The sequence below is a fragment of the Pseudomonas sp. RW3S2 genome, from assembly GCF_014268955.1.
Classification (GTDB): domain Bacteria; phylum Pseudomonadota; class Gammaproteobacteria; order Pseudomonadales; family Pseudomonadaceae; genus Aquipseudomonas; species Aquipseudomonas wayambapalatensis.
On record NZ_JABWRM010000011.1, the window covers coordinates 115343 to 198639 of the forward strand.

Here is an 83297-nt window from a genome sequence, read left to right on the forward strand (position 1 = left end):
GCAAGCAGACCCCCAGCGCCCGTGAATACGCCGAGACCACCCAACGCGTGCGTGGTGCCTACCAGGACCAGTTCGGCCTGGGCCAGCGCACCCTGCTCGACGTGCTCGACAGCGAGAACGAGCTGTACAACGCCAACCGTCGCTACACCGAGGTGCGCTACACCGAAGAGTTTTCCATGTACCGGGTGCTGGCGACCATGGGCGAGTTGCTGAGCAAGCAGCGCATCTCGCTGCCACCGGAAGCCATCGCCAAGACCGAAGTGCGCAATGAGGCGCAGTTGCCCGATATGCGCTAGGCCCTGCGACAGGCGGCTGTAGCCCCCTGCAGCCACTTCCCGTCCACCGCGGCAGGAGTAGGCCATCGTGACCAGTATGCAAAGCACGCAGCCCAACCTGGCTGCGGATGATCCATTGCTCGATGGCCTGCTGATCCTGTGCAAGGTTCATGGGTGCCCGGCCAGCCGCGCCAGCCTGTGTGCCGGCCTGCCGCTGGCCGACCAGCGCCTGAGCCTCGAACTGCTGCCCCGAGCCGCCGCACGCGCCGGGCTGCAGGCGCGAGTACTGCGCCGCGAGCTAGGCGCGATCAGCCCGCTGAACCTGCCGGTACTGTTGCTGCTTGGTGACGGGCGCAGCGCCGTGCTGCAACGCTGGAGCGAAGATGGACGGGCGCTGATACTGCCGTGCGAGGCCGAAGGTGGCGAGCAATGGGTCGAGCGCCAGGCGCTGGAGCAGGCCTACAGCGGGCAAGCCCTGTTCGCCCGCCCGCGACATACCCTCGAAGACCTGCGTACGCCACTGCTGCCACGGGTCGAAGCCTGGTTTCGCGACACCCTCAAGCATTCACGCTGGCTGTACAGCGATGCCCTGCTGGCCAGCCTTCTGATCAACCTGCTCGGGCTGATGGTGCCGCTGTTCGTGATGCAGACCTACGACCGCGTGGTGCCCAACCAGGCACTCTCGACCCTGTGGGTGCTGGTCATCGGCCTGTTCATCGGTACCGCCTTCGAGCTGGTACTGCGCATGGTCCGCGCGCACCTGCTGGACCAGGCCGGCAAGAAGACCGACCTGATCCTGTCCGCCACACTGTTCGAGCGCATCACCGGCATGGCCATGAAAGCACGTCCGGCCAGCATCGGCGGCTTCGCCCAGAGCATCCACGACTTCCAGGGCCTGCGCGAATTCCTCACCGCCGTCACCCTGACCAGCATCATCGACCTGCCCTTCGTGGTGCTGATGCTGCTGGTGATCGGCCTGCTCGGCGGCTGGCTGGTGCTGATCCCGCTGGTGGCCTTCCCGCTGGCGGTGGGTGTGGCGTTGTTCATCCAGATGCGCCTGCGCGATACGGTGCAGAAAAGCCTGAGCCTCGGCGCCGTGCGCCAGGCCTTGCTGATCGAAACCCTTGGCGGCCTGGAAACCCTCAAGGCCTGCGGCGCCGAAAGCGAACGCCAGTATCTGTGGGAACACACCAACGGCGCCATCGCCCGTCTCGACGCCCATGCCCGCAACCTGTCGGCCCTGGCCAGCAACGGCACGCTGTTCATCCAGCAGTTCTGCGGCATGGCCACCATCGTCGCGGGGGTCTACTCGATCATCGCCGGCAGCCTCAGCGTGGGCGCCCTGGTCGCCTGCTACATGCTCGGCAGCCGGGTGCTGGCGCCGCTGGGCCAGATCGCCGGGCTGATCACCCGCTACCAACAAGCGCAATTGACCATGCGCAGCACCGACGCACTGATGAGCTTGCCGCAGGAGCGCCAACCCGGCCAGCAGGCACTGGAGCATACGGCGCTGCAAGGCGGCCTGGGCATCAGCCACGTGACCTTCCGCTACCCCGGCCAGGTTGCCGCTGCCCTGAACGACATCAACCTGTCGATCAAACCCGGGGAGCGCATCGGCATCATCGGCCGCAGCGGTTCGGGCAAGAGCACGCTCGGGCGGTTGTTGATGGGGTTTCATCACCCTGACGAAGGCCAGGTGCTGCTGGACAACCTCGACCTGCGCCAACTGGATATTGCCGACCTGCGCAACCAGCTGGGCTATGTCGCCCACGACATGCCCCTGCTGGCAGGCAGCCTGCGCGACAACCTGACCTTGGGCGCACGCCACGTCAGCGATGCGCGCATGCTCGAAGTCGCCGAGCTGACCGGCGTCAGCGAACTGGCCCGCCAACATCCGCAGGGCTTCGACCGCCCGCTGGGCGAGCGTGGCCAACTGCTCTCCGGCGGTCAGCGCCAGGCCGTCCTGCTGGCCCGCGCACTGTTGCTGGAGCCGCCGATCCTGATTCTGGACGAACCCACCAGCCACATGGACAACAGTAGCGAAGACCAACTGCGCCAACGCCTGCTGGCCTGGGTGCCCGGCAAGACCCTGCTGCTGGTCACCCACCGCAGCTCGATGCTCAGCCTGGTGGATCGGCTGGTGGTACTGGACAACGGCAAGGTGGTGGCCGACGGGCCGAAGGACGCGGTGATCGACGCCCTGCGCAAAGGCCGTATCGGCGCAGCCCTGTAAACGACGTCAAGAACGGCGCTGCCAGAGGCTCCGTGGTTTTCATCGGAGGTAGACATGCCCCTCAGCCAAAGCGTTCGCAGCCATCTCGCCGGCGCCGACAAGCATGCCGAGCGCGACTACATGCCGGAGCTGGCCGGCGCCACCCTGCAGGACTCGCCGCGCCTGTCGCGCATCACGGTGTGGCTGGCAGCAGCGCTGTTGCTGGTGGCCCTGGTTTGGGCCAAGTTCGCCGTGCTCGACGAGGTCACGGTCGGCGAAGGCAAGGCCATCCCCTCGAGCAAGGTGCAGGTGATCCAGAACCTCGAAGGCGGCATCGTCACCGAGATCTTCGTGCGCGAAGGACAGATGGTCGACAAGGGCGCCACCCTGCTGCGCCTGGACGACACCCGCTTCAAGTCGAACAAGGGCGAGAGCGAAGCCGACCGCTACGCCCTGACCGCACAGGTCGAGCGCCTGTCGGCCGAATCCGAAGGGCGCCCCTTCGCGCTGTCGGACGAAATCCGCGCCAAGGCACCGCAGGTGGCCGAAGACGAAATCGCCCTCTATCAGTCGCGTCAGCGCCGGCTCACCAGCGAGAAGCAGACGCTCAACGAACAACTGCGGCAGAAGACCCAGGAGCTCGCCGAATTCCGCTCCAAGGTCGATCAGTACCGTTCAGCGGTTGGGCTGCTGCAGCAAGAGCTGGACATGTCGTCGCCACTGGTGAGCAAAGGCGCCATTTCTCCGGTGGAAATCCTGCGTCTCAAGCAGCGCAGCGTCGAAGCCCGCGGCCAACTGAACGCGACCAACCTGGCCATTCCTCGCGCTGAAGCGGCCATTGCCGAGATTCGCAGCAAGATCCAGGAGTCCGAGGCGAGTTTTCGTTCCGACGCGGCCAAGGAGCTCAATGACAAGCGCACGGAATTGTCGAAGATCACCGCCACCAGCATCGCCATCGACGACCGGGTCAACCGCACCACCGTGGTGTCGCCAGTGCGTGGCATCGTCAAGCTGCTCAAGGTCAACACCATCGGCGGCGTGGTCCAGCCCGGCAGCGACCTGGTGGAGATCGTGCCGATCGAGGACAACCTGCTGATCGAGGCCAAGGTGCGCCCGCAGGACGTGGCGTTCCTGCATCCGGGGCAGGTGGCGATGGTCAAGTTCAGTGCCTACGACTACACCATCTATGGCGGGCTCAAGGCCACGCTCGAGCTGATCAGCGCCGACACCGTCACTGACGACAAGGGCAATGCGTTCTACCTGATCCAGGTGCGCACCGAGAAGAACCATTTGGGCGGGGACAACAAGCCGCTGCTGATCATCCCGGGGATGACCGCGACGGTGGACATCATCACCGGGCAGAAGAGCGTGCTGGATTACCTGCTCAAGCCGGTCATGAAAGCCAGGACCGAAGCAATGCGCGAGCGGTGAGGGCCGTGGGATTGGTGGTGGCCTTTTCGCGGGCAAGCCCGCTCCTACAGGGGCCCCACAGCATTCAGAATGCTATGGGGCAGTCCAATTTGTGGGAGCGGGCTTGCCCGCGAAAAGGCCCCCGCCAATCCGTCATCCTTGCCCATGATTCCGAGCAAAGGTCTCAGCCCCCATGGCGCTGATCTGCCCCTCGATCAATGCCTCGAACGGTCTGAGCAATTCATCGAAATTCGCGGGCTGTTCCAACCCATTCAACACCTGCACCACCGCCTCCAAGGTCGACAGCGCACCCTCCTCCGGCGCCTTGCGCAGCCGGTAACGCGAGGGCTGCACCTGGCCAAGCGTCACCCGCGGCAGTCCCCCCAACAGCGGATTGAGGTACAGCAGCTTGCGTGCCTTGCGCCAGGTACCGTCGGGGACGATCAGCAGCAGCGGCAACGCATCGCCTTCGCCATAGGCCGATACCACCTCGGCCTGCTCGCCCGGGAACAACAGCGCCGGACGATAGCCGGGGGTGGCCAGCAGTGCAGGAAGATCCTCGAAGACTTCGCCAATCACCAGCTCGGCATTGCGCAGCCCCAACGCAGCCAGGCGGGCGGTGTTCAGGGCGTGGCTGGTTTCACTGGGGTGCTGCAGCAGGACCACGCGGGTGCGGCTGTCGAGTGACGGGATCAGTGGGCAAAGGCAATGGGCGAGCGGACGCTGGCAGCGCTCGCAGCGGGGTCTGGGCATGGGGGTCTCCGTTGGCGGAGGGATTTTGCCATATGCCGGAACTGTATGCCGGAAATCGGGGCCCGCGTTGCGGGCCACCCCCCTCTAACGATTGAACCGCTCCGCCAGGCTATGCAGGTACTCCGCCATCCGCTCCAGATCCTGGCTGATCTCAGCCCCCTGCTTCGCCTGCCCGGCGCTTTCGTCGCACAGGTGGGCAATGCGCACGATCTGCTGGTTGATATCCTCCGCCACATGGCTCTGCTGCTCGGACGCGGTCGCCATCTGCTGGCTCATGCCGGTAATGCGGCTCACCGCCTGGACGATGCCGGTCAGTGCCGACTGCACCGCCTCGACGCTGTGCACGCTATCGCGAGAAATCTGCTCGCCGCGGCTGGCGCTGCTCACCGCGCGCTCGGCACCGGCACGCAGCGAGGCAATGATCTGGTGGATTTCCTCGGTGGAGGTGCGGGTGCGCTGGGCCAGCGAACGCACCTCGTCAGCCACCACCGCAAAGCCCCTGCCCTGTTCCCCGGCACGCGCCGCTTCGATTGCGGCATTGAGCGCCAGCAGATTGGTCTGCTCGGCAATCGAGGTGATCACATCCACCACACTGCCGATCGACTGGGTCTGCTCGGCCAGGGCATTGACTGCCTGGCCGATGTCGTTCACCGCCTCGCTCATGCTGCCCATGGCGCGCAGGCTCTGCTGGGCCAGGTCACTGCCCTGCTGCGCCAGCTGGTCGGCATCGCCGGCCGCGTGGGCGGTACTCTGCACGTTATGGGTGACCTGCTGGATGGTCGCCGCCATCTGCGCGATAGCGGTCGCCGACTGGTCGGTTTCGCTGCGCTGTCGGTCGAGCATCTGCGCCTGGGCATCGGACAGTTCCGCTGACTGCGCGGCCCGTGACTTGACCCCGACGCCAGCGTCCACCAGCCGCGTGAGCGCAGTCTGCAGACGCGCCTCTTCGCTGATGATCGCCAGGTCGAGCTGACCGCGCAGGCCCGGGTTGTCACTGTAGGTCAGGGCGACCAGCGGACTGGTGAAAGCCTTGGGATGCTCGGCCAGGGTACGGCGAATGGCCTGGTTCTGCCGGTGTTCGATCAGATACCAGGCACTGAACAGGCTGACCATCAGCAGGCCCAGCGCCGCATAGGGCGGTAGCCACAGGTAGCCTGTCGCCGCAATCAGCCCGGCACCCACCAGTGGCCAGCCAGTCCCCAGGCCATGCGCCAGCCGCGCCGCCCAGGGCACCGGCGAGCGTTCGGCCCGCAGGCGTGCGTACAACGCTTCGGCACGACGAATCTGTTCGCGGGTCGGCACCGAGCGCACCGACTCGTAGCCACTGATGCGACCGTTCTCGTAGACCGCCGTGACATAGGCGCTGACCCAGTAGAAGTCGCCGTTCTTGGCGCGGTTCTTCACCACGCCCATCCACGGCTTGCCTTGCTTGATGGTTTCCCACATATGGCCGAACACCGACGGCGGCATGTCGGGGTGGCGCACCAGGTTGTGCGGCTGCCCCACCAACTCGTCGTAGGTGAATCCGCTGATCGCCACGAACGCGTCGTTGCAGTAAGTGATCCGGCTGTTCAGGTCGGTGGTGGAAATCAACCGCTGCTCGCTGGAGAACGTTCTTTCATGCTCGGTTACGGGCAGATTCGTGCGCATCTCGGGCGGTCCTTGCTTGTGTAGATGAGAGGGAAATTTCATCAAAGCAAGTAAAGGTTTAGCAGAGCTTTTTCACGTGCGGGATCAGCATTTGCAAGAAAAGTTCCCGACCTGACGGAATGTATTTTCGGCAACGCCGATCAGCCCACATTCAACTGCGACTTGAGCAGGTCGCGGAAGGTCTGGATCAACGGTTCGCGGCTGCGCCCACGGCGGATGATCAAAGAGAATGGCGCCTGATAGCCGAAGGTAGACGGCGACAACACCCGCAGATCACCTTTGTCGGCCCAGGCCTGGGCATAGTGCTCGGGCAGGTAACCGATGTAGGCACCGGACAGGATCAGGATCAACTGCGCCTCCATGCTTTCCACGGTCGCCGCGCTGTGCTTGAAACCGTGCCGGGCCAGTTCCGCCTGGCTCCAGTAACCCCGGCCGACCATGCGTTGCTGAGTGATGACCTGCGCCGGAATGCGCCGCTCGCTGAACAGCGGGTGGCGGCTGCTGCAGTACAGCCAGTGCTGCTCGCGGTACAACGGCTGGTACACCAGGCCGCTCATGCGCGAAGAGAAGGCGCCGATGGCCAGGTCCAGGCGGTTGTCCTGCACACCCAGCTGCAGCTCGTAAGGGCTGGACACCGACAGGTGCAAGTGCACGGCCGGGTGCTCCTGGCTGTAGGCGCCGATCGCCTCGGCCAAGGGCAGCGCGCGATCGCCAACGGTGGAGTCGATCACTCCCAGGTTGAGGGTGCCGCGCAGCTCACCCTTGAGCGCCGCGGCGTATTGCTCGAAACCGTCGAGCTCGCCCAGCAGGCGCAAGGTCTCCTGGTGGAATAGCTCGCCCTTGCTGGTCAGGCTGAAACCACCACGCCCACGGTGGCACAGCACCAGGCCCAGGGCGCTTTCCAGCTGGCTCATGTAGGTGCTGATGGCCGACGTCGAAAGGTTGAGGTCGCGCTGGGCATTGGCGAAACCCTGGTGGCGCACCACGCTGGCAAAGATGCGCAACAGTTTCAGGTCGGGCAGCGATGAGGCCATGGCGCACGGGTTCCGTCGAGTGGAAATGCGCCAGAGTCTACCGCGCCTGCGCGTCGATAGTTCAGAAATTCCTGAAGTAAGTATTTGTCGGTAGCGATTCTTCCCGCGCACTACCTTGCGCAGACTTGGCCGAAATGTCCCTGGTCGCCGGCGCCTTCGCGCTTGCCGAGCGTGCCGCGACACAGGTTCGAACAAACAGAACAATCGACCGACTGATGAGGCCCACCGTGGACAAGATTCTCCACCAACCACTGGGCGGCAACGAAATGCCGCGTTTCGGCGGCATCGCCACCATGCTCCGTCTTCCTCACCTGCAAAGCGCCGAAGGCCTGGACGCCGCCTTCATCGGCGTGCCACTGGATATCGGCACCTCGCTGCGCTCCGGCACCCGCTTCGGCCCGCGGCAGATCCGCGCCGAATCGGTGATGATCCGCCCGTATAACATGGCCACCGGCGCCGCCCCGTTCGACTCGCTGTCGGTCGCCGACATCGGTGACGTGGCGATCAACACCTTCAACCTGCTCGACGCCGTGCGCATCATCGAAGAAGCCTACGACGAAATCCTCGAACACAACGTCATCCCCATGACCCTGGGTGGCGACCACACCATCACCCTGCCGATCCTGCGCGCCCTGCATAAAAAGCACGGCAAGATCGGCCTGGTACACATCGACGCCCACGCCGACGTCAACGATCATATGTTCGGCGAGAAGATCGCCCACGGCACCACCTTCCGCCGCGCCGTCGAGGAAGGCCTGCTGGACTGCGACCGCGTGGTGCAGATCGGCCTGCGCGCCCAGGGCTATACCGCCGACGACTTCAACTGGAGCCGCCGCCAGGGCTTCCGCGTGGTGCAGGCCGAAGAGTGCTGGCACAAATCGCTGGAGCCGCTGATGGCCGAAGTGCGCGAGAAGGTCGGCGGTGGCCCGGTGTACCTGTCGTTCGACATCGACGGCATCGACCCGGCCTGGGCGCCAGGCACCGGCACCCCGGAAATTGGCGGCCTGACCACCATCCAGGCGATGGAAATCATCCGCGGTTGCCACGGCCTGGACCTGATCGGCTGCGACCTGGTCGAGGTCTCGCCACCGTACGACACCACCGGCAACACCTCGCTGCTGGGCGCCAACCTGTTGTTCGAAATGCTCTGCGTGCTTCCCGGCGTGGTGCGTCGCTGATCACCTGAAACACCTGCAATACCCAGGCAGGAGCCGTGGGTCAGGGCCATAGAGGCCCGCCAACACTCGATGAGGAGCGCCGGACGCGATGAGAGCGTCCGAGCGATCGATCTCGCATAATAAAGATAATCGGAGACACCCATGGCCTTGGACATCATTGTTGTACTGATCTACGCCGCTGGCATGCTCGGGCTTGGCTGGTACGGCATGCGGCGGGCGAAAACCCACGAAGACTACCTGGTCGCCGGACGCAATCTCGGCCCGACCCTCTACATGGGCACCATGGCCACCACCGTCCTCGGTGGTGCATCCACCGTCGGCACCGTGCGCCTGGGCTATGTCCACGGCATTTCCGGTTTCTGGCTGTGCGCGGCCCTGGGCCTGGGCATCATCGCCCTGAACCTGTTCCTCGCCAAACCGCTACTGCGCCTGCGCATCTTCACCGTGACCCAGGTCCTGGAGCGCCGCTACAACCCGATGGCGCGCCAGGCCAGTGCAGTGATCATGCTGGCCTACGCGCTGATGATCGGCGTGGTCTCCACGCTGGCCATGGGCACCGTGCTGCAAGTGCTGCTCGATGTGCCGTTCTGGATGGCCTTGCTGTTCGGCGGTGGCGTGGTGGTGGTCTACTCGACCATCGGCGGCATGTGGTCGCTGACCCTCACCGACATCGTGCAGTTCGTCATCAAGACCGTGGGCCTGATGTTCATCCTCCTGCCGGTGTGCCTGTACAAGGCCGGTGGCTGGGATGCACTGGTGGCCAAGCTGCCGGCGGCGAGCTTCCAGCTCACCACCATCGGCTGGGATACCATCATCACCTACTTCCTGATCTACTTCTTCGGCATCCTGATCGGCCAGGACATCTGGCAGCGTGTGTTCACCGCACGTGACGAGAAGGTCTGCCAGCGCGCCGGCACCGCCGCAGGCGTGTACTGCGTGATCTACGGCCTGGCCTGCGCGCTGATCGGCATGGCCGCCCATGTGCTGATGCCTGACCTGGCCAACCCGAACAACGCCTTCGCCGAGATGATCAAGACCACCCTGCCCGACGGCATCCGTGGCCTGCTGATGGCGGCGGCACTGGCGGCGATGATGTCGACCGCAAGCGCCGGCCTGCTGGCGGCGTCCACCACCCTGACCGAAGACCTGCTGCCCAAGCTGCGTGGCGGCAAGCGCTCGAGCCTGGGCGTGAACCGCCTGTTCACCCTGCTCACTGGCGTGGCAGTGCTGGTGATCGCCCTGGCGGTGAACGACGTGATCAGCGCCCTGACCCTGGCCTACAACCTGCTGGTCGGCGGTATGCTGATCCCGCTGATCGGGGCGATCTTCTGGAAACGCGCCACCACCCCGGGTGCAATCGCCAGCATGTCGCTGGGCTTTGCCACCGCGCTGTTCTTCATGTTCAAGGACGGCCTGGATGCCAACTCGCCGATCTACTACAGCCTGGCGGTGGGACTGGTGAGCTTCATCGTGGTCAGCCTGATGTCGCGTAAACCGACGGCTGCGGTGAACCTGGCCTGATTCCAGGGCAGAAAATCTCCGGACCAGCCCGCCCCTACCCTGTGGAAGCAGCTGTCTTGTTCAAAATCTAAAGGTCAGCCCAATCCCTGTGGGAGCGGGCTGGTCCCGCGATCACCGGCGAAGCCGGTGCCATGCACTACGAAAGCCACACCACAGATCCCCCTTGCAAAAACGCAAAAGGCCGCCGCATCCCCCAAGGATGCAGCGGCCTTTTTCCTGCGCTAATCAGCGCCGACGCGGCTGGCGCTTGCGCTGTTCTTCGTCGGTGGGGATCGGTACCGGTTGCAATGGCGGTGGTACCAGGCCAAGGGCGACGGCAAGGTCGTGGAGCCAGTTGTACATGCGCTTGTTCATAGTGCCCCCTTCACGGGTCAGCCTTGCGGCAAATCAGTCCTGCGATGCTTCATACAGATCATAGTCCCATGTTCTGTATATCGCCTGCGTCTAACCTTACAGATATGGGCGATTTTGCCGCAGATCAAGCGGAAACGCCGTACTCCGACAGCCGGTTTACTGTTTCACCTTGTTGCAGGTCGATCCAGGCCTGCAAATTCGCCCCGCACATGCCCTGGCGCCACATCAACCAGGTCTCGGCATGATCGAACGGCGCCTGCAGCGGATGCGCGCTGACCCGCTCGCGCCCCGGCAGGCTGTCGAGCATCGAACGCGACATCATCGCCACCCCGGCACCGGCGATCACACACGCCAGCATGCCCTGGTACGACTCGATCTCCATCACCCGCCCCATGGGCGTGTGGTCGTGCGCGTACCAAGCCTCCAGACGCATGCGGTAGGCACACCCCTGACGGAACGTGAATACCGAACGCCCGGCCACATCACGCGCGCTATGCACAGGCGGGTGCTCGGGGCTGGTGATCAGCACCAGTTGCTCCTCGCACAAGGGCACGCCATCGAGCCCGGCCAGCCCCGGCGGGCCATCCACCAGGGCGGCGTCCAGGCGGCGCTCGAGCAGGCCCTGCAACAGCTCGCCGCTGGGCGCGGCCTGCACCTGCAGGTTCACTGCCGGATAGGCCTGATGGTAGCGCGCAAGCAACGCCGGAAGCTGGATGGCCGCGGTGCTGTACATGGTCCCGATGATGAAGTCCCCAGCTGGCTGACCGCCCTGCACCGCCGCCATGGCTTCATCGCGCAGTACCGAAAGCCTGTGCGCATAGTCCAGCAACACCTTGCCGGCCGGCGACAGTTGCAAGCGCTGACGCTCGCGCAGGAACAACTCCACGCCCAGCTGCTCCTCGAGCTGACGCAGGCGCGTCGACAGGTTCGACGGCACCCGGTGCAGGCGCTCGGCGGCGCGAGTCACTGAACCCTCCTCGGCGACGGCCTGGAAGATTCGCAATTGGCTGAAGTCCACGACATTCTCCAAAACAGAACAACTTGATCATCATTATTCAATTTTATTGAAAGTCAAGAACCCCTACCCTGCCATCCATCGCTTACCACTGCGCAGGAGTCTTCCCATGTCGCCCTTACTGCAACTCATGGCCAGTGCTGTCGCACTGATGATGGCCATGGGCATCGGCCGCTTCGCCCTGACCCCGCAGATGCCCCGCCTGATTGCCGAGGGCCAGTTCGACCTGACCGCAGGCGGCCTGGTGGCCGCTGCCAACTATCTCGGCTATTTCATCGGCGCCGTGGACGGTATGTTCGCCCGCCACCCGCACCAAGTACGCCTGCGCCTGCATGCCGGGCTGTGGCTGTGCGTGCTGCTGACCCTGGCCTCCTGGGCTGCCAACGGATTCTGGAGCCACCTGCTGCTGCGCTTCGGCACCGGTGTGGCAAGCGCCTGGGCATTGGTGATGCTGACCAGCCTCAGCCAGCACGTGGCCAGCAGCCATGGTCGGGCGCGACTCGGCGCATTGGTGTTTGCAGGCCCAGGCGTGGGGATCGCCATCACCGGTTTCCTCGCGCTCGGTGCGCACCTGCTCAGCCTCGATTCGGCGGCGCTGTGGTTGGTGTACTCGGTGGCCGCGCTGGTGATGCTGCTGGCTGTGCTGCCGTGGCTGCCGCGCGCCCATCTGCTGACGCCCGCGCCCAGCACCGCAGCAGCGCAGGCTCATCCACGCCAGCGCGGCATCGCCCGTCTGGCGGTGGTCTATGCGTTGTACGGCATAGGCTACATCCTGCCCGCCACCTTCCTCTCGCAGATGGCCAGCCAGCAATTCCAGGGGCAGTGGCTTGCCGACCTGTTCTGGCCCGGCTTCGGCCTTGCCGCAGCGCTTGGCGTGGTGATCGTCAGCCTGCGCGGCCCGGGTCGCACCAGCGTCTGGCTGACCGCCACACTCTGGCTGCAAGCCTTGGGCGTGCTGGCCTGCCTGCTGGGCGGCGGTATCGGACTGGGGCTCGGGGTACTGCTGTGCGGTGCGCCGTTCCTGGCCTGCATGCAGTTGGTGATGCAGCGTTCGCGAGAGCTCGCGCCCCACGCCACACAACGCAACGCCGGCCTGCTGACCGCCTGCTTCGCCCTCGGCCAACTCAGCGGACCCTTGCTGGCCGCGCTGAGCAACCACTTCAGCGGCGGGCTGCAACCCGCACTGTTGCTGGCGGCTGCGGGGCTGGGGGTCGCCGGGTTGCTGGTGGCGACAAGCAGATCGGATCAACGCGCCGCCGAGCAACTGGCGACCAGCGTGTAGGAACAACTGTCTTGCTCAAAATCTAAAGACCAGCCCAATCCCTGTGGGAGCGGGCTTGCCCGCGAACACGGGCGTAGCCCGTGCCAGGCAGCGCGATATCTTCTTCGCGGGCAAGCCCGCTCCTACAGGGTCGAGGCGGTTTCGTAGCCGGGCTGTGGCCTCAATGCACCGAGTTACGCCCAACCTCCAGGTCGTTCAGCAACGCCTTGGCCATCGCGCTCAGGTAGTGCAGCGCGGTGATGCTCACCGGGTCCACCTGTTCCTGCTCGCTCAACTCCCGGACACAGCCAAGGATCACCGACACTTCTTCCAGCACCCGCTCGAAAGGAATGCCAGGCTGTACGCGGTACATGTCCAGGAAAGTCGCCACACCAGCGGTGGTGTAGCCATTGGATAAGTCAGTCATGGTCACGTCTCCTCACTGTGGTGTGGGGAACGTGCGTAAGGCGGGGTGGATCGGGGACGAGCTTTTTCATGGGGTCAAATCTCACGTCTGGTCAGAGATATCACCACCCCACTCTTTCTCACGGAGTTAGGGTGGCAACCGTGCACGGAGTGAGAAACCGAGGACGTGAGAGCCCGGCCGGGCCGAAGCCCGTCCGCACACGGCTGCCATAAAGAAGTGCCGCTGCCACGTCGTCGGGTTTCTCACGCCCGGTCGCCAAATGACGACCCGGCGAAGTTATCCCTGACGCATTTCCACGACAATTAAGACGCTTCCGCAAGCCGCGTAGGATAGATCCTAACGACTCAAAACCTGACACCGGCGCCCGAGAATTAGGAAAAATCAGACACGCTACAGCCCGCCTTACCCCACCACCCGGCGCAACTGCCGCCGCACCCAAGGCTCGGCACTCACCAGCACCACACCACCGAGCACCATCACCGCCCCCACCACGAAGTTCACGCTCAGCGGCTCATCCAGCAACAGCACCCCGAACGTCACCCCGAACAACGGCGTGATGAACGAAAACACCGCCAGGTTCGACGCCAGGTACTGGCGCAGCAACCAGAACCAGGTCAGGTAACTGAAGAACGACACCACCAACCCCTGGAACAGCACGCTGCCCAATGCCAACGGCGTGAACGACACCGCACCGATCTGCCCGCTGAACAACGCCATCAGCAGCAAGCCGACGAAGCCCACCATCAGCTGGTAGAACAGCGTCAAGGTCGCCGGCGCCTCCGACAACCGCGAAGCCCGCACCACCACCGTGGTCGCACCCCACATCAGCCCCGCCAGCACCGCCATGGCATCGCCGAGCAGCACCCGCCCATCGAGTTGATCCAGCGACAGCCCGCCCGCAAAGGCCAGGGCGATCCCGGCAAACGCCAGCGCAATCCCCAGCCACTGCAACAAACGCAGGCGCTCGCTGGGCAACATGAAGTGCAGCCCCAGCGCGGTGAACACTGGGGCCGTATAGAGAAATACCGACATATGCGCCGCCGAGGTCAGCTTCAGCCCCTCGGCGATGAACAGAAACTCCAGCCCGAACAACGCCCCGGCCAGCAAACCCGCGCGCCAGGTGCTGCCCAACTGCGCCCAGCCGCCTCGCCAGCACATCAGCAGCCCGACCAGCACCGCAGCGACACCGGAGCGAAACGCCGCCTGCATCACCGGCGCGATATCCACGGCAGCCCATTTGATCATCACCTGCTGGGAGCCCCAGATCAGGCACAACCCCAGCATCACCTGCAGGGCAAAGGCGTCAGTGTTCTTGCGGGCCGCGCTCATGGGCGGGCCTCGTAGCGGGTCAGGGGCATGGGCAACGCTCGGCAGTCAGAAAATGGATCCATTACCGATTATCGGTGCGCCCGCCCCGCCGATACCAGCCTAAATCGCACCTGGTGTGATCTGCGGCTTGCTTGAGACCTGATCGAAGGTGGACTCATCCAGCGCATCTGCTTGCTGATCCAGCTTCAAGCGTGGGCTGTCCGCTCCTGGAATCGCGCTGTCGATGAGGCTGAGCAGGCGCGAGCCGCGCTCGGTGAGCACGAAGTTTTCACCGTTGCCGCCATCCTCTTCAGGCCGGCTTTCGATGAATCCGCGCTGGAACAGCAGCTTTTCGTATTCACAGGCGCGGGTTTTCAGCTGATCCAGATCGCCCACCGGCTGGCCTTTGGCGGCCATCGCCGCAGCATGCTGCTCGGCGTAGGGGCGTGGCGTGAAGCTTTGACCTGCGCCGTTCTGCACCTCGTGCAGCAAGCGTTCGATCAGGTCCCAGTCGTAGGTGCTCATGGCAGTGGCCTCTTGCTGTGGACGGTGGTTACACAGCATGGGACCGGAGGCGTTGGAGGTCCGTTCAAATCATTGACAGTACACGGTTGGAACCGGCTCGGGGCCTGCGAACAGGTATCTACGGCACTTCAAACCTGCTCACGGGTTACAGCTCCCCCGAACTCGAGACAAGTCTTGTCTCCAGAAACCTCAAAACAAATCAACGCGGCTCATCTGAGCTGTGCAGAATAGCCGACAGCTGCGCCAGCCGCGACAAAGCACGGCCATAACCCGTTAGCAGTTGCTTTTGCACCGAGTTAGTCCGAAATCTCGTCCACAAATGGCTCAACTGCGACCTGTTAATTCCAGATGGAATATCTGGGCCAGAGTTTATATGAATAACCGCTACATTCTTCTGATGGAAACTCTGAATCACTTCCGCAATAGGACCATCCTGAGTCTGCAACATATGATGGAAGTTTATTTTCTTCCCATCTGTCCCATATGGCGCCAACCCATTCTCCACAAGCTGTTTATTGATTAATCCAGTTTGCGAATCAACCCTACCTGGGTCAATCAAGTCATTCCGCTGATAAACCTTATTCCTGTTGTACTGGATTGGCTCTTGAGACCAATATTTTCTCGGCTGCCTAAAGTAAGTGCCGGCCTCTTTTTCAAGGCTTGCAGTTGCTTTTGCACCAATCTGGCAGCAAATTAAAGGATCACAGCTACGTTTTACGCAATGTCCACCACCGACAGTTCAAATCAGGTTCAAATGTAACCACAGCTTCTGAAATTGAATCACAGATATCAAAGACAACACGGACTCCCGCCTCCGAACTATCTCGCACGACTTCGATAGACTTCACGTTTTCTGAAGAAATGATAGCTAGCTCCTGCTTGGCGAGTTTCAATACAACCTGAAACGACTCCATAACCGCGCTAAAAGAAAAATCTAATTCAAGATCGCTATTTTTGGATTCCACTTTATAACGACATAAAGCCAGACTTTGGTCGACCTCAATAGGTTCGATACCAAACTCCTCCAAAAAATCATCCTCGCTAGGAAATCTCATTACTGCATCCTCAGTGAAGTGGTATGAGCGTGCTCAGTTTACGAGTTCCATCATCGAGAACCTGGAACGTGCTCTGGAAGTTAGCAGCCTTGCCCGACGGCCCCACGAATAACGACTCTTTAACCTCGAATTTTCCGTACTGGTTTGAGAACGTGTTTATCACATTACCTTCGGTTTTAGCCGAAAGCGCCAAGTGATCCGTTAACATCTGGCGACCAGCAGCATTGTCAGGAACACCAAGCCTCTTCATTTCCAGCGCAAGCTGATTCGAACGTGGAGCGTTATGGGAGTTACTGGCTACTCTGCCAAAAAGGTAATCAAACTTACCAGGCGCAATTTCGATACCTTTTGCCCCACCCCCCGCCTTCCCAGCCGCAATCTCCCGCTCCGCCGCCGCCAACCCCGCAAGGTTCCCACCTTCCTTGGGCACCAACGCCGACTCGCTATAGAAATACAGCTTTCCATCCGGCGCGACAAACTCAAAATTGCCCGTGCGCAGGTTCACTACCGCCGTATACCCCTCCGGCGCCACCACGTTCGCACCAACCCCTGAACCATCGCGGTAATACGACGGCAACCCCGGCACCTGCCTGCCCGTCGCACCGCCCACCGCTTCGGCAATGGCCTCGCGCTCGGCCACCGTCTTGCTCACCTGCCCCAGCTTCCCGGCCTTGCCGACCGGTACCAGGTTCATCACGAACTTGGTCTGCCACTCCGCTTCCACCCGCGCCGCAGCCGTAGGATTGCCCTGCAGCCGATACAGGGTCGCCTCGGCGCGCATGTCCTGCCACTCCTGCACCACCGTTTCAGGGTGACTCAAGGAGTTGATCACCTGGTGAGACACCTGCGAGGCGGTGTTCTGGGTATCGGTCAGCAACCCCTTGCCCAGGCCATACAAGCCTTTGAGCATGTTGCCCAGCGCCGAACCTGCACCCTCCACCGAACCCAGCGTTTCTGCCGTGGGATCGTACTTGCCGAAGTTCAGGTTATTGGCGTAGTACGCGGCGTACTCGGGGTCAGCCCCAGGGCGCAAGAACTCGCGATTTTTGGTGGAATCATTGAACTCGGCGCTATGCGTGCTCGCATAGTCCTTGAGCAACGCCACGGTCTGCTGCGCGGTGTACTGCTTGCCCGCCTCCGCCACAACAGGCACGTCACCATTGGCGCGACTCACGTCGAGGCTGTCCGCCATTGGCGCCAGCGCCTGGCCGAGGTGCGCCAGGGTGCTGGCGTCGATGCTCCTGCCATTGGCGGTAATCACCTGCCGCCACTCGTTGTCGGTGTAGTAGGCCAAGGCTTCGGCCATGCGCCGCTCCGCCTCGGCGGGGCTGATACCTAGCTCCTGGGCGAGTGCAGGTGCCTGCTTCTTGATCTGGACTACTTCTTTGGGATGCGCCTGCCGGTTGTAGCGGTCGGCCATCTGGGCGATCCAAGCACCTTTCTCGACGTCGCCGTTGACCAGCCCCGCCGCAGCGAGGCCGGTGAGTTGCGAGAAGGTATCGCGCAGCGCAGGCTGCTTCTTGTAGAGCTCCTCCAGCGCCCCCGCCATAGCGGCGTTGGCCCCGGCAGCCGTCGCTCCGCTGGCGAAGTCGCCGCCGGAGGCCACAGAAACAGCGCCCCCTGCCAACGCGTGCAAGGCTACACGGCCTGCGCCACCTTCCTGCCACAACGCGATAGCGGCGGCATCGCTGCGGCTTTCTGCGTCGGCCAGGTTCTTCGTTGCGAGGTTGCCGATGGCATTGAAGGCGGAAGCGGCGACGACGTTGGACGCCTGTGACACCAACGCGTTAAGCAGGTTGTCGCTCAGGCTCCCACCGTTCACCACGGTCTTGATCGCACCCGAGGTCACACCGATCGCACCGGCCCGCAGGCCGAAGCCGCCTATGCCTTCGAGCTTGCTCAGGTCAAAGCCATAAGTACGGCTGAAGCCTGCATTGTCGCCGCTGAACTTGGGATCGATGTAGCCAGCGGTGGCGCCGGTCACCAGGCCGGAGATCACCGCGCCCTTCAGGCTATCGCTGCTGAAGGTATCCTTGACCACCAACCCCAGGTTGCCGCGGTTGTTGATGGCGCTGATCGCCGCATTGCTGGTCAAGCCGGTCAGCCCGGCCGTCACCGCCGCATTGGCCCAACCAATCCCGCTCAGGGCAGCGCCGGTACCTGCTGCCCAGGCGCCACCTGCAGTGGTCGCAGTAGCGGCAGTGGTTGCTGCTGCCGAAGCACCTGCGGTAGTCGCGCCGCTGGCGACCAGGCCACTGGCCACACCCGCCGTCAGGTAGCTGACGATGATGGCGATCACCATCTGCGCTGCCACGCCCATGCCGGAATGGCTGTATTTGAAGGAGTCGTGCACCTCCTTGACCTGACGCCAGTCGACGTCGCCGCGTGCCTCGGCCTCCTTGAGCCAGGCCAATTGCGGATCAGCCACGACCATCGCATCGATGATCTGGCTCACGCTCTGCCGGTCGACCTGCTTGATGTCGATCTGCAGCCCATCGGCAGCCTTGATAAGCACCTCGCCCTGGGCCAGCAACTGGCTCTGGCGCAACGTCTCATCGGTATTGCCCTTGCCCTTGGCACTGTTCCACGCCAGGCTCGATTTGCTCTTCTCGTGACTCTCCTGATGAAGGTCCTTCACACCCTCGAACGTGATCGTCCCACCACTGGCCAGGGTAAGGTCTTCACCACTCTCAAGCTTCGCCGCCTGATAGCGCTGGTCGCCGCCGCTCGCCAGCGTGACAGCGCCTGCCGCCGAGACTTCGCTGCCAACATGTCGCACATCGGTGACTTCGTCGCGCTTGGTCTTCTTGCTGCCAAAGCTGCCTTTGCTCTTCTTGTCGTACAGGGAGTAGTCGCTGTCCGCCTCGGCGAGCAACGACAGTTGCTCCTTGGCATACAAATACGCCTCGTCCCCGGCACTCACGCGGCTGGAAATCAGCGCCAGGTCCTTGCCGGCGGTCAGCGCAACATCGCCACCAGCTTTGACCAAGGTGCCGACCTGGCTGACGTGGTCTTCCTGGCGGGTGACTTTCTTGGTCTTGCTGTAGAAGTTCGACTCGTTGGCCGCCGAGGCCAGGGTCAGGTTCTCCAGTGCATCGACCGCAACATTGCGCCCGGCCTCCAGGGTGCTGGCGATGGCGGTGAAATCGCGACCGGCACTCAAGGCCAGGTCGCCGCCTGCGGTCACCTGCGAGCCGTATTGCTGCGTGGTCTGCGTGCGGTAGTTGGAGCCTATCTGCGTGCTGTCGACCTGCTGCGCCGAGGTGATCAGCAGATCGCGCCCAGTGCGGATATCCAGGTCGGCTCCAGCACTCAATACACCGCCGCTGTTGATCAGGTCGCGACCAGCATGAATCGACAGGTCATTGGCTGCCTCGATACGCGCGGCACTGTCGACGAAGTCAGCACGCTTGCTATACGCACCTGCACCGCTGGCATGGCTGCTGACGCTGCGCTCGTTGACCACATCGCCGCTGAGGCTGGTGAGGTTGACGTCGCGGCCGCTGATCAGGCCGCCGGCACCATTGACGATGCGGTTGCCAGCCAGCAGGTCCAGACGGCTACCGGCTTCGATCAGGCCGCTGTTGTCGAGGTCGCGGCCAGCACTGGCGGAGAGGTTGTTGCTGGCCCGCAAGGTGCCGCTGTTGTCCAGGTTCTGGCCGGCGACCAGGGTCAGGTCGTTGCCGGCGATCAGGGCGCCGTTGGGCGCCAGACGGTTGTTGGCGTGGGCCAGGTACAGCACCGGCACCAGCACCTGCTCGCCCATCACCTCGTGCTGTTCGAGCCAGACGATGTCGTGGGTCAGGGCGGCGACCTGCTCGGCGCTGAGGCTGACGCCGACCTGGAGGTCGAGCTGGTTCTTGCTCGTCAGAGCGTTGTCCATCAGGTGGCGGTACAGGGCCTCGCCGTCGGCCTGGCCATCGATGAATTGCTGACCGGTGCGGGCGACCACCGCCTGCTGGATCAGACGCTGCTCGTAGAAGCCGTCGCCCAGGCGCTTCCAGCTCTGGTCAGGGTCGTAGCCGAGGTTGCCAAGCAGATAGTCCGAGCTCATGAACTGCTTGAGGTCGGTGAGTACCGGATTGGTCTCGATCAGGTACTTGTGCGGCTGCGGGGTGCCTGTATTGGCCGGAACCCCCTGTACCCGCAGGATGCTCTGCGCCGCGGGCAGTGTCATGGCGGTGGAGACGGTGCTGGCGACGGTCGGGAGGGCCTGCTGGAGCGTCGGCGCGGCCACCGACGTCATTGCCGGGAGGCTGGTGTCGCGCGCAAGGATGGTCTCGGTGGAGGGCTGTGCAAGCGTGATTGGCGTGCTCGGCCCAGGCTGTGCAGTGGACCAGTGCAACCCGTCGGCGGCCCCTCCTACCTGGCTCGACGTGCCTTGGCTGGCGGCCACTTCGCCGCTGCGGCTGGGCAATGTACCCGGCCCCTGGGCCTGATCGATGGCGGCCACGCGCACGTTGGTGGCGGCCGGGTCCAGACCTGCGGCCTGACGCTGATGCGCCTGCAGGGCGCGGTCGCTGCCAGCGACGGCGGCCAGCTCGGCGAGGTCGACGCTGCGGCCCTGCACAAGCGGCGTGGGCTGCTGGCGCTGTTGCAGGTCGATGCTCGCGCTGCCCAGTTGCCACTGGGTCGGGACGCTGGACGTAGCGCTGGCCTTGGCCTGGTTGGCAGCCTGGGCGCTGAGGCGGAACAAGCCGTTCTGACCGGTGGGCAGGCTGAAGCCGGGCAGGGTCAGCGGGTTGACCTGCTGTTGGGCGAGGTCAGGCGGCAGTTGCTGATGAATCGTGACGATGGTCGGCTGGGCCCCGCCGGAGACCGTAGTGTCCGAAGACCGCTGGCTGATGGATGACGCGGTGTTCTGCACCACGATGTTGCTGATGTCGTTGCTGGCGGTCAGCCTTGCCTTGCCACCGGCCTGGATGATCGCAGGGGCCACGGGGGCGCCACCCTCGACCTTGATCTTGTCATCGATCCCGATGAACACACCCGGGTCGAACTTGTCGACCAAGGCCTTGAAAGCCACCGGATCGAACGGCCCAGATTGCGGATGGGCCTGGTCGTAGGCGGCCACCGCATCGATCATTTCGTAGAAGTAACGACCGGAGATCTTCACGTCCTTGCCGATCTGATGGCGGTCAGTCCCCGAAGCCGAACCGCCGGCCACGTTGGAGATATTGGCGCTGTCGATGGCCAGGTCGTTGACGGCGGAGATCAGGCTGAATTCGTTGTTCAGTGCAGTGCTGGCAATCGTCAGGTTACGGCCAGCCATCAGCATTGCCATGGGCGAATCTTCATGCACAACGGTGGAAACCGTCTGCGAGATGAACGCCGGCCCACGCACCCACTTGCCGCCAGGGCGACCGCAATGCTGGACGCAGTAGATGCTGATCGAACCGCTGGTCACCTGCGTGTCCGAACGGAATTTTTCACGCTTGTTGATCACGCTGGCGGCCTGCAGGTCGATATCACCCGCCGCTTCGATACTGGCAGAACTGTTGAGCACGCTGTTTGCCCGCGTTCCGCCCGTCACGCCGCCGACCAGCAAATTGCCGAGGCTGTAGACATCGGCGTATTCGTTGCTGAAAGCGCCCACCTGAAGCCTCATGTTCTGGCCACTGAACATGAAACCACGGCTGCCATCGGCAGCCTGGACGTTGCGCAGGTCCTGGCTGACGACCGTCAAGTCCTGCGAGGCGGCCAGGGTTCCGACGTTGGTCATGCTCCCAGCCAGCATTTCGAAGTTGCGTGCCGAGGTCAGGCGGCCCTGGTTCGACACTTGACCGGCTACTGCGATACGCGTGTTGTCGCCCCCGGCGATACTGCCGGTGACGCCAAGCTCTAGCTGCCCGGCATCGATGCCCAGTTGGCCAAGGCTGGCGGTGCGACCATTGCCGGCATAGCGCCCGCCAAGGTGCAGGTCGAGGCTGCCATCACTGATGATCCGGCCGTCGTTGAGCCAATTGCCGCCACTTCCCGACAGCCGCTGGGTCGCCAGCAACTGCCCGGAGGCTGTCTGGGTAAGCTCGCCGACGTTGAGCGTCAGCCGCGCGGCCTGCAGCACACTGCTGTTGGTCCAGCTGGCCGCCTCCAGGGTCAGGCCGCCAAGGGTGGCAATGTCACCGCCGGCATTGCTGAGGTTGGCCATGCCGATCTGCAGGTCGCCACTGCCACCGTGCAGCAGGCGGCCCTGCTGGTTGAGGAAGGTGCCGGCCTGCAGGTTGAAGTCCTGGCTGCCGATTTCAAGGGCGCCAGTGCGGTTGTCGAGCAGCCCGGTAACCTGCAGGCGGCTCTGGGCGCCGCCAAGGCTGCGCAATTGGCCGCCCTGGTTGTCGAGGGTGGCAGCGACCAGGCCCAGGCGGCTGTCACTTTCGATGATTCCTGCGCGGTTGTACAAAGCACCGCCAAGGGTCAAGTCCAGCGCTTGACCGGCGAGCTTGCCACCGGCGCTGTTGTCCAGCGCAGTCGCCTCGAGGGTGACCTGGCCCTGGCCGTAGAGCCCGCCATTACGGTTGTCCAACTGTTGAGTTCGGATAACCAGAGGCCCTGCCTGCGCCGCCAGACGACCGCCCTGGTTGTTCAGGCCGCCGAGGGCAACGAGGTTGAGCTGGCTGGCCTGCAGCGTGCCGCCTTGGTCGTTGCGCAACAGGCCGGCGACCTGCGCCTGCAGCAGCCCGTGAAGGCTGGCCAGCACACCGCCGCGGTTGTCCGTGCTGCTGGCCGACAGCGCCAGCGGGCCCTGCTGGGCGATCAGTTTGCCGCGCTGGTTGTCCAGCACTTGCTGCAGGCGCACATCGAGCGCCTGGCCGGCCTGTACCGCACCGCCCTGGTTGGTCAGGCTGGCGGCTTGCAGGCTGACGCTGGCGTCACGGCTGGAGATCAGGCCGTCCTGGTCGTTGGCCAGGGTGTCGACGAGCGTCACGGCTACCGCGCCGTTGGCGGCCAGCGTGCCCTGGGCAGAGTTGTCCAGACGGCTGCCTGCCAACTGCAGGGTGCCCTGGCTGGCCAGTTGACCACCCTGGTTGAGCAGCGTCGCGTTGCCCAACACCTGCAAGGTGCTGGTCGCGAGCAACTGGCCCTGGGCGTTGTTCAGCAGACTGGCCAGGTCCAGGCTGAGCAAGCCCTGGCTGATGACGTTGGCGCTGCGGTTGTCGAGGCTGGCGGCCTGGATGAACAGGTCGCCACCGGCATCGATGCGGCCCTGACGGTTGTCCAGGGCGCCGAGCAGGTGCAGGCGCTGGGATCCGCCGCTGGCCAGGTAGCCGCTACGGTTGTCCAGCGCAGCCGCGTTCAGGCGCAGCGCGCCCTGGCTGACCAGGGCGCCACCGCTGCTGTTGTCGAGGTTGGAAGTGACGCTCAGGTCCAGGTCGCCGGCGCGACTGGAGAGCGTGCCCTGGTTGCGGTTGTCCAGGCTGTCGGCACTGACCGACAGGCCCTGCCAGCCGGAAACCAGACCGCCCTGGTTGCTCAACACGCCGCTGCCGACACCCAGGCGCTGGGCCGAAATCAACCGGCCGCCGTCGTTGTTCAGGGTCCGTGCTGCCAGGTCGAAGCCCAGGTCGCTGGCGATCTCGCCACGCTGATTATCCAGGTCGCGCAGGTTGGCCAGGGTCAGGGCACCCTTGGCGCGAATCAGTCCATCGCGGTTGTTCAGGCCGCCGCCATCCAGGCCCAGCAGCAGGGCCAAGGTGCTGTCGCCGAGCAGGCGTCCGCCCTGCTGGCTGAACTGGCGTGCCTTGATCTGCAGCGCCGCGCCAGCGGAAAGTTCGCCCCCGTCGTTGTTGATGTCGGTGGCTGTCAGATCCAGACCTGCCTGGCTGTTGATCAAGCCTTTGTTGCCGTTGTCGAGTTGGCCGGTCACGAGGGTCAGTCGTTCGCTGGCAAGCAACTGACCGCCTTGGTTGGCCAGGCTCGCGCTGTTCAGCACGAGTGCGCGACCGGCATTGAGCAGCCCGCCACCCTGGTTGGCCAACTGACCGGCAACGTCCAGTTGCAGATCGCCGCGGCTGGTCAGCAAGCCCGCGCCGTTGTCCAGGCTGGCGGCGCTGACCGAGAGGCTGGCGGCGGCGATCTGGCCCTTGAGGTTGGCCAGGCTGCGCGCGACGATCAGGTTCAGGCCTTGGTTGCCGAGCAGGCGACCGTTGCCGTTGTCCAGTTCGGCGGCCGCCAGGGTGAAGGCGTTGGCACTGGAAATTTCACCGCCACGATTGTCGACCCGGCCAAGGCGCGTAAGCAGCAGTTGACCTGGGGTATTGATCAGCCCGCCCTGGTTGTCGAGGGTACCGCCGGCCAGATCGATTGCCACGCCGCTGGCGCTATAAAGCGTGCCGCCATGCTGGCGCAGGCTGCCGAGGTTGGCCTGCAAGGCCTGCTGACTGGTGATGCGTCCGCCACTGTTATCGAGCTGGGTAGCCTCGATGCGCAGGCGATCGGCACTGCTCAGGCGGGCGCCGGAAAGGTTGTCGACGCTGGCGGCGCTGATACTCAGCAGGCCCTTGGCGCTGACCGTACCAGCGTCGCGGTTATCCAGGTGCGCCGCTCTCAGTTCCAGGCCCGCGTCGCCCAGGATCTGCCCCCCGGCGTTGCCCAGCGTGCCCTGGCTGCGCAACAGCAGGTCGCTGGCACCGGACAGCACGCCGTGATCGTTGTCGATGCTTGCGGCGCTGACGCTCAGCGCGCCGTCGCTGTCCAGACGCCCATTCTGGTTGAGCAGGCCGTCGTCCAGCTCGACACTCAGGTCGGCGCCGCTGCGCAGTGTACCGCCGGCGTTTTCCAGCCGCGTGCCGGTGAGGGTCAGCGGCCCCACGCTGGACACCAGCCCCATGGCGTTGAGCAGAGTGTGCTGCTCGATGACCAGCGCGCCCTTGGCCAGGATCAAGCCAGCGCCGTTATCCAAGCGCTGCCCGCTCAGGCGCACTTCGCCCTGCCCGGAGACTTCGCCAGCGCGGTTGTCGAAGGCAGCGCTGTGCACGGTCAACAGGCTCTTGGCGGCGAGCAGGCCTTTGTCACGGTTATCGAGGGTGTCGGCCTGCAGGTTCAGCGTAGTGTCGCTGGCAATCTGGCCAGCCTGATTGTCCAGGCTGCCCAGGCGCGCTTGCAGACCCGATCTGGCAGACAACTGGCCTTTGCCGTTGAACACGCTGCCGGCCACCAGTAACAGCTTGCCGTCAGCCTGTAATGTGCCCGCTGCGTTGCCCAGCAGGCCGTCGACCTGCACCTGGAGATCGCCGCGGCTGCTGATCAGACCGGCGCCGTTGTCCAGGCCGGCAGCCTGCAACTGCAGGCTGCGCGCACTGACCAGGCCGCGCAGGTTGTCCATTTGCCGAGCGATGCGCAAAGTCAGGCTGGCGCCGGAGAGCAGCTTGCCACCGGTGTTGTCCAGACCGTCCGCGGCCAGCTCGAAGCCGACCAGACTGGAGATCTCGCCATCGCGGTTGTCGACCTTACCAAGGTTGTGCAGCAACAGGCTGCCCGGGCCGCGGATAAGCCCGGCACTGTTATCCAGCACACCGCCGTTGAGGTCCAGGTTCAGGCCATCGAGGCTGAACAGTTCACCGCCGTGCTGATCGAGACCGCTGACGCTGGCCTGGACCTGACGTCCGGCCAAGGTGCCGGCCTGGTTGCCGACCTGACCGGCGCGCACTTGCAGCAGTTGCCCACTGCTGATCAGGCCGCCCTGGCCGTTGCTCAAAGCACCGCTGCTCAGGTGATTGTCACCCTCGGCGGTGATGCGGCCGTGGTCACGGTTGTCGAGGCTGGCGCTGGCCAGTGTCAGCGCCGCGTCGGTCTCGATGGTGCCGCCGCGGTTGTCCAGCGCCTGGATGCCCGTCAGGGACAATTCACCATGGCTGGAAAGCTGGCCTGTCTGGTTGAGCAGTTGCCCGCCTTCCAGGATCAGGCGGCCAGCGCTGTCCAGGCGTCCGCCGCGGTTGTCCAGCAGCGCCTCGGCCAGTGGCACGCCGCCGTTGTCGAGCACCAGGTGCAGAGCCTGCCCGGCAGCGATCGAACCGCCCTGGTTGTCCACCCGCGCAGCACGCAATTCGACCTGCTGGGCGAATACCAGCGCCGTATTGCGGTTGAGCAGGCGTTCGACGGTCAGGGCCAGACGCGTGCCGGCGATCAGCTTGCCACCGTCGCTGTTGTCCAGCTGTGTGCCGCCCAGAGTAGCCTGCGCCAGGCTGCTGAGCTGGCCACCACGGTTGTCGAGCATACCGACCTGCAGGTCGAGACCCGTGTTGCCGGCGATCAGGCCACCGCTTCGATTATCGGCATTATCGCCGTGCAGGGTGAGCCGACCTTCGGCGATCAACTCGCCACCCTGCTGCTGCAAGGTGCCAACACTGGCGTCGAGATTACCGCGAGTGGCAATACGACCCTTGCTGTTGTCGACCTGGGCCAGGCGCAGATCAAGTGGCCCGCTGGCGCTGAGCAGGCCTTCGCGGTTGTCCAGCGTGGAACCTTGGTAATCCAGGCGGTCCTTGCTGCGCGTCACCCCCTGGCGGTTATCGAAGCGGTCGACCAGCAGTTGCAACAGGCTGTCGGCATGCAGCAGGCCAGCCTGATTATCGACGCTGTTCGCCTGCAGGCTGAGCAGTTGCTTGCCGGAGACGACGCCGCCACGGTTGTCCAGACGGCCCAGGGCCAGGTCGATCAGGCCACGGGCACGCAGTTCGCCAGCTTGGTTGTCGAACAGGCCGGTGCTGCGTACGTGCAGACTGCCGTCGCTGACCAGGCTGCCCTGGGCGCTGTTGTCCAGGCCCGCGCTCTCGACCTGCAAGGCGTTGCCGGCAGCCAGGGTACCGCCGCGGTTGTCCAGAGCGTCGCTCAGGGTCAGGGTCGTGCTGTCGTCGCCCAGTACGGCGCCGTCCTGGTTGTCCAGGCTGGCAGCGCGAACATGGGTCTGGCCGCTGCTGGACAGCTCGCCGCCGCGATTGTCTACCTCGGCAGCCACCTGCAGGTCCAGGCGTTGCCCGGCGCCGAGAGTGCCGTGCTGGTTATCCAGCGTGCCGGCCACCACCTGAAGCTGGTCGGCCTGTACCAGGCCCTGGGTATTGCGCAACTGTTGCGCCACACGGATGAGCAGTGCGTCATCGCTGATCAGTTGGCCGCCACCGTTGTCCAGACGCTGGGCGACCAGCTCGAAACTGCGCGCGCTGGAGATCTCACCTGCGCGGTTGTCGACCTCGCCGAGCTGGCGCAACAGCAGTTGGCCGGCGGTGTGGATGAGGCCCTGACGGTTGTCGAGCCGCGCGCCGCGCATGTCGATGGTCAGGGCGGTGTCGCTGAGCAACTGTCCGCCGCCTCGCTGGTCGAGCCCGATGAGTTCGGCCAGCAGTGCACCCTGACTTGTGACACGACCGCCGTTGCGGTTATCCAGATTGACGCCGATGAGGCTGAGGGTCGCGCCACTGGTAACGCGACCGGCCTGGGCGTTGCTCAGTTCAGCCAGTTCCAGGCGCAACGGGCCCTTGCCTTCGAACAGGCCACTGGCACTGTTGTCCAGGCGCTGGCCAAGCAGCTCGATGCCGGCCTCGGCGCTGACCATGCCGCCCCGGTTGTCCACCTGACCGAGCACCAGGGTCAGGGCATTGCCACTGAGCAGACGCCCAGCGCGGTTGTCCAGGTACTCGCCGCTCAGGCTCAGCCCGGCCTTGCCCAGCAATCGTCCCTGGGCCTGGTTGTCGAGGCTGCCGGCGCTCAATTGCAACTGAGCGCCAGCGGCGAGCAGGCCGCCACGGTTGAGCAACCCGGCAGCGATACGGGCGCGCAGGCCCGCATCACTGGTCAGTTGCCCGGCGCTGTTGTCGAGGCTGCCGGCGTCGAGCGTCAGCGGCCCGCCGGCCTGCAACGTGCCGTTCTGGTTGTCCAGGTGCGTCGTCAATTGCAACTCGGCATCCTGCTCGACCTGCAACAGGCCCTGGCGGTTGTCCAGTTGGCCAAGTCGCGCATTCAGGTGCGCAGCACGCACTTCGCCCTGGCGGTTGTCGAGGCTTTCAGCCTGCAGGTCCAGGCGCTGAGTGGCGGCGAGCACTCCGGCGTTGTTGATCAGTGCCGTGCTGTGCAGATCGATGAGCGGTGCAGCCAGACGCCCGCCGACGCTGTTGTCCAGGGCGCGAGCGATGCGCAAGGTGAGTGCTTGCTCGGAGAGCAGTTTGCCGCCCCGGTTGTCGAGGTTGTCAGCCAGCAGTTCGAAGGCCCGCGCAGAGGAGACCTCGCCGCCGCGGTTGTCGACCTGAGCCAGTTGTCGAAGCAGCAACTGGCCAGGTGCATTGATCAGGCCGCCCTGGTTGTCGAGCAGACCGCCGCGCAGGTTCAGCAGCAGATCGGCGCCACTGAACACTTGCCCGGCGTTGTGCATTTGCGTGGCGCTGACCTGCAACCTCTGACCAGCATGCAGGCGCGCGGCAGTGCCGTTGTCCAGGCGTGCGGCATTCAAGCTCAGATGATCGGCGGCGTACAGTTGCCCACCGGTGTTGTCGAGGTCACCGCTGTCGATATTTGCCGACTGACCGGCGATCACGGCGCCACTGCGGTTGTCCAGCACAGCGGCGCTGGTCAGGGTCAGTCCCGCATCGGTCTGCACGCGACCGGCGCGGTTGTCGAGGCGGCCGAGGTGGGCATTGAGGGTCTGCCCGCCGAGGTTGCCGCGCTGGTTGTCGAGCGCGCCCTGAACGCTCAGGGTGAGCCCTTGACGGGCCTGCACACGGCCATCGAGGTTGAGCACGTCACCGGCGCTCAGGTCCAACTGCTCGGCACTGATCAAGGCGCGACTGTTATCGAGTACGGCGGCGATACGCAGGATCAGCGCACCATTGGACGACAGGCTGCCATCCTGGTTGTCGAGGCTGTCGGCGGCGAAGGTGAAACCGCTGCTGGCATGCATCTCGCCGTGACGGTTGTCCACGCTCGCCAGATTGCGCAACACCAACGCACCTGCACTGTGCAGGCGCCCGCCAGCGTTGTTCCAATGACCATGCAGCAGATCGAGGGTGAGTGCCTGATCGGCGTCCAGGCGCCCACCTTCACTGTTGTCCAGGCTGGCGCTGCTCAGGCTCAGGCTCTGCTGGCTGGTCATGCGCGCGCCACGGTTGTCCAGCGCGAGCGCCTGAACGTCGGCGGCCAGGACCGCGCTGGTCAGCCCGCCACGGTTGTCGAACCGGCCCTTGACCTGTGCAGCCAGGGTGCCACGCGCCTGCAAGGTACCCTGGCCATTGAGCAGTTCGGCGGCACTGAGCGCCAGCCCTTGTGCCGCGATCAGCCCTGCACCGTTGTTCAACTGCTCGACAATCGCCAGTTGCAGGTCGGCGCCGCTCAGCAACTTGCCACCGCGGTTATCCAGCTGGCGCGTGGCAAGCTGGTAGCCCTGAGCCGAGGAGATCTCGCCGGCGCGGTTGCCGACGCTGCCCAAGCCCAGCAGCCGCAGCGCACCAGGGCTGCTGATCAAGCCGCCGTCACTGTTCTCCAGGTGCCCGCCGCGCAGGTCCAGGCTCAACGCCTGGTCGGCGTGCAATTGGCCGCCGCCGCGCTGGTCGAGGCTGCCGGCCTGGACATCGAGCTGGCCGGTGCTGGCGATGCGTCCACCGTCACGGTTGCCGAGGCTGCCCGCCTGGAGGTGCAGCTCACGGTCGGCGGCCAGGGTACCGGCGCGGTTATCCAGTGTGCTGCTGGCGGTCACGGCCAGTTCACGGCCGGCACTGATACGCCCGCTGTCATTGTCCACCTGCTGCGCGGCAATGGCCTGGCGCTCGCCAGCGGCGAGCTGCCCGGCGCGGTTGCTGACCCGGGTTGCGGTGATCTGCTGGGCACGCGTGGCAACGACCTGCCCGCCCTGATCGTTGATCAGGCTGGCAGCCTGCACAGTCTGGTCGCGGCCTGCCAGAACGCGGCCCTGGGCGCTGTTGTCCAGCACACCGACGTGGCTGCGCAGGTCTTGGGCGGCGCTCAGCGTGCCGTCGCGGTTGTCCAGCGAGCCACGAATGTCGGCGCTCAGGTCACGGCTGGCAACGATGCTTTTGCCGGTATTGACCAGCGCACCAGCGGCCAGGTCGATATCGCCTTGGGTATTGCGGCTGCCGTCGGTGTTGACCCCGCTCTCGATCACGCCCAGGTTGCTCAGGGTGCCGGCAGCCTGGACCTGCAGCTTGGCGCCTGCGGTCAGCGCCTGACGATTGACCACTTCGGCACTGCTGAGCACTTCGACGCGCGACGCGCCATGAACCGGCCCCTGGAGATCGACACCTGCCGCCCGCACCACCACCGCGCTGCTGGCGCTGGCCTGGTTCAGGGTGAGCTGCCCGTTGACATCGAGCTGGATGTCGCCGCCGCTGGCGGCCATCTGGCCATCGAGCTTGACCCCTACACCGGCTTCGGTGCCCACCAGCTTGATGGCCCCGGCATACATGCCGCCCAGGGCAGAGCTGTCGATGGCCAATGTCGGCTTGGCGCTACCCTCTCCGGCTCGAGCCGTCGCCGCGAGCGTCCGGGCATCGACATCGTTGCGTCCGGCGACGATATCCAGGCGCCTGGCCTGCAGCCCGGCATTGATCTGCGCACTGCGGGTGATGATCTCGAAGCGGTCGACGTTGCTGGCATTGAGCCCGGCACCTTCGATCGCCACGCTGCCCTGCTCCACCTGGTAGCGGGTCAATTGACCGTTGTCGATCACCGGCGTACCCGTAGTCAAGGTCACCTGGGGCGTGTTGATAAAGCCGCAGCCATTACAGGTGATGCCATGCGGGTTGGCGACGATGACATGGGCCGACTGCCCCGCCACCTCCGTATAGCCGCGTAGCTGGCTGGAGTTGGCGCCGTTGACTTCGTTGAGGATGATGCTTGCCGCCGTGCCCTGCAGGTTGGGGTTGCCGACGATGATGCCGCCCAGTTGCGTCTGCTGCGTACGGCTGGTGGCGTTGTTGAGGATCAGCCCCTGCTGGCCGACGTTGTAATCGCTGAACTGGTTATGCGAGAGGCCACTGCCGTTGGGCGCGGCAATATTGACGATCGGCACGCCGTTGCCCGCCTGACCGACACTGGTGTTGCCGCCGCTGACCATCACTCCTTCGGCAGCCTGCGCCCACAGTGGCTGCCAGAACATGACGTTGGCCAACAGGAAGGCCAGCGCGCGCTTGGACACACCGCAGAATTGCAGGCGGGGTTGCAGGCGCGCCGAAGGCTGGCGAACCAGGAAGGTGAAAAGGCGAACGTCCATGTGTTCTCTCGGGGCTCAAAGCACGAATCAGATGAAGAAATCGAGGCGCAGGTATACCGGGTGCTCCTTGTCGGGCAGGGCATCCGGGCGTTCGAGGCTGCGGGCAAAAGTCACACTGGCCGCCAGGTGACGGCCCCGGGCGAACAGCTCCAGCGAATGGCTGCTGGCACGGCCATGGCGGTCGCCGTTGTAGCGGTCGTTGCGGATCACACCCAGGTCGTAGCCCAAGCCCATCCCGTATTCGGCAATCACCGGCTGTGCGACGGACCAGGTCACCGGGCGCGTCCAGCGCAGGTCGCTGCGCCAGTAGGCGCCGCTGTCGCCGGACAGCGACTGGTCCTTGAAACCACGCACCGATGACAACCCACCCAGGCTTATGCGCTGAGGGCTGAACAACACGTCTTCGCTGCGCTGGGCGGTAGCCAGGCTGGTGACGCTCAACTGCTCGCCGAATACCTCAAAGCCCTGCACGTAACTGACCGTCGCGGTGTACTTGCGATAGCGCGCGACCGGCTCGCCAGGTCGCGGATTGCCGTTGCCCTGGGCATCGAAGGCACCAATGCCCTCCTGCGTGCCCAGGTCAAGGTTGACGAAGGCCGTGCCCAGGCGCCGACCGTGGTTGATGCCGAACTGCGCTTCGCTCAGACGATTGCTGCTGGCTCGCAGCAGGCTGTCTTCGATGTAGTTGCGGGTGCGCAGATGGGCAACGCCCAGGTTGACCGAGGTCTTGCTTGTGGCGTCGCGATGCAGTACACGATCGACGCGCAATTGATGATTCTGGCTGTCGCCGGTCTGTTTGAAGTCGAAGCCGTTGGCCTGGCCTACGGAGCGGTAGTCGGACGCGCTGTAGCTGTACGAGAAGTTCCACCAGCCCCAGGGCAGGCTGTAGGCCAGCACCCCGTTCTTCGCCCCCTTGGTGTGATCGCTGACCACATCGTGGGCACCGCGTAGCACCAACTGGTCGGCCAGGCCCAGCGGGCTATCCCACTCGAAGCCTAGGTTGACCTGCTGCTCGCCAGTGCTGCGTTGGCCTTCGTTGTTGCGCGACAGGGAAGCCCGCCAGGGCTTGTGCGCCTGATTGCGTACCAGCACCTGGCTGCCACCCACCGCCTCGCCAGGGACCAGTTCCATCTGCGCCTTGTTCGAAGGCAGACGGTTGAGTTGGTCGACCATCTGCTCGATCTCACGCAGGTTCAGACGCTCACCGGGCGCGCCGGGAAAAGCCATGGCCAGCTCCCGCTCGCTCAGCCTGCTGTCGGGAGCTGCGCGCAAACTCTCCAGGCGCCCCTCTACCACCAAGACCTGCAGATGCCCGGTGGACAGGTCCTGCTGCGGCAAGTAGGCGCGGCTGGTCACTCGGCCACGATCCAGATAATGGTTGGTGATGACCTTGAGGAGCTCGTTGAGCTGGCTGACACCCAGGCACTGACCAATGAACGGCTTGAGCAGGCGCTCGCGCTCGGTCTCGGTGAGGCTGTCGGCACCCTTGAGGGTGATGGAGCGAATGGTGAAGCAGCGGGTGTCTTCAGTCGCCGGTACGGCACTCGGCGGCGCCGTGCTGCCGGGCAGGTTGCGCAGCTCTTCGATGCGCCGCTGCTGCTCTTGCAGCAGGCGATCCTGGCGGTCGCGTATAAGATCCTGCTCCAGCGGCGAGGCCGCCAGGGCAGGCATGCTGGCAGTCAGCATGAGAATCGCGCTGCAAAGGCGTGTGCGAAACCCTATCGCCATGTTCCAGTCCCTGGGCGGTGAAAAAGTGGGGACGGAGAATACAGAGATGGCCTTTTGGCGTCAATTTACCATCACATCAAGGGCAAACAGCTACATGCTGAACCTTTGCTGGCCGGCCAGACTCCACCGATAGACTGCACAAGGAGCAAGCGCCATGAACGTTATCTGCCGCATCACCCTGCTCGCCACCCTGTCCTGCGCCCTGCCCGCCTGGGCCTGCACACCGGAAGAAGCCACGCAAAAGCGCGAGGAGCTGGCCAAGCTGGTGACTCAACTGACCGAGCAGAACCCGCAGAAGGCCAAGGAGATCAACGACGAACTCCAGGGCATGGAGCTAGGGACGGCGAGCAAGGACTTGCCAGACAAATGCCAGCTGATCGACAAGCGCGTGAAGGAGTTGAAAGAGGCGGAGCAAAAGGCGGGCTGAATCAAGCAGCCTGACCCCCTTTGTGGGAGTCGCGGTTCGGCGCCCCGACTGGTGCCGCGATCGGACGCGACGCGGCCGCAAACCAGGCCGCCGGGATGTCTCTGGAACACCGCGGTGACTGGGTTGCGGCCGCTTCGCGCCCGATCGCGGCACGAGGCCGCTCCCACAGGGATGGGGGGTTATTCTGCCTTAGGCGTACGCTTTTTCAGCGGTGCCAGGCCATCGGCGCTGGCCAGCGGCGCGTTCGGGCGCGGCTTGGCGGTCGGCTTGCGCTTGGCGGCGGCCTTTTTGTCGCCGGTCTTCTTGTCGACCTTTTTCTTCTTCGCGCCAACCGCCTTGCCCGAAGCCTTGACCTTCTTCGGCCCGCTGTAGGTGCCCTTGACCTCCTTGATGACGCGGCGCTCGAACTGCTGCTTGAGGTAGCGCTCGATGCTCGACATCAGGTTCCAGTCGTTATGGGTGATCAGCGAGATCGCCAGGCCTTCGCCACCGGCGCGGCCGGTACGGCCCACGCGGTGCACGTACTCGTCACCACTGCGCGGCATGTCGAAGTTGATCACCAGGTCCAGGCCGTCGATGTCCAGGCCACGGGCCGCCACGTCGGTGGCGACCAGTACCTTGGAGCTGCCCTGCTTGAAGCGCTCGATGGCCAGCTTGCGATCCTTCTGGTCCTTCTCGCCGTGCAGCACGAAGGCCTTCACGTCCTTGGCCACCAGGTGACCGTAGATGCGGTCGGCCAGGGCGCGGGTGTTGGTGAAGATGATCGCCTTGTCGAAGGTCTCGTTGGCCAGCAGCCACTGCACGATCGCTTCTTTATGCTGGTCGTGGTCGGCGGTGATGATCTGCTGACGGGTGCCTTCGGCCAGTTGCGAGACGCTGTTGAGCATCAGGTGCTCAGGGTCTTTCAATACCTTGCCGATGATGTCGCGCAGCGCTGCACCGCCGGTGGTGGCGGAGAACAGCAGGGTCTGCTCGCGGTTCTCGCACTCCTTGCACAGGCGCTCCATGTCTTCGGCAAAGCCCATGTCAAGCATGCGGTCGGCTTCGTCGAGGATCATCACCTGCACGTGCGAGAGGTCGAGGTTGCCCGCGTTGAGGTGCTCGAGCAAACGGCCCGGGGTGCCGATCAGCACGTCCGGCACCTTGCGCAGCATCGCGGCCTGCTCCTTGAAGTCTTCGCCGCCAGTGACCAGGCCAGACTTGATGTAGGTGAACTGCGAGAACAGCTGCACCTGCTTGAGCGTCTGCTGCGCCAGCTCGCGGGTCGGCAGCAGGATCAGCGCACGGATCTCGACCCGCGGCCCGCTCAGGTCGACCAGGCGGTTGAGCAGCGGCAGCACGAAGGCTGCGGTCTTGCCGCTGCCGGTCTGCGCCGTGACCCGCAGGTCACGCCCTTGCAGGGCCAGGGGAATGGCCGCCGCCTGCACCGGGGTCGGCTCGACAAATTTAAGCTCGGCCACGGCTTTGAGCAGGCGTTCGTGCAGGGCGAATTGGGAAAACACGGGTGTACCTCAGACAGATGCGGACAATTCGGTTGCATAGGGTAACGTTTTCCGTGGCCAGAGCCGAGTTTCTTTTGGCACCATCAGCGACTTCCGCGCATCGACTGCGCTTCGTTTACTGTGAATATCGGCCTTATCCCATGGACATCCAACGACTCTGGCACGACACCCTCGACCTCTGGGGCGTTCTCGACCAACATCCACTGCTGCACGCGGCCCTCGGCCTTGGCGTGCTGTTGCTGGTATCGCTGCTGGTAGGCCGCCTGGCACGCCTGCTGGTGGTGCACGTCAGCCGTCTGCTGGCCCGTCAGCCCACGCTCCGGTGGCTCGATGACCTGCGCGACAACAAGGTACTGCAGCGCCTGGCGCAGACCACGCCGTCACTGGTGGTGCAGTTCGGCCTGCGCCTGGTGCCGGAGTTGTCCGATACCGCGCAGCATTTCCTGGGCAACCTTGCGCTGGCCTTCACCCTGCTGTTCATGACCCTGGCGGTGTCGTGCCTGCTCGACGCCCTGCTGGACATCTACGCCCGCACCGAACACGCACGCACCCGCTCGATCAAGGGCTATGTGCAACTGGCGAAGATGGCGCTGTGGGTGTTCAGTGCCATCGTCATCGTCGCCACCCTGATCGACCGCTCGCCGCTGTTGCTGCTGTCGGGCCTGGGTGCAATGTCGGCGGTGCTGCTGTTGGTGTACAAGGATACGTTGCTGTCGTTCGTTGCCAGCGTGCAGTTGACCAGCAACGACATGCTGCACGTTGGCGACTGGATCGAGATGCCCCAGGTCGGCGCCGATGGCGATGTGATCGACATCACCCTGCACACGGTCAAGGTGCAGAACTTCGACAAGACCATCGTCTCCGTCCCCACCTGGCGCCTGATGAGCGAGTCGTTCCGCAACTACCGCGGCATGCAGCAGTCCGGCGGGCGGCGCATCAAGCGCAGCCTGTTCATCGACGCCACAGGCGTGCGTTTTCTCACTCAGGAAGAGGAACAACGCCTGGGCGGCGTGCGCCTGCTCGGCGACTACCTGGCGACCAAGCGCAAGGAGCTGCACGACTGGAACGAGGCCCAGGGCCTGGTCGCCGAACTCTCGGCCAACCGCCGCAAGCTGACCAACATCGGCACCTTCCGCGCCTTCGCCCTCGCCTACCTGCAGAACCACCCCGGGGTGCATCCGGACATGACCTGCATGGTTCGCCAGATGGAGACCGGCGCCGAAGGTGTGCCGCTGGAGATCTACTGCTTTACCCGCACCACGGTGTGGGGCGAGTACGAGAGGATCCAGGGGGATATCTTCGATTACCTGCTGGCGGTGTTGCCGGAGTTTGGGTTGAGTTTGTATCAGCAGCCTAGTGGTAGCGATATGCGCTCAGGGCTGGCGGCGCGGGTCGAGCGGATGAGCGAGGCCTAAAAAGCGCTCCCCCTGTGGATGCGGCGGTTCGGCGCCCCGAATTGCCCCGCGAAAGGGCCGCAAAGCGGCCCTCTGCAATGAAAAGCCGTATCCGATAACCAATGGAAGCTCAAACTCTTGGGTTTCCACCTAAAAGCCGCATAGCAACTCGCGCCTCCCTGCCAGTACTTCGCTTGCGCAACGCGTAGCCGCACTTATCGGTTGCCCATTTAAACCGCAAATAATCTGCATGCTGAGCGATCGTGTGCCGAACCATTTGAGCAAGTCCTATGTCAACGACAGAGCCGCGTACAGATAGGGGCGCGCTGGCCTACAGTGCAGAAAGTGCTTTGGACTGATGGGCATCAGACGGCTGCTTTATCAGCCCTGCGCGCGTCCAGTAACTGCCCATCGCGCTCCCCCTTGTTTTTAGAGACTGCGTCCATGGAACACTCAAGCTGCGCCGCTTCGCACGACCGTGCCCTTGACTGGCTGAACTTCTTCCTGGCTGACGTGCGTGACGGACTCGGCCCCTACCTCGCCATCTACCTACTTGCCGTGCACCAGTGGCAGCCGGCGAGCATTGGCCTGGTGATGAGCCTGGCAGGCATTGCTGCACTGGTGGCGCAAACTCCAGCGGGAGCCTTGATTGACCGCACGACAGCCAAACACGCGGTGGTCGTGACCGCCGCCGTGCTGGTGACCGGCAGCTGCCTGCTGCTGCCGTGGATTTCGTCGTTCGCCGGGGTGGCCTTGACCCAGACGATCGGTGCCATAGCAGGCTCGCTGTTCGCTCCGGCGATTGCCGCCATCTCGCTGGGCATCACAGGCCCCAAGGCCTTTACGCGAAGGGTGGGTCGCAACGAGACGTTCAACCATGCGGGCAATGCCTGCTCAGCATTGCTGGCCGGTGGCTTGGCGTATCTGTTCGGCCCGGTGGTGGTGTTCTATCTCATGGCGGTCATGACCGTAGCCAGCATTGTGGCGATGTGGCGTGTGCCAGCAGCCGCCATCGACCACCAGGTGGCTCGCGGCCTTGTCCATGGTCCGGGTTGTGCTGAAAACCTTGCCAGGTTCAGGGTCCTCCTGCACAACCGCACGCTCTTGGTATTCGCTGTGTGCTGCGCTTTATTCCACTTGGCCAACGCGGCGATGCTGCCGCTGGTGAGCCAGAAGCTATCGCAAGTCGACCTGCGCTTGGCCACGCCACTCACATCCGCCTGCATCGTCGCAGCGCAGTTGGTGATGGTGCCGATGGCGCTGCTCGTGGGGGCAAAGGCCGAGACCTGGGGGCGCAGGCCGTTCCTTCTGGCCGGCTTTTTCATCCTACCGCTACGCGGAGCCCTGTACGTTGCGTCCGACAATCCCTTCTGGCTGGTTGGCGTGCAATTGCTCGATGGAATCGGCGCAGGCATCTTCGGAGCATTGTTCCCGATCGTGATCAAGGACTTGACCGAAGGCACCGGGCGCTTCAATTTCAGCCTTGGCGCGCTGACGGCGGTGTTCGGACTGGGCGCTGCGCTCAGCCCTGGGATTGCCGGGCTGGTTGTTCAAGCAGCCGGCTACGATGCGGCATTCCTGACCTTGGCCGGCATTGCCGCGGTCGCCTTCGCAATAGTGCTGATGGCGCTGCCGGAGACTCACCCGCGCGTCGCACCATCGCCCCTGCCTACCCCTGCCGGAAACTAGACGCCTCATGCCTTACAGCGAAAATGCCTCGATCATCTGGACGGTAGCCGCTCTGGCAACCTGCGGTGTCATCCTGCGCCCATGGCGGATCCCGGAATACGTCTGGGCCATGGGCGGTGCGCTGCTACTGACAGGCCTGGGCCTGATCACACCGCGCAGCGCTCTGGCGGCAGTGGCCGAAGGCGGCGACGTGTACCTCTTCCTGATCGGCATGATGGTACTGGCCGAGCTTGCACGCCAGGAGGGGCTGTTCGACTGGCTGGCCCGCTACGCGGTCCGCCACGCCCGAGGTTCGGGGCAAAGACTGTTCGACCTGGTATTTCTGGTGGGTACGCTGGTCACCGTGTTCCTGTCCAACGATGCAACGGCGGTGGTGTTGACTCCCGCGGTGTATGCGGCGTGCAAGGCTGCCAAGGCCGAGCCTTTGCCCTACCTGTTGATCTGCGCCTTCATCGCCAACGCCGCCAGTTTCGTGCTGCCGATTTCCAACCCGGCCAACCTGGTAGTCTTCGGCAGCCAGATGCCCCCGCTACTGGAGTGGCTGAGGCAGTTCAGCTTGCCATCGCTTGCGGCAATCGCTGTGACCTATCTGGTGCTGCGCCTGACCCAACGCCGGCAGATCCGCCAACCGCTGACCCTGAATGTGGATAACCAGCCACTGTCTCTGGGTGCCCGTCTATGCGCAGTGGGCATCGTGCTCACGGCAATTCTGCTGCTGGGGGCCTCAGCGCTGGACCGGGCACTAGGCCTGCCGACCTTCTGTGCCGGCGTGGCAACCACAGCACTGATCCACTTACGCCAGCGGCGTAGCCCGATGCCGGTGCTACGCCATGTGGCGTGGGGTGTGCTGCCGTTGGTGGCGGGCTTGTTCATACTGGTCGAAGCTGTCGCCCAGACCGGCCTGATAGTGCAGCTTGCCCAGGGGCTGGCTGCTCTGGCCGCAGACTCGACGATCAGGGCCAGTTGGGTGGGAGGCGTGGGCGTGGCCATCGCCAGCAACCTGATGAACAACTTGCCGACTGGACTGATAGCCGGGTCCATGGGGTCGCTGGTGGCCCTGCCGCAGCAGGTGACCGCTGCGCTGCTGATCGGCGTCGACCTGGGGCCGAACCTGTCGATTACCGGATCACTGGCCACCCTTTTGTGGTTGGTGGCGATCCGTCGCGAAGGGGCGCATGTCAGCGCCTGGAACTTTTTGCGTCTAGGGGTGCTGGTGATGCCGCCTGCACTTGCAGCAGCACTGCTGGCGCTTTGGGTGTGAGTCAGTGCGTACGTGCTCCCAGTCCTGCATGGTTCGCCAGATGCAGACCAGCGCCGTGGGTGTGCCGCTGGAGATATACTGCTTTACCCGCACCGTAAGCGTCTGGGGAAGGCACATCGCGATGCGCTAAGCTTTAGTCCTTTAGTGTTGAGGTCTCAGCATGGAATGTCACGTTCGTCCTGCCACGAGCAGAGATGCAGTAGCGATAAGCCGCGTAGTTATTGCCGCCCTGCGTGAGTCAAATTCACAGGACTATCCGCCTGATGTGATCGCTCAGGTTGAGCAAAGCTTTTCCCCTGAAGCCATCACCACACAGCTTAAGAAGCGTAAGGTCTTCGTAGCCTTGTTGGGCGAAAACATTATTGGCACTGCCGGTCTCGACGGTGATGTGGTCAGAAGTGTTTTCGTTGACCCGGCTCACCAAAAAGGCGGTATCGGGCGGCATCTGATGGATGTCATTCATACAACTGCTGCCAGCGCAGGAGTTGGAGCTGTACGTGTGCCATCGTCGATTACAGCTGAAAGATTTTATGCCGCATTGGGTTATCAAAAAATCCGCGACGAGTTTCATGGGGCGGAGCGCACCATCGTTATGGAGAAGCGGCTGTAGGATTAGCCCAGACTATTTACCCCACTTATGCGGCAACAAATCAGTGATCTCACTGGCCCGCTGCGTGGGCAGCCGCGTCAGCTATGTACTTCTATATTCCCGGCGATTTGTGTGTGCTGTTCCAGCGGCGGCCCACGTCTCGTGACCAATCGTACACGTGCCTTGAGCCGCAGCCCTTCAGGATGACCGCAAGCGATGAGGCGTCCTATACGTCCCATCAAGCGCTGAATGTCCTTCTGCATCTCCAGCGGGGGACCACCGACCCAGTCGCGAGCGCTGTCTTCTAACTGCTTGACCGCGGTGCGGATGGCCATTCGTTCCTTCTTGGGCAGACTAGGTGAAGAGCCATCAACAACCAAGCCAGTGATTGTCACCGCATCCACTTTGTCACCCGAGATTAGGGCCTGGCCGCGTTTCCGCACATGAAGTTTGCTCCGTTTGGGCCGGCACCCTTTCTGGCCCAGCATCCATGTCACGGAGCCGATGACTAAAGTAGCTACCTCTTGTGGCATGTCAGTCTTACTGGACACCGTGATGTCATCAGCAAAGCGGGAATACCTGAGGCCTTTAGCATTAAAGCGTTCGGCCAAGGCCGGTTCGATGTCCCAAAAGACAAGGTTGGCGAGGTAACTGCTAGTGCTTGCACCCTGTGGAACCTGACCCTCTCGGGTAACCAAGTCGGCTAATAGTTCGGAAACCTCATCAGAAAAGCCAAGTAACTTCGAAAAAACCTGGCGTACATGCGCCACGGTGATAGACGGGAAAAAATCGGCAATGTCCTGCAGGATGATAGATTTTGATCCTGCGTGAACGCGGGCATTCGCGTAGATGCTTCTGGGAGCGTGAACATCCTTGATCCCTCCTTGCAGATAGCATGGATAGGAAATCTTGCTGAGGATTCGATCGACAATTTTGCGCTGGATGGTCTTCAGAGGCTCGTGAGCATCGTAGGTATGACGCGGCGTCTTCCCATCTTTTTTGGTTTGGGGGACATACCGGTAAAGGCGGGAGCCTCTCTTGGCGAGCGCGATCAGACGCTCCGTAGGTTCACCCAACGCTCGGGCCAAAGCGCTAACGCTATAAATTGGGCTATGTGGATAATGCAGAGCGTCCATGTGCAAGGTTCCGAATAGAGGCCTGTCCGGATGAACAAACCTCTGAAAATTCGAATGATGTGGTTTGTTGCGTCATAGGATGTTCTCAACGTACGGCAGTATCACAGTGCTGAAATAATCCACAGCTTCACAAGCCTTTTCCCACAACCAGCAATAGTAAGGGATTCGCCTGATGTGCTTGGCCGCTGCTCGCGCTTTGGCCTTGATCTCAGCTAGTCGCCCTGGCTTCACTGGTTCGGGTGAGACCGTGTTGATGACGCGTGCATCTTCATTGTTGTGCATGGATTGACGAGCCTTGCGGCGCGCCAGTTTCTTTAAATTACGCATGACTTAGGTTCCCAACGACAGGCCGAATTTGCCCCGCCGCCAAGCATTCCGGGCCGAAAGGAACGCTGAAGATGCAACTACAAACCACAGTTCTGCTTATCAATTCCTTGATAAGCCGTCCGCCGCTATACCACCACCTTCGCTCCGCCGTAATGCAACACCTTGGGACACCTTAAGATTCACCACTGGGATGAGTCTTGGGATTACCGTTAGGCGCTACGCACCAGGGTTTGAGGGCAGCGGCAACAACATGTGCCGCGAAGATAGCCGAGGAGAACACCAAGGCGACCAGTTTCCCAGTCAACAACTGCAAGCCCGAATTCAAGTCATATTTAAAGAGCACCTGGATGGTCACATCCAGCAAGTACATATTTACCAAAACAAGCGAAGCGACTGCAAGCTTAATTTGTGATCAAAAACATAGGAAGCACCAGCCAATATTCTGGCAGCAGAAAAGTCAAAAAATCATCACTCTCAGCGCCTAGAACTCCAGGCCCTTGGTCGCGTCAAGTTCAAGATCATAGCGGTGAGTGAATCGCCCCAGCTTTGGTAGACACTTGATGACTACTATTGGCCGATTGCTGCCTCGGTTGCACGCGAGAGGCTAAAACGGAATGTGTTGGATGAGCATTATGACAACCAGCAAAAACCCGCAATACTTCACGATCTGCGCACGCCTACTCGACAATCCGGAAGATGCGCTAACAGGTAATACCGGCGGGGACTGCTAGGGTCTGTATGAAAAGCCTTGAGACGAAGGTCAGGCAAGGCAAAAACAGCCGAGGAAGCGGAGTTTACGGGTTGTAAATGAGCATTCCGAGGCTGTTTTCAACGCAACATCACCGAGTATCAAGGTTTTTCATACAGAGCCTGGGTATGCAATAGGCGCTACGAGGTGGAAATGGAATGCACAGAGCCGCGCGACTACGTACGCCAAGAATACGAGGCAAGAGTTCAACCTGGCTGGATCGATCCGTTCAAGCCGTAACTCGGAAGCTGCATTACGACTGCTTTGGGTCGAAAAACAGCAGCTACCCATCCAAAGCGATCGCTCGCCTCCAAGCCAATCTTTGTTGACCATAGACTCTCTAAATCCCCCACATCATGCGCAGGCCCTGTAGAAGCGGGCTTGCCCCGCGATCACCGGCATAGCCGGTGCCAGCCACCGCGATGCTGCCATCGCGGGACCAGTCGCAGCGGCGAACCGCCGCCCCCACAACCCACTCAACTCCAGGTCCGGTACACCCGCCTTTACCGACGCATCCCAAGCTCCGCATCGTCCATCAATGCCTTGGCCAATGCACTCAGGTAATACGAAGCCCAGACCAGCTGTGGGTTCTCATCCATCACCCCACTCAAGGTCATGTCACGCACATACCCCATCAACTCCGATGCCTGCTCACGCGCACGCTCGCAGGGGATGCCCGGCTCGATGCAAAACAGCGGCTGGGTCAGGCCCTTGCCTTGGTAGAACCGTGTTTTGCCGACGGTGGTGTTCAGTGTGGTGTCGTTTCTATCCATCTCTTCATCTCCCTGAAAACCTCGATGCTCGCTGAACAACTCTGTTGTGAAAGTGGCGGTTCGGCGCTCCGACTTGCCTGCGAAGAGGCCAGCCCCGCCACATCCCATTCAACTCAGTGAGCCGTCTGCGGCTCTGCCGGCATCTGAATCTGTATCAAAGCCGACTCCAGCAAAATCCTCAGCGCTTCCATTTCATGAATGGCAGCCATTATCAGGAGCGAGACGGGTGACTTAGGTTGGAGGAGGACCGCTTGATGAGCCACGGGTTGTGCGCAGAGTGCGTACTCGGTGGCTTGGATGATGGTGTCTTCGAGGGAGTGATTGTTGTGAGGTGGGTCGGGAACAACTTTCAGCATGACTACGTCCTTTCAAAGATGCGGTCACCTGCCTACTGTCAAACAGAAGGGTGGCAGCTGTACGTGGGTTGACAGACCGGCGGACATAGCAAGTTCCGGCGCACGCAAGCGTGCCCGCACGTACAGCCGCCATAAAGGGAAGCTGCAAGCCATGTACCATCACAGCCTGTCAAAGCTGTGTCGTTGATGTGCAACGACGCGCCGAGACTAGAGCGCTGCCCAGGGGGCCGCAACGGAAAAAAGGCGGTAGGAGTATCTTTGGGAAATGGACTACACGAAAGACGCATTTTCTGAATTTCGAACAATCAAACACGCTCTTGAAGAAGCCCAAAGCCTCAGCCAAACACCGCCCCCCCACATTCCCCCGCTGTCAATCGACTTACGATGCGGATCACCCACTGAATCCCTGTCTTACCAATTTGTAACAAACCTCCTGACGCCATTAAGATCGCGTCTTCCCCCCACCAGGAATCTCCAGGCAATGGACATGCGTCGCCTTTTAACTCTCTCCTGCAGCAAAGCACTACTCCCCCTGTTCCTCGGCCTGTGCTCCGCTAATGCACTGGCCAGCAGCCTCAGCGAAAGCCTGGTCTCGTGTGAGCCGTCTTTCTTCAAGCAGCTGTATTCCCAGCGCGCCGATCTGGGTAAGACCGTCAAGCTGGCCCGCAATGATCAGCGCGGCCTGGCCTGGCTGCCAGTGCAGGATCGCCGCGACTTCGACACCGCGTTCCAGCACTTCAGCCCCGCTGTCGACGACCAGGGCCTGCGCCTGACCAGCTACTACGACCGGGTCATGGACCTCGGCGAGCAAGGCACCTACTACTTCTGGGGCTTCGAAATCGATGCCAGTCGCGAGCAGGTCATGGCCAAGTTGCCGCGTGCGCAATGGCAGGAAGCCGGCGAGTACTTCATTTCCAGGCCGCAGATCAAAGCGGATGCCAATTCCCCCTGGCAGGACAACCCTGCGGCGGCCTCGGGCATCGCCCCGGCAGCGGGTTCTGCGGAGAAGCTCCTGATGCTCAGCGTTGAGGACGGCAAGACCCGCCTGCTCTGCTCGTTGCAGGGCAGCGTAGATGAACGTTTGTTGCAGCAGGAACGTCCGGACATCGCGCAAGGGGCCACACGATGAAACGCCTCACATACCTGGCCGCGGTATTGCTGCTGGGCGGCTGCGCCCACGGCGCTGCACCGCACAAGGCCATGGCCGAAGCGCCAGTCAAGCCACCTGCCGGCATGTTCAAACTGCTGGAGGACGCGGAACTGGCAACCTACTTCGACGCCCGTTCCGTCGCGCTGTACCAGGGCAATCCGCAGTTGCGTCAGTTCTACCTGATCAACAATTACCTCGGACCCGCCGCCTCCGGCGATAAGTCGCCAGAGATCCGAAGTTCGCAGGTGGTCCGGGTGATCAACTGCGAGCAGGACCAAACGGCGCAGTTCGGCCGGGTGTATTTCTCTCTGCCCTTTGCCCAAGGGCAGGAAGTGGCGCGCAAGAACGATATTGCGCAGTGGAAGCCGTTGCAGCGGCAGTCGCTGATCGGGAATCTGCGCGATTCGGTATGCAAGATCGATGCGACGCATCTGCGAGCGGGTAAGGCGCAGTAACTGGGCCGATACGTGAGCAGCCTGGTGTACGCGGCAATACAAGGCGCCCCGAGGGGCGCCTTCTTCATGTCTGTCAGCCCGCCACACCCAGCAGGTACATGAGCCCGGTCAGGGTCAGCAGCGAAGCCACCGTAGACAGCAGGATGGTGCGCGAAATGAGCCCCGCCTCACGGTTGTAGTACTCAGCCAACATAAATGGCCCGGTCCCGGTCGGCAGCGCCGCCAGCAGCACCGCCGAGGTCGCCCACATGGTCGGCAGACTGAACACCTTGAAGGCCAGCACCCAGGTCAGCGCCGGTTGCCCGACCAGCTTGAGCCCCACCAGCGGCCAGGGGCTGGCCTGCGCGCCGCTGCGTTTCTGCGCCAGGAATGCGCCCAGCGACACCAGCGCGCAAGGCGTGGTGGCCAGGGCGAGCATGTCGAGAAAATGCATCACAGGCTCCGCCAGGCCCAGGCCGGACATGGCCCAGGCGGCGCCGGCCAGTGGCGAAATCACCAGCGGGTTCTTCGCCAGCGCATTGCCCACCAGCATTACAGCACGGCCGATCTGGCGTTCTTCCTGCAGGCCGATCTCGATCAGGGTCAGGGAAATCGCGAACACCAGGCAGACCACGATCAGCGACGAGATCAGCGCCGGTTGCAGCCCCGGCTGGCCAAACAGCAACAGGCACAGCGGGATGCCGATGTAGCCGGTGTTGGCATAGCCTGCGCTCAGGCCATCGATGCTCGAAGCCACCAGGCTGTGGCCGCTGAACAGGCGCCAAGCGAGAGTGATGAAGAACATTGCAAGGGCGCCAGCACCGAAGGCGACAATGAAGCCGGGATGCCAGATTTCGCTCCAGGTCGCGGTGGCGGTCACCTTGAACAGCAGCGCCGGCAGACACAGCCAGACCACCATGCGATTGATTTCGGCGGCGGCCTGCTCGCCGAGCTTGCCAGTCTTGCGGCACAGGTAGCCGACCAGGATCAGGGCGAAGATCGGCGCGACGATGACCAGGATGGTATGCATGCGCGCCTCAGGCCTTACCGGCCAGCGCGGGGGTGCGACGGTCGCCCAGCCGGCTCAGCCACACCGAGGCGAGGATCACCGCACCGCCGATGAACAACCGCCCCAACGGCTCGTGCTGGTTCCAGATCAGCAGGTTGAGCAGCAGGCCCACCGGCACATGCAGGTTGTTCATCACCGCCAGGGTGCCGCCGGAAACCAGACAGGCGCCCTTGTTCCACCAATACAACCCCAGTGCGGTCGGGCACAGGCCGAGGAACAACAGCACCAGCCATTGCACGTCGGTGCTCGGCAGGTGCTGGGCGTTGCCGAACAGCAGGAAGGCCGGCAGCACGACGATCAGCGCGCCCAGGTAGAAGTAGCCAAAGCGCTTGTAGTGCGGCAGGTCGCTGGGGTGGCGGGCGATCAGGTGGCGGTACAGGACCTGCCCGGCGGCGTAGGTGAAGTTGGCCAGTTGCAGGAGCAGGAAGCCCATGAAGAACTCGCCGCTGATGCTGTCGAAGCGGATCACCGCTGCGCCGGCCACCGCGACCAGCGCCGCAAGCAGCGCCCAAGGGTTGAAGCGGCGGTTCAGTGCATCTTCGATGAGGGTGACGTGCAGCGGGGTGAGGATGGTGAACAGCAGCACTTCAGGCACGGTGAGCACGCGAAAGCTCAGGTACAGGCAGACATAGGTGATGCCGTACTGCAGCGCGCCGATCAGCACCATCGAGCGCATGAAGCGCGGCTCGACCTGGCGCCAGAGGGTCAGCGGCAGGAACAGCAGCCCTGCCAGCAGCACCCGCGCCAGCACGGCGAAATAGCTGTCGACATGGCCGGCCAGGTATTCGCCGATCAGGCTGAAGGAAAACGCCTGGATCAGCGCGACGATAATCAGGTAGCCCATGGTTGCCTCTCGTGGATCAAGGCGGCGACCTTAGCGGGTAGGGGGTGGTCTGGGCAACCGGGAGGAGGATGAAGATGCGGCGGTGGATGGCACCGGCTGTGCCGGTGATCGCGGGACAAGCCCGCTCCCACAACTCACATCCATGAGTGCCACCGCTTTTGTAGGAGCGGGCTTGCCCGCGAACACCGGCGAAGCCGGTGCCATCCACCGCGGCGCCCTTTTCGCGGGCAAGTCGGAGCGCCGAACCGCCCACAAATCTTGCCTGTCAGCGCTGCGCGTCGAACTCGGCCATCAGCACCTCGACCAGCTGCGCGGCCGGCAGGGCGCGCGCCCGGTGGGCGCCGGTACCGGCCCATTGTGCGGCGAAGTCGCTGCAGCCCTGGGCAGTCGCCACGCTATTGAGTGCCTTGTTGGCATCGTAGGCGCGGGGATAATCCGGCACGCCCGCAGCACTCTTCACCTCGAACGCCCGGTTGACCATACCCCGCGCAGGCCGTCCGGAAATTGCGCTGGTGATCTGCGTCTGCCGCGCCCGTGGCCCGCTCAGCGCCTCACGGTAGGCCGCGTTGGCCGACGATTCCGGGCACAGCAAGAACGCTGTACCCAACTGCGCCGCACAGGCGCCCTGCGCGAACACCTTGGCGATGTCTGTGCCATCCATGATTCCGCCAGCTGCGATGATCGGCAGTCGAACCTGCTCGGCCAACAGGCGCACCAACTCCAGCGTGCTCGATTCGTCGTCATGCTCAGGATCGAATATCCCGCGATGACCACCCGCCTCGTAACCCTGGGCGATCAGTGCATCGACCCCTGCTTGCTGCACTTGCAGCGCCTCGTCCACGCAGGTCACGCAGGCCAGTAGCACGATACCGGCCGCCTTCAGCGCCTCGATGAACGACTGCGGCGGCAGGCCAAAATGAAAACTCACCACTGCCGGTTTTTCTTCCAGCAGCATCTGCAGCATCTCGGGGTCTTCGACGAACGAGCGATAGATTTCCCGCAGGCCCTTCGGCGGCTGGGCCTGGAACTCGGCAAAGCGCGCTTCGAGCGCCTGCAGCCAGGCGTCCTCGCGCACGTCATCTCGCAGCGCCGGGCGGTGGCAGAACAGATTGACGTTGAACGGTTGTTGGGTCAGCGCGAAGGTTTCGCGTATGTACTGGCGAGCCTGCTCGACCGAGCTCGCGCCGATCGCGATCGACCCCAAACCACCCGCATTCGATACCGCCGCCGCCAGCGCTGGCGTAGAAACGCCCGCCATGGGCGCCTGGATGATGGGGAAACGTACGTTCAGCAAAGCCTGGATGTCAGTGGTCATGGAGGTTGCTCATCATGGGTTGCTCATGGCGGGTGCGCATGTCCGTTGGCGGGGAGCGAGCCCAGAGTTGACCTTAAGCGCACCCATGAATTTTCACAAATGATGATAAATGATGAATTCCATCACTGATCGTGAACCAGCAGTCTGGCCCGGTCGCCTCCAAGCCACTGGAAAACCGATCATGAAATGATGCATAAACACCCCATCAATCATCATCAGTGATAGGTAGACCCCATGGAAATGCGCCAGTTGAAGATCTTCTGCGCCGTGGCCGAGCTGGGCAGTTTCACCGCGGCTGCGGTCAGGATCAACACCGTGCAGTCCAACGTGACCATGCGCATCAAGGAGCTCGAGGCGGAACTCAAGCGCGAGCTGTTCATCCGCAGAAAATCCGGCGTCGTGCTCACGGTCGCGGGCGAGACGTTTCTCGGGTATGCCCGGCGCATCCTGCAACTGACCGAAGAAAGCCGCAGCGCCCTGCTCGATACCGGTGTACCCAACGGCCCGCTGCGCCTGGGCTCGATGGAGACCACTGCCGCCATTCGCCTGCCGAAGATCCTCACCCGCTACCGCGAGCAGCATCCCGATGTGCAACTGTCGTTGCTCACCGGCACCACTGCCGAACTGATCAAGGCCATCGAGTCCCACCGGATCGATGGCGCTTTCGTCGGAGGGTTTCACCAGAATCCGATGCTTGCCCAGCAAGAGGTGTTCAGCGAGGAACTGGTGCTGGTCAGCAGCGACCAGTTCGATTCGCTCGACACCTTGATGGCGCGAATGCCCTCGCAGACAGTGCTGGTGTTTCGCAGCGGCTGCTTCTACCGATCGACGCTGGAGAACTGGTTCTATCGGATGGGCCTGGTGCCCAACCAGATGATGGAAATGGGCAGCCTGGATGGCATCCTTACCTGCGTCTCGGCCGGAATGGGCGTGACTCTGTTGCCCAGGTCGGTGACGCAGAACTGCAGCGTGCGCCATGCGATTCGCTGCCATGAACTACCCGCGGAATTCTCCCGCGTGTCCACGGTGTTCATCCGTCGCCAGGATTCGTTGCCGACCTCGGCGATGAGCGCCTTCATGGAGCTGGCGCAGCAGCGCAGGGACGCGGCGGACCTGCACTGAGCCTGGCGCAAAAAAAAGCCCGGCCATTCGCATGACCGGGCACATACACCCAAAGGAGCAACAGGTGTCAGGGTTGGGAATTCGTGGACGCCTCGCGCCTCAAGCCACTGCGGCGAGCTTCGCCTTGGCCTGGTTCAGCCCCTTCTCGTGGAAGTCGCCGCTCATGTTCAGGCCCTCGGCGTGAATGAAGTTCACCTCGTGGATCCCGATGAAGGCCATCACCTGGCGCAGGTAGGGTTCCTGGTGATCGCTGGCAGCGCCGGCGTGGATACCGCCGCGGGCAGTCAGGACGATCGCACGCTTGCCGTTGAGCAGCCCCTGCGGGCCGGTCGGGGTGTACTTGAAGGTGATGCCGGCACGCAGCACATGGTCGAGCCAGGCCTTGAGTGTGCTGGGGATGGCGAAGTTGTACATGGGCGCCGCCATCACCAGCACATCGGCGGCCAGCAACTCATCGGTCAGCTCGTTGGAACGGGCCAGCGCATCCATTTCAGCCGCGCTGCGCTGCTCTTCAGGCTTCATCCAGCCGCCGAGCAGGTTGGCGTCCAGGTGCGGCACCGGGTTGACCGCCAGGTCGCGTACCTTGATCTCGTCGGCAGGATGCGCCGCTTGCCACTGCTGGATGAAGTCACGGGTCAGTTGACGGGAAACGGAATCCTGTTGGCGGGCGCTGCTTTCGATGATCAGTACGCGGGACATGGGGTGCCTCCATCGGCAAATAGGGTTGCGATTCGATGGAGGTGAGATTAAGACTTGACCTATCGATAAAAAAGCGTAAAAAGTGGGTTCAATCTATCGATTAATTGGTTTTATTCCGGTTTGCAGCTCAGGTCGATGCGCAGCTTGATGATCTGCCGGTTGAACTTGGCCGTCACATCCACGCTCTTGCCGGCCGGCACATTGACCCGACGCACCCTCGGCGCTTCGGGGCCATTGCGCATGGTGACCTTGCAGGCAGCCGGCACCTGCCCGTAGTTGTTCAGGCTGATGCTGCCGATGTCATAGGCGGTGTCGTACGCGGTGTAGTCGAGCTTGACCCCTTCGATCTCCTTCTGCACATCGATGGGATAGGCCATGGCGCTCAGGGGCAGGGACGTCAGCAGTACCGCAAACCATTTCTTCATTTCGCGCTCTCCTTATGATGAGCGCAGCTTAGGACAACAGGAGCCGAAGATGAAAGCGCCGCGCGTGACCCTGGATCAGTGGCGAACCCTGCAGGCGGTGGTCGATCACGGCGGCTTCGCCCAGGCCGCCGAAGCCCTGCATCGCTCGCAGTCCTCGGTGAGCTACACCGTGGCGCGCATGCAGGAGCAACTGGGCGTGCCGCTGCTACGCATCGACGGGCGCAAGGCGGTACTGACCGAGGCCGGCAGCGTGCTGCTGCGTCGCTCGCGGCACCTGGTCAAACAGGCCAGCCAGCTCGAAGACCTGGCTCACCACATGGAACAGGGCTGGGAGGCCGAAGTGCGCCTGGTGGTCGACGCCGCCTACCCCAGCGCCCGGCTGGTGCGCGCACTGAGCGCGTTCATGCCGCAGAGCCGCGGCTGCCGTGTGCGCCTGCGTGAAGAAGTGCTGTCCGGGGTCGAGGAAGTACTGCACGAAGGCATCGCCGACCTTGCCATCAGCAGCTTCAACATTCCCGGCTACCTGGGCGCCGAGCTGAGCGCGGTGGAGTTCGTCGCCGTCGCCCACCCCGAGCACAGCCTGCATCGCCTGGGCCGAGAGATCACGTTCCAGGACCTGGAAAGCCAGTTGCAGGTGGTGATCCGCGACTCCGGCCGCAGCCAACCACGCGACGTCGGCTGGCTGGGTGCCGAACAGCGCTGGACCGTCGGCAGCCTGGGCACCGCGGCGACCTTCGTCGGCAGCGGCCTGGGCTTTGCCTGGCTGCCCCGGCACATGATCGAACGCGAACTGCGCGAGGGCCTGCTAAAGCCTCTGCCGCTCGATCAGGGTGGCAGTCGACACCCGCTGTTCTACCTTTACTCGAGCAAGGAAAAGACCTTGGGTCCGGCCACGCAGATCCTCATCGAGCTGCTGCGCAATTTCGACACCGCGCCACTGGACGTGCCCTTCGCAGCCCCCCCGCAAGCCTGAGAGGACCGCGCCCATGGCCTGTTTCGAACGTGACGGATGCCTGCTGCACTATGAGGAACATGGCCAGGGCGAGCCTCTGGTACTGCTGCACGGGCTCGGTTCGAGCAGCCAGGACTGGGAGCTGCAGGTCCCGGAGCTGAGCCGTCACTATCGGGTGATCCTGATGGACATTCGCGGCCACGGCCAGTCGGCCAAACCTCGCCACGGCTACCAGATCAAGACCTTCAGCGAAGACTTGCTGGCCTTGCTCGACCATCTGGACACCGGCCCGGTGCACTTTGTGGGCTTGTCCATGGGCGGCATGGTCGGTTTCCAGTTTGCCGTCGACCATCCGCACAGGCTGCGCAGCCTGTGCATCGTCAACAGCGCCCCCGAGGTCAAGCGCCACAACCTCGAACACTGGATCTGGTGGGCCAAGCGCTGGAGCCTGGCACGCCTGCTCAGCGTCGAGACGGTCGGCCAGGGCCTGGCCGCGCGGCTGTTCCCCAAACCCGAGCAAGGCGAACTGCGCCGCAAGATGGCCGAGCGCTGGGCGCGCAACGACAAGCGCGCTTACCTCAAGAGCTTCGACGCCATCGTCGACTGGGGTGTGCAGGAACGCATCGGGCAGATCCCGTGTCCGACACTGGTGATCGCCGCCGACCACGATTACACCCCGATACAACAGAAAGCGCGCTACGTTGCCCTGATGCCCCATGCGACACTGGCGGTCATCGAGGATTCGCGGCACGCTACGCCCCTGGACCAACCCGAGGTCTTCAACCAGACCCTGCTGCGTTTCCTCGCAGCCGCATCCACCTCTCAAGGATCATTGAGCCCATGCTGAAGAAACTCCTGCTGACCGCCTGCTCGTTCGCCTTCGCTGCCAGCGTCATGGCGTCCGACAAGACCCCTCACGTGCTGCTGACTACCAGCTTCGGCGATGTCGAGATCGAACTGAACGCCGAAAAAGCCCCCATCAGTACGAAGAACTTCCTGGAGTACGTCGACAGCGGTTTCTATAACAATACGATCTTCCACCGCGTGATCCCGGGCTTCATGGTCCAGGGCGGCGGCTTCACCGACCAGATGGTACAGAAGAGCACCAAGGATCCAATTCGCAACGAAGCCAGCAACGGCCTGCAGAACACGCGCGGCACGCTGTCGATGGCCCGCACCTCGGATCCGAATTCGGCCACCAGCCAGTTCTTCATCAACGTGGCCGACAACGACTTCCTCAACCCTGGTCGTGACCGCGGCTACGCCGTGTTCGGCAAGGTGACCAAGGGCATGGAGGTGGTCGACCAGATCGTCAACTCCCCCACCACCGTCAAGAAAGGCATGCGCGATGTACCGGCCGATCCGGTCTACATCAAGTCGGCCAAACGTATCGATTGATCGCGGGTCTCACAGGATGTGACGCCGCCCGCGAGCGGGATCAACAGGAGTTTCCATGCTGTACCGTCGCTTCGAACAACTGATCGACATCTTCCGTGAGGCGCCCAGCGAGGCGCCGCCGAGCACGGTCTGGCCGTTCTACCTGTACTACTTGCGCCAGGTCTGGCCGAGCTTTCTCGCCTTGCTGGTGGTCGGCCTGATCGCCTCGCTGATCGAGGTGGCCTTGTTCAGCTACCTGAGCCGGATCATCGACCTGGCCCAGGGCACGCCCAACGTCAACTTCTTCAGTGAGCACAGCGGCGAGCTGATCTGGATGCTGGTGGTGGTCCTGTTGCTGCGGCCGGTGTTCTTCGGCCTGCACGACCTGCTGGTGCACCAGACCATCAACCCGGGGATGACCAGCCTGATCCGCTGGCAGAACCACACCTATGTGCTCAAGCAGAGCCTGAACTTCTTCCAGAGCGACTTCGCCGGGCGCATCGCCCAGCGCATCATGCAGACCGGCAACTCGCTGCGCGACTCGGCGGTGCAGGCGGTGGATGCGCTGTGGCACGTGCTGATCTACGCGATCAGCTCGCTGGTGCTGTTTGCCGAGGCCGACTGGCGCCTGATGATTCCGCTGCTGGTCTGGATCGTCGGCTATATCGCCGCGCTCTACTACTTCGTGCCGCGGGTCAAGGAACGCTCGGTGGTGTCCTCGGACGCACGTTCCAAACTGATGGGGCGGATCGTCGATGGCTACACCAACATCGCCACCCTCAAGCTGTTCGCCCACACGGACTACGAACAGCAGTACGCCCGCGAGGCGATCAGCGAACAGACCGAGAAGACGCAACTGGCCTCACGCGTCATCACCAGTATGGATGTGGTGATCACCACCCTCAACGGCCTGCTGGTGGTCGCCACCACCGGCCTTGCCCTGTGGCTCTGGAGCCAGTCGCTGATCAGCGTCGGCGCCATTGCCCTGGCCACGGGCCTGGTGATCCGTATCGTCAACATGTCCGGCTGGATCATGTGGGTGGTCAATGGCATCTTCGAAAACATCGGCATGGTCCAGGATGGCCTGCAGACCATTGCCCAGCCGGTCTCGGTCACCGACACACCCAATGCCCCGGCATTGAAGGTCAGCCGTGGCGGCGTACGTTTCGACGATGTCGACTTCCACTACGGCAAGGGTGGCAAGGTCATCGATGGGCTGAACCTGGATATTCGCCCGGGCGAGAAGATCGGCCTGATCGGCCCGTCCGGTGCGGGCAAGTCCACGCTCGTCAACCTGCTGCTGCGCCTGTACGACGTGCAGGGCGGGCGCATCCTCATCGATGGCCAGGATATCGCCCAGGTCAACCAGGCCAGCCTGCGTGCGCAGATCGGCATGATCACCCAGGACACCTCGCTGCTGCACCGCTCGATCCGCGACAACCTGCTGTATGGCCGACCGGACGCGAGCGACGAGGAAGTCTGGGAGGCCGTGCGCCGCGCCCGGGCCGACGAGTTCATCCCGCAGTTGTCCGACGCCCAGGGCCGCACCGGCTTCGACGCCCATGTAGGCGAGCGCGGGGTCAAGCTCTCCGGCGGCCAGCGCCAGCGCATCGCCATTGCCCGCGTGCTGTTGAAGAATGCGCCGATCCTGATCATGGATGAAGCGACCTCGGCGCTGGACTCGGAAGTCGAGGCAGCGATCCAGGAGAGCCTGGAAACCCTGATGCAGGGCAAGACCGTGATCGCCATCGCCCACCGCCTGTCGACCATCGCCCGGATGGACCGTCTGGTAGTGCTGGAGAAGGGGCGTATCGTCGAAAGCGGCAGCCACGCCGAGCTGCTGGCCCAGCAAGGGCTGTATGCGCGGTTGTGGCATCACCAGACCGGCGGGTTCGTCGGGGTGGATTGAGGGGTTCTAACCGGCCAGGTAGCGCGTTGCACTGACGGACAGCGCGCTACCTGTGGGAGCGGGCTTGCCCCGCGATAGTGCCGGCACAGACCCCACTCAACCCCGCCTATACGGCAGCATCTCCCTTGCCTGCTCGGCATACGCCCTCACCCCGTCTCGCTCCTGAGCCAGAAACTCATCCACCGCCCGCCGCAGCCCAGCATGGCGCAAGTAGTGCCACGAACGCGTCAGCACCGGCTCGAACCCGCGGATCAGCTTGTGCTCCCCCTGGGCACCGGCGTCGAACCGCTGCAGCCCCTCGGCAATCGCGTAGTCCATGCCCTGGTAGAAGCAGGTCTCGAAATGCAGGCGGTCGAATTCGTCCAGGCAGCCCCAGTAGCGACCGTAGAAACTGTCGCCCCCGACCAGGCTCAAGGCCATGGCCACGTCGCGGCCGTTCTGCCGTGCGACCACCACCCGCAGCGCCTCGGGCATGCGCTCGGCCAGCAGGCTGAAGAACTCACGGGTCAGGTAGGGCGCACGTCGTCGCACCGCATAGGTGTTGGCATAGCAGCGGTAGACGAAATCCCAGCGCGCCTGGTCCAGCTCATCGCCGCGCAGCCACTGGAAGTCGATGCCCTGTCCGGTCACCTGCTCGCGCTCCTTGCGCATCTGCTTGCGCTTGCGCGAGCTGAGGGTGTCGAGAAAGTCCTGAAAATCCCGATAACCACGGTTGCGCCAGTGGAACTGGCAGCCCAGGCGCTCCATCCAGCCCGGCTGGCCGAGCATCTGCTCGTCCAGGCTGCTGTCGGTGAAGTTGATGTGCGCACCGGACAGTTCACCCTTGACCAGGTACTCCGGCAATGCCTGCAGCAACAGCAGGGCGTCGGCAGGGTCTGCGCTCAGCAGGCGCGGCCCACTGACCGGGCTGAACGGCACCGCCCCGAGCAGCTTGGGGTAATAGGCGATACCCGCACGCTCACAGGCATCGGCCCAGCCGTGGTCGAACACGTACTCACCGAACGAATGCCATTTGCGGTACGCCGGCAGCAACGCCCGCACCTCGCCATCACGCTCCAGCACCAGGTGCTCGGCGGCCCAGCCGGTCTGGCGGCTGACGCTGCCACTGTCCTCCAGCGCGCTGAGGAAGGCATGGCGCAGAAACGGCTGGCCGGCGGGCACGAGCGCGTCCCAGGACAGTGCCGGAAGGTCACGCAGGTGGGCAAGACTGTAGAGGCTGGTCACGACTTCGGCTCCCTGAACACAGGTCGCCAGTATCGCCAAAGGCGCCGGTTCGCTCAAATGACGACGACCGTTCTTATAACCAAGTGAGTAATTACTTAACAGCAGTGCCACTAAATAGACATTATTCTGTAATCCCCCCTCGCAATACTTGCGCCTGTTTTTCGGATGCCGAGAACCTGTCTAGTCAGGCCTTTTCCGGAGACATGCCAACTTGGGGGTGGGCGCACACAAGCCTCCCCACACTTTTCCAATAGGGAGAACCTTATGCGTCTTGTTTCTACACTTACCGGAGTTAGCCTCACCGGCATGATGCTGGCCCTGAGCGCCCCGGCCAGTGCTGCAGTCGACGCCAAGCTGCTCGAAATGCTCCGCGCCAACGGCTCGATCAACCAGGCGCAGTACAGCGAACTGCAGGCCGATCTGGCAAAAGAAACCAAGGAAAAGGCCGACCAGAAGGCACAGTCCGAACGCCTGAGCTCCTTCGAACAGAAAGTGGCATGGGCCGCCAAGACCCAGATCAAGGGTGACGTGCGCCTGCGTTACGAAGACGTCAACGTCGACAACCCACGCAGCGGCAGCGGCAACCAGGACCGCGAACGCGTCCGTGCCCGCGTCGGCTTCTACAGCGAAATCAACCCGCAGGTTGACGCTGGCGTGCGTATCGCCACCGGCAGCAGCGCCGATGGCCGCTCGACCAACCAGAGTCTGGACAACTACTTCGAGAAGAAATCGCTGTGGGTCGACCTGGCCTACCTCGACTGGCACCCGACCGCCATCCCGAACCTGCACCTGATCGGCGGCAAGATGCAGCAGCCTTGGGTGAGCATGGGCGACATCATCTGGGATAGTGACCTGAACCCGGAAGGTGTGGCTGTTACCTACAAGACCAACCTGGGCGGCGCCGAGCTGTTCGGCAGCGCCGGTCAGTACACCCTCAAGGACAACGTCGACGGCGACGGCGTGCAGTTCAAGCACGACGCCCAGCTGTACCACGGCCAGTTGGGTGCCCGCTTCGCACCGGCTGACACCCTCAAGGTCACCGTTGGCGGCAGCATCTACGGCTACGACAACGACAAGGAATCTGCCGCCCTGCGTCAGTTCGGCAACACCACCAACGAATTCAACCTGGTGGAAGGCTTCGGTCAGATCGACTTCACCGGCTTCGCCATCCCGCTGGCAGCCTACGGTCAGTACGTGAAGAACACCGAAAGCACCGACGGCGAAGACAAGGCCTGGCTGGCTGGTGTGAAGACCAAGCTCGGCGCCTGGAGCCTGGACTACAACTACCGCGACGTGCAGCGCAACGCTGTGGTCAGCGCCTTCACCGACTCCGACTTCGGCAACGGCTTCACCGGTAACCGTGGTCACAAGTTCAAGGTCGGTTACGAAATCGACAAGAACTTCGCTGTCGGCGCGGCTTACCTGATGGCCAAGACCGACCGTTCGCAGCTGCCGAACACCGACGCGGACGTCGACACTCTGCAGGTCGACCTGGAAGCCAAGTTCTAAAAGAACGCTCCCCTGCGTAGCTCAGCGGGAAGTGCCGACCCCATCCGGCGCTTCCCGCTTTTTTTCGTCTGCTGAAAATACAACGGCCTTTTCGCGGGCAAGTCGCAGCGGCGAACCGCCGCTCCCACAGGTACACAACAGCTTGAGGGCAGTGGTGTATCTGTGGGAGCGGCGGTTCGCCGCTGCGACTTGCCCGCGAAAAGGCCGCCGCCGTTATCAGCGCTTGCGCAGAATCACACTGCCAATCGAATACCCCGCCCCGAACGAACTCAGCACCGCCAGCGAACCCTCGGCCAGGTCATCCTGGTACAGGTGGAAGGCAATCACCGAGCCGGCCGAACTGGTATTGGCATAACGGTCGAGAATCACCGGTGCCTCCTGCTCGCTCACCTCACGCCCCAGCAGTTTCTTGACGATCAGGTGGTTCATGCTCAGGTTGGCCTGGTGCAGCCAGAAGCGCTTGACGTCGGACGGCTGCAGGTCGTTCTCGGCCAAGTGCTTGCCGATCAACTCGGCGACCATCGGGCAGACTTCCTTGAACACCTTGCGCCCTTCCTGCACGAACAGCTTGTCGCGGGTGCCTTCACCCTCCTCCGCCGCACGATTGAGGAAGCCGAAGTTGTTGCGGATGTTGTTGGAGAACGAGGTCAGCAGCTTGGTGCTGACGATGTCGAACTGATGCTTCGAGGTGGCCTTGTCGGCGCGCTCGAGCAACACGGCAGTAGCGGCATCACCAAAGATGAAGTGGCTGTCGCGGTCACGGAAGTTCAGGTGCCCGGTGCAGATCTCCGGGTTGACCATCAGGATCGCCCGGGCCTGGCCGAGCTGGATGCTGTTGGCGGCGTTCTGGATGCCGAAGGTGGCCGAGGAGCAGGCCACGTTCATGTCGAAGCCGAAGCCCTGGATACCCAAGGCCTGCTGCACTTCGATGGCAATCGCAGGATAGGCGCGCTGCAGGTTGGAACAGGCGACGATCACCCCGTCGACGTCGGCAGCGGTACGACCGGCACGCTCCAGTGCCTGGCGGGCGGCGGCCACGGCCATTTCGCAAAGAATGGAGTACTCGTCGTTGGAGCGCTCCGGCAGGCGTGGCTTCATGCGCTGCGGGTCGAGGATGCCGGCCTTGTCCATGACGAAGCGGCTCTTGATGCCCGACGCCTTTTCGATGAACGCCGCGTCGGAGAGCGGCGCCGGCTCGACCTCGCCACGCTCGATGGCGGCGGCGTTGTCTGCGTTGAACTGTTGCGACCAGGTGTTGAAGGATTCCACCAGTTCTTCGTTGGAGATGCTCTGGGCCGGGGTATACAGGCCGGTGCCGCTGATCACGACGTTATGCACGGTCGTTCCTCTGGTCTGTGGCCTGCGCCTGTCGGGCGTTGGCCGGGATGGGCTGTGATTAATGGCACTTTAGTGCCAACTTGAGATCGTCAGCGAGGGCTGCGCCCTCGATCGCGGGGCAAGCCCGCTCCCACAAAGTGAGAGCGCGGTTGTCATGCGATGGGCCGCAACGCGGCCCAAATTGCACCAATATTGCCACAATTCAGGGAATTTAGGCTTCCACCAAACTCCACTGCTTGCTTAATCGCTTATCGGAAACCGCCACTTTCGTCCCCAACTGCTGCGCGAACAGCGACACCCGGTACTCCTCCAGCAACCAGCGATACAGGGTCAGCTCGGCGTCACGCTTGCCCTCCTGGGCATGCTTGTCGGCGCGGGTCTTGTACTGTGTCCACAGGTTGCCCAGCTCGCCGCTCCAGACCCGGTCCTTCTGCACCTGCGAGCCCAGCTTCTCCAAACGTAGCTCGATGGCCTTCAGGTAGCGCGGCAGTTCCTTGAACCACTGCGCCGGCGTCTCGCGCACGAAGCCTGGGTAGACCAGGTTGCCCAGTTGCTGCTTGATATCGTTCAGCGCCACGGCCTGGCTCAGGTCGATCTTGCCCTTGAAGCGCTTCTGCAGGCCATGCCACAGCTTGAGCACTTCCAGGGTCTGGCGTGCCAGCCGCTCGGCATGCTCGGCCCAGTCGCCACGCTTGCGTTCGGCGAGCGAGGCCAGCGCAGCACCATCACGCGGCAGCGGCATCTCCCCTTCGAGCACACAGCTGTCGAGGCTGGCCAGCAGGATGTCCTCGACCAGCGACTCGACACGGCCCAACTCGCGGTACAACAGCCCCAGCTCGGTCAGCCCCGGCAACTTGCCGCGCAGGAACTTGGCAGGCTCGGCCAGCTGTTGCAGCAACAAGCGCTGCAGCGCGCGGCGGTGCTGGAATTCGGCTTCGGCCTGGGTCGAGAAACGCCCCTCGCGCACCGCGCCGTTGTCTTCCACCAGTGCCGGGTAGACCGTCAGCGACAGGCCGGCAATCTTCTGCTGGGCAGTCTGCGCCACCTGGGCGAAGGCCTTGGCCTGCACCGGCTGTTCGGTCTTCTCGCTACGTGGCAACGCCAGGGCGGCCTGGCTGGCGGCGGCGAAACGCGCGGTCAGCTCAGCCAGGTCGCGGCCTTCGCCGAGGAACTTGCCCTGGCCGTCGACCACCTCGATGTTCATGCGCAGGTGCCCTTCGACCTGGCCGGCCGATTCGGCCCACGCCTCGTCGGACACCCGCGCCCCGGTCATGCGCAACAGCTCCTGGCCCAGGGCCTGCGGCAAGGCACCTTGGCCGAAGCTCATGCGCGACAATGCCGCCTTGACGAAGTCCGGCACCGGCACGAAGTTCTTGCGCAAGGCCTTGGGCAGGTTGCGCACCAGGGCCACGCACTTGGCCTCCAGCAATCCCGGCACCAGCCACTCCAGGCGTTCGCCCGGCAGGTTCGGCAGCAGGGGCGCAGGCACCCGCACGGTGACACCGTCACGCGGGTGATTGGGTTCGAAGTGATAGCTCAGCGGCAGGCGCAGGTCGCCCACCTGCAGGTGGTCCGGGTACTGCGCGGCGGTGACTTCGCTGGCCTCACGAGCGAGCACGTCCTCTTCGCGCATGATCAGCAGGTTGGCGTCCTTCTGGCTGTTCATCCGGTACCAGCTGTCGAAGGTCGCGGTCTGGTGGATCTCTTCGGGCAGGCGCGCCTCGTAGAACGCGTACAGTGTCTCTTCGTCGGCCAGGATGTCACGACGGCGGGCCTTGGCTTCCAGCTCGTCGAGCTGCTCGAGCAGGCGCTTGTTGGCCGACAGGCACTTGGCCCTGGACTGGATCTCGCCACCGACCAGCCCCTCGCGGATGAACAGCTCGCGCGAGGTCACCGGATCGATCGGACCGAAGTGCACCGGGCGACGACCGACCAGGATCAAGCCATAAAGCGTGATCTGCTCATAGGCGACCACCTGACCGCGCTTCTTCTCCCAGTGCGGCTCGAAATGGTTCTTCTTGATCAGATGCCCGGCCAGCGGCTCGATCCAGTCCGGCTCGATCTTGGCGACCATGCGCGCATACAGCTTGGTGGTTTCCACCAGCTCGGCGGCCATCACCCACTGCGGGCGCTTGCGGCCGATGCCAGACGAGGGGTGCACCCAGAAGCGCCGCTGACGCGCGCCCTGGTAATCACCCTCTTCGGTCTTGTGGCCGATCTGGCTGAGCAGACCACTGAGGATCGCCTTGTGCATCCGCTGGTAGTCGGAGGCTTCCTTGTTCACCGCCAACTGCAGGTCGCGGCAGATCAGCGACAGCTGGCGGTGCGCATCACGCCACTCGCGCAGGCGCAGGTAGTTGAGGAACTGCTTGCGGCACCAGTTGCGCAGCGGGTTGGCGGTCAACGCCTGGCGCTGTTCCTCGAACCCGCGCCACAGGTTGACCAGCGCGGCGAAGTCCGAATCGACATCCTTCCACTGCGCGTGCGCCTGGTCAGCGGCCTGCTGGCGCTCTGGCGGTCGCTCGCGCGGGTCCTGCACCGACAGCGCACTGGCGACGATCAGCACTTCCTGCAGGCTGCCCTGGCGTGCACCTTCGAGCAGCATGCGGCCCAGCCGCGGGTCGATCGGCAGGCGCGCCAACTGGCGGCCCAGCGGCGTGAGCTGGTTCTCGCGGTTGACCGCCGAGAGCTCCTGCAACAGGTTGAAGCCGTCGCTGATGGCCTTGCCATCCGGCGGTTCGATGAACGGAAACGCGTCGATCTCGCCCAGGCGCAGGTGCAGCATCTGCAGGATCACCGCCGCCAGGTTGGTGCGCAGGATCTCAGGGTCGGTGAAGGCCGGGCGGCCGTTGAAATCATCCTCGCTGTAGAGACGGATGCAGATCCCCGGCTCGACCCGCCCGCAACGGCCTTTACGCTGGTTGGCGCTGGCCTGCGACACCGCCTCGATGGGCAGGCGCTGGACCTTGGCGCGGTAGCTGTAGCGGCTGATGCGCGCGGTGCCGCTGTCGATCACGTAGCGGATGCCCGGCACGGTCAGCGAGGTTTCGGCGACGTTGGTCGCCAGTACCACGCGCCGGCCACTGTGGGACTGGAAGATCTTCTGCTGCTCGGCCGGGGTCAGGCGCGCGTACAGCGGCAGGATTTCGGTGTGGCGCAGTTGTGCCTTGCGCAGGATTTCGGCGGCATCGCGAATCTCGCGCTCGCCGGGCAGGAACACCAGCACATCGCCCGGGCCCTTGCCCTGGCTGCGCTCGTGCTGGGCGATTTCATCCAGCGTGGCGAGGATCGCCTGATCGACGGTGAGGTCATCCTCGACTTGGTTACCCTCCTCGTCCTGCTCGCTGGTCAGCGGGCGGTACCAGGTGTCCACCGGGTAGGTGCGGCCGGACACCTCGATGATCGGCGCGCCATCGAAGTGCTTGGAGAAGCGCTCCAGGTCGATGGTCGCCGAGGTGATGATCAGCTTGAGGTCAGGGCGCCGGTGCAGCAGGGTCTTGAGGTAGCCGAGCAGGAAGTCGATGTTCAGGCTGCGCTCGTGGGCTTCGTCGACGATGATCGTGTCGTAGCGCTCGAGGAAGCGGTCGTGCTGGGTTTCGGCCAGCAGGATACCGTCGGTCATCAGCTTGACCAGGGTGTTCGAGTCACTCTGGTCCTCGAAACGCACCTGGTAACCGACGAGCGCCCCAAGCGGTGTGCCGAGCTCCTCGGCAACCCGCGCCGCCACACTGCGCGCGGCGATCCGGCGTGGCTGGGTATGGGCGATCAGGCCATGACTGCCGCGGCCCAGTTCCAGGCAGATCTTCGGCAACTGGGTGGTCTTGCCCGAGCCGGTTTCGCCGGCGATCACCAGCACCTGGTGCTCTGCCAGGGCCTTCTTGATCTCGTCGCGCTTGGCGGCGATGGGCAGGTTGTCGTCGTAGCGGATGCTCGGCACGCTCTGCTGGCGCGCGGTGACCTGGGCACAGGACGCCTGGACCTTCTCCACCCACTGCGCCAGCTTGCCCTCGTCGGGGCGCTTGCGCAGCTCGTGCAGTTGCCGCCGCAGGCGATGGCGGTCGGCGATCATGGCGTGGTCGAGGTTTTGCAGCAGTTTGTCGATGGCGTGGTCAGTCATGGGGCTTTCTGATGATGCAGGTGAGCCTGCTTTTGCATGATCGGCATTCGTGGGGATGGGCGATTGTCGCAGATTTGTGGGTTCTCTGCTGCCTGTACCGGCCCCTTCGCGGGCAAGCCCGCTCCTACGCAAGAGCAGCCCGTGCAGGAGTGGGTCTATGCCGCGACAGAGCCGAGCGGATCAACACAATGTTTAGCCAAAACCGATCTGAACATCACCACTCACCACTTTAATCAACCTTACCCATCATGTGAGTATCCAGGGCATGATTCCCGACCCGATCACCGCGCCCCCGCTGTCATGCCCTTCGCTGCCGAAGGCCAGGGCCCGCGCCGGTGAAAATCCGCTGGTCCACATCATCCTCGCCTTCTGGGCCCTGTGGCACTGCCGCCATGCTCGCCCGCCGGATACCTCGCTCGCTGTCCATTGACGCCTACCGCAGCCCTGCGGCTGCCTGAATCCGTCCGACACACCGCGTCAACCCGCGGTGGTCTTGTGCGCCCCTGAACGACAGGGGCGCGAGCGAGCCTCCATGCACTTTGCCAACCCCGAGCAAGCCCGCGGCTTTCTGGCCGAAAACCCTGATATCGACCTGATCGAACTGTTCATCCTCGACGCCAACGGCGTGCCGCGCGGCAAGCTGCTGCACCGTGACGAGCTGATGGCGGTGTATGAAAGCGGCCGGCCGCTGCCCAGCACCATCCTTGGCCTGACCCTCAATGGCGACGATGTGGAAAACTCGGGCCTGGTCTGGGATGTCGGCGACATCGACTGTCGCGCCTATCCCCTGGATGGCAGCCTGGTGCGCCTGCCCTGGCGCCGGGTGCCGACCGCCGCGGTGCAGGTCAGCATGCACCCCAGCGAAGGCCTGCCCGCCAGCATTGCCGACCCACGCCATGTCCTGCTGCGCACCATCGAGGCCCTGAAGGCCGACGGTTATCACCCGGTGATGGCCTGCGAGCTGGAGTTCTACCTGCTCGACCAGCAGCGCGATGCCCAGGGCCGCCCGCAACCGGCGCTCGACAGCGACGGCGGCCGGCCACGCAGCACACAGGTCTACGGCCTGCGTGAACTGGAACAGATCGAACCCTTCCTCGCCGACCTGTATGCCGCCTGCAAGGCCCAGGGCATTCCGGCGCGCACGGCGATTTCCGAATACGCACCCGGCCAGGTGGAAATCACCCTGGAGCACGGCGATGCGCTGGCAGCGATGGACCAGGCCGTGCGCTACAAGCGCCTGGTCAAGGGCGTGGCCCACGCCCACGGCATGCAGGCCTGCTTCATGGCCAAGCCCTTCGCGCAGATTGCCGGCACCGGCATGCACATGCACCTGAGCCTGGCTGACAGCGAAGGCCGCAACCTGTTCGCCAGCGAGGATCCGGCCGGCACGCCGCTGCTGCGCCAAGCTGTGGCCGGCATGCTGCGCCACCTGCGCGATTCGCTGCTGCTGTTCTGCCCCAACGCCAACTCGTTCCGCCGCTTCCAGGCCAACAGCTATGCGCCGCTGGCGCCGACCTGGGGCGTCGACAACCGCACCGTGAGCCTGCGCGTGCCCGGCGGCCCTGCCCCCAGCCGGCACATCGAGCACCGTATCTGCGGCGCCGATGCCAACCCTTATCTGGCTGCCGCGGCCATTCTCGCCGCCACGCACCAAGGCATTCGCGAACAACTGGACCCCGGTGCGCCGGTCGAGGGCAACGGCTATGCCCAGGCCACCGAGCACCTGCCCACCGACTGGCTCACCGCCCTCGATGCACTGGAGCACTCGGCCTGGGCGCGCGAAGCGCTGGGCGATGCCTTCCTCGGGGTATACCTGAAAGTCAAACGCGCCGAATACCGCCAGTTCATGGCCGAAGTCAGCGAACAGGACTGGCGCTGGTACCTGCACCAGGCCTGAGCCCTACCCTATTCAGAACAAGGAACACCCCATGAACGCAGCACTGAACAACGGCCCGGCCCAGCGCGCACCGTCCTACTACAGCGCCACCCTCAACGACAGGACCGAGTACCCGACGCTCAAGGGCACCGAGCAGGTAGACGTGGCGATCATCGGTGGCGGCTTCACCGGTGTCGCCACCGCCGTGGAGCTGGCCGAGCGCGGCCTGAAGGTCGCCATCGTCGAGACCAATCGCATCGGCTGGGGCGCCAGCGGGCGCAATGGTGGCCAGGTGACTGGCAGCCTGTCCGGCGACGAGGCCATGCGCACGCAGATGCGTGACCGGCTCGGCAGCGAGGTGGATGATTTCATCTGGCACCTGCGCTGGCGCGGGCACCAGATCATCGAGCAGCGCGTGGCGCGCTACGGCATCCAGTGCGATCTCAAGCGCGGCCACCTGCATGCCGCGATGAAGCCGTCGCATATGGAGGAACTGCGCGCCTTCGAAGCCGAGGCCCAGCGCCGTGGGATGGGCGACCAGGTACAGCTGCTCGACCGCCAGGGCATCTCGCGCCACCTGCAGAGCCCGCTATATCTCGGGGCGCTGAAGAACACGCGCAACCTGCACCTGCATCCACTCAACCTGTGCCTGGGCGAGGCGCGGGCTGCGCACAGCCTCGGCGCGCTGATCTTCGAGAATTCAGAAGTGCTGGATATCGTCCACGGCCCGCGCCCGGCGGTGGTCACTGCCAACGGCCGGATCGAGGCGCGCCAGGTATTGCTGGCGGGCGATGTGTACCACAAGCTCGAACAGCGCCAGCTCAAGGGCAAGATTTTCCCGGCCATGGGCGGCATCGTGACCACCGCGCCCCTGGGCGAGCTGGCCGAGCAGATCAACCCCGAGGACCTGGCGGTGTACGACTGTCGCTTCGTGCTCGACTACTACCGCCTGACCGCCGACAAGCGCCTGCTGTTCGGAGGTGGCGCCAACTATTCGGGGCGTGATTCGCGGGACATCGAGGCCGAGCTGCGCCCTTGCATCGAGCGCACCTTCCCGGCGCTCAAGGGCGTGCCGATCGAGTTCAAGTGGAGCTGCGCCATGGGCATCGTGGTCAACCGCATCCCGCAGCTGGGCAAGCTGTCGGACAATGTCTGGTACTGCCAGGGTTACTCCGGGCATGGCATCGCGACCAGCCACATCATGGGCGAGATCATGGCCGAGGCGTTGACCGGGACGCTGGAGAAGTTCGACACCTTTGCCGCGTGCAAGCACATCAAGGTGCCGATGGGGGATTTGCTGGGCAATCCGCTGCTGTCGGTGGGGATGTGGTACTACCAGATGCTGGAAAAGTTGCGCTGAAACCAAAACCGGCCCGTTCTTGCAGGAGCGGGCCGGTGTGAATCAGGCGATCTTCTTCAGCCCAAGCTTCTTCATTTCTTCGTCGCGCAGCTCACGACGCAGGATCTTGCCGACGTTGGTGGTCGGCAGGGCATCGCGGAACTCGATGAAACGCGGCACCTTGTAGCCGGTGACGTTGGCACGCATGTGCTCCATCACCTGCTCCTTGGTCAGCGTGACACCCGGCTTGGCGACGATGAACATCTTGATCACCTCGCCCGACTTCTCGTCAGGCACGCCGATCGCGGCACATTGCAGCACGCCCGGCAGGGAAACCAGCACGTCCTCCAGCTCGTTGGGGTACACGTTGAAGCCCGAGACCAGGATCATGTCCTTCTTGCGGTCGACGATGCGCATGTAGCCGTCGGGCTGAATCACCGCGATGTCACCGGTCTTCAGCCAGCCTTCGCTGTCGAGGATCTCGGCGGTGGCGTCTTCGCGCTGCCAGTAGCCCTTCATCACCTGCGGGCCCTTGATGCACAGCTCACCGACTTCTCCCAGCGGCAGTTCCTGGCCGCTGTCGTCGATGACCTTGCACAGGGTGGACGGCACCGGAATGCCGATGGTGCCGATCTGGTTGGCTTCGGACGGGTTGACCGCCGCCACCGGGCTGGTCTCGGTCATGCCATAGCCTTCGCAGATGGCGCAGCCGGTGACCGCCTTCCAGCGTTCGGCCACGCTCAGTTGCAGGGCCATGCCGCCAGAAAGCGTGACCTTCAGCGCCGAGAAGTCCAGGCTGCGGAAGGTTTCGTTGTTGCACAGGGCGACGAACAGGGTGTTCAGCCCGACGAAGCCGCTGAACTTCCACTTGCCCAGTTCCTTGACCATCGCCGGCAGGTCGCGCGGGTTGCTGATCAGCACGTTGTGGTTACCGATCAGCATCATCGCCATGCAATGGAAGGTGAACGCGTAGATGTGGTACAGCGGCAGCGGCGTGATGATGATCTCGGAGCCTTCCTGCAGGTTCGAGCCCATCAGCGCGCGGCATTGCAGCATGTTGGAGACCAGGTTGCGGTGGGTCAGCATCGCGCCCTTGGCCACACCCGTAGTGCCGCCGGTGTATTGCAGCACAGCCACGTCATTGGCTTGCGGGCTGGCCTCGATGACCGGCTGGCCACGGCCCTTGGCCAGTGCATCGTTGAAGCGCACGGCCTGGGGCAGGCTGTAGGCCGGCACCATCTTCTTCACATACTTGATGACGCTGTTGATCAGCACGCGCTTGAGCGGCGGCAGCAGGTCGGCCACTTCGGTAACGATGACGTGCTTGACCTGGGTCTTGGGCAGGACCTTCTCGACCAAGTGCGCCATGTTGGCCAGGCACACCACGGCCTTGGCACCGGAATCGGTGAACTGATGCTCCAGCTCACGCGCGGTATACAGCGGGTTGGTGTTGACCACGACCAGGCCGGCGCGCATGGCACCGAACACGGCGACGGGATATTGCAGTACATTGGGCAGTTGCACGGCGATGCGATCGCCGGGCTTGAGGTCGGTGTGCTGTTGCAGCCAGGCCGCGAAAGCGCCGGACAGGGTGTACAGCTCGCCGTAGGTAAGGGTCTTGCCGAGGTTGCTGAACGCCGGTTTGTCGGCGAAGCGCTGGCAGGATTGCTTCAGTACGGCCTGGATGTTGGGGAATTCGTCAGGATTGATTTCCGCCGTAATTCCGGCTGGGTATTTATCCTTCCAAAAATGTTCGATCATGGAAGCCCACTCCTTTAGCAACAGCGAATTCTTCACGCGTCGATGCGTTTATTATTGATATGAGATGAAGGGATTCATTGCAAACCGCATCATCTGAAAGCGCGCCGAGAGTAACAGCTTTGCCTGGGGTCGCCTAGAGGGCTTCGCAAGCCTTAAGAGTCACCAAAGTGACTCAATGAACTCTATGAGTCATTTCTAGAGTATTTAATCAAAATGTCGCATTGCGGTGCGTGCGGCAGCCGACTCGGTCGCTGTAGGAGCGGGCTTGTCCCGCGATCGGGCGCGAAGCGGCCGCAAGCCAGGCAGTCGAGATCGTCCTGATAAATCTCGGTGCCAGGTTCTACGGCCGCTTCGCGCCCGATCGCGGGACAAGTCGGGACGCCGAACCGCCGCTCCCACAGGGGATTGGGCTGGACTTTAAATTCTGAGCAAGACAATTGCTCCCACAGATGCGCTGGATTTCAGGCGATGTCGCGCAACTCCCGACGCAGGATCTTGCCTACCGGCGTCATGGGCAGTGAATCGCGCAGCACGATGTGCTTGGGCACCTTGTAGCCGGTGAAGTTGGCCTTGCAGAAGGTCTTGAGCTCCTCGACGCTGACACCGCCCGCCCGAGGAACCACGAACAGTTTTACCGCTTCGCCGGAGCGTTCGTCGGGCACGCCGATCACCGCGCAACTGGCCACCTGCGGGTGGCCCATGACCACGTCCTCGATCTCGTTGGGATACACGTTGAAGCCCGAGACGATGATCATGTCCTTCTTGCGATCGACGATGCGGGTGAAGCCGTCCGGGTCGATCACCGCGATGTCGCCGGTCTTGAACCAGCCGTCGGCATCCAGCGCCTGGGCTGTCGCCTCCGGCTGCTGCCAATAGCCCTTCATGACCTGCGGCCCCTTGATGCACAGCTCGCCGCGTTCGCCCAGCGGCATTTCGTTGCCGTCGTCGTCGATGACCTTGAATGCAGTCCCGACCACCGGGATGCCCACCGTACCCAGCCGCGCCAGTTGCCCGTAGGGGTTGGTGCTGGCCACCGGGGAGGTTTCGGTCAGGCCGTAACCCTCGACGATGCGACAGCCAGTCAGGCTCTCCCAGCGCTCGGCGGTGGCCTTGACCAACGCCGTGCCGCCCGAGTTGGTGACCTTCAGCGCCGAGAAATCCAGCGACTTGAAGCCCGGGTTGTCCATCAACGCGACGAACAGTGTGTTCAGGCCCAGCAGCGCCGAGAAGCGCCACTTGCCCAGCTCCTTGATGAAGCCCGGAATGTCGCGCGGATTGGTGATAAGTACGTTGTGATTGCCCGTGACCATCATGCACATGCAGTTCGCAGTGAAGGCATAGATGTGATACAGCGGCAGCGGTGCGATCATCACCTCCTGCCCTTCCTTGATCAGCGGCTGGCCGTCGGGCCCGTGCTGGGCGAAGCAGGCCAGTACCTGCAGCATGTTGGCGACCAGGTTGCCGTGGGTGAGCATCGCGCCCTTGGCCAGCCCCGTGGTGCCGCCGGTGTATTGCAATACGGCGACATCCTCGAGCGTCTGCACCACCGGCTTGTGCGTGAGCTCACGGCCCTCGCGCAGTACCTGCTTGAACGACACGGCCTGGGGCAGGCGGTAGGCCGGCACCATCTTCTTCAGCTTGTCGACCACCGTGTTGACCAGCCAGCCCTTGGCGGCGGGCAGCAGGTCGCCCATCTTTGCCTCGATCAGGTATTCGATGCCGGTATCGGGCAGCACCGTCTGCACCCGCTGGCCGAACATGTTCAGGTACACCAGCGCACGGGCTCCGGAGTCATTGAACTGGTGGCGCATCTCGCGCTCGGTGTACAGCGGGTTGGTGTTGACCACGATCAACCCGGCGCGCATCGCACCGAATACGGCGATGGGGTATTGCAGGACATTGGGCATCTGCACGGCGATGCGATCACCGGGCTTGAGGTCGGTGTGCTGTTGCAGCCAGGCCGCAAAGGCCGCCGAATGGCGCTCCAGTTCGGCGTAACTGAGGGTGACACCGAGGTTGCTGAACGCCGGCCGGTCGGCGAAGCGTTTGCAGGAACGCTCGAACACCTCGACGACGGATTTGTAAGCAGTGATGTCTATGGTGGAAGGCACGCCCGCCGGGCGCTTGTCATTCCAGAAGTCGGCTTGCATTTATTGTTGTTCCTCAGCCTGAACCGTCCATGACCTGATTGCCCAGCGGCAAAAAGGCGTTCAGCCGACGTTAGCAGGTAAGCCGGAGGTGGCAAATACGCCAAGGGCTGCCATTAACATTGTGAATCTTATTTGTGCCCCTGCTGCAATCCTGGTCATTGTGCATACACTGAGCTCAATCCCGTGCACAAAGGATTTCCCATGCCCCACGACGCCTTCTGGCTACCCGCCAGCGAGCACTGCAGCCTGTACGTCCACCAGTGGCTGCCGCAGACGCCGGTCAAGGCCGTTGTGCTGCTGGCCCATGGCATGGCCGAGCACGCCGGGCGCTACCGGCGCCTGGGCAATGCGCTGAACGATGCCGGCTTTGCCCTGTTCGCCCCTGATCTGCGTGGCCACGGCCGCACCGCGGAGCTCGGTAGCCTCGGTCTGTTCGCCCATCAGCACGGCTGGAACACGGTGGTCAACGACCTGGGCCTGCTCAGCCAGCACATCGGCCAGCAGTTCCCCGGCACGCCGCTGTTCCTGTTCGGCCACAGCATGGGCAGCTACATCGCCCAGGCGTACCTGCTGCACCACAGTGGCAGCCTGCATGGGGCGGTGCTCAGCGGCTCGAACTTCCAGCCGCCTGCGCTCTATCGCGCAGCACGCCTGATCGCCCGCCTGGAGGCCTGGCGCCAGGGGGTGGAGGGCAAGAGCGCGCTGATCGACTGGCTGTCGTTCGGCTCGTTCAACAAGGCCTTCAAACCCAACCGCACGGCGTTCGACTGGCTCAGCCGCGACCCGGCCGAGGTCGACGCCTACATCGACGACCCGCTGTGCGGCTTTCGATGCAGCAACCAGCTGTGGCTCGACCTGCTGCAAGGCCTGGCACAGATCAGCCAACCGCGCCATCTGGCGCAGATCGATCCGAACCTGCCGATGCTGGTGATCGGCGGCGAATGTGATCCGGTCAGCGCCGGCAAGCGTCTCACCCACCTGGCCAACGCCCTGCGCGCGACCGGCAATCGCCATGTACAATTGCGCGTCTACCCGCAGGCACGCCACGAAGTGCTCAACGAAACCAATCATGACGAGGTCACCCACGACATCATTGCCTGGCTGGAACAGGCACTGGCCCTTGGCCGCTCTGCCCGCAGCGAATGATGTGCACCGCCTCGTCCCTCCAAGGAAGCCCTGATGACCCAGGTCACCAACACGCCCTACGAAGCCCTCGAAGTCGGCCAGAAAGCCAGTTATGAAAAATCGGTGGAAGAACGCGACATCCAGCTGTTCGCCGCCATGTCCGGTGACCACAACCCGGTGCACCTGGACGCCGAGTTCGCGGCCAAGAGCATGTTCCGCGAGCGCATCGCCCACGGCATGTTCAGCGGTGCCCTGATCAGCGCCGCGGTCGCCTGCACCTTGCCAGGGCCCGGCACCATCTACCTGGGGCAGAAGATGAGCTTCCAGAAGCCGGTGAAGATTGGCGACACCCTGACCGTACGCCTGGAAATCCTCGAGAAGCTGCCCAAGTTCAAGGTGCGCATCGCCACCAACGTGTACAACCAGAACGACGAACTGGTAGTCGAGGGCGAGGCCGAGATCCTGGCGCCACGCAAGCAGCAGACAGTAGAGCTGGTATCGCCGCCGAACTTTGTCGCCGGCTGATCGAGCAGTATCCTGTCGCGGATCTACCCGCGACAGGGCTCCAACGCCCTCAGGCAGCGCTCGATATGCCGCCGCTCAGGTTCCTGGCGGGCCAGCGCCAGCGCCCTGCCCCACGCCTCCCGAGCCTGCTGCACATGCCCCAGCTGCCCATGTAGCTGAGCCCGGGCCGCATGGGCCAGATGGTAATCGAGCAACTCGCCGCGCCCCAGAATCGCCTCCACCACCGCCAGGCCCGTCGCCGGTCCGTCACGACTGGCCAGCGCCACTGCGCGGTTGAGTTCGATCACAGGTGACGGCCAGTGCCGCTGCAACACGTCATACAGGCCGACGATCTCTGCCCAGTCGGTGTCCTGGGCGCTGGCGGCCTCGGCATGCACCGCAGCAATCGCCGCCTGCACGCTGTAGGGCCCGATATCACGGCTACCCAGCGCATGACGCACCAGGGCGCAGCCTTCCTCGATCTGTGCCTTGTCCCACAGGCTGCGGTCCTGCTGGTCGAGCAGCACCAACTCGCCTTCGCCATCGGTGCGCGCCTGCTGGCGCGAGGCCTGCAACAGCATCAACGCCAGCAGGCCAAACACCTCTGGATCCGGCAGCAATTGCGCCAGCAGCCGCCCCAGGCGAATCGCCTCGTCACACAGGTCGCGCTGCACCAGGTCTTCCCCCGCCGACGCCGAATAGCCTTCGTTGAACACCAGGTAAATCACCCGCAACACACTTTCCAGGCGCTCGGCCAGTTCGCCCATGGCGGGCACCTGGTAGGGAATCCGTGCATCGCGGATCTTGGCCTTGGCCCGCACGATGCGCTGGGCGATGGTCGAGGGCGACTGCAGGAACGCACGGGCGATCTGCTCGGTGGTCAGATCGCACACCTCACGAAGGGTCAAAGGCACCTGGGCATCGGCGGACAACGCCGGGTGACAACAGGTGAAGATCAAGCGCAAGCGGTCGTCAGCGAGCAGTTCCTCCTCGCTCGGATCCTGCGACGGGTCTTCGAGCTGCATGATCAGCGCCGCCTGCGAACGATCGAAACGGGCGCGTCTGCGCAAGGCATCGATGGCCTTGAAGCGCCCGGCCGAGACCAGCCAGGCCCGGGGGTTATCCGGCATGCCGTCGCGCTGCCAACGCTCCACGGCAATGAAGAAGGCATCATGCAGGGCCTCCTCGGCCAGGTCGAAATCACCCAACAGGCGGATCAGGGTCGCCAGGATGCGCCGCGAGTCGCGCCGGTAGATAACCTCGACATGGGTGCGCAGTTCATCACCCGTCATCGTGTTGCGGTCCGCGGCGTCATCTTGGCTGACCTCCCGTCATCAGGGTTGCAGTTCGCGCACCGGCCTCACTTCGACACTGCCGACCCGCGCCGCCGGAATGCCTTTGGCGATGTTCAGTGCCTCGTTGAGGTCACGGGCATCGACCAGGTAGAAGCCGGCCAGTTGCTCCTTGGTTTCGGCGAAGGGCCCGTCGGTCAGGCTCATCTTGCCAGCGCGCATGCGCACCGTAGTGGCGGTCCGCACCGGCTTGAGCGCCTCGGCCGCAAGCATCCGCCCGGAGCCGTGCAGCGACTCGGCGTAAGCCATGCACTCGGCGTCTTCGGGGCTGTCGGGCAGGCTGTGCAGCAGCCCCTCGTCACAATAGACCAGGCACAGGTATTTCATGATCGTCTCCAGCTGACGGGCGGTTCAGGGCTTGAGGTCGAAGCGAGCCTTCTGGGTTTCCATGTCGAACGGTGCCGACCAGTGCTCATGGATCACCTGCCAGCGCCCTGCACTACGACGATAGCCCACCGTGACGCGCATGAAGCCGCACTGGCTTTCATCGTCGGCCGGGCCGCAGCGGTTGAGCCAATGCGCCAGGGCCAGGTCGCCATCGGCCTGGACGTTCAGCTCGGCCACCTCGAAGACCATCGGACCGGTGCAAAAGCCCATGCACATTTCCCAGTGTGCCTGGTAGGCAGCCTTACCCTTGAATTGCAGGGCCTGGATGGCGTCGAAGGCAACGATGTCATCGGCATAGGGCGCGACGATGGCCGGCAGGTCGCGCTCGCGCACAGCCTGGATCCAGCCTTCGATAAGTTGACGGATTTCGGTTTCGGCAGGGGTATTCATGGGGAAGCCTCCAGCAGGTCATCAGTGGGTGGCGCCGGATGTTTGCGGCGCCTTCACTGATGGTCGACTGGGGATGGGAGGAATCGACAACGCTGGAAAACTTTTTGCGGTTTTCCGTTACCGGCCCGTGCCGAAAGACCTTCGCAGGTTCAAGCCCGCGCCGCCTGCTCGAACACTTCGTCGGCCCACTGGTTGAGACTCTTGCCTGCAGCTCGCGCTGCGACACTTGCGGCAGCGTGCACTTCAGGACGAATACGCAGCATCACTTTGCCGGAGGCCGGTTTTTCCGGGGCAATACCCTGTTCGGCACAATCCGCTAGGTAATCTTCCAAGGCTTGAGCGAAAGCCTCGTGTAACGCAGGCACCGAGCTTGCGTGAAAGCTGATGATGTCACGCATCCCCAGCACACGGCCGACGAACAGGTCGTCAGATTCGTCGTAATCGATACGGGCAACATAGCCCTTGTAGCGCATGCAACTCATATCCCAACTACCGCTCGCGGAAAATGCTATCAAATTAAGATAGCACTATTTCCGCCTATGGTGATTCAGGATTCTCCGTTGCGCCCCCCTTACCCAGCCAGCACCTGCGCATAACGCGCCCGGTCCACGTTGGCCCCGCTCAACACCACCGCAACCCTCCTGCCCTGCTGGCGTTCGCGCTCCTGCAACAGTGCGGCCAGCGCTGCGGCGCCCGCGCCTTCGGCGGTGTTGTGGGTGGTTTCGTGGTAGAGGCGCATGGCCTGGGCGATCTCGTCATCGCTCACCCGGACGATGCGCGCAGCATGCTCACGCACCAGGGCGAAAGCGTCCGGGTGCGGCACGCGGCAGGCCATGCCGTCGGCAAAGGTGTCGGCGGTGGCCGTGGTGACGATACGCTCCAGCTCGAAGCTCTGTGCATAGGCATCCGCGGCGCAGGACACCACGCCAACGATCTCGGTCCGCAGCCCCAGCAGGTTACGCGCCTGGATCAGCCCGCAGATGCCAGACCCCATACCGATCGGCACATACACGGTGTCGAGGTCCGACACGGCCTCGAACAGCTCCAACGCATAGGTCGCCACGCCGCGCACCAGCTCCGGGTGGAACGAGGGCACCATCCGGTAGCCGCGCTGTTCGGCCAGCTGGGCGGCGTACTCACGGGCCACGTCGAAATCGACACCGTGCTCGATCAGTTCGGCACCCAGCGCACGCATGGCGGCGTTCTTCTCCCGCGAGTTGCCTTCAGGCACCACGATCACCAGCGGCAAGCCTGCCTGGCGCGCCGCCAGGGCCATGCTCTGGCCGTGATTGCCGCGGGTGGCGGTGACCAGCCCCGCAGGCACATCACCGCTGGCCAGCAGCGAGCGCACATAGACCAGCCCGCCGCGCACCTTGAATGCGCCGGTCGGCGCATGGTTCTCATGCTTGACCCACAGTTGGCAGCCGGCCCGCTCGGCGAGCAACGGCCAGACGCGCTGTGGCGTCGCAGGCACATGCTGGTGAACGAAATCGGCGGCTTCGCGCAGGGCTGTGAGGTCGAACATGGCGATCATCCTTCATCGAGGGCAGTTGCGACGATCCTGAGCGCCGGGCATTGTATGGGTCAAACCTTATATTGCATGGGTAGCAATTTCGTGTGGACCCCGGAACTGATCGACGACGCCCAACCCCGCTACCTGGCACTGGTCGATGCCATCGCCGCCGCCATCGAACGCGGTGAACTCAAGGTAGGGGAACGTCTGCCGCCACAACGGCGCCTGGCCTGGAAGCTGGGGCTCAACCCGAGCACCACCCAGCAGGCTTACCGCGAAGCTGCAGCGCGACATCTGGTGGCTGGCGAAGTCGGGCGAGGTACCTACGTATTGGCGGGTAGCAAGGAAGCAACGCTGTTTCGCCTCAAACAGCACGACCGGCATTCGTCGCTGATCGACCTGTCGACCAACGTGCCGGTGGCCGATCCGCACCCGCACGACCTGCAGCACAGCCTCCAGGCATTGCTGCAGGCGGACGACCTCAGCCTGCTCGATCACTACCTCGATCACCACCAACTGATGCTCGGTCGTCTGCACGGCGCACGCTGGCTGGCCCGGCGCGGGCTGACGCTGGGCGCTGACGACCTGCTGCTGTGCGGCGGCGCCCAGCAAGGGCTGGCCTGTGTGCTGCAGTCGCTGTGCCAGCCCGGCGAGGCGGTCATGGTCGAAGCCCTGACCGCACCAGGGATCAAGGCAGCGTGTCGCCAGTTGCGCCTGCCAGTGCATGGCGTGGCCCTGGATCACCAGGGGCTGCGCCCGGATGAGCTCGACCGGGTGACGCGGGCCAGTGGCGCCAGGGTGCTGGTGACCACGCCGACCCTGCACAATCCCACCGGGGCCTGCATGGACGACAGCCGTCGCCAGGCCGTCGCCGAGGTGGTGAAGCGCCACGGCCTGCGGGTGATCGAAGATGATGTCTATGGCGCACTGAGCGAGCGCCCCCCCTTGTACCCCTTGCTCGACGGCCAGGGGATACTCGTCAGCAGCTTGTCCAAGACGGTCGCGGCGGGGCTGCGCCTGGGCTGGATCGCCGCACCGGCGTCAGTGCTGGAACACATCGACCCGCATGCCCGGGCCACGCACTGGCCGGTGTCACCGCTGAACCTACGCATCGCCTGCCAATGGATCGCCAATGGCACAGCCGCGCGGCGGCTGGCTTGGCAACGGGAGGAAATCGGGGAACGCTGGCGCCTGGCGCGACGTCTGTTCGGTGAGGCGATGCGCGCTCAGGATGAGCCCTCGCCACATGTCTGGGTGACCACCCCAGGGCCTGCTGAAGCACTGGTAGGCGCGTGCCGGGCACGTGGGGTCGAAGTAGTACCAGCCAGTGTCTTCGCGGTGGGTGGCGATGAGGTCAGGGCCGTGCGCATCAGCCTGTCGGCCGCCACCAGCCGCGCGCAGCTCAAGCAGGGGCTGGAGGTCGTGCGCGCGGTACTTGGCGAGCTGGCAGGGAGATAGCACTCACCCCTGCTGGCAACCCTCGCCCATGGCTCGGTACTGAATGGTGTGCACCTGACCTTGATGATCTTCATAGGTCATGGTGGCCGGCACCACCTCGCAGACATCGGGGATGGTCGACAGATTGATCACCCGCTTGATATCCAGGTTCATCGAGTAATCGTACTGCACCGGGGGCTGGGGCTGGGTGGTCTTGGCCTCGTCCGCGAGGGCGAGCGAAGACATCCCGACCAATGCAAGAATGAGTAATGTTTTCATGAGTCTGTGGCCTTGAAAGCAATCACGTTGATCGATTGACTTCTTATGCCGTCACTGGCGCGGAGAAGTTGTCATCGTCGGCGATGACACGAAGCACCGATCCCGCATCGTCGTACTGCAGAAGGGATGAGTGAAATTCTACGCCCGCCACCGAATACTTGAACCCTGCAGTCGGATATTCACCCTTGCCAGATTTGCAACAATCTGCGACAAAGCCCCCCATGACCCTGCCCGAATTCCTCCCGCTCTGCCGCTCGCAACGCCGCCTGCTCGACCACTTCTACCGCCAGCACGGCTCGCGCATGCGCGCCAGTGCAGAGGGGCAACTGTGGGTCGCGCGTAATCAGGTCATGGTGGGTGCATTGAACCTGACGCCCGTCGCCGATGGCCACTGGCTGACCGGCCTGTTCGTGGCGCCACAGTGGCGTGGCCAGGGTGTCGCTGCAGGGCTGGTAGGCGCAGCGCTGGCAGACAGCACAGGCCCGACCTGGCTGTTCTGCCACCCCGACCTGCAAAGCTTCTATGCACGCCAGGCATTCACAACGGCGAGCGCCCTGCCCGCCGAACTGGCCTCGCGGCTGGCCCGCTACCAACGCAGCAAAGCGCTGGTAGCGATGGTGTGCGCTCAGTCGTCGGCAACGTCGAGCCCGGGAAACAGCACATCGGTATAGCCGAAGCGGGCAAAATCCAGGATGCGCGATGGGTAGAGCCGGCCGATGAGGTGATCGCACTCATGCTGCACCACCCGCGCATGAAAGCCATCGGCGAAGCGGTTGATCGGGGCACCCTGGGAGTCGAGGCCCTCATAGCGGATGTGCTTGTAGCGGGGCACGACACCGCGCAAGCCCGGCACTGACAGGCACCCTTCCCAACCGTCCTCGAGCTCGGTGGACATCGGGGTGATCAGCGGGTTGAGCAGGATGGTCTGCGGCACGGGCTCGGCGTCCGGATAGCGCTCGCTGCGCTCGAATCCGAAGATCACCAGCTGCAGGTCGATGCCGATCTGCGGCGCGGCCAGGCCGACGCCACCGACGTGGCGCATGGTCTCGAACATGTCGTCGATCAGTTGCTGCAGCTCTGGGCTGCCGATCATCTGCTCGGGCACAGGCGGTGCGATGCGCAGCAGGCGCTCATCGCCCATCTTGAGGATGTCACGGATCATCAGGGGTTCGGCTCACGGGTCTGGGGTTCGGCATGCGCGGGATGCTCATGGCCGAGCACAGTGATGGTCTCCTTCGGCTGCTCGCCGTCGAAATCCTTCTCGCCGGGGTTCTTGCCTTCAGCCGACATGTGCTCGATCACCGCATTCATCTCGGCGCCCAGCAATAGCACGGCGGCGGAGATATAGAAATACAGCAACAGCACGATGATCGCCCCGATGCTGCCGTACATGGCGTTGTAGTCGGCGAAGGTCTTGACGTAGTAGGCAAAGCCCAATGAGGCGATGATCCACACCACCACCGCCAGCACCGAGCCTGGGGTGATGAAGCGGAATTTCTGCTTCACGTCGGGCATCACGTAGTAGATCAACGCCACCGCCACCATCATCAGGATGATGATCGCCGGCCAACGCAGCACGGTCCAAATGGTGACGATCACCTCCTGCAGGCCGACCTGGGCGGCGATCCACTCCATCACCTGCGGCCCCAGCACCATGAGTGCGGCGGCGGCCAGCAGCATGCCAGCGATGCCGATGGTGTAGAAGATCGACAACGGGATGCGCTTCCACACCGGACGGCCCTCGGGCACATCGTAGGCGGCGTTCATGGCGCTCATCATCAGGCGCACACCGGCCGAGGCCGTCCACAGGGCGATGACGATACCCACCGAGAGCAATCCGCCCTTCGATTGCTGCAGTTGGTCGATCACCGGATTGACTTGTTCGAGTGCCTGGGGCGGCAGCACCAGTTCCGATTGCAGGCGCAACCAGGAGAAGAAGTCGGGCAGGTGCAGGAAACCGATCAGCGCGATCAGAAACAAAATGAAAGGGAACAGCGAGAACAGCATCTGGTAGGCCAGTGCCGAGGCATAGGTGGACATCTCGTCATCGAGGAATTCCTTGACGGTGCGCACCAGCACGCGGTGCAGAGGCAGGCCCTGCAGGGCGGGAAAAATCATAGCGTCTCCTTTCGCCGCTTGATCGTCGTGGTTGCAACTGTGCAGACAAGTCTAATAGACCACGCGCACCGCGTACTGCTCACTGGCGAAATCAGGAAAACGGCTACGGCGGACGTTGAGACAAAACGGTAAGGCCTCATGGGCGCAAAACGGCGCGCCCACAAGGCCCTGTGCATCAACCGCGGTTCAAGGCTTTTTCACCGCATCCTTGACCTTGCCCACCGCCTGCTGCCCTTCGCCCTTGAGTTCCTGGGCCTTGCCCTCGGCACGCAGCTTGTCGTTGTCGGTCACTTTACCGACGCCTTGCTTGATGTTGCCAACCGCTTCGTTGACCAGGCCCTTGACTTTGTCTTTAGTGCCGCTCATGGCGAATCTCCTGCAAAAAGAGACACGTGAACCGTGTCGACAAAAGGTGGACCGGTTCGCTTGCGCAAGAGTTTCAACAATTTCTCGGGCACCAAGCCGAACGGCAAACAGCGGGCGAATACCGCACCGAATTGTCCCAGCGCCGCTGCGCACTCGGAAGGCGCAGCTCTAGAATCCGGCCATTCATAAAAACAACAGTTCGTGGAAACCTTGCACATGCGATTGATGCCCCTACTCGCGGCCATGCTGCCGTTACTTCCCCTGCCCGCCCTCGCCGCCGCCCCGACCACCGTGCAAACCTTGCGGGTCGAGCGCTACACCGACGACGACCAACCCGGCACCCTGCGCTGGGCCCTGGAAACCAGCAACCGCAACCCCGGCCACTACCGCATCGACATCGCCGCGGTCGGCGAGCCGCCCTACGTGATCCGCCCGAGCCGGCCACTGCCTGAAATCAAAGGCCCGGTACGCATCACCGGCCTGGCCTGGGCACGTGACGGCCAGTACATCGCCATCGACGGCGCCGGCTATATCAAGGACCAGGGGGTACGCACCTGCCCAGGCGCCCTGCCCGGCCAGTTCGGCACCAATGTGCGCACCACCACCAACCCCGGCCTGGTGCTGCGCGACACCCAGGGCGTGCACCTGAGCGGCCTGGAAGTGCGCAACTTCTGCATCGGCATCCTGGTCAACCGCGCCAGCGGCAACGTGATCGAAGAAAACCGCATCGTCGCCAACAAGGGTGGGGCCGGGATCATGCTCACGGGCGATGACGGCGCGGGCAACCCGACGGCCACCACCACACTCAACAACAAGGTGCTGCGCAACCAACTGATCGACAACGGCGACGGCCTGGAGCTGACCCGCGGCGCCGCGTTCAACCTGGTGGCCGACAACCTGTTCCGCTCCACCGACGCCAACCCCGAGCCTTCCCAGGGCATCGAGATCCTGCTGGGCAACGACAACAGCGTGGTGCGCAACCGCTTCGAGAACTACTCCGACGGCCTGCAGATCAACTGGGGCAAGCGCAACTACCTGGGTGCCAATACCTTCACCGGCAACTCCATCGGCATCAGCGTGACCGGCGAGGGCAACATCCTCGACGGCAACCTGATCCACGGCAACCGCATTGGCGTGGCCCTGCGTCCGGAGCCGGAAGTCACCGCCACCCGCGTCACCGCCAACCGTATCTGGGGCAATGGCCTGGATATCCGGCGCTGCGAAGCGGGTGGCTCGTGCGTCGCGAACCAGCGCACTGGCGCGATCATCTTCGGTGTGCCGGCCCAGGCCCACGCGCTGTACGTCGGTTCGCGCGGTGTCGGCGCGGAACTGGCGAAAAAGGACCAGGCGATCATCTGCGATGGCAGCGGCCAACCCCAGCCGTGCCAGCCGCTGCCCAATCACAATCAGCAGGCGCCGCGTCTGATCGGGCTGGCCGGGCAGATGCTGCAAGGTGAAGTGCAAGGGCCGGCATCCAGCCTGCTGCGCATCGAAGTGTTCGGCAATGCGGCGGCGGATGGGCGGGAGGCGGAGCAGTATCTGGGCGAGGTGCTGGTCGCCAGCGATGCCCAGGGCAAGGCACGGTTCGAGAAGAGGCTGGACGGCGGTGACGGCTTGAACAGCTTCACCGCGACGGTGACCACAGCCGATGGCGCGACCTCGGAGTTGAGCCAGCCGTTGCGGCGCTGAAGCTCAGGGCCTCTTCACGGGCAAACCCGCGAGGAGGCCGACCCAACCCACCCCACAACCCTTGCCGCGCCCCGCGCCACCCCGCACAATGTCAGGCCTTTCTGGCGTCAACCCGCAGGAACCTGCATGAAACTCGACAAACCCACCGCCATCGCCCGGCGCAACCAAGCGCTGAACCGGCCGGTGCTAGACCGCGACAACACCCTGTTCGCCATCCTCGACAAGAAACGCAACCTGTGGTGGTTCGAGGTGCCGGTGGCATTGCTGCGCAAAGGCCAGCCCGATTGGGTCAACCTGCTGCTGCACTCCCCGGAAACCGACGAACTGCAGCACTTGAAAGTGCCGGTCAACTTCCTGCGCGCGCATCAGGAACAGATGGAAGTCCGCCACCCCGGCAAGCGCCGCTCGACCATCAGCCTGGCGCTGAGCGCCGACCGCGACTCGCTGCTGCGCGACACCCGCCCAGGCGGTGAGCAGCTGGACTTCAGCACCTTCGTGCAGGCCTGATCAGGCCCGCTCGATGCGATCGTCATGGATGACGATCAGCCCCTGCTTGAACAGCCCGCCAATAGCCTTCTTGAAATTGCCCTTGCTGACGTTGAACAGCTTGGCGATCACTTCCGGTGCGCTCTTGTCGCACACCGGCAGCACGCCTCCGGATTCGTCCAGGCGCTTGAGGATCTGCTCCTGCAGGCTGTCGGCCAAGGCCGCGCCCACCGGCTGCAGACTCAGGGCGATCTTGCCGTCGTGGCGCACTTCCTTGATGAAGCCCTTCTCGTGCATGCCCGAGCGCAGGAACTTGAACACCTCGTTCTTGTGGATCAGGCCCCAGTGGCGGTTGTTGATGATCGCCTTGAAGCCCATTGGCGTCTCGCCCGCCACCAGCAACTCCACCGGCTGGCCCGCCTTGTAGTCGGCAGGGGTACGGTCGAGGTAGCGGTCCAGGCGCGCGGTGGCGGTGATGCGTCGGGTGCGCTTGTCGAGGTAGGCGTGCACCACGCAGTAATCGCCGATCTTCAACTGCTTCGCCTCTTCCGAGTAGGGCATCAGCAAGTCCTTGGACAGGCCCCAATCGAGGAAGATGCCGGCACCGTTGATGTCCTTGACCTTGAGACTGGCGAACTCACCGACCTGCACCTTGGGTTTCTCGGTGGTGGCGATCAGCTGGTCTTCGCTGTCGAGGTAGATGAACACGTTCAGCCAGTCGTCGAGCTCGAGCTCAGCGTCCTTGGGGAAGTAGCGCCTGGGCAGGAGGATCTCGCCGTCGGCGCCGCCGTCCAGGTAAAGACCGAACTCCACGTGTTTCACGATTTGCAAACTGTTGTAACGCCCAAGCAGAGCCATTTCCGATGTTCCTCAAGACAAGGCGGCTATTCTACACCTGAAGCTGCCCGGCTGCCCGATCCGTGGGAACCGCCGAGCGCGGCGCGTATCTATTGCCTGGCAAGCAACCTGCAAGGATTCGCTCATGCCTGTCCGTCTGCCCAGAGCCCTGCTACTCATTCTCGCGTTTGCCCTTACGCTCGCGGCCTGCAGCCGTATCGACCTCGCCTACCGCAACCTCGACCGGCTGGTGCCCTGGTCGCTGGGCGACTACCTGGACATGAATCGCCAGCAGAAGGCCCTGCTCGACGAACGGCTCAAGGAACACCTGGCCTGGCACTGCAAGACACAGCTGCCCGGCTACCTCGACTGGCTCGACAAGGTGCGCCTGATGGTTGCCAACCAGACCGTGACCGACCAGGCCCTGCAGCAGCGCACTACCGAGGCGCGCCAGGCCATTGGCCGGGTCGCCGAAGAAATCACACCCTCCGCGACCGAATTGCTGCGCGGCATGAGCGACGCGCAGGTCGCCGAAATGCGCAAGGCGTTCGATGACGACATTGCCGAACACCAGAAACAGTATGTCGACACTCCGCTGCCCAAGCAGATCCAGGCGCGCGCAACGCGCATGGAAAAACGCCTGACGCCGTGGCTGGGCGAACTCAATGCCCGCCAGCGCCTGCGGGTGATGACCTGGTCCCAGGCCCTCGGCGATCAGAACAGCGAGTGGATCGCCAACCGCCAAGCCTGGCAGCAGCAGTTGGTGCTGGCCATGGAGCAACGCCGCTCGCCAGCGTTCGAGCCGCGCCTGGCGCAGCTGCTGCAGCGCAAGGAGAGCCTGTGGTCACCGGCCTACCGCATGGCCTTCGAGAACACCGAACTGCAGGCACGCAGCCTGCTGGTCGACCTGATGCAGCAGAGCAGCCCGGCGCAGCGGCAGTTCCTGCAGGATCGGCTGGCCAAGGTACGTCGTGACTTCAGTGAGCTGAAGTGCCTCAAGGGGTGAGGGTCGGGGTGGCCTTTTCGCGGGCAAGCCCGCTCCCACAAGCCCCCACTGCCCTTGAGTTCAGTGGGGGCTTGTGGGAGCG

General features: G+C 63.6%; 64 protein-coding genes (1 of these 64 cut by a window edge). 28 read left to right on the top strand and 36 right to left on the bottom strand.

Annotated features, from left to right (window positions below):
* From HU748_RS17190 to HU748_RS17200, 3 genes are all read left to right on the top strand, one after another.
* Positions 1–296: the 3' end of a TolC family outer membrane protein gene (locus tag HU748_RS17190; RefSeq protein ID WP_186710091.1), read on the top strand. 1078 nt of this gene lie to the left of the window's left edge; 296 of the gene's 1374 nt are visible here — the last part of the coding sequence; its start codon lies beyond the left edge, outside the window; it ends in the stop codon at positions 294–296.
* A gap of 76 nt (positions 297–372) precedes the next feature.
* A complete protein-coding gene (locus tag HU748_RS17195) occupies positions 373–2508 on the top strand; it encodes a type I secretion system permease/ATPase (protein WP_186721257.1) in 2136 nt (711 codons plus the stop codon).
* A 54-nt stretch (positions 2509–2562) separates the two neighbouring features.
* Positions 2563–3918, top strand: coding sequence for an HlyD family type I secretion periplasmic adaptor subunit (locus tag HU748_RS17200; RefSeq protein WP_186666852.1), 1356 nt, complete (start codon positions 2563–2565; stop codon positions 3916–3918).
* A gap of 132 nt (positions 3919–4050) precedes the next feature.
* On the opposite strand, the gene HU748_RS17205 is transcribed toward HU748_RS17200, so the two are convergent.
* The 3 genes from HU748_RS17205 to HU748_RS17215 form a co-directional block, all read right to left on the bottom strand.
* Positions 4051–4650 carry a DTW domain-containing protein gene (locus HU748_RS17205; protein ID WP_186666853.1) on the bottom strand — a complete coding sequence of 200 codons (600 nt, stop codon included), beginning with the start codon at positions 4648–4650 and terminating at the stop codon, positions 4051–4053.
* Between the two features lie 84 nt (positions 4651–4734).
* Positions 4735–6300, bottom strand: coding sequence for a PAS domain-containing methyl-accepting chemotaxis protein (locus tag HU748_RS17210; protein WP_186721210.1), 1566 nt, complete (start codon positions 6298–6300; stop codon positions 4735–4737).
* 140 nt (positions 6301–6440) lie between these two features.
* Positions 6441–7334, bottom strand: a complete 894-nt coding sequence (locus tag HU748_RS17215) for a LysR family transcriptional regulator (protein ID WP_186666854.1) — start codon at positions 7332–7334, stop codon at positions 6441–6443.
* Between the two features lie 227 nt (positions 7335–7561).
* Between HU748_RS17215 and speB the strand changes: the two genes are divergently transcribed.
* A complete protein-coding gene (speB, locus tag HU748_RS17220) occupies positions 7562–8512 on the top strand; it encodes an agmatinase (RefSeq protein WP_063543768.1) in 951 nt (316 codons plus the stop codon).
* A gap of 141 nt (positions 8513–8653) precedes the next feature.
* Complete coding sequence (locus HU748_RS17225) at positions 8654–10033, top strand: sodium:solute symporter (RefSeq protein WP_151924196.1); 1380 nt, start codon at positions 8654–8656, stop codon at positions 10031–10033.
* Positions 10034–10258: 225 nt separating this feature from the next.
* Here the strand turns inward: HU748_RS17225 and HU748_RS26635 are convergent, their stop codons facing one another.
* Together HU748_RS26635 and HU748_RS17230 are read right to left on the bottom strand one after the other, a co-directional pair.
* Positions 10259–10387, bottom strand: coding sequence for a PA1414 family protein (locus HU748_RS26635; RefSeq protein ID WP_256093825.1), 129 nt, complete (start codon positions 10385–10387; stop codon positions 10259–10261).
* A gap of 124 nt (positions 10388–10511) precedes the next feature.
* Entirely contained in the window at positions 10512–11405 is an 894-nt protein-coding gene (locus tag HU748_RS17230) for a LysR substrate-binding domain-containing protein (RefSeq protein ID WP_186721211.1), read from the bottom strand.
* A 106-nt stretch (positions 11406–11511) separates the two neighbouring features.
* Here HU748_RS17230 and HU748_RS17235 point away from each other — a divergent pair, with 106 nt between their 5' ends.
* On the top strand, positions 11512–12684 hold the full coding sequence (locus HU748_RS17235; protein WP_186721212.1) for a YbfB/YjiJ family MFS transporter: 1173 nt from the start codon (positions 11512–11514) through the stop codon (positions 12682–12684).
* A gap of 160 nt (positions 12685–12844) precedes the next feature.
* On the opposite strand, the gene HU748_RS17240 is transcribed toward HU748_RS17235, so the two are convergent.
* The 6 genes from HU748_RS17240 to HU748_RS17270 all read right to left on the bottom strand — a co-directional run bounded on the left by HU748_RS17240 (position 12845) and on the right by HU748_RS17270 (position 32872).
* On the bottom strand, positions 12845–13090 hold the full coding sequence (locus HU748_RS17240; RefSeq protein WP_125930463.1) for a DUF3077 domain-containing protein: 246 nt from the start codon (positions 13088–13090) through the stop codon (positions 12845–12847).
* Between the two features lie 402 nt (positions 13091–13492).
* A complete protein-coding gene (locus HU748_RS17245) occupies positions 13493–14419 on the bottom strand; it encodes a DMT family transporter (RefSeq protein WP_186721213.1) in 927 nt (308 codons plus the stop codon).
* A gap of 99 nt (positions 14420–14518) precedes the next feature.
* Positions 14519–14923 (bottom strand): hypothetical protein, encoded by a 405-nt coding sequence (locus tag HU748_RS17250; RefSeq protein ID WP_054893282.1) that lies wholly within the window; start codon positions 14921–14923, stop codon positions 14519–14521.
* Between the two features lie 707 nt (positions 14924–15630).
* Entirely contained in the window at positions 15631–15978 is a 348-nt protein-coding gene (locus tag HU748_RS17260) for a hypothetical protein (RefSeq protein ID WP_186721214.1), read from the bottom strand.
* A 10-nt stretch (positions 15979–15988) separates the two neighbouring features.
* Positions 15989–31186, bottom strand: coding sequence for a filamentous hemagglutinin N-terminal domain-containing protein (locus HU748_RS17265; protein ID WP_186721215.1), 15198 nt, complete (start codon positions 31184–31186; stop codon positions 15989–15991).
* Between the two features lie 27 nt (positions 31187–31213).
* Complete coding sequence (locus HU748_RS17270; RefSeq protein ID WP_238343395.1) at positions 31214–32872, bottom strand: ShlB/FhaC/HecB family hemolysin secretion/activation protein; 1659 nt, start codon at positions 32870–32872, stop codon at positions 31214–31216.
* A gap of 196 nt (positions 32873–33068) precedes the next feature.
* Here HU748_RS17270 and HU748_RS17275 point away from each other — a divergent pair, with 196 nt between their 5' ends.
* On the top strand, positions 33069–33341 hold the full coding sequence (locus tag HU748_RS17275; RefSeq protein WP_065861476.1) for a hypothetical protein: 273 nt from the start codon (positions 33069–33071) through the stop codon (positions 33339–33341).
* Positions 33342–33520: 179 nt separating this feature from the next.
* On the opposite strand, the gene HU748_RS17280 is transcribed toward HU748_RS17275, so the two are convergent.
* A complete protein-coding gene (locus tag HU748_RS17280) occupies positions 33521–34843 on the bottom strand; it encodes a DEAD/DEAH box helicase (protein WP_186721218.1) in 1323 nt (440 codons plus the stop codon).
* A 140-nt stretch (positions 34844–34983) separates the two neighbouring features.
* Here HU748_RS17280 and HU748_RS17285 point away from each other — a divergent pair, with 140 nt between their 5' ends.
* From HU748_RS17285 to HU748_RS17300, 4 genes are all read left to right on the top strand, one after another.
* Entirely contained in the window at positions 34984–36258 is a 1275-nt protein-coding gene (locus tag HU748_RS17285) for a mechanosensitive ion channel family protein (protein WP_186721220.1), read from the top strand.
* A gap of 423 nt (positions 36259–36681) precedes the next feature.
* Entirely contained in the window at positions 36682–37926 is a 1245-nt protein-coding gene (locus HU748_RS17290; protein WP_065861474.1) for an MFS transporter, read from the top strand.
* 7 nt (positions 37927–37933) lie between these two features.
* Positions 37934–39187 carry an arsenic transporter gene (locus HU748_RS17295; protein WP_186711085.1) on the top strand — a complete coding sequence of 418 codons (1254 nt, stop codon included), beginning with the start codon at positions 37934–37936 and terminating at the stop codon, positions 39185–39187.
* 160 nt (positions 39188–39347) lie between these two features.
* Positions 39348–39797, top strand: a complete 450-nt coding sequence (locus HU748_RS17300) for a GNAT family N-acetyltransferase (RefSeq protein WP_186721221.1) — start codon at positions 39348–39350, stop codon at positions 39795–39797.
* Between the two features lie 77 nt (positions 39798–39874).
* Here HU748_RS17300 and HU748_RS17305 read toward each other — a convergent pair whose 3' ends face one another.
* The 4 genes from HU748_RS17305 to HU748_RS17320 all read right to left on the bottom strand — a co-directional run bounded on the left by HU748_RS17305 (position 39875) and on the right by HU748_RS17320 (position 43116).
* Positions 39875–40912: a reverse transcriptase family protein gene (locus tag HU748_RS17305; protein WP_186721222.1), complete on the bottom strand. Its 1038-nt coding sequence runs from the start codon at positions 40910–40912 to the stop codon at positions 39875–39877.
* Between the two features lie 72 nt (positions 40913–40984).
* Positions 40985–41239, bottom strand: a complete 255-nt coding sequence (locus tag HU748_RS17310) for a hypothetical protein (RefSeq protein ID WP_186721223.1) — start codon at positions 41237–41239, stop codon at positions 40985–40987.
* A 1251-nt stretch (positions 41240–42490) separates the two neighbouring features.
* A complete protein-coding gene (locus HU748_RS17315) occupies positions 42491–42760 on the bottom strand; it encodes a DUF3077 domain-containing protein (RefSeq protein WP_186721224.1) in 270 nt (89 codons plus the stop codon).
* A gap of 113 nt (positions 42761–42873) precedes the next feature.
* On the bottom strand, positions 42874–43116 hold the full coding sequence (locus HU748_RS17320) for a hypothetical protein (RefSeq protein ID WP_186721225.1): 243 nt from the start codon (positions 43114–43116) through the stop codon (positions 42874–42876).
* A gap of 487 nt (positions 43117–43603) precedes the next feature.
* Between HU748_RS17320 and HU748_RS17325 the strand changes: the two genes are divergently transcribed.
* Complete coding sequence (locus HU748_RS17325; RefSeq protein WP_238343396.1) at positions 43604–44245, top strand: hypothetical protein; 642 nt, start codon at positions 43604–43606, stop codon at positions 44243–44245.
* Positions 44242–44721, top strand: a complete 480-nt coding sequence (locus tag HU748_RS17330; protein WP_186721228.1) for a surface-adhesin E family protein — start codon at positions 44242–44244, stop codon at positions 44719–44721. Before HU748_RS17325 ends, HU748_RS17330 begins: the two co-directional genes overlap by 4 nt.
* Before the next feature lie 73 nt (positions 44722–44794).
* Here the strand turns inward: HU748_RS17330 and HU748_RS17335 are convergent, their stop codons facing one another.
* The 3 genes from HU748_RS17335 to HU748_RS17345 all read right to left on the bottom strand — a co-directional run bounded on the left by HU748_RS17335 (position 44795) and on the right by HU748_RS17345 (position 47928).
* Entirely contained in the window at positions 44795–45730 is a 936-nt protein-coding gene (locus tag HU748_RS17335; RefSeq protein WP_186721229.1) for an AEC family transporter, read from the bottom strand.
* A 7-nt stretch (positions 45731–45737) separates the two neighbouring features.
* Positions 45738–46613, bottom strand: a complete 876-nt coding sequence (locus HU748_RS17340) for a carboxylate/amino acid/amine transporter (protein ID WP_186721230.1) — start codon at positions 46611–46613, stop codon at positions 45738–45740.
* 265 nt (positions 46614–46878) lie between these two features.
* The gene (locus HU748_RS17345) at positions 46879–47928 is read right to left on the bottom strand and encodes a nitronate monooxygenase (protein WP_186721231.1); all 1050 of its coding nucleotides are present in this window, start codon (positions 47926–47928) and stop codon (positions 46879–46881) included.
* A gap of 234 nt (positions 47929–48162) precedes the next feature.
* Here HU748_RS17345 and HU748_RS17350 point away from each other — a divergent pair, with 234 nt between their 5' ends.
* Complete coding sequence (locus tag HU748_RS17350) at positions 48163–49050, top strand: LysR family transcriptional regulator (RefSeq protein WP_186721232.1); 888 nt, start codon at positions 48163–48165, stop codon at positions 49048–49050.
* 99 nt (positions 49051–49149) lie between these two features.
* On the opposite strand, the gene HU748_RS17355 is transcribed toward HU748_RS17350, so the two are convergent.
* A complete protein-coding gene (locus HU748_RS17355) occupies positions 49150–49749 on the bottom strand; it encodes an FMN-dependent NADH-azoreductase (RefSeq protein ID WP_186721233.1) in 600 nt (199 codons plus the stop codon).
* A gap of 110 nt (positions 49750–49859) precedes the next feature.
* Positions 49860–50174: a hypothetical protein gene (locus HU748_RS17360; RefSeq protein WP_054893296.1), complete on the bottom strand. Its 315-nt coding sequence runs from the start codon at positions 50172–50174 to the stop codon at positions 49860–49862.
* Between the two features lie 49 nt (positions 50175–50223).
* Here HU748_RS17360 and HU748_RS17365 point away from each other — a divergent pair, with 49 nt between their 5' ends.
* From HU748_RS17365 to HU748_RS17380, 4 genes are read left to right on the top strand one after another with little or no spacing between them, the layout of a single operon-like run.
* Entirely contained in the window at positions 50224–51147 is a 924-nt protein-coding gene (locus HU748_RS17365) for a LysR family transcriptional regulator (RefSeq protein WP_186666874.1), read from the top strand.
* A 13-nt stretch (positions 51148–51160) separates the two neighbouring features.
* Complete coding sequence (locus HU748_RS17370) at positions 51161–51973, top strand: alpha/beta fold hydrolase (protein ID WP_186666875.1); 813 nt, start codon at positions 51161–51163, stop codon at positions 51971–51973.
* Positions 51967–52524 (top strand): peptidylprolyl isomerase, encoded by a 558-nt coding sequence (locus HU748_RS17375; RefSeq protein WP_186666876.1) that lies wholly within the window; start codon positions 51967–51969, stop codon positions 52522–52524. Before HU748_RS17370 ends, HU748_RS17375 begins: the two co-directional genes overlap by 7 nt.
* Positions 52525–52579: 55 nt before the next feature.
* Positions 52580–54412 carry an ABC transporter ATP-binding protein gene (locus HU748_RS17380; RefSeq protein WP_186721234.1) on the top strand — a complete coding sequence of 611 codons (1833 nt, stop codon included), beginning with the start codon at positions 52580–52582 and terminating at the stop codon, positions 54410–54412.
* Positions 54413–54508: 96 nt separating this feature from the next.
* Here the strand turns inward: HU748_RS17380 and HU748_RS17385 are convergent, their stop codons facing one another.
* A complete protein-coding gene (locus HU748_RS17385) occupies positions 54509–55636 on the bottom strand; it encodes a GNAT family N-acetyltransferase (RefSeq protein WP_186721236.1) in 1128 nt (375 codons plus the stop codon).
* A gap of 264 nt (positions 55637–55900) precedes the next feature.
* Here HU748_RS17385 and HU748_RS17390 point away from each other — a divergent pair, with 264 nt between their 5' ends.
* Positions 55901–57145, top strand: a complete 1245-nt coding sequence (locus HU748_RS17390) for a putative porin (RefSeq protein ID WP_186666879.1) — start codon at positions 55901–55903, stop codon at positions 57143–57145.
* A 216-nt stretch (positions 57146–57361) separates the two neighbouring features.
* Here HU748_RS17390 and HU748_RS17395 read toward each other — a convergent pair whose 3' ends face one another.
* Both HU748_RS17395 and hrpA read right to left on the bottom strand, forming a co-directional pair.
* Positions 57362–58483, bottom strand: a complete 1122-nt coding sequence (locus tag HU748_RS17395; protein WP_186711840.1) for a beta-ketoacyl-ACP synthase III — start codon at positions 58481–58483, stop codon at positions 57362–57364.
* A gap of 211 nt (positions 58484–58694) precedes the next feature.
* Complete coding sequence (gene hrpA, locus HU748_RS17400) at positions 58695–62600, bottom strand: ATP-dependent RNA helicase HrpA (RefSeq protein ID WP_186721237.1); 3906 nt, start codon at positions 62598–62600, stop codon at positions 58695–58697.
* 532 nt (positions 62601–63132) lie between these two features.
* Here hrpA and HU748_RS17405 point away from each other — a divergent pair.
* Positions 63133–64497: a glutamine synthetase family protein gene (locus HU748_RS17405; RefSeq protein ID WP_186666882.1), complete on the top strand. Its 1365-nt coding sequence runs from the start codon at positions 63133–63135 to the stop codon at positions 64495–64497.
* A 31-nt stretch (positions 64498–64528) separates the two neighbouring features.
* Positions 64529–65836: an FAD-binding oxidoreductase gene (locus HU748_RS17410; protein WP_186721238.1), complete on the top strand. Its 1308-nt coding sequence runs from the start codon at positions 64529–64531 to the stop codon at positions 65834–65836.
* A gap of 42 nt (positions 65837–65878) precedes the next feature.
* Here HU748_RS17410 and fadD1 read toward each other — a convergent pair whose 3' ends face one another.
* Positions 65879–67576 (bottom strand): long-chain-fatty-acid--CoA ligase FadD1, encoded by a 1698-nt coding sequence (gene fadD1 / locus HU748_RS17415; protein WP_186666884.1) that lies wholly within the window; start codon positions 67574–67576, stop codon positions 65879–65881.
* A gap of 461 nt (positions 67577–68037) precedes the next feature.
* Complete coding sequence (gene fadD2, locus HU748_RS17420) at positions 68038–69726, bottom strand: long-chain-fatty-acid--CoA ligase FadD2 (RefSeq protein WP_186666885.1); 1689 nt, start codon at positions 69724–69726, stop codon at positions 68038–68040.
* A 201-nt stretch (positions 69727–69927) separates the two neighbouring features.
* On the opposite strand from fadD2, the gene HU748_RS17425 reads away from it, so the two are divergent.
* Together HU748_RS17425 and HU748_RS17430 are read left to right on the top strand one after the other, a co-directional pair.
* The gene (locus HU748_RS17425; protein WP_186721239.1) at positions 69928–70872 is read left to right on the top strand and encodes an alpha/beta hydrolase; all 945 of its coding nucleotides are present in this window, start codon (positions 69928–69930) and stop codon (positions 70870–70872) included.
* Positions 70873–70905: 33 nt separating this feature from the next.
* The gene (locus tag HU748_RS17430) at positions 70906–71376 is read left to right on the top strand and encodes a MaoC family dehydratase (protein WP_054893311.1); all 471 of its coding nucleotides are present in this window, start codon (positions 70906–70908) and stop codon (positions 71374–71376) included.
* Positions 71377–71399: 23 nt separating this feature from the next.
* On the opposite strand, the gene HU748_RS17435 is transcribed toward HU748_RS17430, so the two are convergent.
* From HU748_RS17435 to HU748_RS17455, 5 genes are all read right to left on the bottom strand, one after another.
* Positions 71400–72647, bottom strand: a complete 1248-nt coding sequence (locus HU748_RS17435) for an RNA polymerase sigma factor (protein ID WP_186721240.1) — start codon at positions 72645–72647, stop codon at positions 71400–71402.
* A gap of 42 nt (positions 72648–72689) precedes the next feature.
* Positions 72690–73034, bottom strand: coding sequence for a YciI family protein (locus HU748_RS17440; RefSeq protein ID WP_186721241.1), 345 nt, complete (start codon positions 73032–73034; stop codon positions 72690–72692).
* 24 nt (positions 73035–73058) lie between these two features.
* Positions 73059–73484, bottom strand: coding sequence for a nuclear transport factor 2 family protein (locus tag HU748_RS17445; RefSeq protein WP_186721242.1), 426 nt, complete (start codon positions 73482–73484; stop codon positions 73059–73061).
* Between the two features lie 149 nt (positions 73485–73633).
* The gene (locus tag HU748_RS17450) at positions 73634–73966 is read right to left on the bottom strand and encodes a type II toxin-antitoxin system HicB family antitoxin (protein WP_186721244.1); all 333 of its coding nucleotides are present in this window, start codon (positions 73964–73966) and stop codon (positions 73634–73636) included.
* Positions 73967–74055: 89 nt separating this feature from the next.
* Positions 74056–75009: a threonine dehydratase gene (locus HU748_RS17455; RefSeq protein WP_186721246.1), complete on the bottom strand. Its 954-nt coding sequence runs from the start codon at positions 75007–75009 to the stop codon at positions 74056–74058.
* 75 nt (positions 75010–75084) lie between these two features.
* Between HU748_RS17455 and HU748_RS17460 the strand changes: the two genes are divergently transcribed.
* Complete coding sequence (locus HU748_RS17460) at positions 75085–76455, top strand: PLP-dependent aminotransferase family protein (protein WP_186721248.1); 1371 nt, start codon at positions 75085–75087, stop codon at positions 76453–76455.
* A 3-nt stretch (positions 76456–76458) separates the two neighbouring features.
* On the opposite strand, the gene HU748_RS17465 is transcribed toward HU748_RS17460, so the two are convergent.
* Positions 76459–76713: a DUF2790 domain-containing protein gene (locus HU748_RS17465; protein ID WP_065861450.1), complete on the bottom strand. Its 255-nt coding sequence runs from the start codon at positions 76711–76713 to the stop codon at positions 76459–76461.
* Between the two features lie 221 nt (positions 76714–76934).
* On the opposite strand from HU748_RS17465, the gene HU748_RS17470 reads away from it, so the two are divergent.
* Complete coding sequence (locus HU748_RS17470) at positions 76935–77384, top strand: GNAT family N-acetyltransferase (RefSeq protein ID WP_186666892.1); 450 nt, start codon at positions 76935–76937, stop codon at positions 77382–77384.
* Here the strand turns inward: HU748_RS17470 and def are convergent.
* The 3 genes from def to HU748_RS17485 form a co-directional block, all read right to left on the bottom strand.
* Entirely contained in the window at positions 77339–77875 is a 537-nt protein-coding gene (def, locus tag HU748_RS17475) for a peptide deformylase (RefSeq protein ID WP_186721250.1), read from the bottom strand. The two genes, HU748_RS17470 and def, sit on opposite strands and share 46 nt — an antisense overlap.
* Positions 77875–78831, bottom strand: a complete 957-nt coding sequence (locus HU748_RS17480; protein ID WP_186666894.1) for a YihY/virulence factor BrkB family protein — start codon at positions 78829–78831, stop codon at positions 77875–77877. Before HU748_RS17480 ends, def begins: the two co-directional genes overlap by 1 nt.
* Positions 78832–79017: 186 nt before the next feature.
* Positions 79018–79197, bottom strand: coding sequence for a CsbD family protein (locus tag HU748_RS17485; protein ID WP_186711549.1), 180 nt, complete (start codon positions 79195–79197; stop codon positions 79018–79020).
* 216 nt (positions 79198–79413) lie between these two features.
* On the opposite strand from HU748_RS17485, the gene HU748_RS17490 reads away from it, so the two are divergent.
* Together HU748_RS17490 and HU748_RS17495 are read left to right on the top strand one after the other, a co-directional pair.
* Positions 79414–80886 (top strand): right-handed parallel beta-helix repeat-containing protein, encoded by a 1473-nt coding sequence (locus tag HU748_RS17490; RefSeq protein WP_186721251.1) that lies wholly within the window; start codon positions 79414–79416, stop codon positions 80884–80886.
* 126 nt (positions 80887–81012) lie between these two features.
* The gene (locus HU748_RS17495; protein WP_186666897.1) at positions 81013–81393 is read left to right on the top strand and encodes a hypothetical protein; all 381 of its coding nucleotides are present in this window, start codon (positions 81013–81015) and stop codon (positions 81391–81393) included.
* Here HU748_RS17495 and HU748_RS17500 read toward each other — a convergent pair whose 3' ends face one another.
* Positions 81394–82230 (bottom strand): S1-like domain-containing RNA-binding protein, encoded by an 837-nt coding sequence (locus tag HU748_RS17500; protein ID WP_186721253.1) that lies wholly within the window; start codon positions 82228–82230, stop codon positions 81394–81396.
* A gap of 124 nt (positions 82231–82354) precedes the next feature.
* On the opposite strand from HU748_RS17500, the gene HU748_RS17505 reads away from it, so the two are divergent.
* Positions 82355–83215 (top strand): DUF6279 family lipoprotein, encoded by an 861-nt coding sequence (locus HU748_RS17505; protein ID WP_186721255.1) that lies wholly within the window; start codon positions 82355–82357, stop codon positions 83213–83215.
* The last annotated feature ends 82 nt before the right edge of the window (positions 83216–83297 follow it).

What these genes read in the sequence shown, in the direction of transcription:
- HU748_RS17195 (WP_186721257.1), top strand. Translation starts at nt 373, where the DNA reads ATGCAAAGCACGCAGCCCAACCTGGCTGCGGATGATCCATTGCTCGAT.
- HU748_RS17200 (WP_186666852.1), top strand. Translation starts at nt 2,563, where the DNA reads ATGCCCCTCAGCCAAAGCGTTCGCAGCCATCTCGCCGGCGCCGACAAG.
- HU748_RS17205 (WP_186666853.1), bottom strand. Translation starts at nt 4,650, where the DNA reads ATGCCCAGACCCCGCTGCGAGCGCTGCCAGCGTCCGCTCGCCCATTGC.
- HU748_RS17210 (WP_186721210.1), bottom strand. Translation starts at nt 6,300, where the DNA reads ATGCGCACGAATCTGCCCGTAACCGAGCATGAAAGAACGTTCTCCAGC.
- HU748_RS17215 (WP_186666854.1), bottom strand. Translation starts at nt 7,334, where the DNA reads ATGGCCTCATCGCTGCCCGACCTGAAACTGTTGCGCATCTTTGCCAGC.
- HU748_RS17225 (WP_151924196.1), top strand. Translation starts at nt 8,654, where the DNA reads ATGGCCTTGGACATCATTGTTGTACTGATCTACGCCGCTGGCATGCTC.
- HU748_RS26635 (WP_256093825.1), bottom strand. Translation starts at nt 10,387, where the DNA reads ATGAACAAGCGCATGTACAACTGGCTCCACGACCTTGCCGTCGCCCTT.
- HU748_RS17235 (WP_186721212.1), top strand. Translation starts at nt 11,512, where the DNA reads ATGTCGCCCTTACTGCAACTCATGGCCAGTGCTGTCGCACTGATGATG.
- HU748_RS17240 (WP_125930463.1), bottom strand. Translation starts at nt 13,090, where the DNA reads ATGACTGACTTATCCAATGGCTACACCACCGCTGGTGTGGCGACTTTC.
- HU748_RS17245 (WP_186721213.1), bottom strand. Translation starts at nt 14,419, where the DNA reads ATGAGCGCGGCCCGCAAGAACACTGACGCCTTTGCCCTGCAGGTGATG.
- HU748_RS17250 (WP_054893282.1), bottom strand. Translation starts at nt 14,923, where the DNA reads ATGAGCACCTACGACTGGGACCTGATCGAACGCTTGCTGCACGAGGTG.
- HU748_RS17260 (WP_186721214.1), bottom strand. Translation starts at nt 15,978, where the DNA reads ATGAGATTTCCTAGCGAGGATGATTTTTTGGAGGAGTTTGGTATCGAA.
- HU748_RS17265 (WP_186721215.1), bottom strand. Translation starts at nt 31,186, where the DNA reads ATGGACGTTCGCCTTTTCACCTTCCTGGTTCGCCAGCCTTCGGCGCGC.
- HU748_RS17270 (WP_238343395.1), bottom strand. Translation starts at nt 32,872, where the DNA reads ATGCTGACTGCCAGCATGCCTGCCCTGGCGGCCTCGCCGCTGGAGCAG.
- HU748_RS17275 (WP_065861476.1), top strand. Translation starts at nt 33,069, where the DNA reads ATGAACGTTATCTGCCGCATCACCCTGCTCGCCACCCTGTCCTGCGCC.
- HU748_RS17285 (WP_186721220.1), top strand. Translation starts at nt 34,984, where the DNA reads ATGGACATCCAACGACTCTGGCACGACACCCTCGACCTCTGGGGCGTT.
- HU748_RS17290 (WP_065861474.1), top strand. Translation starts at nt 36,682, where the DNA reads ATGGAACACTCAAGCTGCGCCGCTTCGCACGACCGTGCCCTTGACTGG.
- HU748_RS17295 (WP_186711085.1), top strand. Translation starts at nt 37,934, where the DNA reads ATGCCTTACAGCGAAAATGCCTCGATCATCTGGACGGTAGCCGCTCTG.
- HU748_RS17300 (WP_186721221.1), top strand. Translation starts at nt 39,348, where the DNA reads ATGGAATGTCACGTTCGTCCTGCCACGAGCAGAGATGCAGTAGCGATA.
- HU748_RS17305 (WP_186721222.1), bottom strand. Translation starts at nt 40,912, where the DNA reads ATGGACGCTCTGCATTATCCACATAGCCCAATTTATAGCGTTAGCGCT.
- HU748_RS17310 (WP_186721223.1), bottom strand. Translation starts at nt 41,239, where the DNA reads ATGCGTAATTTAAAGAAACTGGCGCGCCGCAAGGCTCGTCAATCCATG.
- HU748_RS17315 (WP_186721224.1), bottom strand. Translation starts at nt 42,760, where the DNA reads ATGGATAGAAACGACACCACACTGAACACCACCGTCGGCAAAACACGG.
- HU748_RS17320 (WP_186721225.1), bottom strand. Translation starts at nt 43,116, where the DNA reads ATGCTGAAAGTTGTTCCCGACCCACCTCACAACAATCACTCCCTCGAA.
- HU748_RS17325 (WP_238343396.1), top strand. Translation starts at nt 43,604, where the DNA reads ATGCGTCGCCTTTTAACTCTCTCCTGCAGCAAAGCACTACTCCCCCTG.
- HU748_RS17330 (WP_186721228.1), top strand. Translation starts at nt 44,242, where the DNA reads ATGAAACGCCTCACATACCTGGCCGCGGTATTGCTGCTGGGCGGCTGC.
- HU748_RS17335 (WP_186721229.1), bottom strand. Translation starts at nt 45,730, where the DNA reads ATGCATACCATCCTGGTCATCGTCGCGCCGATCTTCGCCCTGATCCTG.
- HU748_RS17340 (WP_186721230.1), bottom strand. Translation starts at nt 46,613, where the DNA reads ATGGGCTACCTGATTATCGTCGCGCTGATCCAGGCGTTTTCCTTCAGC.
- HU748_RS17345 (WP_186721231.1), bottom strand. Translation starts at nt 47,928, where the DNA reads ATGACCACTGACATCCAGGCTTTGCTGAACGTACGTTTCCCCATCATC.
- HU748_RS17350 (WP_186721232.1), top strand. Translation starts at nt 48,163, where the DNA reads ATGGAAATGCGCCAGTTGAAGATCTTCTGCGCCGTGGCCGAGCTGGGC.
- HU748_RS17355 (WP_186721233.1), bottom strand. Translation starts at nt 49,749, where the DNA reads ATGTCCCGCGTACTGATCATCGAAAGCAGCGCCCGCCAACAGGATTCC.
- HU748_RS17360 (WP_054893296.1), bottom strand. Translation starts at nt 50,174, where the DNA reads ATGAAGAAATGGTTTGCGGTACTGCTGACGTCCCTGCCCCTGAGCGCC.
- HU748_RS17365 (WP_186666874.1), top strand. Translation starts at nt 50,224, where the DNA reads ATGAAAGCGCCGCGCGTGACCCTGGATCAGTGGCGAACCCTGCAGGCG.
- HU748_RS17370 (WP_186666875.1), top strand. Translation starts at nt 51,161, where the DNA reads ATGGCCTGTTTCGAACGTGACGGATGCCTGCTGCACTATGAGGAACAT.
- HU748_RS17375 (WP_186666876.1), top strand. Translation starts at nt 51,967, where the DNA reads ATGCTGAAGAAACTCCTGCTGACCGCCTGCTCGTTCGCCTTCGCTGCC.
- HU748_RS17380 (WP_186721234.1), top strand. Translation starts at nt 52,580, where the DNA reads ATGCTGTACCGTCGCTTCGAACAACTGATCGACATCTTCCGTGAGGCG.
- HU748_RS17390 (WP_186666879.1), top strand. Translation starts at nt 55,901, where the DNA reads ATGCGTCTTGTTTCTACACTTACCGGAGTTAGCCTCACCGGCATGATG.
- hrpA (WP_186721237.1), bottom strand. Translation starts at nt 62,600, where the DNA reads ATGACTGACCACGCCATCGACAAACTGCTGCAAAACCTCGACCACGCC.
- HU748_RS17405 (WP_186666882.1), top strand. Translation starts at nt 63,133, where the DNA reads ATGCACTTTGCCAACCCCGAGCAAGCCCGCGGCTTTCTGGCCGAAAAC.
- HU748_RS17410 (WP_186721238.1), top strand. Translation starts at nt 64,529, where the DNA reads ATGAACGCAGCACTGAACAACGGCCCGGCCCAGCGCGCACCGTCCTAC.
- fadD1 (WP_186666884.1), bottom strand. Translation starts at nt 67,576, where the DNA reads ATGATCGAACATTTTTGGAAGGATAAATACCCAGCCGGAATTACGGCG.
- fadD2 (WP_186666885.1), bottom strand. Translation starts at nt 69,726, where the DNA reads ATGCAAGCCGACTTCTGGAATGACAAGCGCCCGGCGGGCGTGCCTTCC.
- HU748_RS17425 (WP_186721239.1), top strand. Translation starts at nt 69,928, where the DNA reads ATGCCCCACGACGCCTTCTGGCTACCCGCCAGCGAGCACTGCAGCCTG.
- HU748_RS17430 (WP_054893311.1), top strand. Translation starts at nt 70,906, where the DNA reads ATGACCCAGGTCACCAACACGCCCTACGAAGCCCTCGAAGTCGGCCAG.
- HU748_RS17435 (WP_186721240.1), bottom strand. Translation starts at nt 72,647, where the DNA reads ATGACGGGTGATGAACTGCGCACCCATGTCGAGGTTATCTACCGGCGC.
- HU748_RS17440 (WP_186721241.1), bottom strand. Translation starts at nt 73,034, where the DNA reads ATGAAATACCTGTGCCTGGTCTATTGTGACGAGGGGCTGCTGCACAGC.
- HU748_RS17445 (WP_186721242.1), bottom strand. Translation starts at nt 73,484, where the DNA reads ATGAATACCCCTGCCGAAACCGAAATCCGTCAACTTATCGAAGGCTGG.
- HU748_RS17450 (WP_186721244.1), bottom strand. Translation starts at nt 73,966, where the DNA reads ATGAGTTGCATGCGCTACAAGGGCTATGTTGCCCGTATCGATTACGAC.
- HU748_RS17455 (WP_186721246.1), bottom strand. Translation starts at nt 75,009, where the DNA reads ATGTTCGACCTCACAGCCCTGCGCGAAGCCGCCGATTTCGTTCACCAG.
- HU748_RS17460 (WP_186721248.1), top strand. Translation starts at nt 75,085, where the DNA reads ATGGGTAGCAATTTCGTGTGGACCCCGGAACTGATCGACGACGCCCAA.
- HU748_RS17465 (WP_065861450.1), bottom strand. Translation starts at nt 76,713, where the DNA reads ATGAAAACATTACTCATTCTTGCATTGGTCGGGATGTCTTCGCTCGCC.
- HU748_RS17470 (WP_186666892.1), top strand. Translation starts at nt 76,935, where the DNA reads ATGACCCTGCCCGAATTCCTCCCGCTCTGCCGCTCGCAACGCCGCCTG.
- def (WP_186721250.1), bottom strand. Translation starts at nt 77,875, where the DNA reads ATGATCCGTGACATCCTCAAGATGGGCGATGAGCGCCTGCTGCGCATC.
- HU748_RS17480 (WP_186666894.1), bottom strand. Translation starts at nt 78,831, where the DNA reads ATGATTTTTCCCGCCCTGCAGGGCCTGCCTCTGCACCGCGTGCTGGTG.
- HU748_RS17485 (WP_186711549.1), bottom strand. Translation starts at nt 79,197, where the DNA reads ATGAGCGGCACTAAAGACAAAGTCAAGGGCCTGGTCAACGAAGCGGTT.
- HU748_RS17490 (WP_186721251.1), top strand. Translation starts at nt 79,414, where the DNA reads ATGCGATTGATGCCCCTACTCGCGGCCATGCTGCCGTTACTTCCCCTG.
- HU748_RS17495 (WP_186666897.1), top strand. Translation starts at nt 81,013, where the DNA reads ATGAAACTCGACAAACCCACCGCCATCGCCCGGCGCAACCAAGCGCTG.
- HU748_RS17500 (WP_186721253.1), bottom strand. Translation starts at nt 82,230, where the DNA reads ATGGCTCTGCTTGGGCGTTACAACAGTTTGCAAATCGTGAAACACGTG.
- HU748_RS17505 (WP_186721255.1), top strand. Translation starts at nt 82,355, where the DNA reads ATGCCTGTCCGTCTGCCCAGAGCCCTGCTACTCATTCTCGCGTTTGCC.